Genomic DNA, 112248 nt, shown 5'->3' on the forward strand with positions numbered 1-112248 from the left:
TCGAGCAGCAGCCAGTAGGTATCGCTCTCGATGGTGAAGCCGATCCACAGGCCGGGCTCGTCGTTGACGCGGCTGGCCACCGTGGTGCCTTCGCCGAGCTGGTCGATCAGCTCCTCGGTCACGCGCTGGTCGAGCGCGCCGCTGGTGTAGGGCTGGAAGCGGTCGTTGGGTTCGCGCGGCAGGATGCGAACGCCCTCCTGGTCGGCCAGCGTCTTGATCAGCGACACCCGCGTGATCGCATCCGAATACACCAGCGCCGCGCGGGTGAGGTTCACGAGCGAGGCGATCTGGTGCGCCGTCTGGATGGCGCGCGGCTCGTATTCGAGCGAGCGGAAGGTCTGCAGCCAGGCGACCGTACAGCCAATCAGCAGCAGTGCGAGCAGGAAGAATGTGCGCCAGAAAAGGCTGAAGCCGAGCTTCAGGCCCGGTCGCCGGTCACGCTGGCCGCTGCCCTCCAGGGGGCTTGGCATGGTGACCTGTGCGCCGTCCTCCTGGGCTGGGCTGGGTCTGGCGGATTGCAGGCCGATGGCCACCTCAGGGTGTCGTTCAGGCCGTGCCGTCCGGCACGAACACGTAGCCCACGCCCCACACGGTCTGGATGTAGCGGGGCGCCGCGGCATCGGCCTCGACCAGCTTGCGCAGGCGCGAGATCTGCACGTCGAGGCTGCGGTCGAAGGGCTCGAACTCGCGGCCGCGGGCCAGCTGGGCGAGCTTCTCGCGCGACAGCGGCTGGCGCGGATGGCGCACCAGCGCCTTCAGCATCGCGAATTCGCCGGTGGTCAGGGAGAGTTCCTCGCCGTCCTTCTTGAGCGTGCGCGAACCCAGGTCGAAGGCAAAGGGCCCGAAGGTCACCGTCTCGTTCTCGGTGGAAGGGGCGCCGGGCGCTTCGAGCGGCGGACGGCGGCGCAGCACCGCGTGCACGCGCGCCAGCAGCTCGCGGGGGTTGAACGGCTTGCCCAGGTAGTCGTCCGCGCCGACCTCGAGGCCGACGATGCGGTCGACGTCCTCACCCTTGGCGGTGAGCATGATGATCGGCGTGCGGTCGTTGGCGGCACGCAGGCGGCGGCAGACCGACAGGCCGTCTTCGCCGGGCATCATCAAGTCGAGCACGATCAGGTCGACCGTGTCGCGCAACAGGATGCGGTTGAGCGCCTTGCCGTCCTCGGCCACGATCACTTCGAAACCTTCCTGGGTCAGGTAGCGGCGAAGCAGGTCGCGGATGCGGGCGTCGTCGTCGACGATCACGATCTTGTCAGTGCGGGCGGGAACTTGAGTCATTTCTACAACGTTGAATTTGTAACAGCGCCGATTCTGAAGGCGTTGAGCCCCCGTTGAGCCGGTTTTACTTATGGTTTGACACTAAGTTACAAAACTTGCGGTCGCTAGCTGTCTAGTCATCCGACGTTCGCCTGGCAGTGGCAAAGTCCAGCCAGCGCTACGACTTTTGTTCAATGAGAACCCTTCTTCCCGTCCTGCCGATCCTTGTTGCCTGCAGCTGCGGCCCTGCCTTGGCAAACGCTGGCGAGTTTCTCAGGGTGGGTGATTCGCGGCGCAACGAGGTACGTGAGGCGGTAGCGGCCCACCGTGCCGCGCAGCGCGACGAAATCCGGCGGGAAGAGGCCGTGGCCGGCAGGCGCCTCACGGCGGCCGAACTCTTCGAACTGCGCCAGCAGGTGCGAAGGCAATGGACGCCGCCTGGCACACCCAACGTGCTGAATTCGGCAGAATCGCAACCGGCCGAGCGAATGGTGCCGGAGCCGATGTCGGCCGCGCGCGCCCTGACCTTGCCCCGCAGCCAGCGCCGCTGAAGCGGCGAGTGCTGCGCGTTCTCTTAATACCAACCCAGGGGAGTTAGCTCGTCTTGAAAAAAATCAGTTTGATCGCGGCTTGCGTCGCGCTGGCTGCGGCAGGCGCCGCAAGCACCGCCATGGCCCAGAACATGGTCCCGCCGCCGCAGAACGTGCTGCAGCTCACGGCCTCAGGCACGGTGGAAGTGCAGCAGGACATGCTCAGCATGACGCTCACCACCACGCGCGACGCAGCCGATGCCGCCACGGTCCAGTCGCAGCTCAAGGCCGCGGTGGACGCGGCCCTGGCCGAGGCGAAGAAAAACGCCCAGCCCGGCCAGCTCGACGTGCGCACCGGCAATTTCAGCCTGTCGCCGCGCTACACCCGCGAAGGCAAGATCAACGGCTGGCAGGGCACTGCGGAAATGGTGCTCGAGGGCCGAGACTTCCCGCGCATCACGCAGACCGCGGGCCGCATCACCACGCTGAACGTCGGCAACGTGGGCTTCGCATTGAGCCGCGAGCAGCGCGCCAAAAGCGAGACCGAGGCCCAGACCATCGCCATCGAAAACTTCAAGCAGAAGGCCACCGAACTGGCCAAGGGCTTCGGCTTCGGCGGCTACACGCTGCGCGAAGTGTCGGTGAATGCGAACGACAACGGCCCGATCCGGCCGCGCGTCATGGCGGCGGCTGCCAAGTCTTATGCGGCCGATGCGCCGGTGCCGGTGGAAGCCGGGAAGACCAGCGTGGTCGTGAACGTCTCGGGATCGGTGCAGCTCAAATAGCTTCTTCTGCTATTGAGCGGTCCAGCCGCCGTCCATCTGCCAGGCGACGCCGCGCACCTGGTCGGCGGCGGGCGAGCACAGGAACACCGCAAGGCCGCCGAGCTGCTCGACCGTGGTGAACTGCAGCGAAGGCTGCTTTTCCCCCAGCAATTCGTTCTGCGCCTGCGTGGCCGAGATGCCTTCCCGTGCCGCGCGGTCGTCGATCTGCTTTTGCACCAGCTGCGTCAGCACCCAGCCCGGGCAGATCGCATTGCTCGTGATGCCGGTGGTCGCGGTTTCGAGCGCCACCGACTTGGTGAAGCCCACGATGCCGTGCTTGGCCGCCACGTAGGCCGACTTCTGCGCCGACGCCACCAGCCCGTGGGCCGATGCCACGTTGATGATGCGGCCCCAGTTGGCCTCGCGCATCGCCGGAACGGCGAGCCGGGTCGTGTGGAACGCGCTGGTGAGATTGATGGCGATGATGGCGTCCCAGCGTTCAGGCGGAAAGTCCTCGACCTTTGCCACGTGCTGGATGCCGGCGTTGTTGACGAGGATGTCGACGCGGCCGAACCTGGACGCGGCGAACTTCATCATGTCCTCGATCTGGCCGGGCTGGCTCATGTCGGCGCCGTGATACTCGGCGCGCACGCCGAGCGCCTCGATCTGGGCCTTGGGAGTTTCGGCGTCGCCGAAGCCGTTGAGCACGATGTGTGCGCCCTGTTGTGCGAGCGCCTTGGCAATGGCAAGGCCAATGCCGCTGGTGGACCCCGTGACAAGCGCGGTTTTGCCTTTGAGCATGAAGATCAATCTCCGGATGAATTAGGATGCGACGAGACCATTATCCGCACCAGGACGACTTCGTTTTCATGACAGAACCGACGCTTCATTACGTGGCGTGCGATGACGCCCAGGGCGGTCACCGCATGGCCTACTGGCAATGGGGCGACGCGCGCAGCGCGCGCGTGGTGGTCTGCGTGCACGGCCTCACGCGGCAGGGACGCGACTTCGACGTGCTTGCACAGGCCCTCGTGGCACGCGCCGCCGGCGACGTGCGCGTGGTCTGTCCCGACGTGGCGGGGCGCGGCCGAAGCGACTGGCTGCGCGACCCGGCCCTCTACCAGGTGCCGATCTATGCGGCCGACATGCTGGCGCTCGTTGCGCAGCTGCACCGCGAACAACCGATCGACACGCTCGACTACCTGGGCACCAGCATGGGCGGGCTGATCGGCTTCGTTCTGGCGGGGCACAAGCAATTGCCGCTGGCCCGGCCGATACGCCGCTTCATCGTGAACGACGTCGGCCCGACGATCGAGGCGGCGGCGCTTCAACGCATCGGCGCCTACGTGGGGCAGGGCGGCCGCTACGAAAGCCTGCAGTCGGCGGCCGACGCCATGTGGGCGATCTCGACCAGCTTCGGTCCGCATACGCCCGCCCAGTGGCTCTCGCTGTCGCAGCACATGGTGGTGCCTGCGTCGCAGCGCACGGCCGATGGCACCGCCAAGGTGGAGGCCGGTGAATCCCGTGGCGATTCGGCCGGCCCCTGGCTGCTTCACTACGACCCGGCCATTGCCGTTGCGCTGCGCGCCATCACGCCCGAGGCTGCGGCCCAGGGCGGGGCGGTGATGTGGAGCCTTTATGACGCCATCGATGCGCGCACGCTCGTGACGCGCGGCGCCCAGTCGGACCTGCTCTCGCGCGAAACGGCCCTCGCCATGACGCAGCGCGGCCCCCACGCGGCGCTGATCGAGTTCGAGGGCGTGGGCCATGCGCCCACCTTCGTCGACCCCGGGCAGGTAGGCGCCATCACCAACTTCCTGTTCGATTGAGGCCAACGTGAAGCGCGAGTCTTCGAGTCTTCAAACGGCGCACGCCTCCGATACGGCGGTGGTGGACTATCCCTTGTCCGCCGCCACGGCCGACCGCACGCCGGTCATGGAGAACATGCTCGCCCGTGCGCGCGCTTTCGCAGAGCCGCTGATCGCCGACGAAAAGCTCGACACCGGCGAGAACACGCTGGCGCATGCCGACGCCGTCGCGGCCATCGTCGCGAAGATGGGCGGCTCCGAGGCCATGCAGGCCGCGAGCTACCTGGTCTACGCCTGCCAGCATCTCAACCGCCCGCAGGAGGTCATCGCCAAGGTGTTCGGCGACAACTTCGCGGCGCTGGCAGTCGAAACCACCAAGCTCGTGCGCGTGCAGGAGCAGGCCCGCTCGGCTTCGCAAGGCCATCACCTGGCCGAGGGCGCGGCGGGCGCGCAGACCGAGAACGTGCGCAAGATGCTGCTCGCGTTCTCGCGCGACCTGCGCGTGGTCATGCTGCGCCTCGCATCGCGGCTGCAGACCCTGCGGCATGCCGCCGCCAGCAAGCAGCCGGCGCCCGAAAGCGTGGCGCGCGAGTCGCTGCAGGTGTTCGCGCCGCTCGCCAACCGGCTCGGCATCTGGCAGGTGAAGTGGGAGATCGAGGACCTTTCGTTCCGCTTCCTGGAGCCCGAGACCTACAAGCTGATCGCGCGCCTGCTCGATGAGAAGCGCGTCGAGCGCGAAGGCCATGTCGAGCAGTTGCGCTCGCAGCTCGAAAGCGAGCTGCAGGCCGAAGGCGTGCGCGCCACGGTGCAGGGCCGGCCGAAGAACATCTACAGCATCGTCAAGAAAATGCGCGGCAAGTCGCTCGACTTCGCGCAGGTGTTCGACATCCTCGCGCTGCGCGTGGTGGTGCCCGACGTGAAGGACTGCTACGCGGCGCTGGCCTGGGTGCACTCGCATTTCCTGCCGATCGACGAAGAGTTCGACGACTACATCGCGCGGCCCAAGCCCAACGGCTACCAGTCGCTGCACACCGTGGTGCGCGAGATGGTCGACGGCAAGCCCGGCAAGCCGATCGAGATCCAGATCCGCACGGAGGAAATGCACGACCATGCCGAGCACGGCGTGGCGGCGCACTGGGCCTACAAGGAAGCCGGACACAAGGGCTATGCGGGCGTGTGGGCGAGCGGCGAATACGACGCGAAGATCGCCGTGCTGCGGCAACTGCTGGCATGGGAGCGCGACCTTTCGGGCGGTTCGCAAGGCCAGGGGCTCTTCGACGACCGCATCTATGTGCTCACGCCCGACGCGGCCATCGTCGAACTGCCGCAGGGCGCAACGCCGGTCGACTTTGCCTACACCGTGCACACCACGCTGGGCCACCGCTGCCGCGGAGCGCGCGTCGACGGGGCCATGGTGCCGCTCAACACGCCGCTGTCCAACGGCCAGACGGTCGAGATCATCGCGGCCAAGGAGGGCGGTCCTTCGCGCGACTGGCTCAATGCCGAGCTCGGCTACCTTGCAAGCCACCGCGCGCGTGCCAAGGTGCGTGCATGGTTCAACGCGCAAATCACACACGAAACCGTGGCGCGCGGGCGCGAGGCAGTCGAAAAACTGCTGCAGCGCGAAGGCAAGACCTCCACGCGGCTCGAGGACCTGGCTTCGCAGTTGGGCTTCAAGTCGGCGGACCATTTGTTCGAAGTGGTCGGCAAGGACGAGTTCTCGCTGCGCAACATCGAGGTGCTGCTGCGTCCGCCCGAGCCCGCGCCCAACCCCGACGACGGCGTGCAGATCAAGAAGCCGCGCGCGAGCGAGAAGTCCGGCAAGGGCGGCGTGCTGGTGGTGGGCGTGTCCTCGTTGATGACCCAGCTTGCCAAGTGCTGCAAGCCCGCGCCGCCCGACGCCATCCGCGGCTTCGTGACGCGCGGCCACGGCGTGAGCGTGCACCGCGTCGACTGCAGCAATTTCCGAATGATGGCCTCGCGCGATGGCGAGCGCGTGATCGATGTCGAATGGGGCGCCGCGAAGGGCGGCGAAGCGCCGGTCTATGCAGTCGACGTGGCCGTCGAAGCGGCCGACCGCCAGGGCCTGCTGCGCGATATCTCCGACGTGTTCGCACGCGAGAAGATGAACGTGATCGGCGTGCAGACCCAATCGGTCAAGGGCACGGCATGGATGACTTTCACCGTGGAAATCTCCGATGCGGCGCGGCTCACGCAGGTACTTGGCGTGGTGACGGCGGTTGCCGGTGTGCGATCTGCACGTCGGCGCTGAAAAGCGCGTTTTCTCCTGCTACAATAGCTGCTTCTCGGACACATCCTTAGGCGCGTAGCTCAGCTGGTTAGAGCACCACCTTGACATGGTGGGGGTCGTTGGTTCGAGTCCAATCGCGCCTACCAATTTCTGTTTCGACTTCCGGCCAACCACCGGGTCTGTCGAACAGAGCTTTCACCGGGTTCCCCGGTGTTTCAATCGTCCTTGCGGTGAAGCAGACAAAGACCATGGCCATGTTGTTGTGCTACCTTGGCCGCTCTGCAAACCTTTTCCAAATTTCTTGACAAGCGATCTGATGAACACGCGATCAACGCTGGTTGATCGGGCTCATGCCGACATGCGCCTGGCCGCATTGCTCCGGCAGGCTCCCATCGAATTTGCGCGCGCGGTCTATGGCATCAACGACCACGCAAGCGGCCGTGCCGACACCATGGCAGCACGCGAAATAGCCCGCGCCATCCGGCAGGGCACGCCCGTCACGCAGGAGCGCGCCGAGCAGCGCTCGCGCGCCTACTTGCCGACCGCCGGCCAGGAGCACTGTCCGCGCTGCTGGGTGGTCTACGGCCACAAGAGTCCGCTGCGTTTCAGGGAAGCCACCGAAGAACGCCCCGAGACCGCCAACTGCAGCGCCTGCGGCGCCGAGTACGCGACAACGCTCGGTTGAAGCGGCGCAGGCACGGTCAGGGTAAACCTTGTCGCGATGCAGCAAAACCGCTACCTAGAATCATCGGATGACATGGGCATCCATGTGAAGGAGTCCGCAGTGCAGAGCAAGAAGTCCGGGGTCAAGCCGGTGCAACGTGTAATCAAGAAGTACCCCAACCGAAGGCTCTACGACACCGAGACATCCACGTACATCACGCTCACCGAGGTGAAGCAGCTGGTCATACAGAATGCCCAGTTCGTGGTGCGCGATGCCAAGACCGGCGACGACCTCACGCGCAGCATCCTGCTGCAGATCATCCTCGAGGAAGAGGCGGGCGGTGCGCCCATGTTCACCGAGCAGGTGCTGGCCAACATCATCCGCTTCTACGGGCAGGCGATGCAGGGCTACATGGGCCCCTATCTCGAAAAGAACATCCAGGCCATGACCGAGGTGCAGGCCCAGCTCGCGGAAAAGGCCGAGGGCCTCACGCCCGAGATGTGGTCGCGCTTCATGACCATGCAGTCACCCATGCTCCAGGGGCTCATGGGCAACTACGTCGAGCAATCCAAGAACGTGTTCCTGCAGATGCAGGAGCAGATGCAGAAAAATACCGAGCAGGTCCTGGGCGCATTCGGCATCAAACGCCCCTGAAATCCCGCCCCCGGCAGATAGCTGGGACAATAGAGGCATATATGAGCGAAGTTGCCTCCCCCGAACGCATGGCCACGCCGGCCGCCCCCAAGGTCGGCTTTGTGAGCCTGGGCTGTCCCAAGGCCCTGACCGATTCCGAACTGATCCTGACCCAGCTGAGCGCCGAGGGCTACCAGACCGCCAAGACCTTCGAGGGCGCCGACCTGGTGATCGTCAATACCTGCGGCTTCATCGACGACGCCGTGAAGGAAAGCCTGGACACCATCGGCGAGGCACTGGCGGAAAACGGCCGCGTGATCGTCACGGGCTGCCTGGGCGCCAAGACCGGCGACCAGGGCGGCAACCTGGTGCGGCAAATGCACCCGAGCGTTCTGGCCGTGACCGGGCCGCACGCCACGCAGGAAGTGATGGACGCGGTTCACGCCAACCTGCCAAAGCCGCACGATCCCTTCGTCGACCTGGTTCCCAATACCTTCGGCATCGCGGGCCTCAAGCTCACGCCGCGGCACTATGCCTACCTGAAGATCAGCGAAGGCTGCAATCACCGCTGCACCTTCTGCATCATTCCCTCGATGCGCGGCGACCTGGTGTCACGACCGGTTGGCGATGTGCTCGGCGAGGCCAAGGCTCTGTTCGAAGGCGGCGTCAAGGAACTGCTGGTGATCAGCCAGGACACCTCGGCCTATGGCGTGGACGTCAAGTACCGCACCGGCTTCTGGGACGGCAAGCCGGTCAAGACGCGCATGCTCGAACTGGTGCGCACGCTGGGCGAGATCGCCGAGCCCTATGGCGCCTGGGTCCGGCTGCACTATGTGTATCCGTATCCGAGCGTGGATGAAATCATTCCGCTCATGGCCAGTGGCCAGGTGCTGCCTTACCTCGACGTGCCGCTGCAGCACAGCCACCCCGATGTGCTCAAGCGCATGAAGCGTCCGGCCAGTGGCGAGAAGAATCTGGAGCGCCTGGCGCGGTGGCGCGAGGTCTGCCCCGAGCTGGTGATCCGCAGCACCTTCATCGCAGGCTTCCCCGGCGAAACCGAGCAGGAGTTCGAGCATCTGCTCGACTTCATCCGCGAGGCACAGATCGACCGGGCTGGATGCTTTGCCTACAGCCCCGTAGCAGGTGCCACCGCCAACGACATTCCCGGCATGCTGCCGCCGGCGGAACGCGAAGCGCGCCGCGCCCGTTTCATGGAAGTGGCCGAAGCGGTGTCGATCGCCAAGCTGCGCCAGCGCGTCGGTGCGACCATGCAGGTGCTGGTCGACTCGGCGCCCGGCATGGGCCGCAAGGGCGGCGTGGGGCGCACCTACGCCGACGCCCCCGAGATCGACGGCACCGTGCGCCTGCTGCCGCCCGAGAAGATCAGCAAGACGCTCAAGGTGGGTGAATTCACGCGGGCCCGCATCGTGGGTGCCGAGGGTCACGACCTGATCGCGCTGCCGATCTGAACCGTTGCCATCCCGGCGAGCGCGAGGGAGCAGGGCGGCGATCGCCGACTTGCGAACCACGGGCTGAGCGACAGGCGAAAAAGTTATACGCCTACAGACGCAAGCAGTCTGGCGTTTGAACGTGGCGGCTTATGTTCTCCAGGAGGTCCCATGTTCTTCCAGCTCTTTCAACCCGGATCCAGCCTTCATCTCAAAAGGGCTGCCACGTTGCTTCAGGAAGCCCAGATGGCGCGACTCGAGCACCAGGCTGCGGCGGAGCATCACGCGGCCCTGGCCAAGATGTATGCGGAGCGCGTGAAGCGCCTTTCCGGCGAGGTCTATCCGCTTCCGGCTCCCAGTGGCGAGGCAGCAGGCACGAAGACCGAGCAGGACAAGCCGGCGATCTATTCGATCGAGAGCAATCGCAGGCCCAAGTCCAACCTGCTGACGTAGTTCAAGAAAGGAAAAGCCCGCTGGATGCGGGCTTTTCGATGGGCATGGACAGGGCTGCAAGGGCCCGGCAGTTCTTCTCAGTCATCCGAGCGAGAAACGACCAGGAGGCTCATGAACAATGCCCCGAGGAACATGCCGACTAACAAGGTAAATGCTGTGATCACAATGGGTCTCCGCTAAATTTGACATTTTCAAATCAAACGTAACCTTGTGTACGCATTCGAGTTACTTTTCGAATCGCTTTTGATGTGAAAGTGTGACTTTTGCTACACCTTTGGAGCGAAAGTCGGGGGCGCATCGCTGCTCTTGGGCGGACGGCCCGGGTACAGGTACCTGAAGTACTCGCCCGACTTGCCGTACAGTTGCGCCGCGAGTTCCACGGGATCGTCGTTGCGATGCTTTTCGTAGAGCACGGGGCCCCAGATGATGAATCCATCGATGCTTAGCGAATGAGGCGCCGGCTCGATGGCCTTCCATGCATGCGCGAACTTTGAAATCCATGCCAGTGCTTCGGCCAGCGCATGGTTGCGAGCAGGGGAGGTGGTGGGTTCGGATGTCGACATGGCGGTTATCCTTTGTGAAAAGACTGTATAAATATACAGTAAAATCCACGTGGACAGGGACGCCGCCGCCGGACCAGAGATCAATTTTGCGTGCCGAACCAACCCCAGAGCGCGGCACCCAGGCCGATCCAGACCGCCAGGATGAGCACCGCACCGGCAATGCTTCGCGGCTTCGCGCCTTGTTCCTTCATCCACAGGTCGGCGCGCTCGCGGCATTCCTCGAGCACATCGGCCGGAATGAGCCGGATGTTCAGCCAGATCAGGCCGGGCAGCAGCAAGGCGTCGTCGAGGTAGCCGAGAACAGGAATGAAATCCGGGATGAGGTCGATCGGGCTCAGCGCATAGGCGACGACGAATGCCGCGAGAAGCTTGGCGAACCAGGGAGTGCCTGGATGGCGGTAGGCAAACCACAGGGTGACGGCATCGCGCTTGATCCGCGACGCCCATTGCCTGATGCGTTGGAAAATGGCCATGCTCACACGCTGTCGAACCGGTGCATTGCTTCGCGTGGTAAGGTGCACCTCGGCTTCAAAGCCGTCGCAACCCCGCAGATCCGCCTGTGATCCCCAGCAGCGAGTCGAATGCCGCGCTCATCAGGTTGGGTTTTGCGGTTCACCTCTACTGCCAACACGGTGTTATTGATTCGGTTGCTCTGCTTCTCGAGACTCTGCGCGATCATTCGTCGATGTACTGCGTCAGAATGGTGGAAAGCCGCTTCCCCAGGAGCGGGTTGCTGCATCATTTCATGAGACGAAGCCCGTTCCACTTTTTCAGATCCGTGCCGCCGACAAGCGCTTCGCCGAATGTTCCGTCTCAGGATCACGAAGCTGTGCGCGAACGCGGCACACAACCGTCGGTGCGGCCAAGCCTGGCCGCGATCGGCATCCGTGAGGGAGAACATCCCTCGATCATGTTCCCAGGGAAAAGAAAAAACCCCTGTAAATCGATGATTCACAGGGGTTTCAGCTTGGTAGGGGTGGTGCCCAGAAGAGGACTCGAACCTCCACGATGTTACTCGCTAGTACCTGAAACTAGTGCGTCTACCAATTCCGCCATCTGGGCCCACATAGCTGCCGAAGCAGTTATGTTTTGAATTTCAGGAAAGAGAGAATCATATCAAAAATAATGGCACTTCCAGCGGTCTGCTGGATGAATTTGAAGGAACTGTTCAAGGACATCGCGACGGACACGGTTTCGTGCAGCGCGACGACGGTGAAGCCGACATCTATCTGCCCCCGAACGAGATGCGTGCGGTGCTGCACAAGGACCGCGTCAAGGCGCGCGTGGTGCGGCAGGATCGGCGCGGACGTCCCGAGGGGCGGGTGGTCGAAATCGTCGAGCGCCCCGAGCAGCCGATCATCGGCCGCCTGCTGCATGAAGGCGGCGTCTGGCTTGTTGCGCCCGAAGACAAGCGCTATGGACAGGATGTCCTGATTCCCAAGGGGGCCACCGGCCCCGCCAAGGTGGGGCAGGTGGTCGTGGTGCAGCTCACCGAGCCGCCGGCGCTGTTCGGCCAGCCGGTCGGGCGGGTGAAGGAAGTGCTGGGCGAGATCGACGACCCCGGCATGGAGATCGAGATCGCGGTGCGCAAGTACGGCGTGCCGCACGAGTTTTCCGAGGCCTGCCTGGCCGAAGCCAAGGCGCTGCCCGAGAAGGTCCGCCCCGCCGACAAGAAGGGACGCATCGACCTGACCGACGTTCCGCTGGTCACCATCGACGGCGAGGACGCGCGCGACTTCGACGACGCCGTGTACTGCGAGCCCGCCAAGGTCGGCCGCGGCAAGGGCTGGCGCCTGCTGGTGGCCATTGCCGACGTCAGCGCCTATGTGCAGACCGGTTCGGCCATCGACATCGATGCCTACGACCGCGCCACCAGCGTCTACTTTCCGCGCCGCGTGATTCCGATGCTTCCCGAGAAGCTGTCGAACGGCCTGTGCTCGCTCAACCCCGAGGTCGAACGTCTGTGCATGGTGTGCGACATGCTCGTGGCCGCCGATGGCGAAATCTACGCCTACCAGTTCTATCCGGCCGTGATGTTCAGCCATGCGCGCTTCACGTACACCGAAGTGGCGGCCATTCTTGGCAACACGCGCGGCCCTGAAGCTGCCAAGCGCAAGGACCGCGTCAAGGATCTGCTGAACCTGGCCGACGTATACAAGGCGCTGCTCAAGCAGCGCGGCAAGCGCGGCGCGGTCGACTTCGAAACCACCGAGACGCAGATCATCTGCGACGACGCCGGCCGCATCGAGAAGATCGTGCCCCGCACGCGCAACGAGGCGCACCGCCTCATCGAAGAGGCCATGCTCGCGGCCAACGTGTGCAGCGCCGACTTCATCGCCGAAGGCAAGCACCCGGGCCTGTTCCGCGTGCACGAAGGCCCGACGCCCGAGAAGAAGGAAATCCTGCGCGGCTACCTGAAGGCCATGGGCGTGGGCTTGAGCATCACCGACGATCCGCGGCCCGGCGAGTTCCAGGCGATTGCCGAAGCCACCAAGGAGCGCCCCGACGCGCAGCAGATCCACACCATGCTGCTTCGCTCGATGCAGCAGGCGATCTACACGCCCATCAACAGCGGCCATTTCGGCCTGGCGTACGAGGCCTACACGCACTTCACGAGCCCGATCCGGCGCTACCCCGACCTGCTGGTGCACCGCGTGATCAAGGCCATCCTCGGCAAGACGCGCTATCAGCTGCCGATGCTGCCGACGCCGGGCGAGGCGCATGCCAAGCTCGCCAAGCGGCTGGCCTCGCGCGTGAAGGCGCCGACCACCAAGCCGCAGAAAGCCACCGTCGCGCCGACCAAGGAAGTGCTGGCCTGGGAAGCGGCCGGCCTGCATTGCAGCGCCAACGAGCGCCGTGCCGACGAAGCCAGCCGCGACGTCGAAGCCTGGCTCAAGTGCAAGTACATGCGCGAGCACCTGGGGGAGGAATACGGCGGCGTCGTCACGGCGGCCACGACCTTCGGCATCTTCGTGACGCTCGATGCGATGTACGTCGAGGGGCTGGTGCACATCACCGAACTCGGCGGCGAATACTTCAAGTTCGACGAGATGCGCCAGGAGCTGCGCGGCGAGCGCACCGGCATTCGCTACGCCATCGGGACCCGCGTGCGTGTGCAGGTGAGCCGCGTCGACCTGGATGGGCGCAAGATCGATTTCCGCCTCGTGCGCGAAGGCGAAGACCTCACCACGCGCGCCATGAAGGACAAGGGCGCAGCCTCGGCCGGTGTGCCGGTCAAGGCATCGGCCAAGCGCAGCTCGCGCCACAAGGCCGAAGCCGTGTCCGAGCAGCGCGTCGAGCGCAGCGCGAGCGTTGCCGCGGCGGGCCCGCAGTCGGCGATGCAGGCTTTCAAGTCGGCCGTCAAGAAGGCCGCCAACAAGATGAAGGGCCGCAAGCCGCGGCGCGCATGATGCGCAACGCAGCATTGCATCCCATCCATACAGACAAACCGAGAAGGAGACACCGAGCATGAGCGTGGAAAACAACAAGGGCCGCATCGCGATCGTCACGGGCGCCGGCACCGGCATCGGCCGCGCCGCGGCGCTGGCGCTGCTGGCCGATGGCTGGAGCGTGACCCTGGCGGGGCGCCGCCTCGAGCCGCTGGAACAGGTGGCGGAAGAGTCTGGCGCCGGCGCGCGCGCCTTCGCCGTGCCCACCGACGTGGCCAATGCCGAATCGGTGCAGGCGCTGTTCGCTGCCGCGGTGGAGCGCTTCGGCCGCGTCGACCTGCTATTCAACAACGCCGGCGTGGGCAACCCGCCGGGTCCGTTCGAGGACTGGACGCCCGAGCAGTGGCGCGGCGTGGTCGACATCAACCTGAGCGGCATGTTCTTCTGCATCCAGCAGGCGTTCCGCACGATGAAGGCGCAGACGCCGCGCGGCGGCCGCATCATCAACAACGGCTCCATCTCGGCCACCGCGCCGCGGCCCAATTCTGCGGCGTACACCGCGACCAAGCACGCAGTCGAGGGCCTCACCAAGACCGCGTCGCTCGATGGGCGCAAGTACGACATCGCGGTCGGCCAGATCGACGTGGGCAACGCCATGACGGAACTGGCCGCACGCATGGCCAAGGGCGTGCCGCAAGCCAACGGCGAGCTCGCGATCGAGCCGCTGATGGACGTGAAGATCGTGGGCCAGTCGGTGCTCTACATGGCGAACCTGCCGCTGGAGGCCAACGTGCTGTTCCACACGGTCATGGCGACGAAGATGCCCTTCGTCGGACGCGGCTAGGCGGGAAGCTCGTCAGCAGTGCGCCTGCCGGGCTAGAGCGCCGGCCGTCAGCGGCGGCGCGCCGGCCGGCCAGGTGTCGGCGATGTGGCCGTGGCGCCAGACGGCTTCGCGCGCTGCTTCGAACGGCGGCCGCTGCGCCGCCAGTGCGGCGCCGATCATTCCTGCCAGCACGTCGCCGGTGCCAGCGGTTGCGAGCCTGGCGTTGCCGGTCAGGTTGAGTACCGGTGGCGTGCTGTCGCCCTCGGCGATCACTGTTCCCGAACCCTTGAGCACTGCGACCACGCCGTAGCGCGACGCGAGCTGGCGGGCTGCAACGAGCCTGTTGGCCTGGATGTCGGTGGCCGTGCAGTTCAGCAGGCGTGCTGCTTCGAGCGGATGCGGAGTGATCACCGTCGGCCTTCCGCGCCGGGCGCGCGACGCCAGCTGGGTTTGCAGCGCGCCGTCGACCGCGATGGCGTTCAATGCATCGGCGTCGAGCACCAGTGCTGCTGCCGTCGCCAGCACACGGGGTAGCACCGCACGGATGTCCGCGCCGCCGCCGCATCCGCAGACCGCCGTCATGCCCGAGAGATCGAGCGACCTGGCGTCTCGCATCATCAGTTCAGGTTGCGCCAGGTCGACCGGGGCCGCGCTCGCGTCGAGCAGGCCGACGAACACGCGGCCCGCGCCCGCATGCAGCGCGGCGGATCCGGCCAGCAGCGCGGCGCCCGCCATGCCGGACGCGCCGCCGATCACCGCGACATCGCCATAGCTGCCCTTGTGCGAGGCGTGGCTGCGCGGGGCATCGGCCGGTGCACCCGCCAGGCGCGCGGCCGGTGCCTCGCCGGTGCCACTGCAGCCCAGGTCGTCGAACCAGACCGTGCCCGCCGCGTCGCGGCCTTGCGCCGTGAACAGGCCGGGCTTGAGGGTCAGGAAGGTCAGGCAGAACCTGGGCGAAAGAGCACCCGGATGAGGTGTGGCGCTTGAATCGCCGGTATCTGCATTCAGCCCCGATGGCACGTCGACGCTGAGCACCGGTGCGGCCATCGCATGCATCCGCCGCAGCCAATCGGCCATGAGCTTTTCGGGCGGCCGGCTCGATCCGATGCCGAGCAGCGCGTCGATCGCCAGCTCGCAACTCGCAGGCGGCTCCGGCGCGAAGATCACGCCGGCATCCCGGGCCCGTTGAAGCGAGGCGCTGGCGTCCGGCGGCAGCCGGTTTTCATGGCCCGCGAAGGTCACGATCGGCAGGAAGCCGCGGTGCCGCAGCTGCGCAGCAGCTTCGAATCCGTCGCCGCCGTTGTTGCCCGGTCCGCAGGCGATCCAGATCGTCCGCGCATGCGGCGCAAGCGCCATCGCGAGCCGCGCCACGGCCAGGCCCGCGCGCTGCATCAGCGTATGGGGGGGCAGGGCGGCGGCTGCTGCCTGTTCGATGCGACGCGTTGCCGCGATGTCGAACAGGCCGCAAGCGGTGGCGGGCGTGATGCGTTGCATGGGCCGATTCTGCCCCGCCTGGCGCGCACGCAGCTGCTGCCCCGCCTACTGGCCGAGCCGCTCGATGCCCAGGCCTTCGAGGTCGACGCCCGCGTCGCGTCCGCCGATCAGGTCGGCCACCACGCGTGCGCTGCCGCATGACAGCGCCCATCCGCTGGAACCGTGGCCCAGGTTGAGCCAGACGCCCGGCACGCCGCTGGCGCCGAGCACCGGCGGGCCGTCGGGCAGCATCGGGCGAGCGCCCTTCCATTGCTGCACACCCGACTGCAGCGTTGCAGCGCCCGGAAACCAGTCATGCAGCACCTTGTAGAGCGTTTGCACCGCGGAGGGATTCATGGTGCTCAGGGAGCCGCCGATCTCGGCGCTGCCGGCCACGCGCACGCGCTGGCCCAGGCGCGAGATCGCGACCTTGTAGCGTTCGTCCATCACGGCGCTGCGCGGCGCGTTGAGCGATTCGCGGATCGGCGCGCTGATCGAATGGCCGTACACCGGCGCCAGTGGAATCCGCAGCCCGAGCGGCCGCAGCAGCGAGGCCGAGGCAAGACCGGCGCACACCACCACCGCATCGAAGCGCAGCGGCGGCGAGCCGCTTGCGAGCGAGATCGACGTGGGTTCCGCGCGGCTCATCGGCGCGATGTCGCAATTGAAATGGAACTGGGCGCCGAGCGCCTCGGCCTCCCACTTGAGAAGCAGCGCGAACTGGCGGCAGTTGGCCACTTCGTCCTCGGGCAGGTGGATCGCACCCGCGAGCGCCGTGTCGGCATTGAGCGCGGGCTCGATGCGGCGGGCCTCGTCGGCGTCCACTTCCCTGAAGACACTGCCCGCCGCGCGCAGCACCTCGAGGCCCGGCTGGACCAGTTTTTTCTCGCGTTTGGAGCGAAGCAGCACGAGGTAGCCGTCGCTGCGTTCGTAGCTCAGTTCGCGCGCTTCGGTCACTTCGTGCAGCCGGGTGCGGCTGTAGAACGCCAGGCGCTGCATGCGGGCGCGGTTGGCCAGGTAGGTTTCGAGCTTGCAGGCCTTCTGCCAGCGCGACATCCAGCCGAGGTCGCGCGAACTCAGCGGCCAGCGCAGCTTGATGGCGCCGTGCGGAGACAGCAGCGAGCGCAGCACCTTGGCGCGCATGCCCGGCGCCGCCCAGGGCGTGACATAGCCCGGCGCGACCACCCCCGCATTCGCAAAACTGGATTCCTCGGCGGCGGCGCCGCGGCGCTCGAACACGGAAACTTCATGGCCGTCCGAAACCAGTTCCCAGGCGGTTGTGACGCCGATGATGCCGGCGCCCACGATCGCGATTTTCATTGAATTTTTGAGTAAGAAGAGATGGCCGGCGCCCGTCGATCGGTGCGCGAGGCTATTGTTTTTTGAGCGCTTTTTCTGCTTGCAGCGCGACCGCCAGAACGGCGTCGTCGTGCAGCGCGGCGTGCCACAGCATCAGGCCCACCGGCAGTTCGCCGGCGGCGTGGCAGGGCAGCGAGATGGCGCAGCCGTCGAGCATGTTGATGATCGAGGGGTTGCGCAGCAGCAGTGCATTGATGCGGAAGAATTCGTCGTCGCGCTCGGCACCCGGCGCAACGCTCGCAATGGCGGGCGCGGTGATCGGCACGGTGGGCGACAGCACCGCGTCGAAGAGCGACAGCGCCGTCTCGACGCGGGAGATCCAGCCATGGCGGGCATGCACGAGATCGATGTATTCGTGCGCCTTCATGGCGGCGCCCCTGAGGATGCGCTGGGCCACACGGGGGTCGTAGCCGGCGCCGCTGCGCTCGAGCAGCAGCCGGTGCCAGGCGTAAGACTCAGCCGCCGAGAAACCGCCGGTGGCGTTGATGGCCTGCAGTTCCGCGAGCTCCGGCAGCTCGATCTCCTCGATCCGGGCGCCGGCATCGCGCAGTGTTTGCAACGCATTTTCGAAAGCCCGCGCCACCGCAGGCTCGATGCCATCGAAGAACACGTTCCTCACGACGGCAAGCCGGTACGCCCCCAGGGAGGCCGTACCGGCGGTCACGCGGCGCGCCGCAAGAATCTCGTGCGCCGTGATGGCATCGCGCACCGAGCGCGTCATGGCACAGACGGTGTCGAGCGTGGTCGACAGCGGCAGGGCGCCTTCGGTCGGCACCAGCCGGGCGGTGCTCTTGAAGCCCACGATGCCGTTCAGCGCCGCGGGAATGCGGATCGAGCCGCCCGTGTCGGAGCCCAGACCGATGAAGGCCGCCCCGGTGGCGACCGAGACAGCGGCGCCGGAGGACGAGCCTCCCGGGATGCGCGGCGTGGCCGCATCGCCCGCATTGGCCGGCGTGCCGTGGTGCGGGTTGATTCCCACGCCGGAAAAGGCGAATTCCGTCATGTTGGTGCGGCCCGTCAGCACGCCGCCCGCGGCGCGCAGCCGCGCCACGGCGACGGCATCGGCCTTGGCGGCCGGCGCATGCGAAAGCACCACGGAGCCCGCCGGAGTCGGCTGTCCCTGGATGTCGAACAGGTCCTTGGCGGTGAACGCGAGTCCGGCGAGCCGGCTCTGCGGCGCTGAGCCGGCGACCTGCCGGCGGGCTTCGTCGAACAGCGTGCGGGTGAAGGCGTGGCTGCAGGCCGGGGACTGGGCGATGCCGATGGCGCGCTCCATTTCGGTGCATGCATCGGTGCCACCTGCCAGAAAATTCAGACGGGTGGCGTGGAGGTCGTTCATGGGTGGGCAGCGAGGGCGCGGACGGCTCGGTTCCGGGGTAGGGCAAGGAGAAAGGACAGAGAGGGCCGTGCTATACTCTTTGGGTTTCGCTGAACATGTGACGGCTTTCGTCGCACCCAGCCAAACACATCCGCAAACCGGCCCAATCAAGGTGTTGTGACTCCGTTCGAAGGAGGCACAAAACGGGCTGGATTTTAGACCCAACCTTTGGAGTAATTTTCAATGTCCACCACCATGCGCGAAATGCTGGAAGCCGGTGTCCACTTTGGTCACCAAACCCGCTTCTGGAACCCCAAGATGGCTCCGTACATCTTCGGCCATCGCAACAAGATTCACATCATCAACCTGGAAAAATCGCTCCCGATGTTCCAGGACGCGATGAAGTACGCCAAGCAGCTCACCGCCAACCGCGGCACGATCCTGATGGTCGGCACCAAGCGCCAGGCCCGTGAAATCGTGGCTGCCGAAGCTCGCCGCGCCGGCGTGCCTTTCGTCGACACCCGCTGGCTCGGCGGCATGCTGACCAACTTCAAGACGGTCAAGACCTCGATCAAGCGCCTGAAGGACATGAAGGCCCAGCAGGAAGCCGGCCTCGACAGCCTGAGCAAGAAAGAGCAGCTCACGTTCTCGCGCGAGATCGAGAAGCTCGAGAAGGACATTGGCGGCATCCAGGACATGACCGCGCTGCCCGACGCCATCTTCGTGATCGACGTGGGCTTCCACAAGATCGCCGTGGCCGAAGCCAAGAAGCTGGGCATTCCGCTGATCGGCGTGGTCGACTCCAACCACTCGCCTGAAGGCATCGACTACGTGATTCCGGGCAATGACGACTCGTCGAAGGCCGTCACGCTCTACGCTCGCGGCATCGCCGACGCGATCATCGAAGGCCGCAACAGCGCCACCGGTGACGTGGTCAAGGCCATCGCCGAAGGCAGCGGCGACGAATTCGTCGAAGTCGAAGAGGGTGCCTCGGCCTGATCGAGTGCTCTCACGCGCCTGAAGAAGGGGCTTTGTTGCCCCTTTTTTTTAACCTGATTTTGGATATACGGAGATAGAAGAATGGCTGCAATCACCGCAAGCATGGTCGGCGAACTGCGTGCAAAGACCGACGCGCCGATGATGGAATGCAAGAAGGCCCTGACCGAGGCCGATGGCAACATGGAAAAGGCCGAAGAGTTGCTGCGCATCAAGCTCGGCAACAAGGCTGGCAAGGCATCGGGCCGCATCACCGCCGAAGGCGTGGTCACGGCCTTCGTCGACGGCGCTGCCGGCGGCATGATCGAGATCAACTGCGAAACCGACTTCGTCACCAAGAACGACAGCTTCCTGGCCATGGCCAACGCTGCCGCAATGCTGGTCGCCAAGCACAACCCCGCCGATATCGCCGCGCTGGGCGCGCTGCCCTACGAGCAGGACGGCTTCGGCCCCACGCTCGAGGACGTGCGCAAGGGCCTGATCGGCAAGATCGGCGAGAACATGAGCTTCCGCCGATTCAAGCACTTTGCCGGCAACGGCAAGCTGGCTTCGTACCTGCACGGCACGCGCATCGGTGTGATGGTCGAGTTCGAAGGCGACGATACCTCGGCCAAGGACGTTGCGATGCACATCGCCGCCATGAAGCCGGTTGCCATCTCGGCCGCCGACGTGCCTGCCGACCTGATCGAAAAAGAGCGTGCCGTGGCCGCCGGCAAGGCCGAGGAAGACCGCAAGACAGCCGAAGCCGAAGGCAAGAAGCCGCAGCCTGCCGACATCGTTGCCAAGCGCATCGAAGGCGGCGTGCAGAAGTACCTCAAGGAAGTCTCGCTGCACAACCAGCCGTTCGTGAAGAACGACAAGCAGACCGTCGAGCAGATGCTCAAGGCCGCCAACACCAGCATCAAGGGCTTCACCCTGTACGTGGTCGGCGAAGGCATCGAAAAGAAGGTCGACGACTTTGCTGCCGAAGTTGCAGCCCAGGTGGCTGCCGCCAAGGCCGCCGCGTAAAAACTGTTACGCCCCAAAGCGACGGTGCACGCGTGTGTGCCGCCGCTTTTTCACCGCCTCGTTCTACACTCGCCCCCGCCAACCCAAGTAAGGAAATTGCCCATGTCTGATCCCCGCCCAGCCCACAAGCGAATCTTGTTGAAGCTGTCGGGCGAGGCGTTGATGGGAGACGATGCCTTTGGTATTAACCGCGCCACCATCGTCCGCATGGTCGAAGAGGTGGCCGAGGTGGTGAACATGGGCGTGGAAGTCGCCGTCGTGATCGGCGGCGGCAACATCTTCCGCGGCGTTGCGGGAGGCTCGGTCGGCATGGACCGCGCGACGGCCGACTACATGGGCATGCTGGCCACCGTCATGAATTCGCTGGCCTTGGCCGACGCCATGAACAAGCAAGGGCTGGTGGCGCGCGTCATGTCCGCCATTGCCATCGAGCAGGTGGTCGAGCCCTACGTGCGGCCCAAGGCGCTGCAGTATCTCGAAGAGGGCAAGGTCGTGGTGTTTGCCGCGGGCACCGGCAATCCGTTCTTCACCACCGACACGGCCGCCGCACTGCGCGGTGCCGAGATCGGTGCCGAGCTGGTGCTCAAGGCCACCAAGGTCGACGGCGTCTATTCCGCCGATCCGAAGACCCATCCCGATGCAACGCGCTATTCGTCGCTCACTTTCGACGAGGCGATCGCGCAGAATCTCGGCATCATGGACGCCACGGCCTTCGCGCTGTGCCGCGACCAGAAGCTGCCGATCAAGGTGTTCTCGATCTTCAAGAACGGCGCGCTCAAGCGCGTCGTCATGGGCGAGGACGAAGGCACGCTGGTGCATGCCTGAGGAGTAATTTGAGATGACGACCCCCACTATTGCAGAAATCCGCAGCGCGACCGACGCCAAGATGAACCAGTCGCTCGCTGCGTTCCAGAACAACCTCACCAAGATCCGCACCGGCCGCGCCAACTCCGCGCTGCTCGATTCGATCCACGTCGAGTACTACGGCTCGCAGGTTCCGCTGAGCCAGGTGGCGAACGTGTCGGTGCTCGACTCGCGCACGATCAGCGTCCAGCCCTGGGAAAAGGGCATGGGCGCCAAGATCGAGAAGGCCATCCGCGAAAGCGACCTGGGCCTGAACCCGGCCTCGATGGGCGACCTGATCCGCGTGCCGCTTCCCGCGATGAGCGAGGAGCGCCGCAAGGAAATGACCAAGCTGGTCCGCAACGAGGGCGAAAGCGCCAAGATCGCCACGCGCAACCTGCGCCGTGATGCGAATGAGTCGGTCAAGAAGCTGGTCAAGGAAAAGCTCGCCTCCGAGGACGACCAGAAGCGCGCCGAAGCCGAGATCCAGAAGGTCACGGACCGCCACATCGCGGAAATCGACCGCCTGGTCGCGGCCAAGGAAGCGGAGATCATGGCCGTTTGAGGCTGCGCATGGCCTCGTCTTCGCTGCAGATCCCCCACCACATTGCCATCGTCATGGATGGCAACGGACGCTGGGCCACGCGGCGATTCCTGCCTCGCGTGGCGGGACACAAGCAGGGCGTCGAGTCGCTCAGGCGCTGCGTCAAGGCGTGTGTCGATCGCGGCGTGGGCATTCTCACGGTCTTCGCGTTTTCGTCGGAGAACTGGAACCGTCCGCCCGAAGAAGTCTCGGGCCTCATGGAAATCATGGTGGGTGCACTCGCGCGCGAAGTGCCCAGGCTGAGCCGCGACGGCGTGCAGCTGCATTTCGTCGGCGAGCGCGCCGGGCTCTCCAAGAAAATGGTGCAAGGCCTGGTCGACGCCGAGACCGCCACCGCGCAGAACACCAAGCTGATCCTGAACGTCTGCTTCAACTACGGCGGCCGCTGGGACATTGCCCGCGCCGCAGCCAAGCTGGCCGAGCAGGGCGAGGCGCTCACCGAAGCGAATCTCGACCGCGCCATGGCCCTGGCGCACGTGCCCGACCCCGACCTTCTCATCCGCACCGGCGGCGAGCAGCGCCTGTCGAACTTTCTGCTGTGGCAGAGCGCCTACGCGGAGCTTTTCTTCAGCGACAAGCTTTGGCCCGAGTTCGACCAGGCCGAACTGGATGCGGGAATTGCCGCATTTCAGGCGCGCGAGCGCCGCTTCGGCAAGACCTCGGCGCAAGTCACGGCCGGCAGCGGCTCCGCACCCGATCGCCAGCTGGCCTGAGGGCTTCACGGCCTGCCTCTCCAGCCGCCCAGCCGCATGCTCAAACAACGCATCCTCACGGCCATCGTCCTGTTGGCGATCCTGCTGCCGGCGCTTTTCTACCCGTCGCACGTTCCCTTCGCCTGCGTGATGCTGGTGCTGATCGGTGCCGGGGCATGGGAGTGGGGCCGCCTCAACGGCTATGGCCAGCAGCTGTCGGTCTTCCTCGGCGTGGAAACCGTGGCGCTGTGCGCGCTCTCCTGGTGGCTCGGGCTGCTCGATCGGTCGCTGCTGCTCATGTGGCTGCTGGCCAGCGCGGCCTGGGTGCTCGGCGGTGCCGCGCTGCTGCGGGTGGCCGTGCCGGGCTGGCCCCGCATTCCCCGCGGGCTGCGGCTGGTCGGCGGGCTGTTGGCGCTCTGGGTGGCGTGGCTCGCGGCCGTGCAGGCACGCATGGTCGGCATCAACTTTCTGCTGTCGATTCTCGTGCTGGTCTGGGTGGCGGACGTCTTCGCGTATTTCGCGGGCCGCGCCTTCGGCCTCAAGTTCACGCGCAGCAAGCTCGCGCCCGCCATCAGCCCCGGCAAGAGCTGGGAAGGCGTGTGGGGCGGCATGGCGGGCGTCGTGGTGCTGGCCTTGGCGTGGGTGTGGGCCGACAGGGCTGCCGGCGCAACGGTGGCCAGCCTCTACACCCGGCTGTACGAGCGCGGCTGGTGGCTGCTGCTGGTCGGGGTGCTGTTTCTCGCCGCCATCAGCGTCGTTGGCGACCTGGTCGAATCGCTGATCAAGCGCAGTGCCGGCGCCAAGGACAGCAGCAGCCTGCTGCCGGGCCATGGCGGCGTGCTCGACCGCGTGGATGCCCTCTTGCCGGCACTTCCCATTGCAATGATGCTGGCTTTCCTGTGAACACACCCAAACAACGCATCACGGTGCTGGGCTCGACCGGTTCGGTCGGCGTCAGCACGCTCGATGTCATTTCGCGGCACCCGGACCGTTTCGAGGTCTTCGCGCTTTCCGCATCGACCAAGGTCGACGAGCTCCTGGCGCAGTGCGCGCGGTTTTCGCCGCGCTATGCGGTCATGGCGAGCGCGCCGCATGCGGCGCTGCTGGCGGAAAAGATAGAACAGAACAATCTCAAGACCACCGTTCTGAGTGGTGGCGATGCTATTGAAAAAGTAGCATCCCACGACGGTGTTGACGCCGTCATGGCAGCCATCGTGGGGGCTGCGGGCCTGGCGCCTTGCCTGGCCGCGGCGCGCGCCGGCAAGCGGCTCCTGCTGGCCAACAAGGAGGCGCTGGTGGTTGGCGGCGAACTGTTCATGCGCACCGTGCGCGAGGGCGGCGCCACACTGCTGCCGATCGACAGCGAGCATTCGGCCATCTTCCAGTCGCTGCCCGAAGATCCGTCGACCTGGCCGCGCCGTATCGACAAGATCATTCTCACGGCGTCGGGCGGCCCGTTCCGCACGCGCGCGCCCGGTACGCTGGGCACGGTCACGCCCGAGCAGGCCTGCGCGCATCCGAACTGGGTCATGGGCCGCAAGATATCGGTCGATTCCGCCACCATGATGAACAAGGCGCTCGAGGTGATCGAGGCGCGCCATCTGTTCGGCGTTCTGCCCGAGCAGATCGAGGTGGTCATCCATCCCCAGAGCGTGGTGCATTCGATGGTCCAGTTCACCGACGCATCGGTCATTGCCCAACTGGGAACGCCCGACATGCGGGTGCCCATCGCCGTCGGCCTCGCCTGGCCCGAGCGCATCGAGAGCGGCGCGGCGCGCCTGGATTTCCGACAGATGGCCTCGCTGAGCTTCGATGCTCCCGATGCGGCGCTGTTTCCCGGGCTGGGCCTGGCCTGGCATGCGCTGCGCGCGGCGCCGGGGACCACGGCGGTGCTCAATGCTGCCAATGAAGTCGCGGTCGAGGCCTTTCTTGATCGGCGCCTGCGCTTCGACCGCATTCATGCGGTCAACATGGAAACTTTGGAGGCCGTCAGCCCCTCCAAGCCCGCATCGCTGGCCGACCTGCTGGCGCTCGACGCCAGCGCCCGGGCGGCGGCCAATGCCGCGGCGCTGCGCTTCGCGGCCTGACACTCCCGCCAACAGAGGATCCGGATGCTCACCGTCATCGCCTTCGTGGTTGCACTCGGCCTCCTGATCGCCGTGCATGAATACGGCCATTACCGCGTTGCCGTCGCCTGCGGCGTCAAGGTGCTGCGGTTTTCGGTGGGCTTCGGCAAGACGCTCTTCCGCTGGCAGCCCAAGCGGCAGCATCCGGGGCAGGAAACCGAGTTCGTCATCGGCGCGTTTCCGTTCGGCGGCTACGTCAAGATGCTCGATGAGCGCGAAGGACCGGTGGCACCGGAAGACCGGCACCGCGCCTTCAACACGCAGCCGTTGCGCTCCCGCGCGGCCATCGTCGCTGCCGGACCCATTGCCAATCTGCTGCTTGCCGTGGTGCTTTACACGGCCGTCAACTGGATCGGGGTCGAGGAGCCCGTTGCCAAGCTGGCGCGTCCGGTGGCGGCATCGCTGGCGGAGGCGGCGGGCCTGCGCGGCGGCGAGCACATCACGCGCGCCGGCTTCGAGGGCGACCTGGAGCCCGTGCAGTCGTTCGAGGACCTTCGCTGGCGCATGACGCGCGGCGCGCTCGACGGCCGGGACCTGACGCTCGAAGTGGCGGGCGAGGGTGGCCGGCCCGGTCGGCAGGTCGTGCTGCCGCTGAGCCTCATGGAGGCCAAGGACGCCGACCCGCAGATGTTCCGCAAGATCGGCGTCCTCGCACCGCTGACGCGGCCCGAGATCGGCCAGGTGATGGCCGGCAGCGCGGCTGAGCGCGCGGGCCTTCGCAGTGGCGACCTGGTCCGCAGCGTCGGTAACGTGCCCATCGTCGATGGGCAGCAGTTGCGCGAGCTGATCCGGACCTCGATCGACGGCGACCAGCCGCGCCCGCAGACCTGGCAGGTGCAGCGCGGCAGCCAGTCGATCGAACTCGAGGTCAGGCCCGAACTGCGCGAGGAGGGCGCCGCGAAGGTCGGCCGCATCGGCGCCTATGTCGGTGCGCCGCCTGAAATGGTGACGGTGCGCCAAGGCCCCGTCGACGGCGTCTGGCGCGGCATCGTGCGCACCTGGGAGGTGTCGGCGCTGACCGTCCGCATGATGGGCAAGATGGTGATCGGCGAAGCCTCGCTCAAGAATCTGAGCGGGCCGCTCACGATCGCCGACTATGCAGGCAAGTCCGCGAGCCTCGGGCTGACCCAGTACCTGGTATTCCTTGCATTGATCAGCGTGAGCCTTGGCGTGCTCAATCTCATGCCGCTGCCGGTCCTCGATGGAGGACACCTGATGTATTATCTTTGGGAGGGCCTGACCGGCAAGAGCGTCTCTGACGCCTGGATGGAACGGCTTCAGCGCGGCGGTGTCGCCTTGCTGCTGGTCATGATGTCGGTTGCGCTCTTCAACGACGTCACGCGGCTCTTTGGTTAACTTTCTGCCGGCCCTTTCCGCGCCGGCCCAATTCACAGATGAACACAAACTTCAGTCGCTTTCGCCTGCGTAGCGTTGCCGCGGTGGTGGCCAGCGCGTTGGCGGCCACGGCAGCATGGGCCGTCGAGCCCTTCACGGTGCGTGACATTCGCGTCGAGGGCTTGCAGCGCGTCGAGCCCGGCACGATCTTCGCATCGCTGCCGCTGCGTGTGGGCGATACCTACAGCGACGAGCGCGGATCGGCCGCCATCCGTGCGCTGTTCGACCTGGGTTTGTTCAAGGACGTGCGCATCGACGTCAACGGCAACGTGCTGGTGGTGATCGTCGAGGAGCGTCCCACCATTGCCGACGTCGATTTCGTCGGCACCAAGGAATTCGACAAGGCCGCGCTCCAGAAGGCGCTGCGCGAAGTGGGCCTGGCCGATGGCCGCCCGTACGACAAGGCCCTGGCCGACCGCGCGGAGCAGGAGCTCAAGCGCCAGTACGTGAGCCGCAGCCTCTACAACGCACAGGTCGTGACCACGGTTACGCCGATCGAGCGCAACCGCGTCAATCTCACGTTCACCGTGACCGAGGGCGAGTCCGCGCGCATTCGCGAAGTGCGCGTGGTTGGCAACAAGGCCTTCAGCGAATCGACGCTCCTGAGCCTGTTCGACCAGGACAGCGGCGGCTTCATGAGCTGGTACACCAAGTCCAACCAGTACTCGCGCTCCAAGCTCAATGCCGACCTGGAAACGCTGCGTTCGTACTACATCACGCGCGGCTACCTGGAGTTCCGCATCGATTCGACCCAGGTCGCCATCTCGCCGGACCGGCAGGACTTGTCGGTGACCGTCAACATCACCGAAGGCGAGAAGTTCGTGGTGGCCGGCGTCAAGCTCGACGGCAATTATCTCGGCCGCGACGAGGAGTTCAAGTCCCTCGTGACCATCAAGCCCGGCGAGCCCTACAACGGTGAGCAGGTCACCGAAACCACCAAGGCCTTCACCGACTATTTCGGCACCTTCGGCTACGCGTTCGCGCGCGTGCAGGCACGCCCGGAAATCGACCGCGTCAACAACCGCGTGACGCTGACCCTGCAAGCCGAACCCTCGCGCCGCGTCTACGTGCGCCGCGTGGCGGTGGGCGGCAATGCCAAGACGCGCGACGAAGTGATCCGGCGCGAGTTCCGCCAGTTCGAGGCCTCGTGGTACGACGGCGACAAGATCAAGCTCTCGCGCGACCGCGTGGACCGCCTGGGCTTCTTCACCGAAGTGAATGTCGAAACCCAGGAAATCCCGGGTTCGCCCGATCAGGTCGATCTGATCGTCAACGTGGCGGAAAAGCCCACCGGCAGCCTGCAGCTCGGCGCCGGCTACTCGAGCGCGGAAAAGGTGGCTCTCACCTTCGGCATCTCGCAAGAGAATGTCTTCGGTTCGGGCAACTTCCTGGGCGTGCAGGTCAACACCAGCAAGTACAACCGCACGCTGTCGCTGACCACCACCGATCCGTACTTCACGAAGGACGGCATCTCGCGCACGATCAGCGTCTACCACACCACCACGCGCCCGTACTCGACAACCCTCGATGGCGACTACAAGCTGGTCAACCAGGGTGCTTCGATCCGCTTCGGCGTGCCGTTCAGCGAAGTCGACACGGTCTTCTTCGGTGTCGGGCTCGAGCGCTATGCCTTCGATCCGAACTCGTCGACCTCGTTCTCGGGGCTCTTCACGCCCCAGTCGTACCTGCGCTACTTCCAGTGCTCGAAGGATGCGAGCGGCTTGTTCGTGACCGAGTGCAACCGGGATAGCGTGTGGGGTGTTCCGCTGACCATCGGCTGGGGCCGCGACAGCCGCGACAGCGCGCTGATTCCGACCACCGGGCGCCTGCAGCGCGCCAACCTGGAGCTGGGCGTCGGCGGCGACATGAAGTACTTCAAGACGAACTACCAGTACCAGCAGTTCTTCGCAATCAACAAGCAATACACCTTTGCGATCAACGCCGATCTGGGCTATGCCAAGCCCCTTGGCGGCAAGGATTACCCGATCTTCAAGAACTTCTATGCCGGCGGCCTGGGCTCCATCCGCGGCTTCGAGCAGAACTCGCTCGGCCCGCGCGACGTGCCGCTGGTTTTCCAGACCGAAGGCGCCGCACTGGGTGGTACCAAGAAGGCCATCTTCAACGCAGAGCTCAGCACGCCGTTCCCCGGTGCAGGCAACGACCGCACGCTGCGCCTGTACAGCTTCTTCGACGTCGGCAACGTGTTCGGTTCTCGCGCCCCCGGCCTGACCGACGAGCAGTACAAGGCACAGAAGAAGCTGCGCGCTTCCGTCGGCCTCGGAATCAGCTGGATCTCGCCGCTGGGTCCGTTGCGTCTCGCCTATGCCTTCCCCATCAAGTCCCAAAAGGAAGTGCTGGATCCGACTACCGGCTTCGTCGTGATCCCGAAGGATAGAATCCAGCGCTTGCAATTCCAGATCGGAACGTCTTTCTAAATGAAGCATTTGATCCGCGCCGCTGCGGGCGCGTTGTTGATCCCCGTTTTCGCGCTGGCTGCGGCGCCTGCGGCTCAGGCGCAGGAAACTTTTCGCATCGGCTTCGTGAATCCGGATCGCGTGCTGCGCGAGGCGCAGCCGGCCAAGGCTGCGCAAGCCAAGCTCGAGGCTGAATTCCTCAAGCGCGAAAAGGATCTCACGACGCAGGGCGAAGCACTGAAGACGGCCTCCGAACGGTTCGAGCGCGAAGCTCCCACCCTGTCCGAAAGCCAGCGCACCGCACGCCAGCGCGCGCTGGTCGACCAGGATCGCGATTTCCAGCGCCGCCGCCGCGAGTTCCAGGAAGATCTGAACGCGCGCAAGAACGAAGAGCTCCAGCAGGTCTACGAACGCGCCAACCGCGTCGTGAAGCAGGTGGCCGAGGCTGAAAAGTACGATGCCATCCTGCAGGAAGCGATCTACATCAATCCCAAGCACGACATCACTGACAAGGTGATCAAGGCCCTGAACGCCTCGACCGCTGCTCCTTCGGCCGGCAAGTAACGCCGCGAATCGGCGTGGGACTGCAGCTTGGAGCCATTGTCAGCGCCCTGGGGGGCGAGCTTCACGGGGACCCGGCGCTGTCCATCGAACGGCTTGCGCCGCTGCAGAATGCACAGCCCGATGCGCTCAGCTTCCTGAGCCATCCCAAATACCAGCAGGAACTGGCGGCCTCCAAGGCCGCCTGCGTGATCGTCGCACCGGCCATGCGCGAGGCCGCGGCCGCGCGCGGGGCGTTCATCGTCGCGGCCGACCCCTACCTCTATTTCGCGCGCCTCACGCAGCTGTGGAAGGCGCAACATGCGCGGCCCGAGGCCGACCGCATCCATCCCTCCGCGGTGATCCATCCCGAGGCCCTGGTGGACGCCACGGCGCGCATCGGCGCATTGTGCGTGGTGGAGCGGGGCGCGCGCATCGGCGCCGGCACGGTCCTCAAGTCGCGCGTGACGATCAGTGAAGACTGCGTGGTCGGCGAGCGCTGCCTGCTGCATCCGGGTGTGGTGATCGGCGCCGACGGCTTCGGCCTGGCGCCGCACGAGGGCGCCTGGGTCAAGATCGAGCAGCTGGGCGCGGTGCGCATCGGCAACGACGTCGAGATCGGCGCCAACACCTGCATCGATCGCGGCGCACTCGACGACACCGTCATCGAGGACGGCGTCAAGCTCGACAACCTGATCCAGATCGGCCACAACGTGCGTGTCGGCAAGCACACCGCCATGGCTGGCTGCGTCGGCGTGGCGGGCAGCGCCACCATCGGTGCGCACTGCACCTTCGGCGGCGGTGCAATCGTGCTTGGCCATCTCACGGTGGCCGACGGGGTTCACGTGTCCGCGGCAACCGTGGTGACCCGCTCGATCCGCAAGGCCGGCCAGTACACCGGCATGTTCCCCATCGACGACAATGCGAACTGGGAAAAGAACGCGGCAACGCTCAAGCAGTTGCACAGCCTGCGCGAACGACTCAAGGCGCTCGAAAAGGCCCCTCAGAAAAAGTGAAGACGATGCAGGAACAGAAAATCATGACGACGACGACGCTCGATATCCATCAAATCCTCAAGCTGCTGCCCCACCGCTACCCGTTCCTGCTGGTGGATCGCGTGCTGGACATGGAAAAGGGCAAGCGCATCACGGCGCTCAAGAACGTGACGATGAACGAGCCGTTCTTCAACGGCCACTTTCCGCACCGTCCGGTGATGCCGGGCGTGCTCATGCTCGAAGCCATGGCGCAGGCGGCTGCACTGCTGTCGTTTCATTCGCTCGACATCGTGCCCGACGACAACACGGTCTACTACTTCGCGGCCATCGACGGCGCGCGCTTCAAGCGCCCCGTGGAGCCCGGCGACCAGCTCACGCTCGAAGTCGAGATCGAGCGCATGAAAGCCGGCATCTCCAAGTTCAAGGGCCGCGCGCTGGTGGGCAGCGAGCTGGCCTGCGAGGCCACGCTGATGTGCGCGATGCGCCAGATCAACTGATCTTGGGCGGTTACGACAAGGCATGACGCAGGTTCATCCCACAGCGCTCGTCGACCCGAAGGCACAGCTGGACGCCTCCGTTTCGGTCGGGCCCTACACCGTGATCGGTCCGCACGTGCGGGTCGGCGCCGGCACGACCATCGGTGCGCATTGCGTGATCGAAGGGCGCACCACCATCGGCCGCGACAACCGGATCTTCCAGTTTTCCTCGCTCGGCGCAGTGCCGCAGGACAAGAAATACGCGGGCGAGCCGACCGAGCTGGTCATCGGCGACCGCAACGTCATTCGCGAGTTCTGCACCTTCAACCTCGGCGTGCCGGGCGCGGGCGGCGTCACGCGGGTGGGGAACGACAACTGGATCATGGCGTACACGCACATCGCGCACGACTGCTGTGTCGATGACCACACCACGCTGGCCAACAACACCACGCTGGCCGGCCACGTGCATCTGGCCGACTGGGTCACGATCGGCGGCCTGACCGGCATCCACCAGTTCGTCTCGGTCGGCGCCCATGCCATGGTCGGCTTTGCCAGCGCCGTGTCGCAGGACGTGCCCCCCTTCATGCTGGTCGACGGCAATCCGCTGGCGGTGCGCGGCTTCAACGTGGTGGGCCTGCGCCGCCGCGATTTTTCGGCGCCTCGCCTGGCCGTGGTCAAGCAGATGCACCGCCTGCTGTACCGGCAGGGCAAGACGCTCGAAGAGGCGCGCGCCGGCATCGCCGCACTGGCCGCCGAAACGCCGGAAGCGGCCGCAGACGTGGCGCTGATGGAGCAGTTTCTGGCCACGTCGACACGCGGCATCGCGCGTTGACGTAACACAGGCAGCGTCATGGGCAAGGACGAACAGCGACGCTTCGCGCTGGTCGCGGGAGAAGCTTCCGGCGACCTGCTGGCCGGCCTTCTTCTGGACGGCCTGCAGGCGCGTTGGCCATCGCTCCAGACCATGGGCATCGGTGGGCCCCGCATGCTCGCGCATGGGCTGCAGAGCTGGTGGCCGCAGGAAAAGCTCGCGGTGCGCGGCTACATCGAGGTGCTGCGCCACTATGCCGAGATCGCCGGCATCCGCCGGCAGCTCAAGGCGCGGCTGCTGCGCGAATGGCCCGAACTCTTCATCGGCGTCGACGCACCCGATTTCAACCTCGATCTCGAAGCCGGACTGCGCAGCCGCGGCATGAAGACCGTGCACTTCGTCTGCCCCTCGATCTGGGCCTGGCGTGCCGACCGCATCGAAAAGATCCGGGCCGCGGCCGACCACGTGCTGTGCATCTTCCCGTTCGAGCCGGCGCTGCTGGCCGAGCATGGTGTGCAGGGCAGCTACGTCGGCCATCCGCTGGCCAACGTGATCCCCATGGCGCCCGACCGCGCCGGGGCCCGCGCGGCCCTCGGGCTCGCGCCGGATGCGCAGGTCGTGGCCCTGCTGCCGGGCAGCCGTCGTTCGGAGGTGCGCTACCTCGCTGCGCGGTTCTTCGCCGCCGCGGCGCAGATGCTGCAGGCACGGCCCGCGCTCCAGTTCGTCGCCCCGATCCTGCCGGGGCTGCGCGTCGAGGTCGAGGCGCTGCTGCAGGCCAGCGGCGCGGCCGGACAGGTACAACTGCTCGACGGCCAATCGCATGCCGCGCTGGCCGCCTGCGACGCCACCCTGATCGCCAGCGGCACCGCCACGCTCGAGGCCGCATTGTTCAAGCGGCCGATGGTCATCGCGTACAACATGAATGCGCTTTCCTGGCGCCTGATGCAGCGCAAGCAGCTCCAGCCCTGGGTCGGCCTGCCCAACATCCTTTCTCGCGAATTCGTGGTGCCCGAGCTGCTGCAGGAGGCCGCCACGCCGCAGGCGCTGGCCGACGCCACGCTCGCCTGGCTCGAAGCGCCCGAGAAAACGCGGGCGCTGCAACAAAAATTTTCAGAGCTGCACGTGCAACTGCAGCGCGATACGCCCACACTTTGCGCCGATGCGATCCAGAAAGTTCTTGAAGGCTGAGCAGGCGGCCCTCGTGTGGGACGCGCCGGGCCTCGTTGCGGGCGTCGATGAAGCGGGCCGCGGGCCGCTGGCCGGCCCGGTTGTGGCGGCGGCCGTCATCCTGGACGACCAGCGCCCGATCCGCGGCCTGGCCGACTCCAAGACGCTCACGGCCCTGCAGCGCGAACGCCTGCACGACCAGATTCTTGCCAAGGCGCTGTGCTGCTCGGTGGCGCAGGCCACGGTCGAGGAAATCGACACCCACAACATCCTGCAGGCCACCATGCTCGCCATGCGCCGCGCAGTCGAGGGCCTGCGCCTGAAGCCCGCCAAGGTGCTGGTCGACGGCAATCGCCTGCCGACGCTCGACGTGCTGGCCGAAGCCATCGTCAAGGGCGACGCGCGGGTCAAGGCGATCTCCGCCGCCTCGATCCTGGCCAAGGTCCACCGCGACCGGCTGTGCGAGCAATTGCACCTGGAATTTCCGCACTACGGCTTCGCCGGCCACAAGGGCTACGGCACGCCGGAGCACCTGGAGGCGCTGCAGCGCCACGGCGCGTGCGTTCATCACCGGAGGTCGTTCAGTCCGGTGGCTGCGGCGCTGGCGCGCACCGCGGCCGGTTCTGCGGCGCTGGTGGTCGACGCCACGCGGTCGGTTCCGGTGGAAATCGCAACGGCCGACACCGTGCACCTCGATCTGCGCGCCGCGCCCTGAGCCGAACATGACCAGCCCCACCGGCGCGAACCACATCAGTTCGCGGGACAACCCGCTGCTCAAGGACCTGCGCAAGCTGGCCCAGGACCCGGGCGCCTACCGCAGGCTCGGCCGTGTCTGGCTCGAAGGCGACCATCTCTGCCAGGCGGCGCTTGCGCGCGGCATCCGGCCTGCGGTCGCCGTTTTCTCGGAGTCCTTCTGGCCGTCGGCACCTGCCGAATGGGTGAGTTCTGCTATCAAAACGGTAGTGATCAACGACGATCTGCTGCGGGCTGTCAGCGGCCTGGAGTCGCCTGCTCCGATGGGATTCGTGCTCGATCTGCCGGCGCGGCCGGAATTGCTTCCCGAGGCGCCCAGCGTGGTGCTCGACCGCCTGCAGGACGCCGGCAACGCTGGCTCCATCCTGCGCAGCGCGGCCGCTTTCGGGTTCAAGCAGGTGATCGCGCTCAAGGGCACGGCGGCCTTGTGGGCGCCGAAGGTGCTGCGCGCCGGCATGGGCGCGCATTTCGGGCTGCGGCTGATCGAAGGCGTGGAAGCCGATGCGCTCGACGAACTGAAGGTGCCGCTGGTGGCCACCAGCTCCCACCGGGGCGACTGGCTGCACCAGGCGAGGCTGCCGCATCCTTGCGCATGGCTGCTGGGGCACGAAGGGCAGGGCGTTTCACCGGCGCTGGAAGCCCGCGCCGGCCATCACATCCGGATCGCGCAGCCGGGCGGCGAGGAGTCGCTGAACGTGGCGGCCGCGGCGGCGATCTGCCTGCATGCGAGCGGCGCGGCGGTGCTTGCCCAGGCGGCTTCCTGATCTTCGAATGCCGCATGGGCATGGGCCGCGAATGTTTTCCGGCCCTGCGGCCCGAGAGGGCGATGCCGCCGGGCTACAATCGGGGGCTTACTCGCAATAGCGTCGCCCGGCCGCCTTTAACGCCAAAATCCCCTTAAGCAGCAGTCCGCAGGCAACGCGCCTGGGGCTCCGGGCGACCGTAACCATCCGGAGAACCCAGTGCTTTTGTCTCTCAAGGGAAGTTTCCCGCCCGCCATCCTGGCGCTCGCAGACGGCACGGTCTTTCAAGGCAATTCGATCGGAGCCGCCGGCTCCACGACCGGCGAGGTGGTGTTCAACACCGCCATGACCGGTTACCAGGAAATCCTCACCGACCCGAGTTACTGCCAGCAGATCGTGACGCTCACGTATCCGCACATCGGCAACTACGGCGTCAACGGGGAAGACATCGAAGCCGACAAGATCCATGCCGCGGGCCTGATCATCAAGGACCTGCCCCTCGTCGCCTCCAACTTCCGCAAGACCGCCACGCTGAGCGAATACCTCGTGGCCGGCAAGACGGTGGCCATCGCGAACATCGACACCCGCAAGCTCACGCGCCACCTGCGCACCCATGGCGCGCAGAACGGCTGCATCCTGGGCCTGGCTGCGGGCGAGGCCGTGACGCAGGCGCTGGTCGACAAGGCCATCGCCGCCGCCAAGGCCGCGCCCAGCATGGCCGGGCTCGACCTCGCCAAGGTGGTGTCGGTCACGCAGACCTACGAATGGACCGAAACCGAATGGAAGCTGGGTGCGGGCTACGGCGTGCAGATCACGCCGAAGTTCCACGTGGTGGCCTTCGACTACGGCGTCAAGAAGAACATCCTGCGCATGATCGCCCAGCGCGGTGCGCGCATCACCGTGGTGCCGGCGCAGACGCCCGCGGCCGACGTGCTCAAGCTCAAGCCCGACGGCATCTTCCTGGCCAACGGCCCGGGCGACCCGGAGCCCTGCGACTACGCCATCAGCGCGGTCAAGGAACTGATCGAGACCGGCATCCCCACCTTCGGCATCTGCCTGGGCCACCAGATCATGGCGCTGGCCTCGGGCGCGAAGACCTTCAAGATGAAGTTCGGCCACCATGGCGCGAACCATCCGGTGAAGGACCTGGACGACGGCCGCGTGAGCATCACCAGCCAGAACCACGGCTTCGCGGTCGACGAGAAGTCGCTGCCCGCCAACCTGCGTGCGACCCACATCAGCCTGTTCGACAACACGCTGCAGGGCCTTGCGCGCACCGACAAGCCGGCGTTCTGCTTCCAGGGCCACCCCGAAGCCTCGCCCGGCCCGCACGACATCGGCTACCTGTTCGACCGCTTCACCGCGCTCATGGAGCAGGCACGTGGCTGATGCACCCGCGGTGCTCGACGTCTCGGTGCTCGCAGCATTGCGCGATGCCGAGGGCAAGATCTATGTGCTGCGCGGCCTGAAGGTCATGCTGGCGCAGGACCTTGCCGCGCTCTACGGCGTCGAGACCCGGGTGCTGTTGCAGGCCATGCGCCGCAACCTCGATCGTTTTCCGGCGGACTTCGCCTTCACTCTCGAGAACCACGACCTCGAGGCTTTGAGATCACAGCTTGTGATCTCAAAACCCGAGAAGCCCGGCTCGGGCGGCGCGCGCTACCGCAGCGTGGCCTTCACCGAGCAGGGCGTGGCCATGTTGTCGAGCGTGCTGCGCAGCGAACGCGCCGTGGCCGTCAACATCGAGATCATGCGGACCTTCGTCAAGCTGCGCAGCATGCTGTCGGAGCATGCCGATCTCAAGCGCAAGCTGAATGCGCTGGAACAGCGATACGACCAGAACTTTCGCGATGTATTCAACGCGATCCATCAATTGATGGATGAGCCGAAGCCGGGCGCCTACAGCGGCCGCGGCATCGGTTTCACCAAGGACAAATAAGATGCCCAAGCGCTCAGACCTCCAATCCATTCTCATCATCGGCGCCGGCCCGATCATCATCGGCCAGGCCTGCGAGTTCGACTACTCCGGCGTGCAGGCTTGCAAGGCACTGCGCGAGGAGGGCTACAAGGTCATCCTGATCAACAGCAACCCCGCCACGATCATGACCGACCCGGCCACGGCCGACGTCACCTATATCGAGCCGATCACCTGGCAGACGGTCGAGAAGATCATCGCCAAGGAGCGCCCCGACGCGATCCTGCCGACCATGGGCGGCCAGACCGCGCTCAACTGCGCGCTCGACCTCTGGCGCAACGGCGTGCTCGACAAGTACACCGGCGCGGCCACCAACAAGCCGGTCGAGCTGATCGGCGCCACGCCCGAAGCCATCGACAAGGCCGAGGACCGCCTGAAGTTCAAGGACGCGATGACCAAGATCGGCCTGGGCTCGGCGCGCTCCGGCATCGCCCACTCGATGGACGAGGCCTGGGCCGTGCAGAAGTCGGTCGGCTTCCCGACGGTGATCCGCCCCAGCTTCACGCTCGGCGGCACCGGCGGCGGCATTGCCTACAACCCGGAAGAGTTCGAGACCATCTGCAAGCGCGGCATCGAAGCCTCGCCCACCAACGAGCTGCTGATCGAAGAATCGCTGCTCGGCTGGAAGGAGTACGAGATGGAAGTCGTGCGCGACAAGGCCGACAACTGCATCATCGTCTGCTCGATCGAAAACCTCGACCCGATGGGCGTGCACACCGGTGACTCGATCACCGTGGCCCCCGCGCAGACGCTGTCCGACAAGGAATACCAGATCCTGCGCAATGCCTCGCTGGCCGTGCTGCGCGAGATCGGCGTCGATACCGGCGGCTCGAACGTGCAGTTCTCGATCAACCCGAAGGACGGCCGCATGGTCGTGATCGAGATGAACCCGCGCGTGTCGCGTTCGTCGGCGCTGGCCTCCAAGGCCACGGGCTTCCCGATCGCCAAGGTCGCGGCCAAGCTGGCCGTGGGCTACACGCTCGACGAGCTGCGCAACGAGATCACCGGCGGTGCCACGCCCGCGTCGTTCGAACCGTCGATCGACTACGTGGTCACCAAGATCCCGCGTTTCGCCTTCGAGAAATTCCCGCAGGCCGACTCGCGCCTCACCACGCAGATGAAGTCGGTGGGCGAGGTGATGGCCATGGGCCGCACCTTCCAGGAGTCGTTCCAGAAGGCGCTGCGCGGCCTCGAAGTGGGCGTGGACGGCCTCAACGAGAAGACGCAGGACCGCGAAGTGCTCGAGAAAGAACTGGGCGAGCCCGGCCCCGAGCGCATCTGGTACGTGGGCGATGCCTTCGCGATGGGCCTGAGCGTCGATGAAGTGTTCGCGCTGACCAAGATCGACCCGTGGTTCCTGGTGCAGATCGAGGAGATCGTGAAGATCGAACTCGAGCTCGAAACCAAGTCGCTGGCCGACATCGACCGCGACACGCTGCTCGCGCTCAAGAAGAAGGGCTTCTCCGACCGCCGCCTCGCCAAGCAGCTCAAGACCACCGATACGGCGGTGCGCGAAAAGCGCCGCGCGCTGGGCGTGCGCCCGGTCTACAAGCGCGTGGACACCTGCGCGGCCGAGTTCGCGACCAACACGGCCTACATGTACTCGACCTACGAGGACGAGTGCGAAGCCGATCCCACCGACAAGAAGAAGATCATGGTGCTCGGCGGCGGCCCCAACCGCATCGGCCAGGGCATCGAGTTCGACTATTGCTGCGTGCATGCCGCGCTCGCGATGCGCGAGGACGGCTACGAGACCATCATGGTCAACTGCAACCCCGAGACCGTGTCGACCGACTACGACACCTCCGACCGCCTGTACTTCGAACCGCTGACGCTTGAAGACGTGCTGGAGATCGTCGACAAGGAAAAGCCGCTCGGCGTGATCGTGCAGTACGGCGGCCAGACGCCGCTCAAGCTCGCGCTCGACCTCGAGGCCAACGGCGTGCCGATCATCGGCACCTCGCCCGACATGATCGACGCGGCCGAAGACCGCGAGCGCTTCCAGAAGCTGCTGCACGAGCTCAAGCTGCTGCAGCCGCCGAATGCCACCGCGCGCACCGAGCCCGAGGCGCTCGAAAAGGCCGCGGCGCTGGGCTACCCGCTGGTGGTACGCCCGAGCTACGTGCTCGGCGGCCGCGCGATGGAGATCGTGCACGAGCAGCGCGACCTCGAGCGCTACATGCGCGAGGCCGTGAAGGTCAGCAACGACTCGCCGGTGCTGCTCGACCGCTTCCTGAACGACGCCGTCGAATGCGACGTCGACTGCCTGCGCGACGCCGAGGGCCAGACCCTGATCGGCGGCGTGATGGAGCATATCGAGCAGGCCGGCGTGCACTCGGGTGACTCCGCCTGCTCGCTGCCGCCTTACAGCCTGAGCGCCGAGACCATTGCTGAGCTGAAGCGCCAGAGCGCCGCCATGGCCGCCGCGCTCAACGTGGTCGGCCTGATGAACGTGCAGTTCGCCATTCAGCAGAAGGACGGCAAGGATGTCATCTACGTGCTCGAAGTGAATCCGCGGGCTTCCCGCACCGTGCCCTACGTGAGCAAGGCCACCGGCATCCAGCTCGCCAAGGTGGCGGCGCGCTGCATGGCCGGCCAGTCGCTCAAGTCGCAGGGCGTGACCAAGGAAGTCACGCCGCCGTACTTCAGCGTGAAGGAAGCCGTGTTCCCGTTCGTCAAGTTCCCGGGCGTGGACACCATCCTCGGCCCCGAGATGAAGTCGACCGGCGAAGTCATGGGCGTGGGCAAGACCTTCGGAGAGGCCTTCGTGAAGTCGCAGCTCGGTGCCGGCACGCACCTGCCGAAGTCGGGCAAGGTCTTCATCTCGGTGAAGAACAACGACAAGGCGCGCGCCGTGGAAGTGGCGCGCGGCCTGGTCAAGCTGGGCTTCGAGATCATCGCGACCAAGGGCACGGCCGCCGCCATCGGCGCCGCGGGCATCGAATGCGCGATGGTGAACAAGGTGACCGAGGGCCGTCCGCACATCGTGGACATGATCAAGAACAACGAGATCGCGCTGGTCATCAACACGGTGGAAGAGCGCCGCAACGCGATCAACGACTCGCGCCAGATCCGTACGTCGGCATTGCTGGCGCGCGTGACCACCTTCACCACGATCTTCGGCGCTGAAGCCGCGGTCGAGGGCATGGGCTTCATGGACGAGCTCGGCGTGATCTCGGTGCAGGAGATGCACGCGCAGCTGGCAGCCGCCTGAGCGTGGCCATGGAAACGCAGCTCGTCGAACTGGGCCTTGCGGACTGGAGCGCGGCCACGCCCAACGAGGCGTGGATCGCGCAGCTGGAAGCGGGCAAGGTGCTGTACTTCCCGCGCCTGGATTTCGAGCTGCTGCCCGAAGAGCGCAGCCTGCTGACGCCCAGCCTGTTGTCGCCCGATGTGCGCAATATCAGCCTCGATGCCAACGGCAAGCTCAAGGGCGTGGCCGGCGACGAGGCGGTGCAGCGCGCCGCCGCCGCGATGGTGGGGCGCTTTCGCGCGCGGGCGCAGCAGCTGATCCACGGCCTGTTGCCGCACTACACGCCGGCCCTGCGCCTGGCGCCGACCAGCTACAGGCCGGCAAAGGTCGAAACGCGCGTGCAGTCGTGGCGCGCCGACGACCGGCGACTGCATGTCGACGCCTTCCCGTCGCGGCCCAATTACGGCGAGCGCATCCTGCGCGTCTTCACCAACGTCAATCCCGAAGGCGCACCGCGCGTGTGGCGGGTAGGCGAGCCTTTCGAGGATATCGCCAGGCGCTTCCTGCCACGTGCCAAGCCTTATGTGCGCTGGCAGGCCAAGCTGCTGCAGGCGCTGCATGTGACCAAGTCGTTTCGCAGCGAGTACGACCACCTGATGCTTCAGCTGCACGACGGCATGAAGTCGGACATGGCCTACCAGGAAAACTCGCCGCAGGAGAAGGCCGAGTTCCCGCCGGGGTCGGTGTGGGTGTGCTTTTCCGACCAGACCTCGCACGCCGTCATGGCGGGCCAGTACATGCTCGAGCAGACCCTTCATCTGCCCGCGTCGAAGCAATACAATCCGGATTCGAGCCCGCTCGCCATCCTGAGCCGGCTGACCGGGCGCACACTCGTCTGATCCTGTCCCCCAATCGACCGCCGAACGGCAGCGTTCGGCGGTTTCGCTTTATGGAGAACCAAACATGGCCACCATTCCAATTACCAAGCGCGGTGCCGAGAAGCTGCGCGCCGAGCTGCATCAGCTCAAGACCGTGGACCGCCCCTGGGTCATCAATGCGATCTCCGAAGCCCGCGCGCAGGGCGACCTGAGCGAGAACGCCGAATACGAAGTCGCCAAGGACCGCCAGGGCTTCATCGAGGGCCGCATCCAGGAAGTCGAGGGCAAGCTTTCGGCCGCCCAGATCATCGACCCGGCCGAGCTCGACGCCGGCGGCAAGGTGGTGTTCGGCTCCACGGTGGAGCTCGAGGAAGAAGAATCGGGCGAGGCCGTCAAATACCAGATCGTCGGCGAGGACGAAGCCGACCTGAAGCTGGGCCTGATCAACATCTCCAGCCCGATTGCGCGCGCGCTCATCGGCAAGGAAGAGGGCGACACCGCCGAGGTGCAGGCACCGGGCGGCCTCAAGCGCTACGAGATCGTGGCCGTGCGCTACATCTGACGGCAGGATGAAAGACCGCCTCGCGCTGCTGCTGGCCGCCTTCTGGTGGGGCAGCCTCACGACGATCGGCTTCCTGGTCGTGCCGATGCTCTTCGCGAGGCTCGGCAATCCCGCGGTGGCCGGAAATTTTGCGGGCCAGCTGTTCGAGGCGCAGAGCTGGATCGCCGTTGGCTGCGGCCTGCTCCTTTTGGTTCACTTCAGGACGAAGATGGACCAGCGCATCGACAGCGCCTCGATGGGCGCCATCTTCCTCATCCTGGGTGCGCTGCTGCTGGCGCTGCTGCAGCAATATGCCGTGGCGCCGCGCATTCTCGCGCGCGACAACCTCAAGCTGTGGCACGCCGTGGGAAGCGGTATGTACGTGGTTCAGTGGCTCTGTGCCGGTGCGCTGCTGTGGCGCATGGGCGGCCGGACGCCTGCTGCGGCCTGAACGTCGACCGCGGCAGGGCGGTCTATGCCGTCCGTCCCTGCCGCCATCCCATTCATTCCTTCCAGAACCTGGCGATCCAGTTCGCAGGCCGGATGTAGCGGAAAGCCCGGTTGCGGCGGCCCGCCAGTGCGTCGGGCGGATTGCATTCGCCATGGAACACCATGATGCGCGCGCCCTCGGGCACGAAAGGCTCTTCCCAATAGTTGGTCGGCCACATCGGGATGCCGTGGTACTTGAAGCTCGGGCACCAGGCCTCGGGCCAGTAGGAGAGCCTGCCCTGCTTGTGCAGCACGTCGGACAGATAGGCCTGCTCGTTGCGGTACTCGGCCTGGACCTTGTCCATGTTGGCGCGGAAATACGCCAGCACATCGGCATGGGCGCCGAGTTCGAAGCGGTAGACCGATGAATTCCCGGTGATCCGCTCGCGCCGCCAGGGGCGCGCGTAGTCGTGAATGATCAGGAATTCGCCGGGCTGCTCGAAGAAGGCGTCGAGGCTGCCGACAACGACCACGTCCACATCCAGGAACAGGGCGGTGCCGCGCAGGCCGTGCAAGTCCTTCTCGAAGGTGGTGAGCTTCTTCCACGCGCCGTCGCGTTGGCCGGGCGCCAGCTGCAGGTTGAGCGGCGGGATCGGAAGGCACATCACTTCGGGGCGGATGCCGGTGCCGTCGTCCGTCAGGCACACGAACTTGAAGTCGCCGCTGAGATTGCGGCGCACCATCGCGTAGAGGCGGTTGACGTATTCGGGGCCGTATTTCGTGCCCCACTTCATGCAGAGAATGTGGCGCTGTGCGCCTTGCGCTGGCGCCAAGTTCAGTCTGCCTGGTTGCGTTTCTTGGCCGAGAGCGGCCGTTTCGCCTTGGCGCGCTTGATGGTGCCGCCGGGGGTGAGCCGCTGGTTGCCGAGCACGCGCAGGGTCTTGATTTCGGGCCGCTGGCCGCCGCGCTTGCTGTACTTCAGCACCTTGATGTCGCGCGGGCCGGGCATGCGGTCTTCATCGACCACGCGCTCTTTCTCGGGCTTGGGGCGCCACAGCACCAGCAGCTTGCCGATGTGCTGGATGGGGGCGGCGCCGAGCTCGTCGGCGAGCTCTCGCAGCATGGCATCGCGGGCCAGGCGGTCGTCGGAGAAGACGCGGATCTTGATCAGGCCATGGGCCTTGAGCGCCGCGTCGGCTTCCTTCTTCACGGCAGGGGTGAGCCCGTCTCCACCGACCATGACGATCGGATCCAGGTGGTGAGCTTCGGCGCGGTGCACCTTGCGCTCGGCAGGGGTAAGTTGAATGGCGGGCATCCCCGTATTATCGACGCGTTACAAAGACCTCCATGAGCACCAAAGCCAAAAGCAAAAAAGTCAACAAGGCGTGGCTGCACGACCACATCAACGACCCGTACGTGAAACTGGCCACGCGCGAGGGATACCGCGCACGCGCCGCCTACAAACTCAAGGAAATCGACGAATCGCTCGGCCTGGTCAGGCCGGGCCAGCTGGTGGTCGACCTGGGTTCCACGCCGGGGGCCTGGAGCCAGTATCTGCGGCGGCGCATGTCGCCCGAGGGCGCAGCGGCCGGCGAGCTGAACGGCACCATCATCGCGCTGGACATCCTGCCGATGGAGCCGATCGAGGGCGTGACCTTCCTGCAGGGGGATTTCCGCGAGGCACAGCTGCTGGAACAGGTGCTGGGCGTACTGGCCGGCCGGAAGGCCGACCTGGTGGTTTCCGACATGGCACCCAACCTGTCGGGCATCCATTCGGCCGATGCGGCCCGCGTGGCGCACCTGATCGAGCTTGCCATCGACTTTGCCCAGCACCACCTGAAGCCCGAGGGGGCCCTGGTGGCCAAGCTCTTCCATGGCAGCGGCTATGACGAGCTGGTGAAGCTGTTCAAGGCGAACTTCCGCACCGTGAAGCCCTTCAAACCCAAGGCGTCGCGCGACAAATCGTCGGAAACCTTCCTTGTCGGCATGGGTCTGAAGGTTCAGGAAACGCTTTGATACCTTGACGCGGGGGCCCGCAAAGCGTGCTCATGGGGCGCAAACCCTTGTCCGGCTATGGCTGCTTTAGGGAAATGCCCGCTTTTCGCAGCTTGAAAAGCCTAAAATGGGGCGCAATTGCGTATCCATAGCGCGTTCTTTTTCACAATCTTGTCACGCGCTTTCGACTGGAGCTTCGTTTGAACAATCAGTGGTTTTCCAAAGTTGCCGTATGGCTCGTCATTGCCATGGTGTTGTTCACTGTGTTCAAGCAGTTCGACACCCGCGGCGGCGTCGGCTCGGGGACGGTGAGTTATTCGGAGTTCCTGGATCAGGTCCGAAACAACCAGATCAAGAGCGCCGTCATTCCTGAAGGTGCCGGCGGCGGAGAGATCGTGGCCGTCACCAATGAGGATCGCAAGATCCGCACGACCGCCACCGTGCTCGACCGCGGCCTGGTGGGCGACCTGATCGACCACAACGTCAAGTTCGACGTCAAGCCGCGCGAAGAGGGCTCGCTCCTCATGACGCTGCTGGTGAGCTGGGGGCCGATGCTGCTCCTGATCGGCGTCTGGATCTATTTCATGCGGCAGATGCAGGGCGGCGGCAAGGGCGGGGCGTTCAGCTTCGGCAAGAGCAAGGCCCGCATGATGGACGAGAACAACAACACGGTTACTTTCGCCGACGTCGCGGGCTGCGACGAGGCCAAGGAAGAAGTCCGCGAGGTGGTCGATTTCCTGAAGGACCCGCAGCGCTTCCAGAAGCTCGGCGGCCGCATTCCGCGCGGCCTGCTGCTGGTCGGCCCTCCGGGTACCGGCAAGACCTTGCTGGCCAAGTCGATCGCCGGCGAAGCCAAGGTGCCGTTCTTCTCGATCTCGGGTTCGGACTTCGTCGAAATGTTCGTCGGCGTGGGCGCGGCCCGCGTGCGCGACATGTTCGAGAACGCCAAGAAGAACGCGCCCTGCATCATCTTCATCGACGAAATCGATGCGGTGGGCCGCCAGCGCGGCGCCGGCCTGGGTGGTGGCAACGACGAGCGCGAACAGACCCTGAACCAGATGCTGGTCGAGATGGACGGCTTCGAAACCAATCTGGGCGTGATCGTGGTGGCAGCCACCAACCGACCCGACATCCTGGACGCCGCGCTGCTGCGCCCCGGCCGCTTCGACCGCCAGGTGTATGTGACGCTGCCCGACATTCGCGGCCGCGAGCAGATCCTGGGCGTTCACATGCGCAAGGTGCCGCTCGGCCAGGACGTGAATCCGAGCGTCATCGCGCGCGGCACGCCCGGCATGTCCGGCGCCGACCTGGCCAACCTCTGCAACGAAGCCGCCCTGATGGCCGCACGCCGCAATGCGCGCGTGGTCGAGATGCAGGACTTCGAGAAGGCCAAGGACAAGATCTTCATGGGCCCCGAGCGCAAGAGCATGGTCATGCCCGAGGAAGAGCGCCGCAACACGGCCTACCACGAGTCCGGCCACGCGCTCATCGGCAAGCTGCTGCCCAAGTGCGACCCGGTCCACAAGGTCACCATCATCCCGCGCGGCCGCGCCCTGGGCGTGACCATGAGCCTGCCTGCGCAGGACCGCTACAGCTATGACCGCGAGTACATGCTGAACCAGATCAGCATGCTGTTCGGTGGCCGCATCGCCGAAGAAGTGTTCATGCACCAGATGACCACCGGCGCCAGCAACGACTTCGAGCGCGCGACCTCCATCGCCCGCGACATGGTCACGCGCTACGGCATGACCGACGCGCTGGGCCCGATGGTCTACGCCGAGAACGAAGGCGAAGTGTTCCTCGGCCGCTCGGTCACCAAGACCACCAACATGAGCGAGCAGACCATGGAAAAGGTCGATGCCGAAGTGCGCCGCATCATCGACGAGCAGTACGCCCTGGCGCGCCGCCTCATCGAGGAAAACAGCGACAAGATGCACGCCATGGCCAAGGCCTTGCTCGAATGGGAAACCATCGACACCGAGCAGCTCGACGACATCATGGCCGGCCGCGCACCGCGCCCGCCCAAGGACTGGACGCCGCGCATTCCGCCGTCGGGCAGTGGTGGCAGCGGCGGCACGCCGGCAGTCAATCCGGATCCGGCACCCACAGTTGCCTGAAGTGAATCCGGTGTTCAACACTAACGGGGCCGTGGGCCCCGTTTTCGATGAAGGTGCCGCATGACGATGGCTCCCGCAGCGATCTGGCAGGCCGGCCGTTTTGCAATCGATCTCGCGCAGCCGCGCGTGATGGGCATCGTCAACGTCACCCCCGATTCCTTCTCCGACGGCGGGGCGCATGCCTCCACCGAGGCCGCGCTGCGGCATTGCGAGCAGTTGCTGAAGGAGGGCGCCGACATCCTCGACATCGGCGGCGAATCGACCCGCCCCGGCAGCCCGGCCGTGCCGCTCGATGCCGAACTGGCGCGCGTGCTGCCGGTGGTCCGGGAAGCCGTCAAGTTCAACGTGCCGCTGTCCATCGACACGTACAAACCGGAAGTCATGCGCGCGGTGCTCGAACTGGGCGCCGACATCGTCAACGACGTCTGGGCGCTGCGGCAGCCCGGCGCGCGCGAGGCGGTGGCGGCGCATCCTTCGTGCGGCGTCTGCCTGATGCACATGCATCGGGATCCACAGACCATGCAGGCGTCGCCCATGCAGGGCGACGTGGTGCCCCAGGTGCTGTCGTTCTGGGCCGGGCAGGTGGCCCGGTTGCAGGCGCTGAAGGTCGATCCGTCGCGGATCACGCTGGACCCGGGCATCGGATTCGGCAAGACCGTGGCGCAGAATTTTGCGCTGCTGGCGCGCCAGCGCGAACTGCTCGAGGCCGGCTATCCGCTGCTGCTGGGCTGGTCGCGCAAGTCATCGATCGGCACGGTCAGCGGCATTCCAGCGGCCGCCGAGCGCCTGGTGCCCAGCGTGACGGCGGCGGTGCTCGCCGTGGATCGGGGGGCGGCCATCGTGCGGGTGCACGACGTGCGCGACACTGTGGCGGCCGTCGCAGTGTGGCGCGCCATGAAGGCCGAAGAGACGCATCCATAACAAAACCTGACAACAAGAACGAATCCATGACCCGCAAATACTTTGGCACCGACGGCATCCGCGGCACGGTCGGCCAGTCGCCCATCACACCCGATTTCGTGCTGCGCCTCGCACATGCCGTGGGCCGCGTGCTCAAGAAGAGCGAGGCGCGCCCCACGGTACTGATCGGCAAGGACACGCGCATCTCGGGCTACATGCTCGAATCCGCATTGGAGTCGGGTTTCAACTCCGCCGGGGTCGACGTGGTGCTGCTGGGGCCGCTGCCCACACCCGGCGTCGCCTACCTGACCCGCGCCCAGCGCGCGAGCCTGGGCGTGGTGATCAGCGCCAGCCACAACGCCTATCCGGACAACGGCATCAAGTTCTTCAGCGCGCAGGGAACCAAGCTCGACGATGCATGGGAGCTTGCGGTGGAGGCCGCGCTCGAGGAGGCCCCCGTGTGGGTCGACTCCGCCAATCTCGGCAAGGCACGCCGTCTCAACGATGCGCCGGGCCGCTATATCGAGTTCTGCAAGAGCACCTTCGCCAACGACCTGACGCTGCGCGGCATGAAGCTCGTGGTCGATGCGGCGCATGGCGCGGCCTACCAGGTGGCGCCGAACGTGTTCCACGAACTGGGCGCTGAGGTCAACAGCATCGGCTGTGCACCCGATGGCCTCAACATCAACAAGGGCTTCGGCGCGACCCATCCGGCCGCGCTGGTCGAGGCCGTCACCGCGCAGAAGGCCGACTACGGCATCGCGCTCGACGGCGACGCCGACCGCCTGCAACTGGTCGATTCCAGCGGGCGGCTGTTCAATGGCGACGAACTGCTCTATCTCATGGTGGCCGAACGCATCGCGCGCGGCGACAAGCCGGCGGGTGTGGTCGGCACGCTCATGACCAACAAGGCGATCGAGGTGGCGCTGCGCGGGCAGGGCATCGAACTCGTGCGTGCCAAGGTGGGCGACCGCTATGTGCTCGAGGAACTCGAAAAACGCGGCTGGCTCCTGGGCGGCGAGGGCTCGGGCCACCTGCTGGCGCTCGACCGCCACACCACCGGGGACGGCATCGTGAGCGCGCTGCAGGTACTGCAGGCCTGCGTGCGCAGCGGCAAGACGGTGGCGCAGCTGCTCGCGGAGATCACGCTGTTTCCGCAGGTGCTGATCAATGTCCGCCTGACGCCGGGACAGGACTGGGCGAACAACGATGCGCTGGCCGGCGAGACGCGGCGCATCGAAACCGAGCTCGGCGACAGCGGCCGCGTGCTGATCCGCGCGAGCGGCACCGAACCGCTGGTGCGCGTGATGGTCGAGGCCCGCGATGCGAAGCAGGCGCAGTCTTGCGCGCAGCGGCTTGCCGCAACCCTGGAACCCGCGCGGTGACGATGGTCGAGGTTGTCCTGGCGGATTACGGCAACGCCGCCCACGCAGCCGCCCTGGTCGACCTGCTCGACGCCTACGCACGCGATCCCGCGGGCGGCGGCACGCCGCTCGAAGCGGGCGTACTGGCCGGGCTGCCTGCGGCGCTGGCCGCGCGGCCGCAAGCCTTCAGCGTGCTCGCGTACGACGGGCAAACGCCTGTGGGCCTGGTCAACTGCATCGAAGGGTTCTCGACCTTTGCCTGCAAGCCGCTGGTCAATGTGCACGACGTGGTCGTGCTGCACAGCCATCGCGGCCGGCGCATCGCGCAGCGCATGCTTGCGCGGGTGGAGCAGGAGGCCCGCGCGCGTGGCGCCTGCAAGCTCACGCTCGAAGTGCTGTCGGGCAATGCGCCGGCGCTGCGCAGCTACGAGCGCGAGGGGTTCGCCGGCTATCAGCTCGACCCGGCGTTCGGGCGCGCCGTGTTTCTGCAGAAGAAGCTCCTCTGAAGTAAAAAGGGCCGAGGCGCATTGATCGCCGTCGGCCCTCACCCTAACCCTCTCCCCGAGGGGAGAGGGGGCAAGACAGATCAGAAACGCGTGACGGGCATATCCGCATCGACCTTGTTCGGCGAGTACTTGCCCAGTTCCCACTTGGCGATCGCGTTGCGGTGCACTTCGTCCGGGCCGTCCGCAAAGCGCAGCGTGCGGGCGCCAGCGTAGGCATAGGCCAGCGGAAAGTCGTCGCACATGCCGCCGCCGCCATGCGCCTGCATGGCCCAGTCGATCACCTGGCAGGCCATGCTCGGCGCCACCACCTTGATCATCGCGATCTCGTTCTTTGCGACCTTGTTGCCGGCCACGTCCATCAGCCATGCGGCCTTGAGCGTGAGCAGGCGCGCCATGTCGATCTTGCAGCGCGCTTCGGCGATGCGTTCCTGCGTGACGGTCTGTGAGGCGACGGTCTTGCCGAAGGCCACGCGCGAGGAGGCGCGCCTGCACATCAGCTCGAGCGCGCGCTCGGCCAGGCCGATCAGGCGCATGCAATGGTGGATGCGTCCGGGGCCGAGGCGGCCCTGGGCGATCTCGAAGCCGCGGCCTTCGCCGAGCAGCATGTTGTCGGCTGGCACGCGCACGTTCTCGAAATACATCTCGACGTGGCCGTGCGGCGCGTCGTCGTAGCCCATCACATTGAGCGGGCGCACGATGCGGATGCCCTTGGCATCGGCCGGCACGATGATCATGCTCTGCTGCGAATGCCGCGGCGCATCGGGGTCGCTCTTGCCCATGGTGATGAAGACGGCGCAGCGCGGATCGGCGGCGCCCGAGATCCACCACTTGCGGCCATTGATCACGTACTCGTCGCCCTGGCGCTCGATGCGGGTCGAGATGTTGGTGGCATCGCTCGATGCAACGTCGGGCTCGGTCATGGCGAAGGCCGAGCGGATCTGGCCTTCGAGCAGCGGCTTGAGCCAGCGCGCCTTGATGGCTTCGGAGCCGTAGCGGGCAATGGTCTCCATGTTGCCGGTGTCCGGCGCCGAGCAGTTGAAGGCTTCCGAGGCCCATGGCACGCGGCCCATGATCTCGGCCAGCGGCGCGTATTCCTGGTTGGTGAGGCCGGCGCCTTCGTAGCCCGAGGCGGCCGCGCTGTCGACCGGCAGGAACAGGTTCCACAGGCCCTGGGCCTTGGCCTTTTCCTTGAGCTTCTCGACGGTCTTGAGCGCGGTCCAGCGCTTGCCCGCGGCCGTGTTGGCGGCCAGCTCGGCTGAATACTCGGCTTCGGCCGGATAGATGTGCGCGTCCATGAATGCGCTCACGCGCTTCTGGAGCTCCTTGGTTTTTGCCGAGTATTCGAAGTCCATCGTCTGTCTCCTGGTGGGGTGTGGGGGCGGTTATGCCTTTTGGGCAAACTGCCAGGCCATTTCGGCCATGGGGCGCGCGCCGCGGCCCGAGGCCACGGCTTGCTCGCTCGATGCGGTGCCTGCCTCGACCCGCTTGGCAATGCCTTGCAGGATCGCGGCCATGCGGAACAGGTTGTAGGCCTGGTAGAAATTCCAGTCGGGCGCCAGCGCCTCGGGCGTGGTGAGTCCGGTGCGTTCGCAGTACTTGCGGATGTATTCGCTTTCGGTCGGAATGCCCAGGCTCCTGTGGTCCAGCCCGCCGATGCCGCGGAACGATGCGCCCGAGATGTGCCACGACATGCAGTGGTAGCTGAAGTCGGCCAGCGGATGGCCGAGCGTCGAGAGCTCCCAGTCGAGCACGGCAATCGCGCGCGGCTCGGTGGCGTGGAACATGAGGTTGTCGAGCCGGAAGTCGCCATGCACGATGGACACCATCTTCTCGTCGCGCGCGCTTTGCGGCATGTGGGCCGGCAGCCATTCCATGAGCTTGTCCATCTCGGGGATGGGCTGCGTGATGGACGCCACGTATTGCTTGCTCCAGCGGCCGATCTGGCGCTCGAAGTAGTTGCCGGGCTTGCCGTAGTCCGCGAGGCCGCGCTCGGCGAACTTCACGGTGTGCAGCGCCGCGATGACGCGGTTCATCTCGTCGTAGATGGCCGTGCGCTCGGCGTTGTCCATGCCGGGCAGCGCCTGGTCCCACAGCACGCGGCCCTGCATGAACTCCATCACATAGAAGGCGCGGCCGATCACGGCTTCGTCCTCGCACAGGCAGTGCATGCGCGGCACGGGCACGTCGGTGCCGGCCAGGCCGCTCATGACCTTGAATTCGCGCTCCACGGCATGGGCCGAGGGCAGCAGCTTGGCAACCGGGCCCGGCTTGGCACGCATCACGTAGCTCTGCGTGGGCGTGACGAGCTTGTAGGTCGGGTTCGATTGCCCGCCCTTGAACATCTCGACCGTCAGCGGGCCCTTGAAGCCGTCGAGGTTCTTCGCCAGCCAGGCTGCGAGCGCCTCGACGTCGAAGGCATGCTGCTGCGAGACCGCACGGGTGCCGATGAAGTTGGAGAAGTCCTGGCTCATGTCAATGATCTGCTTCCGAGACCCGCATCAATGCCGCGCGGTCCAATACGACCAGGCCGCCCGGCTCGATGCGGATGGTGCCCTCGCGTTCCATGGTCTTGAGTTCCTGGTTGACGCGCTGGCGCGAGGCGCCGAGCAACTGGGCGAGTTCTTCCTGCGCGAGCTGCAGGCCAATGCGCATCTGGCTGCCGTCTTCCAGGTTGGGCACGCCGTAGCTGCGCACCAGGTGGATGAGCTGCTTGGCCAGGCGTGCACGCAGGGGCAGGGTGTTGAGGTCTTCCACCAGCCCGAACAGCGTGCGGATGCGGCGCGCCTGCAGCCGCATCAACGCTTCGTACAGCTCCACGTGCGCGGCCAGGATCTTCTGGAAGTCGGCCCGCGCCACGCACAGGATGGTGGTGTCCCCATGCGCATAGGCATCGTGCGTGCGCCGATCCCCGTCGAACATCGCCACGTCGCCGAACCAGATGCCCGGCTCCACGTAGGTCAGCGTCACCTGCTTGCCCGAGACGGCCGTCGAACTGACGCGCACCGCGCCCTTGGCGCAGGCGATCCAGTGGTCGGGAGGGTCGCCGCGGGCAGCGATCAGGTCGCCGTCCTTGAAGCGTTTGACAAAGGCGCATCGGAGAATGTCGTGCCGTAGCGATGGAGAAAGAGAAGAAAACCAGCGACCACTGTTGATCGCTTCACGTTCTTCGATGGTAAGAATGGGGTCGTCCATTGGTCTGTCCTGTCGGCGACTGAAAAACTGGAGGGTGTCGCAGGAGCGACGGCGTGCCGCTACTCGTAGCGCGGTGGTTTCTTCTCGATGAACGCGGCAATGCCGATGCCGGCATTCGGGTGGTGCAGGTTGCGCACGAAATGGTCGCGCTCCTGCGAGAGCTGCGATGCGAATGTGGCGCCGGGCGCTTCGCTGAGCAGTTCCTTGATGCTGGCCAGCGAATTGGGCGCGCGCTCGTTGAGCCGGGCCGCCAGCGCCAGGGCGCCTGCAAGCGCCTGGCCGTGTTCGCTCAGTTCATTGACCAGCCCGAGCGCATGCAGCCGCGGCGCGCCGATGCGCTCGCCGCACATCAGCCACTCGCTGGCCAGCTGGCGCGGCAATGCACGCGCCAGCTGCCAGCTCAGGCCGCCGTCGGGCGAAAGCGCCACGTTGCTGTACGACGCCGCAAAGACCGCGTCGCGCGCGGCCACCACGAAATCGCAGGCCAGTGCCAGCGAGAAGCCGGCGCCTGCGGCCGCGCCTTCGACCGCCGCGATGATGGGCTTTGGGAAGGCGCGGATCGAGTCGATCCAGTTGTGCAGGCCCTCGATGCTTTCGGCCTGTACCGAAGGGGCGCGCTGCCGGTTGTCGGACAGCCGCTGCAGCGAGCCGCCGGCGCAGAACCATGCGCCTTCGCCCACGATGACGACGCTGCGGATCTCGTCGCTGCTCTCGGCGCCGTTGAGCGCCTCGATGCCCGCGGCGTAGATCTCGGGGCCCAGTGCATTGCGCTGGGTCGGGTTGGCGATCGTCAGCACCATGGTGCGTCCCTCGCTGGTGCTCTTCAGTTCGGCGGTCATCGCTGTGATGCTTTCGTTGGTGTTGGTCTGCTTATTCTTCTTCGTGCAGCAGGCTCAGGCCGATCGCGCCGCGGCGGCGCAGCCAGGGGCTCGGGCGATAGCGCGGATCGCCGTAGACGGTCTGCAGGTTGAACAGCACCTCGAGCATGTTGGTCGGGCCGTACAGGTTGCCCATGGCCAGCGGGCCGCGCGGATAGCCCAGGCCCAACTGGACAGCGGTTTCCAGGTCGGCTGGCGAGCAGACGCGCTGCTGGCACATGTCGGCGGCAATGTTCACGATGGTGCCGATCACGCGCTGCGTCACGAAGCCGCCGCTGTCGCGGATCACGCTCACGGCCTTTGCATCGCGCGCGAAGAGCGCATGCGCCGCATCGCGGATGTCGCGCCGGGTGGCGGGGTTGGTGGCGAGCACGCGGCGTTTGGTGGCGGCATCGTCGATCAGCATGTCGATGCCCATGGTGCGCGTGGCGTCCAGCCGTTCCACCGCGGCTACCGTGGTCACATCGAAGCCCAGCGGCGCCACCAGGATCAGCGACGTGGGCGCCGCCGTGGCGCCGCTGTCGATCTGCGCGCCCAGCGCGTTCACCAGCCGCAGCAGCTCGGCCCGGCGCGCGGCGCGGGGCGAAACCCAGACCGAGGGCATCGCCGCCACCACCGGCGCAGCCGGCTCGGCGGTCTGCTGCATCACGCCGTCGTTGTAGCGGTAGAAGCCTTCATTGGTCTTGCGCCCGAGCACGCCGGCCGCAAGCCGCTGGGCAGTGATCACGCTGGGCCGGAAGCGCGGCTCCTCGTAGTACTGGTGGTAGATCGACTCCATCACCGGATGCGACACATCGAGCGCGGTCAGGTCCATCAGCTCGAAGGGGCCCAGGCGAAAGCCGGCCTGCTCCTTCAGGATGCGGTCGATGGTGGCGAAATCGGCCACGCCTTCGCCGACGATGCGCAGTGCTTCCGTGCCATAGCCGCGGCCCGCGTGATTGACGATGAAGCCCGGCGTGTCCTGCGCCTGCACGGCGCTGTGGCCCATCTGCACCGCATAGCCTGCGAGCTGCTTGCAGACCTCGGCCGAAGTCTTGAAGCCGGCAACCACCTCGACCACCTTCATCAGCGGCACCGGGTTGAAGAAGTGAAAGCCCGCCACGCGCTGCGGATGCGCGAGCCCGGCCGCAATGGCCGTGACCGATAGCGACGAGGTGTTGGTGGCGAGCGTGGCCGTGGGCGCGACGACTGCTTCGAGCTCGCGGAACAGCTTGCGCTTGACCTCGAGGTCTTCGACAACTGCCTCGATCACCAGGTCGCACTGGGCCAGCGCCCCGACCGAGTCGACCGCCCTCACGCGGGCGATCTGCGCATCGCGCGCCGCGGCGTCGATCTTGCCCTTCTCGTGCAGCTTGTTCCATTGGGCCGCGAGGGCTTCGCGTCCGCGTTCGGCGGCACCTGCAAAACTGTCGAGCAGCAGTACTTCGCTGCCTGCCTGGGCCGCGATCTGTGCGATGCCTCGGCCCATGGCGCCGGCGCCGACGACGCCGATCCGGGTGTAGTTGACTGTCATTGGAAAAAAGATCTTCGCTGGTTGGTGGGTGTCCGGGTCCGCCTGCAGGCACCGGGCCCGGAGTTTGCGCAGCCTTCGATTTTGCAGCCATCGGCCACAGGGCCATGCCGGGTTTTACGCGGGGCCGCCGCGCGATCAGGCCGGCCGGCGGCTGCGGTCGATGGCCACGCTCAGGCCGATGGCCGCAAGCAGCAGGGCAAAACCGGCCCAGTTCATCCACGCCACCGCGTCGTTGGCGAGCAGCCATCCACCCAGCCCGGCCCCCACCGCCTGCCCGACATAGATGCCGGAGCTGTTCAGCGCCACCGAGCCCGGTGCGAGCGCGGGGGCCAGGCCGACCAGCCGCGCCTGCTGTGCCGAATTGGTCGCAAAGCAGCCCAGGCCCCAGGGCACGAGCACCGCCGCCAGCCACGGCAGCGTGCCGGCCCATGGCCACAGGAACAGGCTCAACGCGATCAGCGAACTCGTCAGCAGCACCATGCGGCCCGCGCCGACGCGGTCGATGAACCGGCTCACGAGCATGTTGCCCGCGAGGCCGAACACGCCGAACAGCGCCCACATCAGGCTCAGCGTGGTGGGGTCCGCGCCGAAGTCCCGCTTCAGGATCGGCCCGAAATAGCTGAACAGCACGAACTGGCCGGCCCCCTGCAGCGCCGTGACCGAGACGATGCCCATCAGCACCGGGCTGCGCAGCACGCGCGACCAGGCTGCCGCCGTCAGCGCCGCGGGACGGATCCCTTGCGGCAGGGTCAGCCAGATCGATGCCGCGCTCGCGATGCTCAGCAGCGCGATCGCCCCGAAAGCCATGCGCCAGCCGAGATGGCCGCCCACCAGCGCACCGATGGGCAGTCCGAGCACCGAGGCCAGCGACCAGCCCAGGAAGACGAAGGTCACGGCGCGGCCGCGATGCTCCGGCGGCACCAGCATGCCGGCGCAGGCCGCGGCCTGGGGCGTGAAGATCGCAGGCGCCACCACCGTGAGCATGCGCACCGGCAGCAGGGCGCCGAAGCTCGGCATCAGGGCCGCAACGGCGTGCCCGGCCGCGTACCAGAGCAAGGTGAGGGCGAGCAGCTGGCGGCGGTCCCAGCCTGCGACCGCTGCCGCCAGCAGTGGCGCGCCCAGGCACATCACGACCGCGGCGACCGTGATCAGCTGGCCCGCTGTCGCCACCGAGACAGACAGCGACGCGCTGATTTCATTGAGCGTGCCGGGCACCACCATCACGCCCGTGCCGATCACGAAGTTGCCGGCCAGCAAGGCCCACAGTGCGCCCCGGGGCGCGGCCCGGCGGCTCATGCGGTCACCGGCGAACCTGCAGCGCGCCGGGATTCACGATGTTGGTGGGATTGCCCTTGATGAAACTCACGACATTGTCGAAAGCCTGGCCGAAGTAGCTTTCGTAGCTGTCCTGCTCGACATAGCCGATGTGCGGCGTGCAGATGCAGTTCTCCAGCCGCAGCAGCGCATGGCCCTGCAGCGGCGGCTCGCTCTCGAACACGTCGACGGCCGCCAGCCCGGGCCGGCCGCGGTTGAGCGCAGCGAGCAGGGCGTCGGCCTCGACCAGTTCGGCACGGGAGGTGTTGACGAAGAGCGCCGTCGGCTTCATGCGCGAAAGATCCTCGAGCTTGACCAGGCCGGTGGTTTCCTCGTTGAGCCGCAGATGTACCGACAGCACGTCGGCCGCGGCGAAGAACTCGTGGCGGTTCTGCGCCACCTGGAAGCCGTCGGAGCGGGCCTTGGCGCAGCTTGCCTCGCGCCCCCAGATCACCACCTGCATGCCGAAGGCCTGCCCGTAGCGCGCCACCAGCTGGCCGATGCGGCCATAGCCCCAGATGCAGAGCGTCTTGCCCTTGAGCACCGAGCCCAGCCCGAAATTGGGCGGCATGGAGGCCGATTTGAGCCCCGATTGCTGCCAGGCCCCGTGCTTGAGGTTGCTGATGTACTGCGGCAGGCGGCGCATGGCCGCCATGATCAGCGCCCAGGTCAGCTCGGCAGGCGCCTGGGGCGAGCCGGTGCCCTCGGCCACCGCCACCCCGCGTTCCGTGCAGGCCGTGACATCGATATGGCCGCCGACGCGTCCGGTTTGCGAAATGAGCTTGAGCTTGGGAAGCTTTTCGATCAGCTGGCGAGAGATGTGGGTGCGCTCGCGGATCAGCACGATCACGTCGGCATCCTTCAGCCGAACCGAGAGTTGGCCGATGCCCTTGACCGTGTTGGTGTAGACCTTGGCTGCGTACGCGTCCAGCTTGGCGGCGCAGCGCAGCTTGCGCACGGCGTCCTGGTAATCGTCGAGGATCACAATGTTCATGGCGTGCCATTGTGCCTCGCAGCATTGGCATGACGCGCGTGTGAACGTTTGGATACCCACCCCGGGTAACGGTCACCGGGGGTGCACGGGTTCAGTGCAGCTGGGTGGAGCGGGGCGTGGCGCTGATGGTTTCCATCGCCTCGAGTGCCGCCAGGCGGTCGAGTTCGGCACAGACATCGGCCATGCGGCCCGAAATCACCATGCGGTTGGTGCTGCGCCCTTCGCCCTGGTGGCCGTCGACCACACGAATGACGCGCAGCGGCCGCACGGGCGCCGGCGCCGCGCTGGGGGCTGCCGCGTGGGCGCGGGCCGTGCAGGCCGGCCGGACCGCAACGTAGCGCAAGCCGGCGGAGGTGCTGCCGGTCTCGCGGCGAGCCGGGCGGCGTGCCGGCAGCAGCCGGCTTGCAAGCGATTGCAGCGGCATCCACAAATCAGCGATGGCGAGGAGGGCGATTCCCATGTGAACTCCAAAAAAGTCTGAGGTTGAACACAGGCAGGATTTCTTTGAATGGACGCAACAGGGTGATGGCGACAACGCGCCATACGCCCGCCACCTGTTGCGGCCGGATGGGGTGCAGGCCGCGCGGCCTACATCAGCATGGTGTTGCGGATCAGGCCCACCGCCAGTCCTTCGATCTCGAAGGGCTCGCCGGGCTGAACCACGATGGTCGGGTAGTCGGGGTTTTCTGCATGCAGCTCGATGACCTGCTTGTTGCGCTTGAGGCGCTTGACCGTGACTTCGTCGCCCAGGCGGGCCACCACGATCTGGCCGTTGCGCGCCTCCTTGGTGGCCTGGACCGCGAGCAGGTCGCCGTCCATGATGCCGGCGTCGCGCATGGACATGCCGCGCACCTTGAGCAGGTAGTCGGGCTGGCGCTGGAACAGCGTGTTCTCGACGTAATAGGTCTGGTCGACATGCTCCTGCGCGAGGATGGGCGAGCCCGCCGCCACGCGACCGATGAGCGGCAGCGCGAGCTGCGACATGCCGGGCAGCGAGAGGGAGAACTGGCCGCCTTCACGGTGGCGCGACTCGTTGAGCGAACGCAGCGCGTCGCCCTTGAGCCGGATGCCGCGCGAAGTGCCGCTCACGAGTTCGATCACGCCCTTGCGGGCCAGGGCCTGCAGGTGCTCCTCGGCGGCATTGGCCGACTTGAAACCCAGCTCATTGGCGATTTCGGCCCGCGTGGGCGGAGCGCCGGTACGGGCGATGGCGCTCTGGATCAAGTCCAGGATCTGCTGCTGGCGGGCGGTAAGCTTCACGGCGAACTGCATATGTGGTTCCTTGCGGCACTGGCTGAATATCCAGTACCTGTATTTTTAACCAGTTTTTAAAAGTTGGCAACCCATGGTTAATTCCCTTTCGCCCAGCCTGCGGCGCGTCGTGGTCCTGGGCACTGGCGGCACCATCGCAGGCCGGGCGGCGAGCGGCACCGACAACATCGGCTACACCGCTGGAGAGGTGGGTGTGGCGGACCTGCTCGGCGGCATCGATGCGCCCGCCGGCCTGGCGCTCGTGGCGGAGCAGGTGGCGCAACTCGACAGCAAGGACATGGCTTTCGACGTCTGGCTGCAGCTCGCCAGGCGCTGCGCCTTCTGGCTGGCCGAGGCCGACGTGGCGGGCGTGGTGATCACGCACGGCACCGACACCATCGAGGAAACGGCTTTCTTTCTCCAGGCGGTGCTTGCGCCCGGCAAGCCCGTGGTGCTCACCTGCGCCATGCGCCCGGCCAGCTCGCTCTCTCCCGATGGTCCGCAGAACGTGCGCGATGCCATCGCCGTCGCGGCCACGCCGGCGGCGCACGGCGTGACGGTGGTCTGCGCGGGTGCCATCCACGGTGCGCTGGATGTGCAGAAGGTGCACACCTACCGCCCGGATGCGTTTTCATCGGGCGATGCAGGACCGGTCGGCTACGTGGAAGAGGGCGCGGTGCGGCGCCTGCGCGACTGGCCGCAGCCGGTGTGTGCGGTTCCGAAAATTCCCGAGGCAAAGGCAGGTGCGGCGATGCGCTGGCCCCGGGTCGAGATCGTCACCAGCCATGCAGGCGCAAGCGGCGCGCTCATCGACCTGCTGTTGCAGGAGCGGGCAGCGGGCGTTGCCGAACCGGTTCGCGGGCTGGTTGTGGCCGCGACCGGCAATGGCACGGTGCACCAGGCGCTCGAGGCCGCCGCCCTGCGGGCGCAGGATGCCGGCGTGGCGGTGCTGCGTGCAACCCGTTGCGCAAACGGACGCATCCTGCCGAAGCCCGGCGATCTGCTGCGGGACGCGGGTGCGCTGACGCCGGTCAAGGCGCGCATCGCGCTGATGCTGCAACTGCTCGGAACGGCGGCCGCCTGAGCGCGGCGGCCACGGGCAGCCGACGAGATTCAGCTGCTGAGGGCCGCGAGCGCGCGCTGCGTGATCTCGTCGACGCTGCCGACGCCCTTGATGGCGCGGTACTTCGGCGCCGAGGCCGGATCGGCCTTGGCCCAGGCCGAGTAGTAGTCGACCAGCGGACGCGTCTGCTGGCTGTAGACCTCGAGCCGCTTGCGCACGGTTTCTTCCTCGTCGTCCTTGCGCTGGATCAGGTCTTCGCCCGTGACGTCGTCCTTGCCCTCGACCTTGGGCGGGTTGAACTTGACGTGGTAGGTGCGGCCCGACGCAGGATGCGAGCGGCGGCCGCTCATGCGTTCGATGATGTCGCTGAACGGCACGTCGATTTCGAGCACGTAGTCGAGCTTGACGCCGGCCGCCTTCATGGCGTCGGCCTGCGGGATGGTGCGCGGGAAGCCGTCGAACAGGAAACCGCCGGTGCAATCGGGTTGCGCGATGCGTTCCTTCACGAGGTTGATGATCAGGTCGTCGCTCACGAGGCCACCCGACTCCATGACGGCCTTGGCCTGCTGTCCGAGCGGGGTGCCGGCCTTCACTGCGGCGCGCAGCATGTCGCCGGTCGAAATCTGAGGAATGCCGTATTTCTGGCAGATGAAGGCCGCTTGCGTGCCTTTGCCCGCCCCGGGCGCGCCCAGCAAAATTAGTCTCATGGTGTCCTCGGAGGGTTCTTCGATCTTGTGTCGCGCCAAGCGTCAGCCCGGGAGCGGGGCAAGGCGGAATTGCGTCGAGGATAGCATGCGAGCACGTGAAGAATTTCCGCCGCTACCCCCGCCGCAGCGCACTTTTTCAGCGCGCCGGATCGGCGGCGAAGGCCGCGCGCACGCGCTCGAGGTCCGCGGGGGTATCGACGCCGGGCCCAGGTGCGACGTGGCTGACGTGCACCGCGATGCGATGCCCGTGCCACAGCGCGCGCAGCTGTTCGAGTGCTTCGGTGGCCTCGACGGGTGCGGGTGCCAGCGAAGGAAAGCTGCGCACGAAGCCGGCGCGGTAGCCGTAGATGCCGATATGCCGCAGCGGCGCCGGTGCGGGCAGCACGGAGGGTGGCGCACCGTTGGCGGAACCGTCGCGCCACCACGGAATGGGCGCGCGGCTGAAATACAGCGCGTTGCCCTGTGCATCGAGCACCACCTTCACCACGTTCGGATTCAGGAAGTCGTCGAGCGAGTCGATCTCGTGGGCCGCCGTGCTCATGTCGGCCTCAGGATGCGCCGCCAGTGCGGATGCCACGGCGTCGATGAGCGCAGGGTCGATCAGCGGCTCGTCGCCCTGGACGTTGACGACGATGTCGCTGCCGTCCAGCCCCAATTGCTCGCAGGCTTCGGCCAGGCGGTCGGAGCCGCTCGGGTGGTCCTGGCGGGTCAGGATGGCTTCCACGCCATGTGTCCTGCATGCCGCGACGATGGACGCATTGTCCCCGGCCACCACCACGCGCGTGGCTGCGGATTGGCTGGCACGCCGGGCCACGCGCACCACCATGGGCAGGCCGGCAATGTCGGCCAGCGGCTTGTTGGGCAGCCGCGTCGAAGCCAGCCGGGCTGGCACCAGGACGGTGAAGCTCACAGCCCCAGCTCTTCGTCGGACAGCGTGCGGGCTTCGTTCTCGAGCAGCACGGGAATGCCGTCGCGCACCGGATAGGCCAGGCGTGCGCTGCGCGAGCAGAGCTCCTGCTTCTCCGGGTTCCAGGTCAGCGGGCCCTTGGTGACGGGGCAGACGAGCAGTTCAAGCAGCTTGGTATCCATCGAGCGATGATAGCTTTGCGTCGAGCGCGGCAAAGAATTCCGGCGAGGGTGCGAAGTCCAGCGGCACTGCAAGCGCGTCGGGCGCCCTGGGCCACAGCTTGACGGCATCTTTTTCGGTGCAGACGAGACGCCGCCCAGTGTGGGCGGGGCGCTGCCAGCCATCGAAATCGTAGTGGTCCGGCAGGGCGATCGTCTCGGCAAGCGTCAGTCCGCGCGCCCGCAGCATGCCGAAGAACGCTTCGGGCCGTGCGATGGCCGCCAGCGCGATCACCGGTTCGCCGGCAAGCGCATCGAGCGGGGTGCGTTTCCCGTCGCTCGCCACGGCGTCCAGCGCCAGCGCGCGGGTTGCGGTGTATCCGCTCTCGAACGCGGGGTGCTCTCCACTGTGGAGCACCAGGTCGCACGGGCGCGGCCAGCGCTCGCGCAGCGGGCCCGCGGGCAGCCGCCAGCCGTTGCCCACGCCGCGGTCGTCGAACACGCAGATCTCGATGTCGCGCGCAAGCGCCAGGTGCTGCAGCCCGTCGTCGCTCACGATGACCTGCGTGGCCGGGTGCCGGGCGAGCAGGGAGCGCGCGGCCTCGATGCGGCGCCGCGCCACGAACACCGGCGCGCCGGTGGCGCGGCGAATCAGGAGCGGTTCGTCGCCGACATCCTGGGCGTTGCTTTGGTCCTGCACTTCGCGGCAGTCGCCTGTGCGGCGGCCATGGCCGCGCGACACCACGCCGGCGCGCAGGCCGCGGGCCTGCAGATGCCGGACAACCGCCATCACGACCGGGGTCTTGCCGGCGCCGCCGGCAATCACGTTGCCGACCACGATCACCGGCACCTGGACGCGTTCGGTCGTGCGCCATCCGATTTGGTAGAGCCAGCGCCGCAGCCCGAAAAGCGCTGCGTAGAGCAACGACAGGGGCCACAGCAGGCAGGCCAGTGCGCCGCGATGCAGCCAGGCACGCTGCAGCCGCGAGGCCGGCACAGCGATCGAGCCGGTGGTGCCGGTGGTGCTGCGGCCCTGCGACGGCACTCAGTGCCCTGCTTGCGCCGTCGACTGGGCTGCGAAAGTGATCTGCACCAGGCCCACGCGGCGCGCGGCTTCCATCACCGTGATCACGGCCTGGTGCGGGCTGCTGGCGTCGGCGCTGATGACGACCACGCTGTCCTTGCCGCCAGTGGCTGCTGCCCCGAGTGCGGCGGCCACGGTGTCCACGTTGCGGTCGGCCACGGGTTTCTTGTTGATCGAGTAGCGGCCGTCGGCGGAGACCGCGACGATCACTTCCTTGGGGTAGTCGCGCTGCGAATCGACGTCCGCCGTTGGCAGCCGAAGCTGCATTTCGGTGAACTTGCTGTAGGTGGTCGACAGCATCAGGAAGATCAGGACGACCAGCAGCACGTCGATGAACGGGATCAGGTTGATCTCCGGCTCGTCGCGCGCGCCATGGCGAAACTGCATGCGGCCGCGGGTCATGGCAAGCCTCCGCCGGGCAGCGCTGCACACGCAGTGGCAAGTGACGCGAAGCCGATCATTTCCGCAACGCGTTCAAATGTCGGGCGAAGCGCTCGCCCGACAGTTCGAGATTGAGCAGGTATTCGTCGACCCGGCTGCGGAAATAGCGCCAGAAGATCAAGGTCGGAATGGCCACGATCAGGCCGAAAGCCGTGTTGTAGAGCGCAATCGAAATGCCGTGCGCCAGCTGCGCGGGATTCCCGGAGCCCACCGCGCCGCTGCCGGGCGATTGAGACCCGAAAATCTCGATCATGCCGATGACCGTGCCCAGAAGGCCGAGCAGCGGCGCCGCCGATGCAATGGTGGCCAGCGCCGGCAGGTAGCGCTCCAGCTTGTGCGCCACGGTGCGGCCCGAGGCCTCCATGGCCGCGCGCAGGTCTTCCTCGGTGCAGCGCGGATTGGCATTGAGCGCCCGCAGGCCGGCGGCCAGCACCTGTCCGAGCATCGAGTTGCGCTCGAGCTTGGTCACCACGTCGGGCCCGGGTACGGCGCCGTGCGACACGGTAATGGCCTCGTCGAGCAGCTTGGGCGGCAGAACCCTCACGGTCTTGAGGCTTGTGAAACGTTCGATAACCAAGGCGAGCGCGATGATCGAACAGGCGAGCAATGGCCAAATCGGCCAGCCCGCGGCAACTATGATGGAAAACAAGGAATCCTCCGGCCCCGTAGACTGCAAATGCGCGGCGATTATCCCCCGAGGCCACCATAGCCACGCGGCTTGTTTGCATGTCAGCGAAGACGCACAGATTCTGTGGATAACTTTGTGATTAACCCGCTGCGCAACTTGTCCGGACCCGCATGGGGCGGGCCTCCCGCTAGATCGATTGAATTTTGAGCAGTGCTTTTTCCAATGAAATCAACAGCTTGCACGGCAAACCGTGCACCTGTTCCGCATCGAGGCCGCGGCACCGAGGCCGGGCAACCTGCTGTGGAAGAGTGGCCGCCGGCCGCGCGGGCGTCCTGTGAACCTGCGTGACTCGAATCCAACGCCGGGCCCGCGGATCTGGGCTGTCGGCGCGCTGTGCCGAGCGGTGGCCGATGCGCTCGATGCGCGCTTCAACCCGGTCGCGGTGCGCGGGGAGATTTCCGGCTTTTCGCGTGCGTCGAGTGGACATTGTTACTTCGCGCTCAAGGACCCGTCCGGCCAGCTGCGCTGCGCGATGTTCCGGCGCGCGGCGGGCTTGCTCGATTTTTCCCCTCGCGACGGCGACCAGGTCGAGGTGCGCGGGCGGCTGGCGGTGTACGAGCCCCGCGGCGACCTGCAACTGGTGGTCGAAAGCCTGCAGCGCGCCGGCCAGGGTGCGCTGTTCGAGCAATTCCTGCAGCGCAAGGCGCGTCTCGAGGCCGAGGGGCTCTTCGATCCGGAACGCAAGCGGGCGCTGCCCGTCATGCCGCGCGCGGTCGGCCTCGTCACCTCGCTCGGCGCTGCGGCGCTGCACGACGTGGTCACGGCGCTGAGGCGGCGGGTGCCGCACATTCCCGTCGTCCTGGCGCCGGCGGCGGTGCAGGGCGCCAATGCACCGGCGGAACTCGTGCGCGCGCTGCAATCGCTGTACGCGCTGCAGCCGGCCGTCGATGTGATCCTGCTGGTGCGCGGGGGCGGCTCCATCGAGGATCTCTGGGCGTTCAATGATGAAGCCCTGGCGCGCACCATCGTCCAAAGCCCGGTTCCGCTGATTTGCGGCGTCGGCCACGAAACCGACTTCACTATCGCCGACTTCTGCGCCGACCTGCGTGCGCCGACGCCCACGGCGGCGGCGGAACTCGTCAGCGCGCCCCAGGCGATATGGCTCGGTGCGCTCGACCTGTTGGGCGAGCGGCTCGACGATGCGCTGGGTGCGCGTCTTGATGTGCTGGGGCAGCGCCTCGACCAGGCGGCAGCGCGCCTGGGACGGCCCTCCGGACTGGTGGCCCGCCAGCAGCTGCGGCTCGCTCACCATTCGCAGCGGCTGCGCTATGCGCTGCTGTCCAGGGCCGAGCGGCTTGCTCAGGTGCCGCGTGCAATCTCCGCCGATTTCCCGCTCAAGCTCGAGCGCGCGATGGCTCAGCGGCGCGAGCGGCTGGAACGGGTTGCTCTGCGCCTGCGGCTGCTCGATCCTGCGCTGGTGCTCCAGCGCGGCTATGCCTGGCTCACCGATGCCGACGGCCGCGCGATCGTCAGCGCAAAGAAGCTGAGTGCGGGCGACGCCGTGGTCGCACGGCTCACCGATGGATCGGTCGACCTGACCGTGACGCCCGGCAAAACGGGAACGCGTCCGACGCCCGGTACGTAATTCCTTTCTAGAATCCTTTATTCCCCACAACCAACCCACGAGAAAAAACCATGGAACATGTGCTCCCACCCCTGCCATACGCCCTCGACGCGCTGGCACCCGAGTACTCGAAGGAAACCCTCGAGTACCACTACGGCAAGCACCACAACGCCTACGTGGTGAACCTCAACAACCTGCAAAAGGGCACCGAGTTCGAGTCGATGCCCCTGGAGGACATCGTCAAGAAGTCCAGCGGCGGCATCTACAACAACGCCGCCCAGATCTGGAACCACACCTTCTTCTGGAGCTGCATGAAGCCCCAGGGCGGCGGTGCTCCGAGCGGTGCGCTGGCCAAGGCCATCGATGCCAAGTGGGGCAGCTACGACGCCTTCAAGGAAGCGTTCGTGAAGTCGGCCGTGGGCAACTTCGGCTCGGGCTGGACCTGGCTGGTGAAGAAGGCCGATGGCTCGCTGGACATCGTGAACATGGGCGCCGCGGGCACGCCGCTGACCACCGGCGACACCCCGGTGCTGACGGTGGACGTCTGGGAGCACGCCTACTACATCGACTACCGCAACCTGCGCCCGAAGTTCGTCGAGACCTTCCTGGCCAAGCTGGTGAACTGGGACTTCGCAGCAAAGAACTTCGGCTGAGCCGGGCTCTCCCAATGAAAAAGCCGACCCGAGGGTCGGCTTTTTTGTGGTCCGGAGGAAGGCGGGCGCTCAGCCGCTCAGCGCTTGGAAGCGGCGAACAGCTCGCCGCCGAGCTTGGCGCCCTTCTTGATGTTCTTCTTGGCGAACCAGCCCTGGTTCATCTCGAGCACGAAGCGCACGGGCTCCTCGGAGCAGTGGGAGTTCTCGGTCATGGGCTGCATGTCGGCCAGGTTGACGATGCGGCCGTCATCCGCCACGAAGGCGGCGGTCAGCGGCAGCAGCGTGTTGCGCATCCAGAAGCACTGGGTGGCCGGCTGGTCGAAAACGAAGATCATGCCTTCGGCCTGTGGCATCTCCTTGCGGAACATCAAGCCGATCTCCCGCTGCCGGGGCGTCTGTGCGACTTGCGCATCGATCGTATACAGGCCTACGGACAGCTTGGTGCGTTGCAGGTCGGTCTGGGGTTGCTGCTGTGCCTGCGCGGAGGAGCCCATCAGGGCGGCGGCGAGCAGGAGCAGGGCGGCAAAACGCTGGAACATCGGGGCTTCTTTCAGGACGGGGCCCAAGGATTCGAGGACGCCGGGCCAATAAAAATGCCCGCTGATGCGGGCATTGCCGGTGAATCTGGAAGCTTACACCTTCTTGGCTGCAGCCGTGTGCGCCTTGGCCACGTGATGGCGAGCCTTGTGCTTCTTGACGGCGTGCTTCGCTGGTTGCTTCGCCTTGTGAACGGCGGCAGGTGCGACCGGTGCCGGTGCGGGCGGGGTTTGCGCGAATGCGCCGGCTGCGAAGAGACCGGCGACGAGGGCTGCGAGCAGCTTGTTCATGAGACATCCTTTGAGATTGTTGATATGGATCACCTTCCTGAAGAAGGTCAATCCTCAACGGAGCCTGCTGCCCCCGGTTGACAGCCGTCTCGCCCACGGCAGACGAAAAAAAACGCTCCGAAGAGCGTTTCTTTTCAGGGCCAGGGCTGGCTTACTTGGCGCCCGGCATGTCGGGCGTACCGCCTTGGGTGGCCTTGCGCTTCACGCTGCCGTCCTTGTTGCGACGGCGATCGTCGCGGGTCTGGGCGCGCTTTTCGCCAGCAACGCCAGCCTTGTCGGCGCCGAACGTGCCGCCTTCGGGCGTCTTGGCGATGTCGCCAGCGGGAGGGGCCACTTGGCCTGCGGGCTTGGCTTCCTTCTTGGCTTCGGCGCGGGCTTGCGGCTTGCTGTTGGTGGCGTTCCCTTGCTCGGGCGTGGTGCCGGTGGGGTTCTGGGCGTAAGCGCCAGCGGCGAACAGGCCAGCGATCATGATTGCGAGAATTTTGCTCATTGATGATTCCTCTATCGAGAATTGGTTGGAAACGCCTCCCGGCGAGCAGAAGGTCAGCCACTAACGAGACCATTGTCTCTTAGGTTGACAAACGCCAGCTGATGGGTTGCGTCTAAAATGTACAGCGATTTGTTCGCGGGCTGTACAGCGATTCCCCATCGCTGTCTGAATTCGCAGACAGTCGTCCGAATTACGTCACTCCCGGAGTCATTCCCCCTCATGTCCAGCTACCAGCACATCAAAGTCCCGGCCGAAGGCCAGAAGATCACGGTCAACGCCGACAACTCGCTCAATGTGCCTGATCAGCCGATCATTCCCTTCATCGAAGGCGACGGCACGGGTCTGGACATCACCCCGGTGATGCTCAAGGTGGTGGATGCTGCGGTGGCCAAGGCCTATGGCGGCAAGAAGAAGATCCACTGGATGGAAGTCTATGCCGGCGAAAAGTCGACCAAGGTCTACGGCCCCGACGTCTGGCTGCCCGAGGAAACCCTGCATGCGGTGCGCGACTACGTGGTGTCCATCAAGGGCCCGCTCACCACGCCCGTCGGCGGCGGCATCCGCTCGCTGAACGTTGCGCTGCGCCAGGAACTCGATCTCTACGTCTGCCTGCGCCCCATCCAGTACTTCGAGGGCGTGCCCAGCCCGGTGCGCGAGCCGCACAAGACCAACATGGTCATCTTCCGCGAGAACTCGGAAGACATCTACGCCGGCATCGAATTCGAAGCCGAAAGCGACAAGGCCAAGAAGCTCATCAAGTTCCTGCAGGACGAGCTGGGCGTCAAGAAGATCCGCTTCCCCAACACGTCGGGCATCGGCGTCAAGCCCGTCTCGAAGGAAGGCACCGAGCGCCTCGTGCGCAAGGCACTGCAGTACGCCGTGGACAACGACAAGCCCAGCGTCACCATCGTGCACAAGGGCAACATCATGAAGTTCACCGAGGGTGGCTTCCGCGACTGGGCCTACGCCCTGGCTGCCAAGGAATTCGGCGCCGAACTGATCGACGGCGGCCCCTGGATGAAGTTCAAGAACCCCAGGACGGGCAAGGAAATCACCGTCAAGGACAGCATCGCCGACGCATTCCTGCAGCAGATTCTCCTGCGCCCCGCAGAATACAGCGTGATTGCCACGCTCAACCTGAACGGCGACTACGTGTCCGACGCGCTGGCGGCCCAGGTGGGCGGCATCGGCATTGCCCCGGGCGCGAACCTGAGCGACACCGTCGCCATGTTCGAAGCCACCCACGGCACGGCTCCCAAGTACGCCGGCAAGGATTACGTGAACCCCGGTTCCGAAATCCTCTCGGCCGAAATGATGCTGCGCCACATGGGATGGACCGAGGCGGCCGACCTGATCATCAGCTCGATGGAAAAGTCGATTGCCAGCAAGAAGGTCACCTATGACTTCGCCCGCCTGATGGACGGTGCCACGCAAGTGAGCTGCTCGGGCTTCGGCCAGGTCATGATCGACCACATGTAATTGCGCGAGCAGCCGCTCTGCGGCGTCTGCGGGCGCCGCGAAAGCCAAGGCCCTCGAGATCACCCGGTCTCGAGGGCTTTTCTTCATCCGGCATGGCAAGGCGGCTCGGGTTGAGAAATGGAACACCTTGCTCCAAATACCCATTTTTTTCCGGGCGGGTGCCGCGTAATATTTACGCTGCAGCGCAGGCGAGAGGCAGATTTTTTTGCATCGCCTGCGGTGTCGTGCACGACGCAAGCCTCTTGATTTGTCGAATACGCGCCACCAAGTCTTCTTGCGCCGGCACGGTGCTTGCACGCTCTATAGAATCTTTTTTATGGCAACGAGAATTCCCAAGACTCCCAGCACTCCGCCGGCCCAGAAACCGGCCGGGGATGACGGAGATTCGGTCGTTCTGGAGCGGCGCCCGCAAAAAACCGCGCCGCCCCAGATGTACCAGGTCGTCATGCTGAACGACGACTACACGCCGATGGAGTTCGTGATCGTCGTGCTGCAGGAATATTTCAACAAGGATCGCGAAACCGCGACCCAGATCATGCTCAAGATCCACCTCGATGGCCGCGGCGTTTGTGGGGTTTATTCCCGCGATCTGGCGGCCACCAAGGTCAATCAGGTGATGGAGGCTGCGCACCAGGCCGGGCATCCGCTGCAGTGCGTCAGCGAGCCCATTGCGTGAACCAGTTGAATTGCGCGCGCTCAAACCCATCTGAGAATTTATTTACAGCAAGGCAAAAGGAAATCACATGATTGCCCAGGAACTGGAAGTCAGCTTGCACATGGCCTTCGTCGAGGCCAGGCAGCAGCGCCACGAGTTCATCACCGTGGAGCATCTGTTGCTCGCTTTGCTGGACAACCCGAGCGCCGCAGAGGTTCTGCGCGCCTGCTCGGCCAACGTCGACGACCTGCGGGCGTCGCTCACCAACTTCATCAAGGACAACACGCCCCAGGTGGCGGGTACCGACGATGTAGACACCCAGCCGACGCTGGGTTTCCAGCGCGTGATCCAGCGCGCCATCATGCATGTGCAGTCCACCGGCAACGGCAAGAAGGAAGTCACCGGCGCCAATGTGCTGGTGGCGATCTTCGGCGAGAAGGATTCGCACGCGGTGTACTACCTCCACCAGCAGGGCGTGACCCGCCTGGACGTGGTGAACTTCATTGCCCACGGCATCAAGAAGAGCGATCCGCCCGAGGCCGTCAAGGGCAGCAGCGAATCGCCTTCGGGCGAGGGCGAAGAGGGCGGCGCCGAAAAGAACGAGAAGGCCTCGCCGCTCGAGCAGTTCACGCAGAACCTCAATCAACTTGCCAAGGACGGCAAGATCGACCCGCTGATCGGCCGCGAATACGAGGTCGAGCGCGTGATCCAGATCCTGTGCCGCCGGCGCAAGAACAACCCGCTGCTGGTGGGTGAGGCCGGCGTGGGCAAGACCGCCATCGCCGAGGGCCTGGCCTGGCGCATCACGCAATCCGACGTGCCCGAGATCCTCGCCGAGGCGCAGGTCTACTCGCTCGACATGGGCGCGCTGCTGGCCGGAACCAAGTACCGCGGCGATTTCGAGCAGCGCCTGAAGGGCGTGCTCAAGTCGCTCAAGGACAAGCCGAACGCGATCCTGTTCATCGACGAGATCCACACCCTGATCGGTGCGGGCGCGGCTTCGGGCGGCACGCTCGACGCCTCGAACCTGCTGAAGCCGGCGCTCTCGAGCGGCCAGCTCAAGTGCATCGGCGCCACCACCTTCAGCGAGTACCGCGGCATCTTCGAGAAGGACGCGGCCCTGTCGCGCCGTTTCCAGAAGGTCGACGTGGTCGAGCCGACGGTGCAGGAAACCGTCGACATCCTGAAGGGGCTGAAGTCGCGCTTCGAAGAGCACCACGGCGTCAAGTACGCGGTGGCGGCCCTGCAGGCTGCGGCCGAGTTGAGCGCCAAGTACATCAACGACCGCCACCTGCCCGACAAGGCCATCGACGTGATCGACGAGGCCGGCGCTGCCCAGCGCATCCTGCCGGCGAGCAAGCGCAAGAAGACCATCAGCAAGACCGAGGTCGAGGACATCGTCGCGAAGATCGCGCGCATTCCCCCGGCCAACGTCAGCAACGACGACCGCGGCAAGCTGCAGACCATCGAGCGCGACCTCAAGAGCGTGGTGTTCGGCCAGGACAAGGCGCTGGAAGTGCTGGCTTCGGCCGTCAAGATGGCGCGCTCGGGCCTGGGCCGCGAGGACAAGCCGATCGGCTCGTTCCTGTTCAGCGGCCCGACCGGCGTCGGCAAGACCGAAGCGGCCAAGCAGCTGGCCTATATCATGGGCATCGAGCTGATCCGCTTCGACATGTCCGAATACATGGAGCGCCATGCGGTGAGCCGGCTGATCGGCGCGCCTCCGGGCTACGTCGGGTTCGACCAGGGCGGCCTTCTGACCGAAGCCATCACGAAGAAGCCGCACGCGGTGCTGCTGCTCGACGAAATCGAGAAGGCGCATCCGGACATCTTCAACGTGCTGCTGCAGGTCATGGACCACGGCACCCTGACGGACAACAACGGACGCAAGGCCGACTTCCGCAACGTGATCATCGTGATGACCACCAATGCGGGTGCCGAGACCATGAACAAGGCGACCATCGGCTTCACCAACCCGCGCCAGGCGGGCGACGAGATGGCCGACATCAAGCGCCTGTTCACGCCGGAGTTCCGCAACCGCCTGGATGCCACCGTGAGCTTCAAGGCGCTCGACGAGCAGATCATCCTGCGCGTGGTCGACAAGTTCCTGCTGCAGCTGGAAACGCAGCTGGCCGAGAAGAAGGTCGACGTCACGTTCAGCGACGGGCTGCGCAAGCACCTGGCGAAGAAGGGCTTCGATCCGCTGATGGGCGCCCGCCCGATGCAGCGCCTGATCCAGGACACGATCCGCCGCGCGCTGGCCGACGAGCTGCTGTTTGGACGCCTGATCGATGGAGGCCGCCTGTCGGTCGACATCGACGACAAGGGTGAAGTGCAGCTGGACATCCAGCCGCTGCCGAAGAAGGAAGGCAAGTCCAAGCCCGAAGCCGAAGAAGCTGCTGCTGGATAAGGCGGACCGGCAAGGCCGGTTCCGCGCTGTTCCTGGCAGTACGCAAAAGGCCGGTAGCATTCGCTGCCGGCTTTTTTTTGGCCGGAATCTATCCGTACGCAGTTTTACTTTGATCCTCCCCGAGCTCAGTCAGGAATGGAAAACCGGCCTCTCTCTGGCCTGGAGCGGCTATATCGCCGTGCTGTCGGTCTGGATCGTGATGCAGAAGCGCGCGCCGGTGTCCACCATGAGTTGGATCCTGTCGCTCGCGCTGCTGCCGTTCGCGGGCTTCGTCATCTACTACTTCCTCGGGCCGCAGCGCCTGCGCAAGCAGCGCGTCAAGCGCTTGCGCAGCCGCGCCAGCGCACACACGCAGGCCGACCTGGCGCGCGTGCGCGACGCGGCGCAGAACGCGCCGCCGGCGCTGCAGCAGATGGCGCGGCTGGGTACCGCGGCCTGCGGGCTGCCGGTTTCCAGCGCGACGGGCGTGGCGCTGCTCTCGGGCGGTGCACGTACCTTCGACGCCATCTTTGACGCGGTGCGCGCGGCGCGCGACCACATCCACCTCGAGTACTACATCTTCGAGCCCGACAAGATCGGCACCGCGCTGCGCGACCTGCTGGTGGAGCGTGCCGGGCAGGGCGTGTCCGTGCGCCTGCTGCTCGATGCGCTGGGCTCCAAGCGCATCGGCCGCAAGTTCATGGCGCCGCTGCATGCCGCGGGCGTGCAGGTTGCGCTCTTCCATGACACGCGCATCGGCCGCCGCCTGCGTCCGGTGACCAACTACCGCACCCACCGCAAGATCGTCGTCTGCGACGGCCGCGTGGGCTTTACCGGCGGCGTCAACGTCACCGACGAGGAAGACAAGCGCACCCGGCCCGATGCCTACCATGACGTCCACCTGCGCATCGAGGGCAGCGCGGTGCGCTGGCTCCAGACCACCTTCCTGGAGGACTGGACCTATGCCACCGGTGAGGATCTCCGTGACATCGATCACCTGATGGGCGCCATGCTGCCGCAGGTCGAGGCAGGCGACATCCCCGTGCAGATCGTGACCAGCGGTCCCGACAACATGCTGGAACCCATCCACCGCATGCATGTGGAGGCGATCCATTCGGCAAGCGAGCGGGCCTGGCTCACCACGCCGTACTTCGTGCCCGGCGAGCCCGCCATGATGGCGCTCACCAGCGCTGCGCTGCGCGGCGTGGACGTGCGTCTCCTGGTGCCGCGGCGCAGCGATTCGGCCATTGTGAGCGCGGCCGCGCGCTCCTACTTCGACGAGTTGATTGCGTCGGGAGTCAAGGTCTGGGAATACAAGGCGCGCATGCTGCATTCCAAGACCTTGGTGGTCGACGACCATTGCGCGATGATCGGTACCGCGAATTTCGACAACCGCAGCTTCAGGCTCAATTTCGAAGTGAGCGCGGTGGTCTACGGCCCCGAGCTGGCACGCCCCCTGGCCGCGCAGTTCGAGACCGACCTGCACAGTTCCGGCGCGGTGCGCGCCCATCGGCCGCAGAGTTTCTGGCGCCGCCTCGGCGACGCGATTGCACGATTGTTTTCTCCCTTGCTCTGAATGAACCACACCTTTCTCTGGCACGACTACGAAACCTTCGGCGCCGTGCCGCGCCGCGACCGGCCTTCGCAGTTCGCCGCCATCCGCACCGACGCCGAACTCAACGAGATCGGCGAGCCGCTGATGATCTATTGCAAGCCGGCGCCCGACTACCTGCCCAGCCCCGAGGCCTGCCTGATCACCGGCATCACGCCCCAGGTCTGCCTGGAGCGCGGCATTCCCGAGCATGCCTTTGCCGCGCAGATCGAGAAGGCCTTCTCGCAGCCCGGCACCATCGGCGTGGGCTACAACACCATCCGCTTCGACGACGAGGTCACGCGCTTCCTGTTCTGGCGCAATCTCATCGATCCATATGCGCGCGAGTGGCAGAACGACTGCGGACGCTGGGACCTGCTCGACGTGGTGCGCCTGACCTACGCGCTGCGGCCCGAGGGCATCGAGTGGCCGAAGAAGGAAGACGGCAAGCCCAGCTTCAAGCTCGAGGACCTGGCGCGCGCCAACGGCCTGCTGCACGAGTCCGCGCACGATGCGCTGTCCGATGTGCGCGCCACCATCGCGCTGGCGCGGCTCATTCGCGACCGCCAGCCCAAGCTCTTCGAATTCGCCTTCGGCCTGCACAAGAAGGACCGCGTCGCCAGCGAGCTCGGCCTGCCGGCCATGCGCGAGACGGCGCGGCCTTTCCTGCACGTGTCGGGTATGTTCCCGGTCGAGCGCGGCTGCCTCGGTGTGATGTGGCCGCTCGCGAGCCATCCGACCAACAAGAACGAACTGATCGCCTGGGACCTGGCCCATGACCCCAGCGAGCTGCGCGACCTCGACGTCGAGACCTTGCGCCTGCGCCTGTTCACGCGCACCGCCGACCTGCCCGAAGGCGTGGTCCGTCTGCCGGTCAAGGGCATCCACCTCAACAAGTCGCCCATGGTGGTCGGCAACCTGCGCACGCTGGCGCCCGCGATGGCCGAGCGCTGGAATGTCGACCTCGATGCGGCGCTGCGCCACGCCGCCATTGCGCGCGACCTGCCCGACATGAGCGCCATCTGGTCGCAGGTGTATGCACGGCCCAAGGAGGCGGTGCCCGATGTCGACGAAGACCTCTACGGCGGCTTCGTCGGCAACGCCGACCGGCGCCGCCTGAACCAGCTGCGCGCGCTGTCGCCCGAGGAACTCGCCAAGGACCGCACCGGCTTTGACGACGGGCGGCTCGAGGAAATCCTCTTTCGCTACCGCGCGCGCAACTGGCCTGAGCTGCTCAGCGCCGAGGAGGCCGAACGCTGGGAGGCGCTGCGCGCCGCGCGGCTCTTCAAGGGCGAGGGCGGCGCGCGCACCATCGAGATGCTGTTCAGCGAAGTCGATGCGCTGTCCGAAACCGCGGACGAGCGGGGCGAAGAAATCCTGGGTGCGCTCTACGAGTACGCCGAGGCCATCGCGCCCGAAGCCTGAGACGCTAGGACTTGCGGCTCATCCAGTTGGTGGCCTGCGCGCGGCCCGGCAGGTGCAGCGCGGCTGTCGCGGCCGGTGTTTCCGCCAGCAGGCGCCCCTTGCGGAACACCTTGAGCCGCGTCGCGCGCAGCCGGATCGCCTCGACCGGATCGCGCGCCTGCAGCAGCACGAAGCTCGCGTCGCAGCCCGCCTCGAGGCCGTAGCCCTCCAGGTGCATCACGCGCGCGGCGTTGATGGTCACAGCTTCGAAGCACTGGCGGATGCCGGCCTGGCTGGTCATCTGCGCCACATGCAGGCCCATGTGCGCCACTTCGAGCATGTCGCCCGAGCCCATGCCGTACCACGGATCCATCACGCAGTCGTGGCCGAACGCGACGTTCACGCCGGCGGCCATCAGCTCGGGCACGCGCGTCATGCCGCGGCGCTTGGGGTAGGTGTCGTGGCGGCCCTGCAGCGTAATGTTGATGAGCGGGTTGGAAACCACGCTGACGCCGCTCTGCGCGATCAGCGGCAGCAGCTTGCTCGCGTAGTAGTTGTCCATCGAATGCATCGAGGTGCAGTGCGAGCCCGTCACGCGGCCCTGCATGCCGAGGCGCCAGGTCTCGGCCGACAGGGTTTCGATGTGGCGCGAGAGCGGGTCGTCCGATTCGTCGCAGTGCATGTCGACCAGCTTGCCGCGCTCGGCCGCCAGCTCCATCAGCAGCTTCACGCTGGCGGCACCATCGGCCATGGTGCGCTCGAAATGCGGAATGCCGCCGACCACGTCCACGCCCCTGTCGAGCGCGCGCTTCAGGTTCTCGACGCCACCCTCGGAGCGCAGCACGCCATCCTGCGGAAAGGCCACGAGCTGCAGGTCGAGGTACGGCGCGACCTTGCGCTTGACCTCGAGCAGCGCATCGACTGCGAGCAGGCTCGGGTCGCTCGTGTCCACATGCGAGCGCACGGCCAGCAGGCCCTTGGCCACCGCCCAGTCGCAATACGCCAGCGCTCGCTCGATGAGTGCGTCGGCCGTGAGCAGCGGCTTGAGTTCGCCCCACAGCGCAATGCCTTCGAGCAAGGTGCCGCTCTGGTTGACGCGCGGCAGGCCGTAGCTGAGCGTGGCATCCATGTGGAAGTGCGGATCGACGAAATGCGGCGCGAGCAGCAGGCCTTGGGCATCGAGCTTGTCGAGCGCCGGCGCGTCGAGCCCGGCGGTGACTTCGGTGATGCGGCCGCCTTGCACGGCGATCGACATGCCCGAGCGGCCGTCGGGGAGGGTGGCGTTGATGATCAGGAGATCGAGCATCGTGAAGGTCTCCGAGATGCGGATGCAGGAGATTTTCGGTTCAACGCTCCCCCTTGCGATAGGGCTTCATCAGCGCTTGCGGATAGCTGGCCTTGCGCGCCACCAGCACCAGCGCGAGGATCGACAGCAGGTACGGCAGCATCAGGTAGATCTGGTAGGGCAGCAGGGCGTCGCCCGATTGCTGCAGCCGCAGCTGCAGGGCATCGAAAAACGCGAACAGCAGCGCGCCGAGCAGGGCCTTGCCTGGCCGCCAAGAGGCAAACACCACCAGCGCCACGCAGATCCAGCCGCGGCCGTTCACCATGTTGAAGAAGAAGGCGTTGAAGGCCGAGAGCGTGAGGAAGGAGCCGGCCACGCCCATCAGCGCCGAGCCCGCCACGATGGCACCGGTGCGCGTGGCCGCGACCGACACGCCCTGGCTCTCGGCCGCCTGCGGGTTCTCGCCCACCATGCGTACCGCGAGCCCGAGCGGCGTGCGGTACAGCACCCAGGCAATCGCCGGCACCAGCAGCAGCGCGAACAGCGTGAGCGCGGTCTGCGCATTGAGAATGGGCACAGGCAGCCACTCCATCGGTGCGAAGGACGTGATGGTCGGCGGCGTGTTCACCTTCGGAAAGCTCACGCGGTAGCCGAAGTAGCTGAGCGCGGTGGCCAGCAGCGTGATGCCCAGCCCCGAGACATGCTGCGACAGCGCCAGGCCCACTGTAAGAAAGGCATGCAGCAGACCGAACGCCATGCCGGTGAGCGCGGCCACGCCGACGCCGGCCCAGAGCGGCGCGCCCGCATACACCGCGAGCCAGCCGGTGAAGGCGCCCGCGACCATGATTCCCTCGATGCCGAGGTTGAGCACGCCCGCGCGCTCGCACAGCAGCACGCCCAGCGTGCCGAGGATGAGCGGCGTGGCGATGCGCAGCACCGCGACCCAGAACGCCGGATTGGCGAGGATGTCGAGCAGGTCGGTCATTTCATCCGCAGCCGGTATTGCGTCAGCAGCGTCGCCACCAGCACCGCAACCAGCGAGGCCGCGACGATCACGTCGGCGATGTAGGTCGGCACGCCCACGGCGCGGCTCATGGTGTCGGCGCCGACCAGCACGCCCGCCACGAACACGCCCGCGGTGATCACGCCCAGCGGATGCAGGCCCGCGAGCATCGCGATCACGATGCCGGTGTAGCCGTAGCCCGGCGACATGTCGAGCGTGACGTAGCTGGTGCGCCCGGCCACCTCGATGGCACCCGCAAGGCCGGCCAGCGCACCCGAAAGCAGCGCGACCATCACCACGGTGCGCGTGACGGGCACCCCGGCGAAGGCGGCGGCACGCGCATTGGCACCCACCGCGCGGATGTCGAAGCCCAGCACCGTGTACTTGAAGATCGCCCACACCATCACCGCCAGCGACACGGCCCAGACGAGCCCGGTGTGCACGCGCGTCTGGGCGACGAGCTTGCCGAGTTCGAGCTCGGACTGCAGCGACACGCTCTGCGGCCAGCCCATGGCGCTCGGGTCCTTCATCGGCCCGTCGAGCAGCGCCGACACGCCGAGCAGCACGATGAAGTTGATCAGCAGCGTGGTCACCACCTCGTCGACGCCGAGCCTGTTCTTCATGAGCGCCGGGCCGAGCAGCAGCAGGGCGCCCGCCACGGCGGCGGCCAGCATCATCAGCGGAAACAGCAGCCAGGGCTGCAGCTCGAAGCCGGTGCCGCCATGCATGCCGCCCACGGCCACGGCCGCGAGGGCGCCCGCGAACAGCTGCCCCTCGGCGCCGATGTTGAAGAGCCGCGCCTTGAAGGCGACCGTCGCGGCCAACCCGGTGAGGATCAGCGGAATGGCGCGCGTCAGCGTCTCGCTCCACGCGAACACCGAGCCGAAGCCGCCCTGCAGCAGCAATAAATAGGTGCGGCCGACCGGCGCGCCGGCCCAGAGCACCAGCAGCGCGCTCACCGCCATGGTGAAGGCCACCGCGCCGATGGGTGCCAGCACCAGTGCGGCGCGCGAGCTTTGGTGGCGCCGTTCGAGCCGCATCATGGCGTGGCTCCTGCGCGTTGCTGCTGCGGCGCCGCCGCGCCGGCCATCGCCAGCCCGATGGCTTCGCGCGTCCACGCCGCGGCCGGGCGCGCTTCGCCGAGGCGGCCGCCGTGCATCACGGCCACGCGGTCGCCGAGCGCGAGCACTTCGTCGAGATCATCGGAAATCACCAGCACCGCCGCACCCGCTTCGCGCGCGGCGATGAGCTGCTGCTGCACATAGGCGACGGCACCGATGTCGAGGCCCCAGGTCGGCTGGTGCGCGACGATCAGGCGCGGCGCGCGCGTCGGGTATTTCCTGTTCTCTGCGTCTTCTTCGTCCTGCTCGGGCGCCAGCAGCGCGCGCCCGAGGATCAGCTTCTGCATGTTGCCGCCCGAAAGCGAACGGGCCGGCGCCATCGGCCCCCCGCCGCGCACGTCGAATGCCTTTTCGATGCGCTGTGCATGCAGCCGCGCGGCCGCACGCCGCACGAACCATGACCAGCGCGAGAAGACCGGGCTGCGCAGCCGCTCGGACACCGCGTTCTCCCACACCGGCAGGTCGCCGACCACACCGACCGTGTGCCGGTCCTCGGGGATGCGCGCGACGCCGCGCTGCACCAGCCGGGCGGGCGAGGGCGGCAGCGCGCGACCCATCAGCAGCGCCGTGCCCGAGGTGGCGCGGCGCGTGCCGCACAGCAGCTCGGCCAGCGCCACCTGCCCGTTGCCCGAGACGCCCGCGATGGCGGTGATTTCCCCGGCGCGCAGCGTGAGCGACACCTCGCGCAGCCGGTTCTGCCCCTGGTCCTTGTCCGATGAGGTGCTCACATGGTCGAGTACGCAGACCGCATCGCCCACCGACCTGGCGGGCCGGCGCAGCGGCGCCTCCACCGCATGCCCGACCATCCACAGCGCGAGCTGCGCCTGCGTGGTGTCGGCGGTGCGCGCCTCGGCCACCAGCTTGCCGCTGCGCAGCACGGCAATGCGCTGCGACACGCGCAGCACCTCGCCCAGCTTGTGGCTGATGAAGATCACCGACAGGCCCTGCGCCACCATCTGCGCGAGCGTGGCGAACAGGGCCTCGCTTTCCTGCGGCGTGAGCACGGCGGTCGGCTCGTCGAGGATCAGGATGCGCGCGCCGCGGTACAGCGCCTTCAGTATCTCGACGCGCTGGCGCTCGCCGACCGAGAGGCTGCCGATCTTCGCGTCGGGCTGCACCGGCAGGCCGAAGCGCTGCGCCACCTCGAGCAGCTTCGCGCGCGCGGCGGCCCGGCGCGAGACCGGGCGCCAGAGCGCCTCCGTGCCCATCATCACGTTGTCGAGCACGCTGAGGTTGTCGGCCAGCGTGAAGTGCTGGTGCACCATGCCCACGCCCGCGGCCAGCGCCGCCTTGGGATTGCCCGGCGGCAGCGGCGCGCCGAAGACTTCGATGCTGCCTCCGTCCGCGACGTAGTGGCCGAACAGGATGGACATGAGCGTCGACTTGCCCGCGCCGTTCTCGCCCAGCAGCGCGAGCACTTCGCCCGCGTGCAGGTCGAGTGAGATGGCGTCGTTGGCGACGAGAGTGCCGAAGCGCTTGGTGATGCCCTGCAGGCGCAGGACGGTTGTGTTGTTCATGAAGGCGTTGCTCCTTCCCCTCCCGGGGGAAGGCCGGGATGGGGGCGGGCGGCGCCCGCAACGCCACGGTGACCGATCGAAGGCCGCGTGCCCCCACCCCAACCCTCCCCCGGAAGGGGAGGGAGAAAAGGCAGGATCATTTCCATGCAGCCAGGAACGCCAGCATCACCTTGGCCGAGTTGTCGGCCGCAATGCCCATGAAGGTGCCCATCTCGTTCTCGCCTTCGCCGCCGCCCGCAAGGTCGCTGAGGGAGCGGAAGGCGATGTAGGGCACGCCGTTGCTGTAGGCCACCATGCCCACGGCGGCCGTTTCCATGTCGAGCACGTTGGCCTGGAAGGTCTTGAAGGTGTATTCGCGGTACGCCTTGTTGTCCATGAAGGCCTGGCCGGAGACGCCGTTGCCGCCGACAACGAGCTGGGGCTTGCGCGCCAGGCACTTGCCGGCGCTGCAGTTCGCCAGGTCGACGGTGCGGATGCTGCGCGCCACCTCGAGCATCTTCGGGTCCGCCTCGAACCAGAATTTGCGCACGATCTGCGGATGCGCCGCGGAGCGCACTTCCACCGGACGCGGATGCATCATGCCGAAGTTGGGTAGCGTGGCGTCGGTGATGAAAGGCGGCGCGGTGAACTTGCCCGGTGCGGTTTCGCGCGCCATCAGCACTTCGAGGTACTGGCCCCATTGCGCGGGGACCGTGACGTCGCCCACATGCAGCTGCGGATTCACGCCGCCCGCGATGCCGCTGAACACGATGTGGGTGACGCGAAAGCGGTCGAGCACCAGCTGCGTGTTCATCGTCGCATTGGTCATGCTGATGCCGGAGAGGAACAGCACCACCGGCTTGCCTTCGAGCGTGCCGGTGGTGAACTCCACGCCGTTGACGCTGTGCTTCGCCGGCCCCTGGAGCCGGTTCAGCAGCAGCGTGAGTTCGGGCTGGAACGCCGAGATCACCGCCAGGCGCGGCGTGTCGTCCAGCCGCCCGCTGCTGCTGGTGCCTGGGCCCTTGTAGACGCCGGCACAACCCGCCAGGCCGAAGGCCAGCACGCCGGCCGCGAGAAGAGAACGCCAGCGCATCGTCATCGGCCCCTTCACTTGGCGGTCGACTTGGGTTGCGAGTCGTCGACCTTGATGGTGACCTTGCCCGCGAGGATGTCGGCCTGCTTGGCCTTGACCTTGGCGACGATGTCCGCCGGCACCTTCTTCTCGAAGGTGCCCAGTGGCGCGAGTTCGGAGCCCTTGTGCTTCATCATCGAGTAGGGGCCGTAGTCCTCGGCGGTGAACTTGCCTTCCTTCACGAGCTTGATCGCGCGGTCGGCCGAGGGCTCGAAGTTCCACAGCGCCGAAGCCACCACCGTGTCGGGATACTGCGCCTGCGTGTCGATCACGTTGCCGATGGCGAGCTTGCCTTTTTCCTTGGCCGCGTCCGAGACGCCGAAGCGCTCGGCGTACATCACGTCGGCGCCCTTGTCGATCATCGCGAAGGCCGCTTCCTTGGCCTTGGGCGGATCGAACCAGCTGTTGATGAAGCTCACGCTGAATTCGACCTTGGGGTTGGTTTCCTTCGCGCCCGCCATGAAGGCGTTCATGAGCCGGTTCACCTCGGGAATCGGGAAGCCGCCGACCATGCCGATGCGGTTGCTCTTGGTCATGCCGCCGGCCACCATGCCGCTCAGGTAGGCCGGCTCCTGGATGTAGTTGTCGAACACGCTGAAGTTGGGCGCCTGCGGCTTGAGCGAAGAGCCCATGAGGAAGGCGACCTTGGGAAAATCCTTCGCGACCTTGCGCGCCGCCGCTTCCACGCCGAACACCTCGCCGAGGATCAGCTGGTTGCCACCGGTGGCGTACTCGCGCATCACGCGCTCGTAGTCGGCGTTGCTGACGTTCTCGGTGGCCTTGTATTCGATCTCGCCGCGCGCCTCGGCCGCCTTGAGCGCCTTGTGGATGCGGCCGACCCACTGCTGCTCGAAGGGCACGGTGTACACCGCCGCCACCTTGAGCTTGGCCTGCGCGAGCGCAAGGCCGGGCGCGCCGGCCGCAAGCGCTGCGGCAATGGCGGCGGAACGAATGATCAACTGACGGCGTGCTGTCACGGTGCTTCTCCTCGGTATAAAAATTCTTGGCCGCGCTTCCCGTGCCCCTTCCAGAAACACCGCGGAACCGGCTTTTGCCGGCCCGCTGGTGTTGCCCCCTCGAGGGGGAGTCGAGCTACACGAAGTGAGCGAGGGACGGGGGTGGGTTCATTTCGTGCCGAAGATGCGGTCGCCGGCGTCGCCCAGCCCGGGCAGGATGTACCCGTGGCTGTTGAGCTCCCGGTCGATCGCGGCGGTGTAGACCGGCACGTCGGGGTGGGCCTTCTGCATGGTCGCCAGGCCTTCGGGGCAGGTGAGCAGGCAGACGAACTTGATCGACTTGGGGTTGAGTTCCTTGAGCCGCTCGACCGCGGCCACGGCCGAGTTGCCGGTGGCCAGCATCGGGTCGACCACGATCACGTCGCGGTTCTCCATTTCGCCGGGCATCTTGAAGTAGTACTCGACGGCCGTGAGCGTCTTGGGGTCGCGGTACAGGCCGATGTGGCCGACGCGAGCACCCGGCACCACGGTGAGCATGCCGTCCAGGATGCCGGTGCCCGCGCGCAGGATCGACACCAGCACCAGCTTCTTGCCATCGATGACCTTGGCCTGCATGGTTTCGAGCGGAGTCTCGACCTCGATGTCCTGCATCGGCATGTCGCGCGTGACCTCGTAGGCCATGAGCATGCTGATTTCGTTCAGGAGCCGGCGGAAGCTGTTGGTGGAAGCGTCCTTGCGGCGCATCAGCGTGAGCTTGTGCTGGACGAGGGGGTGGTCGACGAGGTGGACGTTGCTCATTTGATTTTTCTGCCGTTGCTGAATGGACCCGCGAGTCTAAAAGACGGTGCCGTCGCTTTCGATCAGTAGCGGTGGCGATCCATCACGCAAGCGCTGTGCCAGCACACGGCCGGCGGCCCAGGTGCCGCCCTCGAGCACGCAGGCCAGCGGCAGCTCTTCCTCGGTGCGGTCGAGGATCTTGCGCACGCGCGGCGCCAGTTCGTCGAGCAGCGCCACGGTGAGGGCGCGCCACTCGACGATGAACTCGTCGCCGGCTTTCCAGGTGCGCGAAAGAAAGGCCGGGTCCTTCGGCACGATCACGCCGCTGTCGATCAGGAGGCCCCCGTTGCGGTATTCGGGCAGCGCCGTGAGCGCATCGAGGTGGCGCACCTTCACGCCGGCCCGCTCGAAGGGTTCGAGCAGCGAATAGGTCAGCCATTGCGACAGCTTGTGGAACGGCATCCAGCCGTTGGTGAGGCCCGGGCCGCGCACCGCGCTGTGGCGCCAGCAGTCGCCGAGCGCGAGTGCCGGGTCGCTCGAGCCGATGCCGCCCGAGGTGTCGCTGCCATCGAGCGCGATGCTGTCGATGGCGTTGGCCGAGGGCCAGATGCGCGAGAGCGTCTCGAGCAGCAGCGAGAGGATCTGGTGTGCCGTGATCTCGGCCGTGGGCGGGGCGGCCGCGCCGAACGGGGCGACCAGCGCATCGAACATGCCGGCGGGCCGGCCCTCGTCGCCGAAGGTTTCGGGCTGCTCGCTCATCGCCTCGCCGAGCCGGCGCAGCAGTACCGCGCGGCCGGCCAGGCCCACCAGCGGATTGACGTCGCTGACCTGGAAGGCGTCGCCGAGCCGGTCGGTCACCAGGCCGCGCAGGCCGGCGGCATCGGCCTGCAGCGGATGGTCGGGGTTGGACGAGAACAGCCCGCTCGTGAAGGCATGGAAGCTCGCAATGGCCAGGCCCTCGGAGCGCGTGAAGCGCTCGCCCGTGGCGGGCTCGGTGTAGTGCCAGCCGGGGCCCGCGCCGGCATCGAGCAGCACGCTCACCAGCACGAGGTCGATGTGCGCGCTGGCGCGCTGCCGGGCGTCGACGCCCTTGCCGAGCAGGTCATCGAGCTGCTTCAGCCGGTCGACGCCGCCGGCCTCGAAGTGGCGCCAGCGGCTGTGGTACGGGATGGTGTCCCAGGGATAGCGCTCGCGCGTGACTTCGGCCACGGTGCGCGCCGCATCTTCGAGCACGTCGCTGCCGGCGATGCGGAACCACTGCGACTCGCCCCGGCGCGCGCGCGCCAGCAGCGCGGCCGCGCGCTCGCGGATGGCGGCGGTGGTGCGCAGCACCGTGGCGGCGCCCGCGGGGTGGCTGGTGTCGGGAGCGAACTCGATCGCCGGATCGATGTCGCCCGCGCTGCCCGGCGGCAGGCTGCCCGAGCCATCGGCGGGCAGGTAGTCGCTGCTGCTGTTTGCCTTGTTGCCGCTCATTCGCTCAATCCCCGGCCCTTGGCCTTCTTGAGTTCCTCGGCGTCCGGCACCGGGCCGGGCGTGAAATAGCCGGCGGCCATCTTGGCGTCCATTTCGACGCGGGCGTCAGCCGGAATCAGTTCGTCGGGAATGTTCACACGCTCGCCGATCTCGATGCCCGAACCGGTGATGGCGTCGAACTTCATGTTGCTCATCGACACGAGCCGATGGATCTTCTTGATGCCGAGCCAGTGGAAGACGTCGGGCATCAGTTCCTGGAAGCGCATGTCCTGCACGCCGGCCACGCACTCGGTGCGCGCGAAATACTGGTCGGCCGTGTCGCCGCCGACCTGGCGCTTGCGCGCGTTGTAGACCAGGAACTTGGTCACCTCGCCGAGCGCGCGGCCTTCCTTGCGCGAGTAGGCGATGAGGCCCACGCCGCCGCGCTGCGCGCCCTGGATGCATTCCTCGATGGCGTGCGTGAGGTAGGGGCGGCAGGTGCAGATGTCGGAGCCGAACACGTCGGAGCCGTTGCATTCGTCGTGGATGCGCGCGGTGAGCTCGACCTCGGGGTTGGCCAGGTCGCGCGGGTTGCCGAAGATGTAGAGCGTCTGCCCGCCGATGGGCGGCAGGAACACCTCGAGGTCGGAGCGCGTGACGAGTTCGGGATACATGCCGCCGGTCTCTTCGAAGAGCGTGCGGCGCAGGTCGGTCTCGGAGCAGCCGAAGCGCCGCGCCACTTCGGGCAGGTACCACACGGGTTCGATGGCGGCCTTGGTCACCATGGCTGCGCCGCCGGCGGTGAGGAAGTGGCCGTCAGCCTTGAGCCGGCCGCTCTGCAGCGCCTCGATCACCTCGGGCAGGATCACGTGGGCCTTGGTGATCGCGATGGTCGGGCGGATGTCGTAGCCCGCCGCCAGCTCGGCGGAGAACACATCGGCCACCAGTGCACCCCAGGGGTCGAGCGAGACGATGCGCCCGGGCTCGCTCCACTGCGGGTACGGGCCGATCACGTCGGTGGGCGCGGTGTTGGTCAGGTCGGCTTTGTGCTCGCGCTTGAGGGCGCCGGCTGCCACGGCCAGCGCGCGATAGACGCTGTACGAGCCGCTGTGCGTGCCGATGACGTTGCGGTGCGCCCGCTTCGTGGTGGTGCCGACCACGGGCCCGCGTTCGGCGGCCGTGGCCGCGCCCCAGCGGATGGGCAGCGCGCCAAAGCCGCCGGCATGGGAGGTCAGCCGGATGTGGCCGGTCGACGAGGAAGGGTGGAGCGGGGGAAGGGGTGAGACGGGGATCGCTGAAGTCGCAGGGACGGCGGGGATCGCGGAAATCTCGGGAATTTCAGAAGGGGTCGCTGTGCTATCTGCGGACATTGGAGGCCCTCAAAAAATGCAATGTACCGATCACTCGCGCGGCTGGCAAGCAGGGCGCGAAGGTCGTCAATGCCGCTGGTGGCCGCGGCGATGGTTCCGCGGCCGGTGCGCCGTTCAGGTCGGCGAGGACCGCAGTCCGTAGGCCTTGCCGCCGACGAACAGGTATTCGGCGCGCAGCACCGGGTCGCCCTTTTCGCCGGTGAAGGTGAAGCCCAGCGCGGCCACCGGGGTGCCGGGCTTGATCTCCTCGACCCCCCAGGCCTGCAGCCGCGTGAGCGGCGCCAGCTCGATGAGCCACTTGCGGTCGCGCCGCGTGGGCAACTGCGCCTTGGCCAGCAGCGCGGGGCCGTCGACGTTCGCGCTTTGCCTGGGCAGCGGGCGCTGCTTCAGGTCGGCCGGCAGGGTGGGGTTCTCAGGCAGCTCGAGCTCCAGCTCGCCATGCGGATTGCGCCACATGACCTTGGTCGCGCGCCCCTCCAGGTAGAGCGGACGGTCCTGGTCGAAGCTGCTCCATCCATGGTGCGCCCAGGAGGGCAGGGCCAGGCCCAGCGAACCGGCAACGAACAAGCGTCTCTCTATCATCTCGGTCTCCTTGCTCAGATGTAGGCAATCCAACGCCCGCAGATGATGACAGCGAGCCAAAACCCCAGCGACAGCAGGCATTGCACCCTGGACAGCGCGCCGCTGGCGGCCAGGCCGCCTCGAACATGGAACCAGATCGCATTGGCGCCCGCCAGGCCGATCAGCAACAGCTTGATGCGAAACGCGGAATTGGCCAGCAGTTCGCCGGGCTGCGTCGAAAACATCGTGAGTCCGGTGGCGGCGCACAGCCCGAAGCCGACGAGCGCCGGCAGCAGCGTCAGGTGCGCCAATTGCCTTTGCGGCAACTCCCGGCCCAGGCCGAGCACGCGCAATTCGAACACCAGCAGCCCGCCGAACAGCAGCGCGATGCCGACGATGTGCACCGTCTCGAGCGCCGGGTAGGCCCAGGGGTGCGAAACCAGCCCGGCCAGCATTGGCGTCAGCTCCGGGCGGCGGACTGTTCAGGGACACGAAGGCATGGGCCGGCAGGTTGCATGGGGCGCTCCTTCCATGGGTTCGGGCGAGCTTAGCCGAGGACGCATCCGGCGTCTGCGCCGGGCACGGCACAATCCGGCGGGATCGTTTTTCCGAAAGGGCTGTAACCAGCCGGTCCGATGGCACGAAACACAATGGACAGCAGTTCGCGAACGAGCGACGCCGAAGCCGCGCTGCGCAGCCTGTTCCTGCGCGGCCTCGACGGCGACGCCGCCGCTTATCGCGAATTTCTGCAAAAACTCAGCGCGCATCTGCGCGCCTTTCTGGGCAAGCGCCTGTTCGGCTGGCCCGATGAAGTGGAAGACCTTGTCCAGGAATGCCTGCTCGCCATGCACAACCAGCGCCACACCTACCAGAGCGACCAGCCGCTGACGGCCTGGGTGCATGCGATTGCGCGCTACAAGATGATCGACCTGCTGCGCGCCAAGTCCGCGCGCGAAGCGCTGCATGACCCGCTGGACGACGACCTGGCGGTGTTCGCCGAATCCGCCATCGAGGCCAGCGATGCCCGGCGCGACCTGGGCGGCCTGCTGCAGACCCTGCCGGAGCGCCAGCGCCTGCCGATCGTGCACGTGAAGCTCGAAGGCCTCTCGGTGGCCGAGACGGCAAGCCTGACCGGCATGTCCGAATCGGCCGTGAAGGTGGGCATCCACCGCGGACTCAAGGCGCTCGCCGCCAGGCTCAGGAGCCGTGCGCCATGAAAACCGACGATCTCGTGGCCATGCTGGCGACCGGCGCCACGGCCGCGCCGCGCCGCGCCGCAGGGCGCCGCCTGGCCCTTGCGCTGCTCGCCGGGCTGCCCCTGTCGTTCGCGATCCTGTTCACCGAATACGGATTGCGCCGCGACCTGGTGCAAGCCATGTTCTGGCCGATGTTCTGGGTCAAGGTGCTGTTTCCGCTGTGCATTGCGGCGGCCGCCTTCGCGGTGGCGCAGCGCCTCGCGCGGCCCGGCGTGCGGGTGCGGAGCGCCTGGATCGGCATCGCGGTGCCGGTGCTCGCCGTGTGGGTGATGGCGGCGCTGGCCTGGTTCAACGCGCCGGCCGAAGAGCGCATGCCATTGCTCATGGGCGAGTCGTGGCGCGTTTGCGCCCTCAGCATAGGGCTCATGGCGCTGCCGGTCTTCGCGGCGGCACTGCTGGCCCTGAAGGGGCTGGCGCCCACGCGGCCTGCGCTGGCCGGTGCGGCCGCCGGCGCGCTGGCCGGCGGGGTGGGCGCGGCTGTCTACGCGCTGCACTGCATGGAGTTGACGGCACCCTTCCTTGCGGTCTGGTACGTGAGCGGCATCGCGCTCCCGGTGCTGATGGGCGCCGTGCTCGGGCCGCGCCTGCTGCGCTGGTAGCAGCGGACCCCGGGCCTGGCTCAGCGCTTCTTGGCGCCGAAGATGCCGCCCAGCACGCCGCGCAGGATTTCCTTGCCGACCGAAGTGCCCATGGTCCGCACCGCCGACTTGGCCATGGTCTGCACCAGGCCGTCGCGCTTGCCGCCGCGCGGGCCCGTGCTGCCGAAGAGCAGGTCGTTCAGCATGCTGCTGCCTTCGGACGCTTCGGGCGCACCCTTGCCGCCGCCCGCCGTTTTGGCCGGCGGCGCATCGGGCGCGGTTTCGGCCCGGCCCTTGAGCTTTTCGTAGGCCGATTCGCGATCGACGGTCTTCTCGTACACGCCGGCGACGAGCGAATTGGCAATGACCGCCTGGCGCTGCGCAGCCGTGACGGGGCCGATCTGGCTGCCGGGCGGCACCACGAACACGCGCTCGGTCACGCTCGGGCGCCCCTTGGCATCGAGAAAACTCACCAGCGCCTCGCCCACCGCAAGCTCGGTGATGGCGGTCTCGATGTCCAGGCCCGGCTTCTGGCGCATGGTGGTGGCCGTGGCCTTGACGGCCTTCTGGTCGCGCGGGGTGAAGGCGCGCAGTGCGTGCTGGACGCGGTTGCCCAGCTGGGCCAGCACCGAATCCGGGATGTCCAGCGGGTTCTGCGTCACGAAATACACACCCACGCCCTTGGAGCGCACCAGCCGCACCACGAGCTCGATGCGCTCCACCAGCGCCTTGGGCGCCTCGTTGAAGAGCAGGTGGGCCTCGTCGAAGAAGAAGGCGAGCTTGGGCTGCTCGGGGTCGCCGATCTCGGGCAGCTGTTCGAACAGTTCGGACAGCATCCAGAGCAGGAAGGTGGCGTAGAGCCGCGGCGAGTTCATGAGCTTGTCGGCCGCCAGGATGTTGACCACCCCCTTGCCGCCCACCGTCTGCATGAAGTCGGCGATGTTGAGCATCGGCTCGCCGAAGAACTTGTCGCCGCCCTGGGTCTCGATCTGCAGCAGGCCGCGCTGGATCGCGCCCACGCTGGCGGCGCTGATGTTGCCGTATTCAGTGGTGAACTGGCTCGCGTTCTCGCCCACGTACTGCAGCATGGCGCGCAGGTCCTTCAGGTCGAGCAGCAGCAGGCCGTTGTCGTCGGCGATCTTGAACACCAGGTTCAGCACGCCGGCCTGCGTTTCGTTCACGTCGAGCATGCGGCCCAGCAGCAGGGGGCCCATGTCGGAGACGGTGGCGCGCACCGGATGTCCCTGTTCGCCGAACACGTCCCATAGGGTGACGGGGCAGGCGTCCGATTCGGGCAGATCGATGCCCCGTTCCTTCAGCGTGGCCGCCATTTTTTCGCCGATGCTGCCTTTCTGGCTCATGCCGGTCAGGTCGCCCTTGACGTCGGCCATGAACACGGGAACGCCGATGCCCGAGAGCTTTTCGGCCATGGTCTGCAGCGTGACCGTCTTGCCGGTGCCGGTGGCGCCGGTGATCAGGCCGTGGCGGTTGGCCAGGCTGGGCAGCAGGGCGCACTCGATGGTGTCGTGGCGTGCGATCAGAAGGGGGTCGGCCATGAAGGGCTCCGGGTCGTATCGAAGCGGGCAGTCTAATCAAGCTGCCCTCCTATAATCCACGGCCCCCGAGGTAGTTACGGAAAAAGTTTCAGGAGGTTTTTTTGTCATCGACTGCTCAGCCCCCCATTCCCGCCGCCGGCGATTCATCTGAACAGTCGCCGATTGAAAAAGAGTTGGCCGTCCTGCTGGTGAACGCGCTCAATCTCGAAGTCGCCCCCGAAGACATCGTGCCCACCGATCCGCTGTACGGCGAAGGCCTGGGCCTCGACTCGATCGACATCCTCGAAGTCGCGCTCGAGGTGTCCCGGCGCTACGGCTTCCAGCTGCGCTCGGACGACGAGCGCAACCAGCAGATCTTCCAGTCGCTGCGCACGCTCGCGACCCACGTCGCCCAGCATCGCAGCGCTTCCTGATCCATGTCTCGATGGCGACTGGCGCTCCTGCTGCTGGTGGGGGTGGCCTATGCCGGCCTCTCTCACTGGATGATGCTGTTCCACCCCACCGAGCCGTGGGCCGTGGTGGTGCTGCTCGGTCCGCTCTGGCTGGCCGCCATGGGTTTTGCCGCGAGCAAGTTCGGCCGCTGGGGTTTCGCCGCGGCCATGCTGCTGGGCATCGGGGGCTTTGCGCTCGTGTTCCTGGGTGAGGCGGGCGACACCAACCGGCTCTATGTTTTCCAGCACGTCGCCATCAACGGCCTCCTGTGCGGCTGGTTCGGCGCCTCGCTGCGCGGGCCCGGCCTGCCGCTGATCACCCAGTTCGCCCAGCGCGTGCATCCGCTCAAGGGCCACATGCTGGCCTACACGACAACCCTCACGCGCATCTGGACCGTGTACTTCGCCCTGGTGGTGGTGTCGTCGATCGTGGTGTACCTGAGCCTTCCTTTTTCAGCCTGGTCGCTGCTCGCGAACGTGCTGACGCCGCTGTCGGTCACGCTTCTCTTCGTGGGCGAGCACCTGGTGCGCTACCGGCTGCACCCCGAGTTCGAGCGCACGCGGCTCATCGATGCGGTGCGTGCCTTCCAGGGCGCATCGCCAGTCGACCACGGCAGCGGCGGCCGCTGAAAGCAGGGGCCGACCGCGTGAGCGCCGATACCCGCCAGCTGCCGCTGATCGCCAACCGGGACCTCGATGCACCCCTGGCCTGGCGCGCCGGCGTGCCCGTGAGCACGCGCCAGTTCCTGGCGGACGTGGCCCGCTTCGCGCCGCTGCTGCCGGCCGAGGGCCAGGCCGTCAATCTCTGTGTCGACCGCTATGCCTTCGCCGTCGGGCTGGCCGCTGCGCTGGTGCGCGGCCACGCAAGCCTGCTGCCGCCCGATGCGCGGCCCGACACACTCGCGCGCCTGCTCGAATCCGGCGGCTCGAATCTGTTCGCGCTGACCGATGACGCCGCACTCGCCACGCCCGGCATGCCGCGCGTGCTGGTCGAATACCGCGGCGGCTCCGAAGGCGGCGCCGGCCTCGAGCTCCCGGCCATCGACGGCGGCATGCACGCGGTGAGCCTGCTGACCTCCGGCTCCACCGGCGCGCCGCAGCCGCATGCCAAGCGCTGGGACACGCTGGTTGGCGACGTCGCCGTGGCCGTGGAGCGGCTCTCCAGCCTGCTCGGGCTGCCATCGCTCGCCGGCCTGACGCTGGTTGCGACCGTGCCGGTGCAGCACAGCTACGGGCTGGAATCGTCGGCGCTGCTGGCCATGCTCGGCGGCGCCGCATTCGACAGCGGGCGGCCGTTCTTTCCGGCCGATGTGGCCAGGACGCTGGCTTCGGTGCCGCGCCCCCGCGCGCTGGTCACCACGCCTTTCCACCTGAAGACACTGCTGCTCTCGGGTATCGAGCTGCCGCCGGTCGACCTGGTGCTTTCCGCCACCGCGCCGCTGTCGCCGCAGCTCGCGGCCCAGGCCGAGCAGGCGCTTGGCGGCGTGCTGATCGAGATCTACGGCAGCACCGAGTCCGGCCAGGTCGCCACCCGCCGCACGACGCAAAGCGAGGTCTGGGAGAACTTCGGAGAGATCCGCGTGCATGCCGAACCAGGGGAGGGCGACGGTCCCGAGCGCTTCATCTTCAGCGGCGACTTCCTGCCCGAGCCCACGCCCATGGCCGACGTGCTCGAGCTGCTCGACGCGCGGCGCTTCCGGCTGCTGGGCCGCGCCAACGACCTGATCCACGTCGCGGGCCGGCGCAGTTCGCTCGCGCACCTGAACTACCACCTCAACAGCATCGCGGGCGTCGAGGACGGCGCATTCTGGCTGCCCGACGAAGTGGCCGACGGCGTGGTTCGCCCCGTGGCCTTCGTGGTCGCGCCCACGCTCTCGGCGGGCCAGATCATCGCCGCGCTGCGCCAGCGGCTGGAGCCGGTGTTCGTGCCGCGCCGCGTGGTGCAGGTGAAGGCCTTTCCGCGCGAAGGCACCGGCAAGCTCACGGCGCGCGCGCTGCGCGAATTCGCGCTCGCGCAGCTGGCGGAAGGCGACACGCCGGTGCAGCTGGCCCATGCGGTGCCCCTCGACCATCCGGCGTTCGCGGGCCACTTCCCGGGACAGCCGCTGCTGCCCGGTGCCCTGGTGCTGGCCGAGGTCATGGAAGCCGTGCAGCGCGTGCCGGCGCTGGTCGCCCGGCTTGGCACCCATCCCACGCTCGCGGCCGCCAAGTTCCTGGCGCCCGTGCGGCCTGGGAGCATGCTCTCCATCGAGCTGCAGCCCGAGTCCGGCGCCGCGCGCGGCGTGCGCTTCGACGTGCGCTGCGACGGCGTTCTGGCTGTCACCGGCCGCTGGGCCGCCGTGCCAGAGTCTGCGTGATGGATCACACCGACGCCGAGACGCGCGCCGTGAAAGACGCGGCGCAGGCAGGCCAGCGCGGCGACTGGGCGCACACCCCCGAGCGCAGCAACATGCTGGCGCTGCGCTTCATCTGCCTGATGGCGCTGGTGTGCGGGCGCCATGTCACGCGCCTGCTGCTGCCGCCGATCAGCCTGTACTTCCTGCTGTTCGCACCCGCGCCGCGGCGCCACATCAAGCGCTACCTGTTCAGGGCCATCGGTCCGCATGCCGGCTGGATCGACGGCTATCGCCTGCTGCACGCCTTTGCCTCGACAGTGCTCGACCGCGTGTATTTCCTGCGCGGGCGCATGGACCTGTTCGACGTCAGGGTCGAGGGCAATCTCCCATTGGAAAACGAGGCCCTCGGAGGGCGCGGTGCCTTCCTGCTCGGCGCGCACGTCGGCAGCTTCGAGGCCATGGGCGCCTGCAAGCACAAGAGCGCGCACAAGCACGAGCTGCGGCTTGCGATGCTGATGTACCCCGACAACGCCCAGCGCATCACGGCCATTCTCAACGCCATCAGCCTGCCCGAACTGCGGCCCCACGTGATCGCGCTGGGCCGCCCGCATTCGATGCTCGCGCTGCGCGACTGGCTCGACGGCGGCGGCCTTGGCGGCATGCTGGTCGACCGCACCCTGCCGGGCAGCGAGGACCAGCCGGCGCAGCAGCGCGGCAACAACATCGTGCTGCCGTTCCTCGGCCATCCGGCAAGTTTCAACGACGGCCCGTTCCGCCTGGCGGCGCTGCTGCGGCGCAAGGTGTTCTTCATGGCCGGGCTCTATGGCGGCGGTGCGCGCTACGATGTCCGGTTCGATCTGCTGGCCGACTTCAGCGAGCGGGCATCCGACCCCGCCGAGCGGGAACGCCGCATCCGCGCGGCGGTCGAAGCCTACGTGGCGCGCCTGGATGCACTGTGCCGCGCGTATCCCTACAACTGGTTCAACTTTCATGATTTCTGGCTCGAAGATTCGGTTTGACTGGCTTTGCAGGAGCCTGCTGCTGGCACTGGCCTGCTGCGCCGCGCCGGCGTGGGCGTTCGACCTGCCCGAGCTGATGGGGCTGCTTTCCAGGCAGAAGAGCGGCGAGGCCCGCTTCACCGAGCAGCGCTTCGTGCACGGTCTCGAAGGCCCGCTCGATGCGCGCGGCACGCTGAGCTTCGATGCGCCCGATAAGCTGGTGCGGCGCACGCTGTCGCCGCGCGTGGAGACCATGGCGGTCGAAGGCAACACGCTGACGCTGTCGCGCGGCGGCCGCAACCGCACCCTGACGCTCGACAGCATGCCCGAGCTGCTCGGCCTGGTCGAAGCCATGCGCGGCACGCTCACTGGTGACGGCGCCACGCTGCAGCGCTATTTCCGCAGCACGGTGAGCGGCTCGGCCGCCAACTGGACGCTCGACCTGCTGCCGGCCGACAGCCGGCTCGCGGCCCAGGTGCGCAGCATCCGCATCAGCGGCCGTGCCGGCGAAGTGCTGGGCCTCGAAATGGAGTTCGTCGGCGGCGACCGTTCGGTGATGAACATCACGCCCGAGCGCCCGGGCGCCGCACCCACCGCGCCTTCGGGCGCTGCCGGGCGCACCACGCCGTGAGGGCGCGCGAGACCGGGGAGGGCGGCCCGCCGGGCTGGCAGCGCCGGGCGCTGGTGCTGCTGGTCTGGGCGCTCGTCCTGCTCGGCGGCGCGCTGCAGATCGCGCGCACACAGTTCAGCGCCGACCTTTCCGCTTTCCTGCCCAAGAGCCCCGACGTGCGGCAGCAGGTGCTCATCGAGCAGCTGCAAAGCGGCGTGGCCTCGCGCACCCTGATGCTCGGCATCGAGGGGGGCGCGAGCGCGCAGCAGCGTGCCGCCGTGTCGCGCGCGGTGGCCAAGGCCATGCGCGAGAGCCGGCTGTTCGACCTGATCCAGAACGGCGACACGGGCGACTGGAGCGAGGCCGGCACCTGGGTCTTCGAGCACCGCTACCAGCTCTCGCCGGGCGTCAGGCCCGAGCAGTTCACCGCCGATGGCCTGCGCGACGCGATCTACGAAACGCTGTCGATGCTGGGCACGCCGGCCGGCAACGTGATCAAGCCGTTGCTCGACCGCGATCCCACCGGCGAGACCCAGCGCATTGCCGTGGAGCTGACGCCGGCCAGCGCACCGCGCAGCGAAGACGGCGTCTGGATGTCGCGCACCGCGCCGCGCGCGCTCCTGATCGCGACCACGCGCGCCGCGGGCAGCGATCTCGACGCCCAGGCGCAGGCCATCGCAAGCGTGCACGCGGCCTTCGATGCCGCCACGCGCGGCATGGCCGAGGCCACCCGGCCGAAGCTGCTGCTGAGCGGCCCGCCCGTGTTCTCGGTGCTGAGCCGCGACAAGATCAAGACCGAAGCGATCCACCTCGCGATCGTGGGCGGCATCGTGATGGGCGGCCTGCTGCTGCTGGCCTTCGCATCGCCGCGCGCGCTGGTCATCGCGTTCCTGCCCGTGGCCACCGGCGTGGTGGTGGGGACCGCGGCCGTCAGCGTGGTGTTCGGCTCGGTGCACGGCATGACGCTGGGCTTTGGCAGCACGCTGATCGGCGAGACCGTCGACTACGCCATCTACTACCTGATCCAGGCGCGCGGCGCGGCCGTGGCCGGCACCGGCTGGGCGCGCTGGCGCGATGTGCACTGGCCCACCGTGCGGCTCGGCCTGCTCACTTCGGTGTGCGGTTTCGCGGCGCTGGTGTTCTCGGGCTTTCCGGGCCTGGCGCAGCTGGGCGTGTTCTCCATCGCAGGGCTCGTGGCAGCGGCGCTGGCCACGCGCTACGCATTGCCGGTGCTCGCGCCCGATGGCGCCACCGGCATGGGCATGCGCCGGTACATGGCGCACGCTGCCGGCGTGCTCGTGCGCGGCCTGCCGCGGCTGCGCTGGGTCCTGGCCGGGCTCGGCGTGGCTGCGCTGGTACTGGTCATCTGGCAGGGCGGGCACCTGTGGCGTGCCGACCTCGGCGCCATGAGCCCGGTGCCCAAGTCGGCCCAGCAGCTCGACGAGATGCTGCGTGCGGACATAGGCACCGGCGACGGCAGCACGCTGGTGGTGGTCTACGGCGCCGATGAAGAAACCGCGCTGCGCAATACCGAAGCCGCCACCGCGCGGCTCGAGGCCCTGGTCGACAAGGGCGAGCTCGGCGGCTTCGAGGCCGTGACGCGCGTGCTGCCGAGCATCGCGACCCAGGCGGCCCGGCTCGCCAGCCTGCCCGACGGCGAAACGCTGCGCACCCGGCTGGCCGAAGCCACCCAAGGCTCGCCGCTGCCGGCCTCGCGCCTCGGGCCCTTCCTGGCCGACGTCGAAGCCGCACGCAAGCTCGCGCCCGTGCGGCGCGCCGACCTGGCCGGCGGCCCGCTCGGCTCGTTGGTCAACACGCTCATGTACCAGCGCCCGGGCGGCGGCTGGTCGACGCTGGTGGTGCTGCACCCCGGAGCGAGGTTCGACGCGGGCCGGCTCGAAACGGCGCTGGCAGGCGTGCCCGAGGTGCAGGTGGTCGACGTGGGCCGCGAACTCGCGGGGCTCTATCAGCGCTACCTGCACGAGGCCTTCGTGCAGGTGCTGCTCGGCGCGCTGGCCGTGGTGGTGCTGCTGGGCATCTACCTGCGCTCGAGCCAGCGGCTGCTCGCGGTGTGCCAGCCGCTGATCTTCGCCGTGGTGCTCACGCTGGGCGGCATGGCCGTGCTTCAGGTGCCGCTGGGCATCCTGCACCTGGTGGGGCTGCTGCTGACCGTGGCGGTGGGCTCCAACTACGCGCTGTTCTTCGACCAGCTGCGCGTGGCCGGGCGGGCCGACGAGGACACGCTGGCGTCGCTGATGCTGGCCAACCTGACCACGGTGGTGTCCTTCGGGCTGATCGCGATCTCGGACATTCCGGCGCTGTCGTCGATCGGCCGCGTGGTGGCGCCGGGCGCCTTGCTGGCGCTGCTGCTGTCGGCGGCGTTCGCGCGCCGGGGGGCGCCAACGCCGCCCGCGCGCGGCTGATGGGAAAATCCCGAGCCATGCCGTCCGCCTCCGCCGCATCGTCCGAATCCTGGCCCTGGCCGCTCGCCATTCGCGCCAGCGCGGCCTGGCACGTGGCGGCCATTGGCGCCGGCGCCATGGTGCCGGGCGCCATGCCCTGGGCCATCGGCGCCATTGCGCTGAACCACGCGTTGATCACCGGTGCCGGGCTCACGCCGCGCAGCAGCCTGCTGGGCCCCAATGTCACGCGCCTGCCCGAGGCGGCCGGTGTCCGGCGCCAGGTGGCCATCACCATCGACGACGGGCCCGACCCCGAGGTCACGCCCCGGGTGCTCGACCTGCTCGACGCGCACGGCCAGCGTGCCACCTTCTTCTGCATTGCCGATCGCGTGCTGGCCCACCCGGCACTGGCGCGCGAGATCGTGGCGCGGGGCCACAGCGTCCAGAACCACACCGCGCGGCATCGGCACAATTTTTCATTCCTCGGCCCCCGCGGCTTTGCGAGCGAGATCGCCCGGGCGCAGGACATCCTGGCCGACACCACTGGCCAGCGCCCGACCTGCTTCCGCGCGCCGGCGGGCCTGCGCAACCCGTTCCTCGAGCCGGTGCTGCACCGGCTCGGCCTGTCGCTCGTGAGCTGGACGCGCCGCGGCTTCGACACGCGCGAAGGCGATCCTGCCAAGGTCATGGCGCGCCTGGACCGCAAGCTGCAGGCGCGCGACATCCTGCTTCTGCACGACGGCAACGCCGCGCGCACCCCTTTGGGAAACCCTGTATTGCTGGAGGTACTGCCCTTGCTTTTCGAACGCCTGCGCGCCGAACGCCTGCACGCCGCCACCTTGCCGGAAGGCCTCGAATCATGAGCGCGGTGCTGCCTTCTTCTTCATCTTCTTCCACCGATGCCGCCTGGCGCGAGCTTCACGAGGCCGCCACCGTTCCCTACAAGAAGGGCGGCAGCTTCGCCTGGCATTTCGCGCGCGGCAAGCTGGGGCGCGATCCGGTGTTTCGCGGGCTGCTCGAACGCGGGTTGATCGATGCGGCGCACCGCCGCGTGGTCGACATCGGCTGCGGGCAGGGGCTCTTCGCGAGCCTGCTCGCGTCGATGAGCCGCATGCAGGCCCAGGGCCGCTGGCCCGCATCCTGGAAGCCCACGCCGCCAGCCGCCGACTACACGGGCATCGAGCTGATGCCCAAGGACGTGGCGCGTGCCGAGGCTTCCATCGGCCATCTGCAGCCGGCCCCGCGGCTGGTCTGCGCCGACATGTGCTCGGCACCGCTGCCGCCGTGCGACCTGGTCGTGATTCTCGACGTGCTGCACTACGTGGACATCGAAGCACAGGACGGCGTCCTGCGGCGCGTGCACGACGCGCTTCGGCGCGGCGGCAATGTGAACGCCCGGCTGCTGTTGCGCGTGGGCGATGCATCGAGCAAGCGCGGCTTCGCCATCAGCCAGTGGGTCGACCGCACCGTGACGCGCATCCGCGGCCACAAGGTGTCGCCCACCTGGGGCCGCCCGCTGTCCGAGTGGGTGGCGGTGCTGCAGCGGCGGGGATTTCGCGTGCAGAGCATCCCGATGAGCGAAGGCACACCCTTTGCCAACGTGCTGCTGGTGGCCGACCTGGAGTCCCCGGCGTGACGACGGCCCCGCAGACGCTCGACCGCGCCGGCATTGCCGAGCGCATTCCGCACAGCGGCAGCATGTGCCTGCTCGACCGCCTCGAGCGCTGGGATGCCGAGTCCATCGATTGCAGCACCCGCACGCACGCGCAGCCCGACAACCCCTTGCGAACGGCGGGCGGCCTGCTTGCACCCAATGCCATCGAATACGCGGCGCAAGCCATGGCGCTGCACGGCGGACTGCTGGCTGCCGAGGGAAGCACGCCGTCGGCCGGTTTTCTCGCAAGCGCGCGCAACGTGCGCCTGTCGGTGGCGCGGCTCGACGACATCGACGGCGCGCTGCGGGTGCACGCGCAGCGGCTGTCGGGCGACACGAACCAGATCCTCTACGAATTCGCAGTGAACGACAGCAGCGGCCGCGTGCTGGCCGAAGGCCGCGCGGTGGTGGTGCTGAACACGCCGCTGGCAACCGGAGCCCACGCACCATGACTCTCGAAGGAAAACGCGCGCTGATCACCGGCGCCAGCGGTGCCTTGGGCGCCGCCATGGCCGAGCGCCTGGCGCGCGACGGCGCCACCGTGCTGCTGCACGCCAACTCGCGCCCCGAAGCGGTGGAGCAGCTGGCTGCCGCCATCGGGGCCGCGGGCGGCAAGGCCGAGTGCCATGTGTTCGACCTGCGCAGCGACGAAGCCTGCCGCGTGGCCTGCGAGCGCATGCTCGAAGGCGGACCGGTCCAGATCGTGGTCAATAACGCCGGCGTGCACGACGACGCCGTGCTGCCCGGCATGCGCGCCGACCAGTGGCACAAGGTCATCGACATCTCGCTCAATGGATTCTTCCGCGTGACGCAGCCCTTGCTGCTGCCGATGATGCGCACGCGCTGGGGCCGCGTGCTCAATATTTCGTCCGTCTCGGCGCTGACCGGCAACCGCGGGCAGGTCAACTACGCCGCCGCCAAGGGCGCGCTCAACAGCGCGACCAAGGCGCTCTCGCTCGAAGTGGCCTCGCGCGGCGTGACGGTCAACGCCATTGCGCCCGGCATCATCGCCTCGCCCATGGCCGATGCCGCTTTCGACCCCGCCATGGTCAACCAGATGGTGCCGATGAAGCGCGCCGGAACGCCGCAGGAAGTGGCGGCGCTGGCTTCATTCCTGGCCAGCGACGAGGCGGCCTACATCACGGGGCAGGTGATTTCGATCAATGGCGGAATGATCTGAGTTTTGCTGCTGGGGCACGCCCCGACAATGAGGCGCTATTTCTGAAACGGCGCAATCCCGCGCAGCTTGCGAAAAACCAGCCCCGGCAGCCGCACCACGAACTCGACCATCAACCGCGCGTGCATCCACGTCAGCAGCACGTTGTCGCGCCCATAGCGAAAGTGCGAAACCCCGCCTTCCTCGGCGGTCAGGTACTTCACCGGCGCGTCGATGTTCACGGGCTTGACGCCGCGCCAGGCGAGCCGCACGACGGCCTCGGTGTCGAAGTCGAAGCGCCGCATCCATGGCTGCCGCGCCATCACGGCGATCAGGTCGGCCACCGGGTACACGCGGAATCCGTAGAGCGAATCGCCCACGCCGGCAAACAGGGTCTCGAGCTGGGTCCATCCATTGGACACGCGCCGTCCGCGCACGCGCAGCAGCGGGGCGGAGGCGTCGAACACCGGGCGGCCCAGCACCATGGTCTCGGGCCGCGCCTGCGATGCTTTCATGAAGGCGGGAATCAGGTCGGCCGGGTGCTGGCCGTCGGAATCCATGGTCAGCGCGTGCGTGAAGCCGGCCTCGCGCGCCGCGCGCAAGCCGTGCAGCACCGCCGCGCCCTTGCCCTGGTTCTGCGGCAGCAGCCAGACCCGCAGGCCCGGGTCGCCGGCGGCCATCTGCTGCAGGCGCTCGCCCGTGCCGTCGGTGCTGCCGTCCACCACCACCCAGACCGGATTCCACTGCGCGCGCGCCGCTTCGACCGTGGAGAACAGGCGTTCGCCCGTGTTATAGCTGGGGATCAGGACAAGGTGTGTGCGCGAGGCGTCTGGCATGCGGGGGACGCGTCGGTTGCGCGCTGTTCCATGTTTTGGCGAAAGTACTGTTCCAGCTCCGATTGCAGCACGTGGCTGTCCTGCATGGGCGCGAAGCGCTGGCCCAGCCGGAGCCTGAAGACGATGGGCAGCGGCGGCACGCGCCACAGCGGCCATCCCTTGCTGAGATAGGGCGAGTCGGTCTCGATGAACACGGTCTGGATCGGGGCCTGCGCGAGCTTGGCGATCAGTGTCACGCCGGGGCCGAAGGGGTTGAGCGGCGGCGTCACGGTGCGCGTGCCTTCCGGAAAGATCACCAGCTGGCCGCCGTTGCGCAGGTCGGCCACGGCCAGGCGCACCATGGTGCGGGCCGATTCGTTGCTGATGTAGCGCGCCAGCCGCGCGCCTGCGCCCAGGAAGATATTGCGCAGCAGGTCGGCCTTCATGATGCAGGCGCTGCGCGGCAGCCGCGCCACCAGCAGCAGGGCGTCGAGCATGGTCGGGTGGTTGGCCACGAAGATCACGCCCGGCTCGTTGCGCATCGGGTCGAGGCAGCTGGCGTCGATGCGCATCATCCCGGTCACGGAGGCCAGGCCCCAGAACATGCGGTAGGCGAAGGCGATGGTCAGGCGGCCCAGTGTGCGCGCGGGCGCCTCGGGCATCACCGGATAGAGCAGCATCGCGACCAGGTTCCAGGCCAGCGAAATCAGCCCCAGGAACAGCAGCAGCGCGTAGAGCATCAACGCAAGCGGAATGGCCGTGAGAATGCGCAGCACGCGGGTCATCGACATGGGGTCGCCGGTCCGATCGGTCGCGCCGGGTCAGGCCCGCAGGCGACCCGGGGCGACGGCGTGGGCTTCGATCTCGACCAGCAGGTCGCTGCGGCAGATGTCCGCCTCCAGGTAGACCGCATGGCGGATCATCGGTGCGTCGGCGCCCAGCGCATTCTCGAGCACGCCGCGCACCTTGTCGGTATCGGCCGGATGCCGCACGTAGACCACGCAGTCGAGCATGGCAAGCGCGAACCTGGCCGTGGCCTGGCCGTTGGCGGCCGCGATCACGGCTTCGAGGTTGCGCAGCGTTTCGCGCGTCTGCTCCAGCACGTCGCCATGGTGCACGGTCTCATGGCCCACGATGCTTGCGGTGCCCGATATGAAAAGAGCCACCTCGCCATTGCCGATCTCCGCCAGCGCGGCGCGCGAGAAGGTGGGCGAGCGCGGGCCGTAGGTTTCCGGGTAGCGGTAGGCAGACACCTGGCGCGGGTTCTCGACCGGCATGGGCGCGGTCTGGCCGGCCAGGAAGCGGATCGACAGCGCCCCCTGGTGGATGCCCAGCGCACATGCCGCGGGCGCGCCCTCGAAGGCGGCGCGGCCGGCCTCGAAGAAAGCTTCCTGGCGCCCGAGGTTGAACTGGCGATAGCGTTCCAGCCCGCCGCCATCGGCATTGATCCGCGGCAGGTAGTTCCAGATGCGCAGCAGGTGCGGCGTGCCGGCCTGGTCGAGGGTCTTGAACAGGTCTCGGTAGGCGCGGTGCGCGAGATCCGCAAGGTCCTGCTTCTCGACCGATTCGTCGAGGTCGATGGCGCCGAGCAGCCAGTGTCCGTCGCTGCGCCAGCGGGCGATGCCGGTGGTGCTCGATGCAACCTGCCCACCGCTCACGTGCCACACGTCCGCCATGGCGCCTTGTCCGGAAAGAACGCGCGCATTGACGGTCGGCATCCAGGCCAGTTCATGCGGCGTGCCGTAGCCGAGCGCAGCAAAAGGCGCGCGGCCGTTGGCGGCCAGCGCAAGGCTGGCGGGCAGCGAAAGGCGCTCGACGCGCAAAGAGGAGGAGTTTTCGCCCTGGACTCGCACGGTCAGCCAGCCTCGACGGTGTTTTCTGGCTTGCGCGCCATGTATTCGGAGAACACGCCAAGGCTCGCATGGCGGCGCACGTCGGTGAAGCCCGCGGCGCGCAGCGCTTCCAGCACGCGCTCGGGCGGAATGCAGGCCTCGATGGTGTCCCAGTAATAGCGCCACAGCTCCGAGGTGTTGCTGCGGCGGCCGACCACCCGCGCGATCAGCGGCACCACGGCGCGCATGTAGGCCTTGAGCAGTGCGGTGGCGATGCGGCCGTTCGGCTTGGTGATTTCGAGCACCACCACGCGTCCGCCGGGGCGCAGCACGCGGTGAAATTCGCCGAAGGCGGCCGCCACGTCGCTGATGTGGCGCATGGCGTAACCCATGCTCACGAAATCGCAGCTGGCATCCGGCCGGGGCAGCGCTTCCGCCACGCCCTGGACCAGCTCGACGCCCGGCAGGTCGACCTGCTCCATCATTCCCACGCTGGGATCGACGCCGACCAGCCGGCCCGTCGGGCCGATGATCCTGAGGGCCTCGCGGGCGACCAGCCCGGTGCCGATGCCGACGTCGAGCACCTGCGCGCCCGGCGCGAGCCCGGCCTGCGACAGGGCGGCGCGGCGGTACGACGGACCGGTGCCGAAGGCGAGCACGCTTTCGATGCGGTCGTAGTCGGCGGCGGTGCTGTCGAAGATTCGCCGCAGGAATGCCTGGTGCTCCGCCTCGTTCTTGTAGTACAGCGGCAAGGGGGTGTGCGGCGGCAGGATGGTCGGATTCCCGGGCCCGACGGAAGGCGATGGCGTCATCGAAGGATTATCACCAAAAGACCTTGCCGCTTTGGCGCTGGCGCGCCGGCCGTTGTGCGCGCCGGACAGTAAACTCGGAGCTTGCTTTTGAAAACACAAGACAGCGAGATAGAAAGCCATGGCCGGACACAGCAAATGGGCAAACATTCAGCACCGGAAGGGCCGCCAGGACGAGAAGCGCGGCAAGCTCTGGACCCGCGCCATCCGTGAAATCACCGTGGCTGCCCGCGCCGGCGGGGGCGACCTCAGCGCCAACCCGCGGCTGCGGCTGGCGGTCGAGAAGGCCAAGGCGGTCAACCTGCCGATCGACACCGTCAAGCGCAACATCGACAAGGCCACCGGCAACCTCGAAGGCGTCAATTACGAAGAAATTCGTTACGAAGGGTACGGCATCGGCGGCGCGGCGATCATCGTCGACACCATGACCGACAACCGCGTGCGCACCGTGGCCGAAGTGCGCCACGCCTTTTCCAAGCATGGCGGCAACATGGGCACCGAAGGCTCGGTGGCCTTCCAGTTCAAGCACTGCGGCCAGATCATCTTCGCCCCCGGCACCAATGAGGACAAGGTGATGGAAGCCGCGCTCGAAGCCGGCGCCGAAGATGTGGTCACCGACGACGACGGGGCCATCGAGGTGATCACCGCCGTCGCCGATTTCGAAGCCGTCAAGAATGCGCTCGAAGCCGCCGGCCTCAAGCCCGAGGTGGCCGAGGTCACCATGCGCGCCGAAAACACGATCGAACTGACCGGCGAAGACGCGGCAAAGATGCAGAAGCTGCTCGATGTGCTCGAAGACCTGGACGACGTCCAGGAGGTCTATCACAACGCCGCGCTCTCCGAATGAATGAACATTGATCCACAGCGAATGAAGAAGGCCCACGAATGAAGGTACTGGTAATTGGAGGAGGGGGCCGGGAACACGCACTGGCGTGGCGGCTGGCGCAGGCCAGCCGGGTCAGCCGCGTGTATGTGGCGCCGGGCAACGGCGGCACCGTGAGCGACGAGCGCTACGACTGCATCGACATCACCGAGCCCGCCGCGCTGCGCGAGTGGGCTGTCAAGGAAAAGATCGCGCTCACCGTGGTCGGGCCCGAGGCACCGCTGGCGGCGGGCGTGGTCGACGAGTTCCGCGCGCACGGCCTGCGCATCTTCGGCCCCACGCAGGCCGCCGCGCAGCTCGAGAGCTCCAAAGCCTTCTCCAAGGCCTTCATGAAGCGCCACAAGATTCCCACGGCCGAGTACGAGGCCTTCACCGACGCCGCGGCGGCCCACGCCTACATCGACGCCAAGGGCGCGCCGATCGTCGTCAAGGCCGACGGCCTGGCCGCCGGCAAGGGCGTGGTGGTGGCCATGACCGCGCAGGAGGCACACGAGGCCGTCGACTTCATGCTGGTCGACAACAAGTTCGGTGTTTCGCACAACGACGGCGGCGCGCGCGTGGTCATCGAGGAGTTCCTGCAGGGCGAGGAAGCCAGCTTCATCGTGCTGTGCGACGGCAAGAACGTGACTGCGCTGGCCACCAGCCAGGACCACAAGCGCCTGCTCGACAACGACGAAGGCCCCAACACCGGCGGCATGGGCGCCTACTCGCCCGCGCCCGTGGTCACGGCCGAAGTGCATGCGCGTGCGATGCGCGAAATCATCCTGCCGACCATCCGCGGCATGGAAAAGGACGGCATCCCGTACACCGGCTTCCTCTACGCCGGCCTCATGATCGACGCCACCGGCCATCCCAAGACGCTCGAATTCAACTGCCGCATGGGCGACCCCGAGACGCAGCCGATCATGATGCGGCTCAAGTCCGACCTGTTCGAGGTGTTCTGGCACGCCACCGACGGCACGCTCGACCAGGTCGAGCTGCAGTGGGACCGGCGCGTGGCGCTGGGCGTGGTGATGGCGGCGCATGGCTATCCGCTTTCGCCGCGCAAGGGTGACCGCATCACCGGCATTCCGGCCGAGGCGCCCGATGCCGTGGTGTTCCACGCCGGCACCTCCCAGCAGGACGGCGAGCTCAAGACCAGCGGCGGCCGCGTGCTGTGCGTGACCGTGCTGGCCGACAGCGTGAAGCTCGCGCAGCAGCGGGCCTACGAGGTCGCCGCGCGCATCGGCTTCGACGGCGCGCAATACCGCAAGGACATCGGACACCGCGCGGTCCACGCGCGCAACACCCCGCACGCCTGATGCAACAGACCAACCCGGCAGCGGTCGGCGACTACCTGCGCAAGCTGCAACAGGACATCGTCGCGGCCGTCGAGGCGGCCGATGGCGAGGCCTGCGTGCGCGACGCCTGGCAAAAGGAGCCCGGCGAGGCGCTGCAGGGCAGCGGCCTCACCTGCATCCTGGAAGGCGGTGCGCTGTTCGAGCGCGCGGGCTGCGGGTTTTCGCAGGTGCGCGGGCCCAGGCTGCCGCCTTCGGCCACGCAGAACCGCCCCGAACTCGCGGGGGCGCCCTTCGAGGCCATGGGCGTTTCGCTGGTGTTCCATCCGCGCAATCCCTATGTACCCATCGTCCACATGAACGTGCGCATGCTGGCTGCGCTGCCCGAGGGCAAGGACCCGGTGTGCTGGTTCGGCGGCGGCATGGACCTCACGCCCTGCTACGGCTTCGAGGAAGACGCCGTTCACTTCCACACCGTGTGCCGCGACGCGCTCGCCGCCTTCGGCGACGACAAGTACCCCCGCTTCAAGACCTGGTGCGACGAGTATTTCTTCCTCAAGCACCGCAACGAGCAGCGCGGCATCGGCGGTATCTTCTTCGACGACTTCGCCGAGGGCGGATTCGAGAACGGCTTTGCCATGCTGCGCTCGGTGGGCAATGCCTTCCTGCCGGCCTACCTGCCCATCGCCCTGCGCCGCCGCGCCATGCCTTGGGGCGAGCGCGAGCGGGCGTTCCAGCTCTACCGGCGCGGGCGCTACGTGGAGTTCAACCTCGTGTGGGACCGTGGCACGCACTTCGGGCTGCAGTCGGGCGGGCGCACCGAATCGATTTTGCTGTCGATGCCGCCGCTGGCCAGTTGGGCCTACCGGCAGCAGCCCGAAGCGGGCAGCCCCGAAGCCGCGCTGTACAGCGACTTCATCGTGCGGCGCGACTGGTTGTGAACCCCACCGGCACGGCCCCGCGCATCGGTGTGTTCGGCGGCGCCTTCGATCCGCCGCACAACGCCCATGTCGCGCTGGCCGAGGCCGCGCTTTCGCAGCTCGGCCTCGCCGAATTGCACGTCATTCCCACGGGACAGGCCTGGCACAAGAGCAGGGCGCTGACACCGGCGCAAGACCGTCTGGCCATGACGCGGCTGGCCTTTTCCAGGCTGACGGGCACCGTGGTGGTCGACAGCCGCGAAGTGTTGCGCGACGGCCCCACCTATACGCTCGACACCCTGCATGAATTGCAGCTGGAACAGCCCGGCGCCCAGCTGGTTCTGATCATGGGTGCCGACCAGGCCAGCGCATTGCCGACATGGCACGGCTGGCAGGCTATACTCGGCATTGCTATTGTTTCTGTAGCGTATCGCGCATTATCGACGGGCGACACTGCTCGTTTTGATCCGAAGATGCTGCCCGGCCTGCCGGCTGGCGCGCGTTTCGAGGCGCTCGAATTGCCGGCCATGGACACCAGCGCCACCGACATCCGGCGGCGTGCGGCGTGCGGCGAGGACATTTCCTCGCTGGTTCCGCCAGCCGTTGCACGCTATATTGACCAACACCACCTTTACCGCCCTGCCTGATGACCACTGAAGCCTCCGCCAAGAAAGACACCCAGAAACTCCAGCGAGCCATCATCGATGGTCTCGAAGACGTCAAGGCGCAGGACATCCAGGTTTTCGACACCGAGCATCTCTCACCGCTGTTCGAGCGCGTGATCGTGGCCTCGGGCACCTCCAACCGGCAGACCAAGGCGCTGGCCGCCAGCGTGCGCGATGCCGTGCGCGAAGCCGGTTTCGGCAAGCCGCGCATCGAGGGCGAGGACAACGGCGAGTGGATCATCGTGGACTGCGGCGCGGCCGTCGCGCATATCATGCAGCCGGCCATCCGCCAGTACTACCACCTCGAGGAGATCTGGGGCGACAAGCCGGTGCGCGCCAAGCTCGGCGGCACCAAGCCGGCTCTTGCCACCGCCGCCAAGGTGATCGAGGAGAAGAAGCCGGTTGCGGCCAAGATGCCCAACCTGCGCCGCGCGAGCGCGGCCAAGACCGCCATCCGCGCGGCCGAGCAGGAAGCCAAGGCCGAGAAGGCGAGCCGAAGCCCGGCAAAGAAGACCGCCGCCAAGAAGGCGCCCGCCAGGAAGACCACGACCGCGCGCGTGCCGGTCAAGGTGGTCGGCAAACCCGCCGCCAAGAAGCCAGCCGCAAAGAAGGCGCCTGCCAAGAAGGCGCCTGCCCGCCGCGCATGAAGCTGCTGGTGGTCGCCGTCGGGCAGCGCATGCCCGACTGGGCGCAGACTGCCTGGGACGACTACGCCAAGCGCTTCCCGCCCGAGCTCAAGCTCGAGCTGCGCGCAGTCAAGACCGAACCGCGCGGCTCCAAGTCGCTCGAGACGCTTTACGCGGCCGAACGCGAACGCATCGAGGGTGCCATCGCCAAGGGCATGCGCATCGTCGTGCTCGACGAGCGCGGCACCGCACTCACCACCAAGGCGCTGGCCGCGCGCCTGCAGGCCTGGCAGGGCGAGGGCGACGACGTGGCCCTTGTGATCGGCGGCCCCGATGGCCTCGACCCCGCCTTCAAGGCCGCAGCCCACGAACGCATCCGCCTGTCCGACCTGACCCTGCCGCATGCGATGGCGCGTGTGCTGCTCGTGGAGCAGCTGTACCGGGCCTGGTCGGTCAACGCGGGCCATCCGTACCATCGGGAATGAGCACCGGCTTCATCTACCTTGCATCCCAGAGCCCGCGCCGCGCCCAGCTGCTCGGCCAATTCGGCGTCCGCCACGAGCTGCTGCTGGCCGGTGCCGACGAAGACGCCGAATCGCTCGAAGCGGTGCTGCCCGGTGAATCGCCGACTGCCTACGTGCAGCGGGTGACGGGCCTGAAGCTCGATGCGGCGGTCGCGCGGCGCAAGCGCCTGGGACTCGCCGATGCGCCGGTGCTCTGCGCCGACACCACCGTAGCCCTCGGCCGCACCATCCTCGGCAAGCCCGAGGATGCCCGCGATGCCGAGCGCATGCTCGCGCTTTTGTCGGGCACCACGCATCGGGTGCTGACGGCCGTGGCGCTGCAGCATGGCCGCCGGCGCCATGCGGCGCTCAGCGTATCGCGCGTGCGCTTCGCAACCATGACCCGCAAGCAGATGGCGCGCTATGCCGCCAGCGGCGAGCCGCTCGGCAAGGCCGGCGCCTATGCGATCCAGGGCGCGGCGGCTGCGTACATCGAGCACATCAGCGGGTCCTATTCGGGCATCATGGGACTCCCGATGTTCGAGACCGCGCAGCTTCTTCGCAGCGCCGGTTTCAATACCTAAGAATTCCATGCAAGACATCCTGATCAACTGGTCCCCGCAGGAGACCCGTGTGGCGCTGGTCGAGCACGGCGCGGTGCAAGAGCTGCACGTCGAACGCACGCTGGAGCGCGGGCTGGTCGGCAACATCTATCTTGGCAAGGTGTCGCGCGTGCTGCCGGGCATGCAGTCGGCCTTCATCGACGTCGGCCTCGAGCGCACGGCCTTCCTGCACGTGGCGGACATCGTGGCGCCGTTCACGCCGGGCTCGCGGCCGAGTGCGCCGGCCCCCGAGCGCGACCACCGCAACGGCGGGCCGATGGTGCCCATCGAGAAGCAGGTATTCGAAGGCCAGTCGCTGCTGGTGCAGGTGATCAAGGACCCGATCGGCACCAAGGGTGCCCGCCTCTCCACGCAGATCAGCATTGCCGGCCGGCTGCTGGTGTTCCTGCCGCAGGACAACCACATCGGCGTTTCGCAGAAGATCCCTTCAGACCAGCGCGAGTCCTTGCGTACACGCATGCTCTCGCTGATCGAGGCTGCCGCGGCGGCCGACAGCGGCGGCGTGGTGCCTGCCAACACCGGCGGCTTCATCCTGCGCACCAACGGCGAGGATTCGTCCGACGCCGAACTGGCAGAAGACATCGCCTACCTGCGCAAGACCTGGTCGCGCATCCGCGAGGCGTCGAGCAGGATGCCGCCGATGTCGCTGCTGCACCAGGACCTGAGCCTGTTGCAGCGCGTGCTGCGCGACATGACCAGCGAAGACACGCAGACCATCCGCATCGATTCGCGCGAGCAGTTCGAGGTGTTGCTCAAGTTCGGGCTCGAATACATGCCGCAGGCGGCCGGCAAGCTGCAGCACTACAAGGGCGAGCGGCCGATCTTCGACCTGTATTCGGTCGACGAGGAAATCGCCAAGGCGCTGGGCCGGCGCGTCGAACTCAAGTCGGGCGGCTACCTCGTGGTCGACCAGACCGAGGCGCTCACCACGGTGGACGTGAATACCGGCGGCTTCGTGGGCGCGCGCAATTTCGACGACACCATCTTCAAGACCAACCTGGAAGCCGCGCAGGCCATCGCGCGCCAGCTGCGGCTGCGCAACCTGGGCGGGATCATCATCGTCGACTTCATCGACATGGGGCGCGACGACCACCGCGAACAGGTGCTGGCCGAGTTCCGCAAGCAGCTCGCACGCGACCGCGTCAAGACCACCGCGGGCGGCTTCTCGCAGCTCGGCCTGGTCGAGATGACGCGCAAGCGCACGCGCGAATCGCTGGCCCACATGCTGTGCGAGCCCTGCGCGGCCTGCGGCGGGCAGGGCATCGTGAAGACGGCGCGCAGCGTGGCCTACGACGCCATGCGCGAGATCTTGCGCGAGGCGCGGCAGTTCACGCCGCGCGAGTTCCGCATCGTGTCGTCGCCGCAGGTCATCGAGCTGTTCCTCGACGAGGAAAGCCAGCACCTCGCGGGGCTGAGCGACTTCATCGGCAAGCCGATTTCCCTGCAGTCCGAGCCCGCGATCGGGCAGGGCCAGTACGACATCGTGCTGCTCTGAGGGCTTCTCAGAGCGTCGGGTCTTGCCCCGGCGTGGCGCTGCGCACCGCCAGCGTCTGCAGCCGGGCATAGAGCCCGTCCAGCGCCATCAGTTGCTCGTGGCTGCCTTGCTCGGCGATTCGGCCTTGCTCCATCACGATGATGCGGTCGGCATGCTGGATGGTCGACAGCCGGTGCGCGACGATCAGCGTGGTGCGGTTCTGCATCAGGCGCTGCAGGGCGTCCTGCACCAGCCGTTCCGATTCGGTGTCGAGCGCCGAGGTGGCCTCGTCGAGCAGCAGGATGGGCGCGTTCTTGTAGAGCGCGCGCGCAATGGCCAGGCGCTGGCGCTGGCCGCCGGAAAGCTGAGTGGCGTTGTGGCCGAGCACCGTGTCGATGCCCTGTGGCAGGCTTTCGACGTGGGTGGCCAGGTTGGCAGCTTCTATGCACTGCTGCACCCGCTCGCGATCGACTGCAGCGCCCAGCGCCACGTTGGCGGCCAGCGTGTCGTTGAGCATCACCACGTCCTGGCTCACCATCGCGAACTGCGCGCGCAGGCTCTTGAGCTCCCATTCGCTGGTGTCGTGACCGTCGAGCAGCACCTGTCCGCCGCTCGGCAGAACGAAGCGCGGCAGCAGGTTGACCAGCGTGGTCTTGCCGGAGCCCGAAGGGCCGACGAAGGCCACCACCTGGCCCGGCTCGATCGTCAGGTTCACGCCGTCAAGCGCGCGGGCTTCGTCCTCGCCGCGGTAGCTGACCCTGGCCTCGCGCAGCTCGATGCGGCCTTGCGCATGTTCGATGGCGAAACTGCCCTGCGGCTCCGGGGCCACCTCGTCGATCAGCACCAGGCCGCGTTCGAGCGCTGCGAGGCCGCGCGTGATGGGCGCGGCCATGTCCGCCAGCCGGCGGATCGGCGCGATCAGCATCAGCATGGCCGTGATGTAGGCCACGAAGCCGCCCACGGTCAGGCCCTGCTCGCCGCTCTGCCAGAGCGCGATCATCACCACCACCGACAACGCGAGCGCGGCCATCATCTGCGTGAGCGGCGTGGTGGCGGCCTGCGCAATGGTCGATTTCACGGCCAGCCGGTTCAGGCGCTGGCTCAGCTGTTCGAAGCGCTCGCCTTGCGCCGCTTCGGCCCCGTGCAGCCGCACCATGCGGTGCGCGAGCACGTTCTCTTCCACCACGTAGGCCAGTTCGTCAGTGGCCTGCTGGCCCTGCTGCGTCAGGCGGTACAGGCGCTTGGAGAACACCTTCATGATCCACGAGATGCTCGGCACCAGGAAGGCGACGATGAGCGTGAGTTTCCAGTTCAGATAGACCAGGTACGCGAGCAGCGCCACCAGCGTGAAGCCGTCGCGCGAAAGCCCGAGCAGGGCCTGCACCAGAAGCATGGAGCCGGTCTGCACTTCGTACACCACGGTGTTGGAAAGCGCGCTGGCCGACTGGCGCGAGAACAGGGCCAGCTCGGCCGCCAGCAGGCGCTGGAACAGCACGCGCCGCAGCCGCTGCATGCCTTCGTTGGCGATGCGCGAGAGTGCATATTGGGAAATGAACTGCGCGATGCCGCGCACCGCGAACAGCAGCAGCACGGCCGCCGGCACGATCCACAGCGCCAGCTGGCCGCGGTTGAAGCCGCGGTCGAGCAGCGGCTTCAGCAAGGCCGCCATCAAGGGCTCGGTGACGGCCGCCAGCAGGGCACCAATGAGCCCGACGGCCCACCAGTGGCGCGAGCCGCCGAACCAGGTCATGAGTCGCGCCAGCCGGCGTGTCAGGGGAGGGCGTGCGGTCTCACTGCCGGGGGATGCTTGCATGGCGGCGGATTCTACGGGGCCCACCGAAGGGCCCTCGGAGGGCTGCCGTGTAGGACCGCATCGCCCAATACACGTTTTGTGACGGCACGATCGAACCAGTGTGTAACATGTGGCCCGTCGCACCGGGTAGAACTTTTTGACCCGAAACATCTCCGAACCGCATGAACAAGCCGTTGCCAGTTTCCATTCCAACTCCTTCTTCATCGCTTTTTGCACGCCGCGCCTTGATTGCGGCTCTTGCTGCAACTCCCCTGCTGCCCGCGCTCGCCCAGTTCCGGGTCGAGGTTTCGGGCGTCGGGCTGACGCAGCTGCCCATTGCGCTGGTTCCGTTCAAGGGGCAGGACGCCTCGCCGCAGAAGATCTCCGAGATCGTGCAGGCCGACCTGGAGCGCAGCGGCCAGTTCCGCGGCGTCGATGCTTCGGGCCAAGCGCTGGATGAAGCCTCGCGCCCTGACCTCGCACTGTGGCGCCAGCGCACGGCCGATTCGCTCGTGGTGGGCAGCGTCACGCGCCTGGCCGACGGCCGCTTCGACGTGCGCTTTCGCCTCTGGGACGTGGTGCGCGGACAAGACCTCGGCGGCCAGAGCTACACCGTCCCGCAAGGCGACCTGCGACTCGCGTCGCACCGCATTGCCGACTACGTCTATGAAAAACTGACCGGCGACAAGGGCATCTTCTCGACCCGCATCGCCTATGTGACCAAGGGCGGCAGCCGCTATTCGCTGTGGGTGGCCGATGCCGACGGCGAGAACGCGCAGGCCGCGCTCGCAAGCCCCGAGCCCATCATCTCGCCGGTCTGGTCGTCCAACGGGCAGCAGCTGGCCTATGTGTCGTTCGAATCGCGCAAGCCGGTGGTGTACGTGCACAACGTGGCGAGCGGGCAGCGCCGGCTGCTGGCCAACTTCCGTGGTTCCAACAGCGCGCCAGCGTGGGCGCCCGATGGCGGCTCGCTGGCTGTCACGCTCAGCCGCGATGGCGGCTCGCAGCTCTACACCATCCCGGCGGGCGGCGGCGAGCCGCGCCGCCTGACCCAGAGCGCCAGTATCGACACCGAGCCCGTCTACTCGGCCGACGGCAGCACGATCTACTTCGTGAGCGACCGCGGCGGTGCCCCGCAGATCTACAAGATGAGCGCCAGCGGCGGTGCGCCGACCCGTGTCACCTTCAGCGGCACCTACAACATTTCTCCTTCTGTCAGCGGCGATGGCCGGTGGTTGGCCTACATCTCCCGCGTTGGCGGTGCCTTCAAACTCCATGTGATGGAGTTGGCCACCGGCAATGTCTCGGCCATCACCGACACCTCGGCAGACGAGAGCCCGAGCTTTGCCCCCAACAGCAAGCTGATCGTCTATGCAACGCACCTGCAAGGCCGCGAAGCGCTCATGACGACCACGCTGGATGGAAAAATAAAGGCACGGCTGGCGGGACAGGGCGGAGACATAAGAGAACCGGACTGGGGTCCGTTTCAAAAGCAATGATCAAGGTTTATTTGAGGAGTACCCAATGTTGAAACGTACGATTTATTCGCTGGCCATCGTGGCTCTGATTGCCGGTTGCTCGTCGGGCACCAAGCTCACCGACACCCCGGTGACCGACCGCTCCGGCACCGCCGGCGGCCAGCAGGGCAGCGCGAGCGCAGTGGCGCCCGTCACCATCGATCCCAATGCCGGTACCGCACAAGGTCCGGTCGGTATCGAACGGATCGTCTATTTCGACTACGACAGCTACACGGTCAAGCCCGAGTTCCAGTCCCTGATCGACGGCCACGCCCGTTTCCTCAAGGCCAACCCGCAGCGCCGCGTTGCCATCGAAGGCCATACCGACGAGCGCGGCGGCCGCGAGTACAACCTTGCACTGGGCCAGAAACGCTCCGAAGCCGTCCGCCGCGCGCTGACGCTTTTGGGCGTGAACGACGCCCAGATCGAAGCCGTGAGCTTCGGCAAGGAAAAGCCCGCGGTCCAGGGCTCGGGCGAAGAAGCCTGGGCGCAGAACCGCCGCGCTGAAATCCGCTACACCCGGTGATGCAGCGCACCCTGTTGCGAGGCGCGGCACTGGCTGCTGCCTTGCTTTGCGTTTCGGTCGGCTCGCAAGCTGCGTTGTTCGAGGATGACGAGGCGCGCCGCGCCATCCTCGACCTGCGGCAGCGGGTGGAGGCCATGCGCCAGCAGACAGACCAGCGGCTTTCTGACGAGAACGGCCAGCTGCGCCGCAGCCTGCTCGACCTGCAGAACCAGATCGAGCAGATGCGGGGCGATCTCGCGCGCATGACCGGCCAGAACGAGCAGCTGCAGCGCACGGTCAGCGAGATGCAGTCGCGCCAGGCCACCATCGACGACCGGCTCAAGCAGAACGAGCCGACGAAGGTTTCAGTGGATGGCCGCGAGTTCACTGCCGATCCCAAGGAAAAGGCCGACTTCGACGCCGCGCTCGGCATCTTCCGTG

General features: G+C 67.0%; 113 protein-coding genes and 2 tRNA genes (2 of these 115 only partly in view). 69 read left to right on the top strand and 46 right to left on the bottom strand.

All coding sequences use genetic code 11. The annotated features are described in order from the left end of the window. Both EJO66_RS15410 and ompR read right to left on the bottom strand, forming a co-directional pair. A protein-coding gene (locus tag EJO66_RS15410; protein WP_124960526.1) for a sensor histidine kinase crosses the window boundary here: on the bottom strand, positions 1-470 show its beginning. The gene continues 940 nt to the left of window position 1, outside the view; 470 of the gene's 1410 nt are visible here — the first part of the coding sequence; its start codon is at positions 468-470; its stop codon lies beyond the left edge, outside the window. 76 nt (positions 471-546) lie between these two features. Continuing rightward, positions 547-1278: an osmolarity response regulator transcription factor OmpR gene (ompR, locus tag EJO66_RS15415; RefSeq protein ID WP_012747691.1), complete on the bottom strand. Its 732-nt coding sequence runs from the start codon at positions 1276-1278 to the stop codon at positions 547-549. A 173-nt stretch (positions 1279-1451) separates the two neighbouring features. On the opposite strand from ompR, the gene EJO66_RS15420 reads away from it, so the two are divergent. Then, positions 1452-1808 carry a hypothetical protein gene (locus EJO66_RS15420; RefSeq protein WP_124960527.1) on the top strand — a complete coding sequence of 119 codons (357 nt, stop codon included), beginning with the start codon at positions 1452-1454 and terminating at the stop codon, positions 1806-1808. Positions 1809-1861: 53 nt separating this feature from the next. Next, positions 1862-2572, top strand: coding sequence for an SIMPL domain-containing protein (locus tag EJO66_RS15425; RefSeq protein ID WP_124960528.1), 711 nt, complete (start codon positions 1862-1864; stop codon positions 2570-2572). A 9-nt stretch (positions 2573-2581) separates the two neighbouring features. Here the strand turns inward: EJO66_RS15425 and EJO66_RS15430 are convergent, their stop codons facing one another. Next, positions 2582-3352 (bottom strand): 3-hydroxybutyrate dehydrogenase, encoded by a 771-nt coding sequence (locus EJO66_RS15430; RefSeq protein ID WP_124960529.1) that lies wholly within the window; start codon positions 3350-3352, stop codon positions 2582-2584. A gap of 68 nt (positions 3353-3420) precedes the next feature. Between EJO66_RS15430 and EJO66_RS15435 the strand changes: the two genes are divergently transcribed. The 7 genes from EJO66_RS15435 (at position 3421) to EJO66_RS15465 (ending at position 9808) form a co-directional block, all read left to right on the top strand. Further along, complete coding sequence (locus EJO66_RS15435) at positions 3421-4380, top strand: alpha/beta fold hydrolase (RefSeq protein WP_223262372.1); 960 nt, start codon at positions 3421-3423, stop codon at positions 4378-4380. Between the two features lie 106 nt (positions 4381-4486). Beyond that, positions 4487-6631, top strand: coding sequence for a RelA/SpoT family protein (locus EJO66_RS15440; RefSeq protein ID WP_223262374.1), 2145 nt, complete (start codon positions 4487-4489; stop codon positions 6629-6631). Positions 6632-6679: 48 nt separating this feature from the next. Beyond that, positions 6680-6756: transfer RNA gene (locus EJO66_RS15445), tRNA-Val, on the top strand. Between the two features lie 170 nt (positions 6757-6926). Beyond that, a complete protein-coding gene (locus tag EJO66_RS15450; protein WP_223262373.1) occupies positions 6927-7295 on the top strand; it encodes a hypothetical protein in 369 nt (122 codons plus the stop codon). Positions 7296-7367: 72 nt separating this feature from the next. After that, entirely contained in the window at positions 7368-7928 is a 561-nt protein-coding gene (phaR, locus tag EJO66_RS15455) for a polyhydroxyalkanoate synthesis repressor PhaR (RefSeq protein ID WP_041946121.1), read from the top strand. A gap of 41 nt (positions 7929-7969) precedes the next feature. Further along, positions 7970-9376 carry a 30S ribosomal protein S12 methylthiotransferase RimO gene (rimO, locus tag EJO66_RS15460; RefSeq protein WP_124960532.1) on the top strand — a complete coding sequence of 469 codons (1407 nt, stop codon included), beginning with the start codon at positions 7970-7972 and terminating at the stop codon, positions 9374-9376. Positions 9377-9526: 150 nt separating this feature from the next. After that, on the top strand, positions 9527-9808 hold the full coding sequence (locus EJO66_RS15465; RefSeq protein WP_124960533.1) for a hypothetical protein: 282 nt from the start codon (positions 9527-9529) through the stop codon (positions 9806-9808). Positions 9809-10074: 266 nt separating this feature from the next. Here EJO66_RS15465 and EJO66_RS15470 read toward each other — a convergent pair whose 3' ends face one another. The 3 genes from EJO66_RS15470 to EJO66_RS15480 form a co-directional block, all read right to left on the bottom strand. Next, complete coding sequence (locus EJO66_RS15470; protein WP_124960534.1) at positions 10075-10371, bottom strand: hypothetical protein; 297 nt, start codon at positions 10369-10371, stop codon at positions 10075-10077. Positions 10372-10451: 80 nt separating this feature from the next. Continuing rightward, on the bottom strand, positions 10452-10844 hold the full coding sequence (locus EJO66_RS15475; protein ID WP_125965652.1) for a YkvA family protein: 393 nt from the start codon (positions 10842-10844) through the stop codon (positions 10452-10454). A 504-nt stretch (positions 10845-11348) separates the two neighbouring features. Continuing rightward, positions 11349-11433: transfer RNA gene (locus tag EJO66_RS15480), tRNA-Leu, on the bottom strand. Between the two features lie 80 nt (positions 11434-11513). Here EJO66_RS15480 and rnr point away from each other — a divergent pair. Together rnr and EJO66_RS15490 are read left to right on the top strand one after the other, a co-directional pair. Continuing rightward, positions 11514-13781: a ribonuclease R gene (rnr, locus tag EJO66_RS15485; RefSeq protein ID WP_223262375.1), complete on the top strand. Its 2268-nt coding sequence runs from the start codon at positions 11514-11516 to the stop codon at positions 13779-13781. 58 nt (positions 13782-13839) lie between these two features. After that, on the top strand, positions 13840-14604 hold the full coding sequence (locus EJO66_RS15490) for an SDR family oxidoreductase (RefSeq protein ID WP_018905025.1): 765 nt from the start codon (positions 13840-13842) through the stop codon (positions 14602-14604). A gap of 12 nt (positions 14605-14616) precedes the next feature. On the opposite strand, the gene EJO66_RS15495 is transcribed toward EJO66_RS15490, so the two are convergent. Genes EJO66_RS15495 through EJO66_RS15505 form a run of 3 tightly spaced genes read right to left on the bottom strand, consistent with a single transcriptional unit; the run spans position 14617 to position 18754 of the window. Beyond that, complete coding sequence (locus EJO66_RS15495) at positions 14617-16077, bottom strand: NAD(P)H-hydrate dehydratase (protein WP_125965550.1); 1461 nt, start codon at positions 16075-16077, stop codon at positions 14617-14619. A gap of 45 nt (positions 16078-16122) precedes the next feature. Further along, the gene (locus tag EJO66_RS15500; protein WP_125965551.1) at positions 16123-17376 is read right to left on the bottom strand and encodes a D-amino acid dehydrogenase; all 1254 of its coding nucleotides are present in this window, start codon (positions 17374-17376) and stop codon (positions 16123-16125) included. 52 nt (positions 17377-17428) lie between these two features. Beyond that, positions 17429-18754 carry an amidase gene (locus tag EJO66_RS15505; RefSeq protein ID WP_125965552.1) on the bottom strand — a complete coding sequence of 442 codons (1326 nt, stop codon included), beginning with the start codon at positions 18752-18754 and terminating at the stop codon, positions 17429-17431. 222 nt (positions 18755-18976) lie between these two features. Here EJO66_RS15505 and rpsB point away from each other — a divergent pair, with 222 nt between their 5' ends. The 22 genes from rpsB to EJO66_RS15615 all read left to right on the top strand — a co-directional run bounded on the left by rpsB (position 18977) and on the right by EJO66_RS15615 (position 41334). Further along, positions 18977-19732, top strand: coding sequence for a 30S ribosomal protein S2 (gene rpsB / locus EJO66_RS15510; RefSeq protein WP_021007534.1), 756 nt, complete (start codon positions 18977-18979; stop codon positions 19730-19732). Positions 19733-19813: 81 nt separating this feature from the next. Beyond that, positions 19814-20737: a translation elongation factor Ts gene (tsf, locus tag EJO66_RS15515; protein ID WP_124960539.1), complete on the top strand. Its 924-nt coding sequence runs from the start codon at positions 19814-19816 to the stop codon at positions 20735-20737. Between the two features lie 102 nt (positions 20738-20839). Further along, positions 20840-21562, top strand: a complete 723-nt coding sequence (gene pyrH, locus EJO66_RS15520; RefSeq protein ID WP_018905021.1) for a UMP kinase — start codon at positions 20840-20842, stop codon at positions 21560-21562. Between the two features lie 13 nt (positions 21563-21575). Continuing rightward, on the top strand, positions 21576-22145 hold the full coding sequence (frr, locus tag EJO66_RS15525) for a ribosome recycling factor (RefSeq protein WP_012747710.1): 570 nt from the start codon (positions 21576-21578) through the stop codon (positions 22143-22145). 8 nt (positions 22146-22153) lie between these two features. After that, the gene (gene uppS / locus EJO66_RS15530; protein WP_125965553.1) at positions 22154-22897 is read left to right on the top strand and encodes a polyprenyl diphosphate synthase; all 744 of its coding nucleotides are present in this window, start codon (positions 22154-22156) and stop codon (positions 22895-22897) included. 36 nt (positions 22898-22933) lie between these two features. Continuing rightward, entirely contained in the window at positions 22934-23779 is an 846-nt protein-coding gene (locus tag EJO66_RS15535) for a phosphatidate cytidylyltransferase (RefSeq protein WP_124960541.1), read from the top strand. Further along, entirely contained in the window at positions 23776-24963 is a 1188-nt protein-coding gene (ispC, locus tag EJO66_RS15540) for a 1-deoxy-D-xylulose-5-phosphate reductoisomerase (protein WP_125965554.1), read from the top strand. Before EJO66_RS15535 ends, ispC begins: the two co-directional genes overlap by 4 nt. A 24-nt stretch (positions 24964-24987) precedes the next feature. Further along, positions 24988-26358, top strand: coding sequence for an RIP metalloprotease RseP (gene rseP, locus EJO66_RS15545; RefSeq protein ID WP_124960543.1), 1371 nt, complete (start codon positions 24988-24990; stop codon positions 26356-26358). Between the two features lie 38 nt (positions 26359-26396). After that, on the top strand, positions 26397-28832 hold the full coding sequence (gene bamA, locus EJO66_RS15550; RefSeq protein ID WP_124960544.1) for an outer membrane protein assembly factor BamA: 2436 nt from the start codon (positions 26397-26399) through the stop codon (positions 28830-28832). Next, complete coding sequence (locus EJO66_RS15555) at positions 28833-29375, top strand: OmpH/Skp family outer membrane protein (protein WP_021007525.1); 543 nt, start codon at positions 28833-28835, stop codon at positions 29373-29375. It begins immediately after the preceding gene. Positions 29376-29389: 14 nt separating this feature from the next. Further along, positions 29390-30367, top strand: coding sequence for a UDP-3-O-(3-hydroxymyristoyl)glucosamine N-acyltransferase (gene lpxD, locus EJO66_RS15560; RefSeq protein ID WP_124960545.1), 978 nt, complete (start codon positions 29390-29392; stop codon positions 30365-30367). Between the two features lie 23 nt (positions 30368-30390). Next, positions 30391-30843: a 3-hydroxyacyl-ACP dehydratase FabZ gene (gene fabZ, locus EJO66_RS15565; protein ID WP_012747718.1), complete on the top strand. Its 453-nt coding sequence runs from the start codon at positions 30391-30393 to the stop codon at positions 30841-30843. 22 nt (positions 30844-30865) lie between these two features. After that, positions 30866-31654 (top strand): acyl-ACP--UDP-N-acetylglucosamine O-acyltransferase, encoded by a 789-nt coding sequence (lpxA, locus tag EJO66_RS15570; protein ID WP_125965555.1) that lies wholly within the window; start codon positions 30866-30868, stop codon positions 31652-31654. 18 nt (positions 31655-31672) lie between these two features. After that, positions 31673-32821 carry a lipid-A-disaccharide synthase gene (gene lpxB, locus EJO66_RS15575; RefSeq protein ID WP_125965556.1) on the top strand — a complete coding sequence of 383 codons (1149 nt, stop codon included), beginning with the start codon at positions 31673-31675 and terminating at the stop codon, positions 32819-32821. Then, a complete protein-coding gene (gene rnhB / locus EJO66_RS15580; protein WP_124960548.1) occupies positions 32793-33515 on the top strand; it encodes a ribonuclease HII in 723 nt (240 codons plus the stop codon). The genes lpxB and rnhB overlap by 29 nt, the downstream gene beginning before the upstream one ends. Before the next feature lie 7 nt (positions 33516-33522). Beyond that, the gene (locus EJO66_RS15585) at positions 33523-34317 is read left to right on the top strand and encodes a TrmH family RNA methyltransferase (RefSeq protein ID WP_125965557.1); all 795 of its coding nucleotides are present in this window, start codon (positions 33523-33525) and stop codon (positions 34315-34317) included. Positions 34318-34515: 198 nt separating this feature from the next. Further along, on the top strand, positions 34516-35685 hold the full coding sequence (carA, locus tag EJO66_RS15590; RefSeq protein WP_012747723.1) for a glutamine-hydrolyzing carbamoyl-phosphate synthase small subunit: 1170 nt from the start codon (positions 34516-34518) through the stop codon (positions 35683-35685). Then, on the top strand, positions 35678-36235 hold the full coding sequence (locus tag EJO66_RS15595) for an ORF6N domain-containing protein (RefSeq protein ID WP_124960550.1): 558 nt from the start codon (positions 35678-35680) through the stop codon (positions 36233-36235). The genes carA and EJO66_RS15595 overlap by 8 nt, the downstream gene beginning before the upstream one ends. A 1-nt stretch (position 36236) precedes the next feature. After that, on the top strand, positions 36237-39485 hold the full coding sequence (gene carB, locus EJO66_RS15600) for a carbamoyl-phosphate synthase large subunit (protein ID WP_124960551.1): 3249 nt from the start codon (positions 36237-36239) through the stop codon (positions 39483-39485). Positions 39486-39493: 8 nt separating this feature from the next. Further along, positions 39494-40363: a Kdo hydroxylase KdoO gene (locus EJO66_RS15605; RefSeq protein WP_125965558.1), complete on the top strand. Its 870-nt coding sequence runs from the start codon at positions 39494-39496 to the stop codon at positions 40361-40363. A 64-nt stretch (positions 40364-40427) separates the two neighbouring features. Further along, positions 40428-40904 carry a transcription elongation factor GreA gene (gene greA, locus EJO66_RS15610; protein ID WP_012747727.1) on the top strand — a complete coding sequence of 159 codons (477 nt, stop codon included), beginning with the start codon at positions 40428-40430 and terminating at the stop codon, positions 40902-40904. Positions 40905-40911: 7 nt separating this feature from the next. Next, complete coding sequence (locus EJO66_RS15615) at positions 40912-41334, top strand: DUF4149 domain-containing protein (RefSeq protein ID WP_124960553.1); 423 nt, start codon at positions 40912-40914, stop codon at positions 41332-41334. A 52-nt stretch (positions 41335-41386) separates the two neighbouring features. Here the strand turns inward: EJO66_RS15615 and EJO66_RS15620 are convergent, their stop codons facing one another. Then, positions 41387-42106 (bottom strand): glycosyltransferase, encoded by a 720-nt coding sequence (locus tag EJO66_RS15620; RefSeq protein WP_164547833.1) that lies wholly within the window; start codon positions 42104-42106, stop codon positions 41387-41389. Between the two features lie 41 nt (positions 42107-42147). Continuing rightward, complete coding sequence (locus EJO66_RS15625; RefSeq protein WP_125965559.1) at positions 42148-42627, bottom strand: YhbY family RNA-binding protein; 480 nt, start codon at positions 42625-42627, stop codon at positions 42148-42150. 32 nt (positions 42628-42659) lie between these two features. Here EJO66_RS15625 and EJO66_RS15630 point away from each other — a divergent pair, with 32 nt between their 5' ends. The 5 genes from EJO66_RS15630 to EJO66_RS15650 all read left to right on the top strand — a co-directional run bounded on the left by EJO66_RS15630 (position 42660) and on the right by EJO66_RS15650 (position 48194). Next, positions 42660-43328 (top strand): RlmE family RNA methyltransferase, encoded by a 669-nt coding sequence (locus EJO66_RS15630; protein WP_124960555.1) that lies wholly within the window; start codon positions 42660-42662, stop codon positions 43326-43328. A gap of 179 nt (positions 43329-43507) precedes the next feature. After that, positions 43508-45424, top strand: coding sequence for an ATP-dependent zinc metalloprotease FtsH (ftsH, locus tag EJO66_RS15635; RefSeq protein ID WP_124960556.1), 1917 nt, complete (start codon positions 43508-43510; stop codon positions 45422-45424). Positions 45425-45484: 60 nt separating this feature from the next. Further along, complete coding sequence (folP, locus tag EJO66_RS15640; protein ID WP_125965560.1) at positions 45485-46345, top strand: dihydropteroate synthase; 861 nt, start codon at positions 45485-45487, stop codon at positions 46343-46345. A gap of 26 nt (positions 46346-46371) precedes the next feature. Continuing rightward, positions 46372-47709 carry a phosphoglucosamine mutase gene (glmM, locus tag EJO66_RS15645; protein ID WP_125965561.1) on the top strand — a complete coding sequence of 446 codons (1338 nt, stop codon included), beginning with the start codon at positions 46372-46374 and terminating at the stop codon, positions 47707-47709. A 2-nt stretch (positions 47710-47711) separates the two neighbouring features. After that, positions 47712-48194: a GNAT family N-acetyltransferase gene (locus EJO66_RS15650; RefSeq protein ID WP_125965653.1), complete on the top strand. Its 483-nt coding sequence runs from the start codon at positions 47712-47714 to the stop codon at positions 48192-48194. A gap of 80 nt (positions 48195-48274) precedes the next feature. On the opposite strand, the gene EJO66_RS15655 is transcribed toward EJO66_RS15650, so the two are convergent. The 9 genes from EJO66_RS15655 to lexA form a co-directional block, all read right to left on the bottom strand. Then, positions 48275-49546, bottom strand: a complete 1272-nt coding sequence (locus EJO66_RS15655) for an acyl-CoA dehydrogenase family protein (RefSeq protein ID WP_124960559.1) — start codon at positions 49544-49546, stop codon at positions 48275-48277. A 30-nt stretch (positions 49547-49576) separates the two neighbouring features. After that, entirely contained in the window at positions 49577-50665 is a 1089-nt protein-coding gene (locus EJO66_RS15660) for a phosphotransferase (RefSeq protein ID WP_124960560.1), read from the bottom strand. 1 nt (position 50666) lies between these two features. Further along, positions 50667-51386: a Crp/Fnr family transcriptional regulator gene (locus EJO66_RS15665; protein ID WP_012747738.1), complete on the bottom strand. Its 720-nt coding sequence runs from the start codon at positions 51384-51386 to the stop codon at positions 50667-50669. Positions 51387-51445: 59 nt separating this feature from the next. Beyond that, positions 51446-52225, bottom strand: a complete 780-nt coding sequence (locus EJO66_RS15670; protein ID WP_125965562.1) for an oxepin-CoA hydrolase, alternative type — start codon at positions 52223-52225, stop codon at positions 51446-51448. Between the two features lie 31 nt (positions 52226-52256). Then, positions 52257-53777 (bottom strand): 3-hydroxyacyl-CoA dehydrogenase, encoded by a 1521-nt coding sequence (locus tag EJO66_RS15675; RefSeq protein WP_125965563.1) that lies wholly within the window; start codon positions 53775-53777, stop codon positions 52257-52259. 135 nt (positions 53778-53912) lie between these two features. Next, positions 53913-55073: an MFS transporter gene (locus EJO66_RS15680; protein WP_124960563.1), complete on the bottom strand. Its 1161-nt coding sequence runs from the start codon at positions 55071-55073 to the stop codon at positions 53913-53915. Positions 55074-55077: 4 nt separating this feature from the next. Next, positions 55078-56085, bottom strand: coding sequence for a D-2-hydroxyacid dehydrogenase family protein (locus tag EJO66_RS15685; RefSeq protein WP_012747742.1), 1008 nt, complete (start codon positions 56083-56085; stop codon positions 55078-55080). Positions 56086-56176: 91 nt separating this feature from the next. After that, positions 56177-56545 (bottom strand): hypothetical protein, encoded by a 369-nt coding sequence (locus EJO66_RS15690; protein WP_124960564.1) that lies wholly within the window; start codon positions 56543-56545, stop codon positions 56177-56179. A 128-nt stretch (positions 56546-56673) separates the two neighbouring features. Beyond that, the gene (lexA, locus tag EJO66_RS15695; RefSeq protein ID WP_012747744.1) at positions 56674-57357 is read right to left on the bottom strand and encodes a transcriptional repressor LexA; all 684 of its coding nucleotides are present in this window, start codon (positions 57355-57357) and stop codon (positions 56674-56676) included. 73 nt (positions 57358-57430) lie between these two features. Here lexA and EJO66_RS15700 point away from each other — a divergent pair, with 73 nt between their 5' ends. Next, on the top strand, positions 57431-58420 hold the full coding sequence (locus EJO66_RS15700) for an asparaginase (RefSeq protein WP_125965564.1): 990 nt from the start codon (positions 57431-57433) through the stop codon (positions 58418-58420). A gap of 29 nt (positions 58421-58449) precedes the next feature. Here the strand turns inward: EJO66_RS15700 and adk are convergent, their stop codons facing one another. The 6 genes from adk to EJO66_RS15730 form a co-directional block, all read right to left on the bottom strand. After that, a complete protein-coding gene (adk, locus tag EJO66_RS15705; protein WP_124960566.1) occupies positions 58450-59106 on the bottom strand; it encodes an adenylate kinase in 657 nt (218 codons plus the stop codon). 136 nt (positions 59107-59242) lie between these two features. After that, positions 59243-60016 carry a 3-deoxy-manno-octulosonate cytidylyltransferase gene (gene kdsB / locus EJO66_RS15710; RefSeq protein ID WP_124960567.1) on the bottom strand — a complete coding sequence of 258 codons (774 nt, stop codon included), beginning with the start codon at positions 60014-60016 and terminating at the stop codon, positions 59243-59245. Beyond that, a complete protein-coding gene (locus tag EJO66_RS15715) occupies positions 60013-60195 on the bottom strand; it encodes a Trm112 family protein (RefSeq protein ID WP_007836935.1) in 183 nt (60 codons plus the stop codon). The genes kdsB and EJO66_RS15715 overlap by 4 nt, the downstream gene beginning before the upstream one ends. Next, positions 60176-61216 carry a tetraacyldisaccharide 4'-kinase gene (gene lpxK / locus EJO66_RS15720; protein WP_124960568.1) on the bottom strand — a complete coding sequence of 347 codons (1041 nt, stop codon included), beginning with the start codon at positions 61214-61216 and terminating at the stop codon, positions 60176-60178. The genes EJO66_RS15715 and lpxK overlap by 20 nt, the downstream gene beginning before the upstream one ends. Beyond that, positions 61217-61642, bottom strand: a complete 426-nt coding sequence (locus EJO66_RS15725) for an ExbD/TolR family protein (protein ID WP_399281637.1) — start codon at positions 61640-61642, stop codon at positions 61217-61219. A 70-nt stretch (positions 61643-61712) separates the two neighbouring features. Next, entirely contained in the window at positions 61713-62345 is a 633-nt protein-coding gene (locus EJO66_RS15730; protein ID WP_124960573.1) for a MotA/TolQ/ExbB proton channel family protein, read from the bottom strand. A 313-nt stretch (positions 62346-62658) separates the two neighbouring features. On the opposite strand from EJO66_RS15730, the gene xseA reads away from it, so the two are divergent. Together xseA and EJO66_RS15740 are read left to right on the top strand one after the other, a co-directional pair. Then, positions 62659-63969, top strand: coding sequence for an exodeoxyribonuclease VII large subunit (gene xseA, locus EJO66_RS15735; protein WP_125965654.1), 1311 nt, complete (start codon positions 62659-62661; stop codon positions 63967-63969). 50 nt (positions 63970-64019) lie between these two features. Continuing rightward, positions 64020-64601, top strand: a complete 582-nt coding sequence (locus tag EJO66_RS15740; protein ID WP_125965565.1) for a superoxide dismutase — start codon at positions 64020-64022, stop codon at positions 64599-64601. A gap of 77 nt (positions 64602-64678) precedes the next feature. Here the strand turns inward: EJO66_RS15740 and EJO66_RS15745 are convergent, their stop codons facing one another. The 3 genes from EJO66_RS15745 to EJO66_RS15755 form a co-directional block, all read right to left on the bottom strand. Next, on the bottom strand, positions 64679-65140 hold the full coding sequence (locus EJO66_RS15745; protein ID WP_124959519.1) for a DUF192 domain-containing protein: 462 nt from the start codon (positions 65138-65140) through the stop codon (positions 64679-64681). Between the two features lie 93 nt (positions 65141-65233). Beyond that, positions 65234-65428 (bottom strand): hypothetical protein, encoded by a 195-nt coding sequence (locus tag EJO66_RS15750; protein ID WP_124959520.1) that lies wholly within the window; start codon positions 65426-65428, stop codon positions 65234-65236. A gap of 151 nt (positions 65429-65579) precedes the next feature. Next, a complete protein-coding gene (locus tag EJO66_RS15755; RefSeq protein ID WP_124959521.1) occupies positions 65580-65918 on the bottom strand; it encodes a cell envelope biogenesis protein TolA in 339 nt (112 codons plus the stop codon). A gap of 219 nt (positions 65919-66137) precedes the next feature. Here EJO66_RS15755 and icd point away from each other — a divergent pair, with 219 nt between their 5' ends. The 5 genes from icd to sbcB all read left to right on the top strand — a co-directional run bounded on the left by icd (position 66138) and on the right by sbcB (position 73457). Then, a complete protein-coding gene (icd, locus tag EJO66_RS15760; protein WP_018904993.1) occupies positions 66138-67397 on the top strand; it encodes an NADP-dependent isocitrate dehydrogenase in 1260 nt (419 codons plus the stop codon). Between the two features lie 316 nt (positions 67398-67713). Then, positions 67714-68073, top strand: a complete 360-nt coding sequence (gene clpS / locus EJO66_RS15765; protein WP_012747757.1) for an ATP-dependent Clp protease adapter ClpS — start codon at positions 67714-67716, stop codon at positions 68071-68073. A 67-nt stretch (positions 68074-68140) separates the two neighbouring features. Then, on the top strand, positions 68141-70462 hold the full coding sequence (gene clpA, locus EJO66_RS15770; protein ID WP_124959522.1) for an ATP-dependent Clp protease ATP-binding subunit ClpA: 2322 nt from the start codon (positions 68141-68143) through the stop codon (positions 70460-70462). Between the two features lie 109 nt (positions 70463-70571). Then, positions 70572-72017, top strand: a complete 1446-nt coding sequence (cls, locus tag EJO66_RS15775; protein WP_124959523.1) for a cardiolipin synthase — start codon at positions 70572-70574, stop codon at positions 72015-72017. Further along, entirely contained in the window at positions 72018-73457 is a 1440-nt protein-coding gene (sbcB, locus tag EJO66_RS15780) for an exodeoxyribonuclease I (protein WP_125965566.1), read from the top strand. It begins immediately after the preceding gene. A gap of 4 nt (positions 73458-73461) precedes the next feature. On the opposite strand, the gene EJO66_RS15785 is transcribed toward sbcB, so the two are convergent. The 11 genes from EJO66_RS15785 to EJO66_RS15835 all read right to left on the bottom strand — a co-directional run bounded on the left by EJO66_RS15785 (position 73462) and on the right by EJO66_RS15835 (position 85044). Further along, positions 73462-74742 (bottom strand): amidohydrolase family protein, encoded by a 1281-nt coding sequence (locus EJO66_RS15785; RefSeq protein WP_125965567.1) that lies wholly within the window; start codon positions 74740-74742, stop codon positions 73462-73464. Positions 74743-74782: 40 nt separating this feature from the next. After that, positions 74783-75706, bottom strand: coding sequence for an ABC transporter permease (locus EJO66_RS15790; RefSeq protein WP_125965568.1), 924 nt, complete (start codon positions 75704-75706; stop codon positions 74783-74785). Continuing rightward, positions 75703-76764, bottom strand: coding sequence for an ABC transporter permease (locus EJO66_RS15795; RefSeq protein WP_206168856.1), 1062 nt, complete (start codon positions 76762-76764; stop codon positions 75703-75705). The genes EJO66_RS15790 and EJO66_RS15795 overlap by 4 nt, the downstream gene beginning before the upstream one ends. Beyond that, positions 76764-78362, bottom strand: a complete 1599-nt coding sequence (locus EJO66_RS15800) for an ABC transporter ATP-binding protein (RefSeq protein ID WP_125965570.1) — start codon at positions 78360-78362, stop codon at positions 76764-76766. The genes EJO66_RS15795 and EJO66_RS15800 overlap by 1 nt, the downstream gene beginning before the upstream one ends. A gap of 136 nt (positions 78363-78498) precedes the next feature. Continuing rightward, positions 78499-79440: a 5'-methylthioadenosine/S-adenosylhomocysteine nucleosidase gene (locus tag EJO66_RS15805; protein WP_125965571.1), complete on the bottom strand. Its 942-nt coding sequence runs from the start codon at positions 79438-79440 to the stop codon at positions 78499-78501. Between the two features lie 8 nt (positions 79441-79448). Then, positions 79449-80450, bottom strand: coding sequence for a BMP family protein (locus EJO66_RS15810; RefSeq protein ID WP_124959530.1), 1002 nt, complete (start codon positions 80448-80450; stop codon positions 79449-79451). Positions 80451-80597: 147 nt separating this feature from the next. Then, the gene (upp, locus tag EJO66_RS15815) at positions 80598-81227 is read right to left on the bottom strand and encodes a uracil phosphoribosyltransferase (RefSeq protein WP_012747768.1); all 630 of its coding nucleotides are present in this window, start codon (positions 81225-81227) and stop codon (positions 80598-80600) included. A 36-nt stretch (positions 81228-81263) separates the two neighbouring features. After that, positions 81264-82679, bottom strand: a complete 1416-nt coding sequence (locus tag EJO66_RS15820; protein ID WP_124959531.1) for a URC4/urg3 family protein — start codon at positions 82677-82679, stop codon at positions 81264-81266. After that, positions 82676-84028, bottom strand: coding sequence for a GTP cyclohydrolase II (locus tag EJO66_RS15825; protein WP_124959532.1), 1353 nt, complete (start codon positions 84026-84028; stop codon positions 82676-82678). Before EJO66_RS15825 ends, EJO66_RS15820 begins: the two co-directional genes overlap by 4 nt. 114 nt (positions 84029-84142) lie before the next feature. Then, positions 84143-84610 (bottom strand): DUF6152 family protein, encoded by a 468-nt coding sequence (locus EJO66_RS15830; RefSeq protein WP_125965572.1) that lies wholly within the window; start codon positions 84608-84610, stop codon positions 84143-84145. Positions 84611-84624: 14 nt separating this feature from the next. Beyond that, positions 84625-85044, bottom strand: coding sequence for a hypothetical protein (locus tag EJO66_RS15835; protein ID WP_124959534.1), 420 nt, complete (start codon positions 85042-85044; stop codon positions 84625-84627). Positions 85045-85224: 180 nt separating this feature from the next. On the opposite strand from EJO66_RS15835, the gene EJO66_RS15840 reads away from it, so the two are divergent. Together EJO66_RS15840 and EJO66_RS15845 are read left to right on the top strand one after the other, a co-directional pair. Further along, a complete protein-coding gene (locus tag EJO66_RS15840; protein WP_223262300.1) occupies positions 85225-85806 on the top strand; it encodes a sigma-70 family RNA polymerase sigma factor in 582 nt (193 codons plus the stop codon). Then, a complete protein-coding gene (locus EJO66_RS15845) occupies positions 85803-86444 on the top strand; it encodes an NrsF family protein (RefSeq protein ID WP_124959535.1) in 642 nt (213 codons plus the stop codon). The genes EJO66_RS15840 and EJO66_RS15845 overlap by 4 nt, the downstream gene beginning before the upstream one ends. A gap of 20 nt (positions 86445-86464) precedes the next feature. Here the strand turns inward: EJO66_RS15845 and EJO66_RS15850 are convergent, their stop codons facing one another. Next, positions 86465-87979 carry a helicase HerA-like domain-containing protein gene (locus EJO66_RS15850; protein ID WP_124959536.1) on the bottom strand — a complete coding sequence of 505 codons (1515 nt, stop codon included), beginning with the start codon at positions 87977-87979 and terminating at the stop codon, positions 86465-86467. A gap of 101 nt (positions 87980-88080) precedes the next feature. Between EJO66_RS15850 and EJO66_RS15855 the strand changes: the two genes are divergently transcribed. Genes EJO66_RS15855 through fabG form a run of 10 tightly spaced genes read left to right on the top strand, consistent with a single transcriptional unit; the run spans position 88081 to position 97590 of the window. After that, positions 88081-88392: a phosphopantetheine-binding protein gene (locus EJO66_RS15855; RefSeq protein ID WP_124959537.1), complete on the top strand. Its 312-nt coding sequence runs from the start codon at positions 88081-88083 to the stop codon at positions 88390-88392. 3 nt (positions 88393-88395) lie between these two features. Further along, positions 88396-89040: a COG4648 family protein gene (locus tag EJO66_RS15860; protein WP_124959538.1), complete on the top strand. Its 645-nt coding sequence runs from the start codon at positions 88396-88398 to the stop codon at positions 89038-89040. 17 nt (positions 89041-89057) lie between these two features. Next, the gene (locus tag EJO66_RS15865; protein WP_125965573.1) at positions 89058-90767 is read left to right on the top strand and encodes an ApeI family dehydratase; all 1710 of its coding nucleotides are present in this window, start codon (positions 89058-89060) and stop codon (positions 90765-90767) included. Beyond that, positions 90767-91765: an acyl-CoA synthetase gene (locus tag EJO66_RS15870; RefSeq protein WP_125965574.1), complete on the top strand. Its 999-nt coding sequence runs from the start codon at positions 90767-90769 to the stop codon at positions 91763-91765. The genes EJO66_RS15865 and EJO66_RS15870 overlap by 1 nt, the downstream gene beginning before the upstream one ends. After that, complete coding sequence (locus EJO66_RS15875) at positions 91737-92375, top strand: LolA-related protein (RefSeq protein ID WP_125965575.1); 639 nt, start codon at positions 91737-91739, stop codon at positions 92373-92375. The genes EJO66_RS15870 and EJO66_RS15875 overlap by 29 nt, the downstream gene beginning before the upstream one ends. Then, positions 92372-94777 (top strand): MMPL family transporter, encoded by a 2406-nt coding sequence (locus tag EJO66_RS15880; RefSeq protein ID WP_125965576.1) that lies wholly within the window; start codon positions 92372-92374, stop codon positions 94775-94777. Before EJO66_RS15875 ends, EJO66_RS15880 begins: the two co-directional genes overlap by 4 nt. Then, positions 94777-95619, top strand: a complete 843-nt coding sequence (locus tag EJO66_RS15885; protein ID WP_124959543.1) for a polysaccharide deacetylase family protein — start codon at positions 94777-94779, stop codon at positions 95617-95619. Before EJO66_RS15880 ends, EJO66_RS15885 begins: the two co-directional genes overlap by 1 nt. Further along, positions 95616-96392, top strand: coding sequence for a class I SAM-dependent methyltransferase (locus EJO66_RS15890; protein WP_125965577.1), 777 nt, complete (start codon positions 95616-95618; stop codon positions 96390-96392). The genes EJO66_RS15885 and EJO66_RS15890 overlap by 4 nt, the downstream gene beginning before the upstream one ends. Continuing rightward, complete coding sequence (locus EJO66_RS15895; RefSeq protein ID WP_124959545.1) at positions 96389-96862, top strand: hotdog family protein; 474 nt, start codon at positions 96389-96391, stop codon at positions 96860-96862. The genes EJO66_RS15890 and EJO66_RS15895 overlap by 4 nt, the downstream gene beginning before the upstream one ends. Beyond that, positions 96859-97590: a 3-oxoacyl-ACP reductase FabG gene (fabG, locus tag EJO66_RS15900; protein ID WP_124959546.1), complete on the top strand. Its 732-nt coding sequence runs from the start codon at positions 96859-96861 to the stop codon at positions 97588-97590. The genes EJO66_RS15895 and fabG overlap by 4 nt, the downstream gene beginning before the upstream one ends. Before the next feature lie 35 nt (positions 97591-97625). Here fabG and EJO66_RS15905 read toward each other — a convergent pair whose 3' ends face one another. Genes EJO66_RS15905 through EJO66_RS15920 form a run of 4 tightly spaced genes read right to left on the bottom strand, consistent with a single transcriptional unit; the run spans position 97626 to position 101025 of the window. Then, positions 97626-98402: a glycosyltransferase family 2 protein gene (locus EJO66_RS15905; protein ID WP_124959547.1), complete on the bottom strand. Its 777-nt coding sequence runs from the start codon at positions 98400-98402 to the stop codon at positions 97626-97628. Beyond that, on the bottom strand, positions 98369-99172 hold the full coding sequence (locus tag EJO66_RS15910; protein WP_223262301.1) for a lysophospholipid acyltransferase family protein: 804 nt from the start codon (positions 99170-99172) through the stop codon (positions 98369-98371). The genes EJO66_RS15905 and EJO66_RS15910 overlap by 34 nt, the downstream gene beginning before the upstream one ends. A 30-nt stretch (positions 99173-99202) precedes the next feature. Beyond that, positions 99203-100234, bottom strand: coding sequence for a chorismate transformation FkbO/Hyg5 family protein (locus EJO66_RS15915; protein ID WP_124959548.1), 1032 nt, complete (start codon positions 100232-100234; stop codon positions 99203-99205). A 2-nt stretch (positions 100235-100236) separates the two neighbouring features. Next, the gene (locus EJO66_RS15920; RefSeq protein ID WP_124959549.1) at positions 100237-101025 is read right to left on the bottom strand and encodes a class I SAM-dependent methyltransferase; all 789 of its coding nucleotides are present in this window, start codon (positions 101023-101025) and stop codon (positions 100237-100239) included. A 118-nt stretch (positions 101026-101143) separates the two neighbouring features. Between EJO66_RS15920 and EJO66_RS15925 the strand changes: the two genes are divergently transcribed. From EJO66_RS15925 to rng, 8 genes are read left to right on the top strand one after another with little or no spacing between them, the layout of a single operon-like run. Continuing rightward, on the top strand, positions 101144-101869 hold the full coding sequence (locus tag EJO66_RS15925; protein WP_125965578.1) for a YebC/PmpR family DNA-binding transcriptional regulator: 726 nt from the start codon (positions 101144-101146) through the stop codon (positions 101867-101869). A gap of 38 nt (positions 101870-101907) precedes the next feature. Next, on the top strand, positions 101908-103206 hold the full coding sequence (gene purD / locus EJO66_RS15930; RefSeq protein ID WP_125965579.1) for a phosphoribosylamine--glycine ligase: 1299 nt from the start codon (positions 101908-101910) through the stop codon (positions 103204-103206). After that, a complete protein-coding gene (hemF, locus tag EJO66_RS15935; protein ID WP_124959552.1) occupies positions 103206-104123 on the top strand; it encodes an oxygen-dependent coproporphyrinogen oxidase in 918 nt (305 codons plus the stop codon). The genes purD and hemF overlap by 1 nt, the downstream gene beginning before the upstream one ends. Next, positions 104120-104749, top strand: coding sequence for a nicotinate (nicotinamide) nucleotide adenylyltransferase (nadD, locus tag EJO66_RS15940; protein WP_124959553.1), 630 nt, complete (start codon positions 104120-104122; stop codon positions 104747-104749). The genes hemF and nadD overlap by 4 nt, the downstream gene beginning before the upstream one ends. Next, the gene (gene rsfS / locus EJO66_RS15945; protein WP_124959554.1) at positions 104749-105414 is read left to right on the top strand and encodes a ribosome silencing factor; all 666 of its coding nucleotides are present in this window, start codon (positions 104749-104751) and stop codon (positions 105412-105414) included. Before nadD ends, rsfS begins: the two co-directional genes overlap by 1 nt. Beyond that, positions 105411-105878 carry a 23S rRNA (pseudouridine(1915)-N(3))-methyltransferase RlmH gene (gene rlmH / locus EJO66_RS15950; protein WP_012747795.1) on the top strand — a complete coding sequence of 156 codons (468 nt, stop codon included), beginning with the start codon at positions 105411-105413 and terminating at the stop codon, positions 105876-105878. The genes rsfS and rlmH overlap by 4 nt, the downstream gene beginning before the upstream one ends. Continuing rightward, entirely contained in the window at positions 105875-106480 is a 606-nt protein-coding gene (locus EJO66_RS15955; protein WP_124959555.1) for a Maf family protein, read from the top strand. The genes rlmH and EJO66_RS15955 overlap by 4 nt, the downstream gene beginning before the upstream one ends. Positions 106481-106487: 7 nt before the next feature. After that, entirely contained in the window at positions 106488-108014 is a 1527-nt protein-coding gene (rng, locus tag EJO66_RS15960) for a ribonuclease G (RefSeq protein WP_124959556.1), read from the top strand. 7 nt (positions 108015-108021) lie between these two features. Here rng and msbA read toward each other — a convergent pair whose 3' ends face one another. Then, complete coding sequence (gene msbA, locus EJO66_RS15965; protein ID WP_124959557.1) at positions 108022-109806, bottom strand: lipid A export permease/ATP-binding protein MsbA; 1785 nt, start codon at positions 109804-109806, stop codon at positions 108022-108024. A 161-nt stretch (positions 109807-109967) separates the two neighbouring features. On the opposite strand from msbA, the gene tolB reads away from it, so the two are divergent. The 3 genes in view from tolB to ybgF are tightly spaced (at most 25 nt apart) and all read left to right on the top strand, a layout consistent with a single transcriptional unit that may run on beyond the window. Further along, positions 109968-111284, top strand: coding sequence for a Tol-Pal system beta propeller repeat protein TolB (gene tolB / locus EJO66_RS15970; protein ID WP_164547834.1), 1317 nt, complete (start codon positions 109968-109970; stop codon positions 111282-111284). A gap of 25 nt (positions 111285-111309) precedes the next feature. After that, positions 111310-111828 carry a peptidoglycan-associated lipoprotein Pal gene (pal, locus tag EJO66_RS15975; RefSeq protein WP_124959559.1) on the top strand — a complete coding sequence of 173 codons (519 nt, stop codon included), beginning with the start codon at positions 111310-111312 and terminating at the stop codon, positions 111826-111828. Next, positions 111828-112248, top strand: the 5' portion of a protein-coding gene (gene ybgF / locus EJO66_RS15980) for a tol-pal system protein YbgF (protein ID WP_124959703.1). The gene runs 329 nt beyond the window's last position; 421 of the gene's 750 nt are visible here — the first part of the coding sequence; it begins with the start codon at positions 111828-111830; its stop codon lies off the right edge, out of view. Before pal ends, ybgF begins: the two co-directional genes overlap by 1 nt.

The organism is Variovorax beijingensis, assembly GCF_003951285.1.
GTDB classification, from domain to species: domain Bacteria; phylum Pseudomonadota; class Gammaproteobacteria; order Burkholderiales; family Burkholderiaceae_C; genus Variovorax; species Variovorax beijingensis.

Coding starts and splice junctions, on each gene's coding strand:
- ompR (WP_012747691.1), bottom strand. CDS start 1,278: ATGACTCAAGTTCCCGCCCGCACTGACAAGATCGTGATCGTCGACGAC.
- EJO66_RS15420 (WP_124960527.1), top strand. CDS start 1,452: ATGAGAACCCTTCTTCCCGTCCTGCCGATCCTTGTTGCCTGCAGCTGC.
- EJO66_RS15430 (WP_124960529.1), bottom strand. CDS start 3,352: ATGCTCAAAGGCAAAACCGCGCTTGTCACGGGGTCCACCAGCGGCATT.
- EJO66_RS15435 (WP_223262372.1), top strand. CDS start 3,421: ATGACAGAACCGACGCTTCATTACGTGGCGTGCGATGACGCCCAGGGC.
- EJO66_RS15440 (WP_223262374.1), top strand. CDS start 4,487: ATGGAGAACATGCTCGCCCGTGCGCGCGCTTTCGCAGAGCCGCTGATC.
- EJO66_RS15450 (WP_223262373.1), top strand. CDS start 6,927: ATGAACACGCGATCAACGCTGGTTGATCGGGCTCATGCCGACATGCGC.
- phaR (WP_041946121.1), top strand. CDS start 7,368: ATGGGCATCCATGTGAAGGAGTCCGCAGTGCAGAGCAAGAAGTCCGGG.
- rimO (WP_124960532.1), top strand. CDS start 7,970: ATGAGCGAAGTTGCCTCCCCCGAACGCATGGCCACGCCGGCCGCCCCC.
- EJO66_RS15465 (WP_124960533.1), top strand. CDS start 9,527: ATGTTCTTCCAGCTCTTTCAACCCGGATCCAGCCTTCATCTCAAAAGG.
- EJO66_RS15470 (WP_124960534.1), bottom strand. CDS start 10,371: ATGTCGACATCCGAACCCACCACCTCCCCTGCTCGCAACCATGCGCTG.
- EJO66_RS15475 (WP_125965652.1), bottom strand. CDS start 10,844: ATGGCCATTTTCCAACGCATCAGGCAATGGGCGTCGCGGATCAAGCGC.
- EJO66_RS15490 (WP_018905025.1), top strand. CDS start 13,840: ATGAGCGTGGAAAACAACAAGGGCCGCATCGCGATCGTCACGGGCGCC.
- EJO66_RS15495 (WP_125965550.1), bottom strand. CDS start 16,077: ATGCAACGCATCACGCCCGCCACCGCTTGCGGCCTGTTCGACATCGCG.
- EJO66_RS15500 (WP_125965551.1), bottom strand. CDS start 17,376: ATGAAAATCGCGATCGTGGGCGCCGGCATCATCGGCGTCACAACCGCC.
- EJO66_RS15505 (WP_125965552.1), bottom strand. CDS start 18,754: ATGAACGACCTCCACGCCACCCGTCTGAATTTTCTGGCAGGTGGCACC.
- rpsB (WP_021007534.1), top strand. CDS start 18,977: ATGTCCACCACCATGCGCGAAATGCTGGAAGCCGGTGTCCACTTTGGT.
- tsf (WP_124960539.1), top strand. CDS start 19,814: ATGGCTGCAATCACCGCAAGCATGGTCGGCGAACTGCGTGCAAAGACC.
- pyrH (WP_018905021.1), top strand. CDS start 20,840: ATGTCTGATCCCCGCCCAGCCCACAAGCGAATCTTGTTGAAGCTGTCG.
- frr (WP_012747710.1), top strand. CDS start 21,576: ATGACGACCCCCACTATTGCAGAAATCCGCAGCGCGACCGACGCCAAG.
- uppS (WP_125965553.1), top strand. CDS start 22,154: ATGGCCTCGTCTTCGCTGCAGATCCCCCACCACATTGCCATCGTCATG.
- EJO66_RS15535 (WP_124960541.1), top strand. CDS start 22,934: ATGCTCAAACAACGCATCCTCACGGCCATCGTCCTGTTGGCGATCCTG.
- rseP (WP_124960543.1), top strand. CDS start 24,988: ATGCTCACCGTCATCGCCTTCGTGGTTGCACTCGGCCTCCTGATCGCC.
- bamA (WP_124960544.1), top strand. CDS start 26,397: ATGAACACAAACTTCAGTCGCTTTCGCCTGCGTAGCGTTGCCGCGGTG.
- EJO66_RS15555 (WP_021007525.1), top strand. CDS start 28,833: ATGAAGCATTTGATCCGCGCCGCTGCGGGCGCGTTGTTGATCCCCGTT.
- fabZ (WP_012747718.1), top strand. CDS start 30,391: ATGACGACGACGACGCTCGATATCCATCAAATCCTCAAGCTGCTGCCC.
- lpxA (WP_125965555.1), top strand. CDS start 30,866: ATGACGCAGGTTCATCCCACAGCGCTCGTCGACCCGAAGGCACAGCTG.
- lpxB (WP_125965556.1), top strand. CDS start 31,673: ATGGGCAAGGACGAACAGCGACGCTTCGCGCTGGTCGCGGGAGAAGCT.
- rnhB (WP_124960548.1), top strand. CDS start 32,793: ATGCGATCCAGAAAGTTCTTGAAGGCTGAGCAGGCGGCCCTCGTGTGG.
- EJO66_RS15585 (WP_125965557.1), top strand. CDS start 33,523: ATGACCAGCCCCACCGGCGCGAACCACATCAGTTCGCGGGACAACCCG.
- carB (WP_124960551.1), top strand. CDS start 36,237: ATGCCCAAGCGCTCAGACCTCCAATCCATTCTCATCATCGGCGCCGGC.
- EJO66_RS15605 (WP_125965558.1), top strand. CDS start 39,494: ATGGAAACGCAGCTCGTCGAACTGGGCCTTGCGGACTGGAGCGCGGCC.
- greA (WP_012747727.1), top strand. CDS start 40,428: ATGGCCACCATTCCAATTACCAAGCGCGGTGCCGAGAAGCTGCGCGCC.
- EJO66_RS15615 (WP_124960553.1), top strand. CDS start 40,912: ATGAAAGACCGCCTCGCGCTGCTGCTGGCCGCCTTCTGGTGGGGCAGC.
- EJO66_RS15620 (WP_164547833.1), bottom strand. CDS start 42,106: ATGAAGTGGGGCACGAAATACGGCCCCGAATACGTCAACCGCCTCTAC.
- EJO66_RS15625 (WP_125965559.1), bottom strand. CDS start 42,627: ATGCCCGCCATTCAACTTACCCCTGCCGAGCGCAAGGTGCACCGCGCC.
- EJO66_RS15630 (WP_124960555.1), top strand. CDS start 42,660: ATGAGCACCAAAGCCAAAAGCAAAAAAGTCAACAAGGCGTGGCTGCAC.
- folP (WP_125965560.1), top strand. CDS start 45,485: ATGACGATGGCTCCCGCAGCGATCTGGCAGGCCGGCCGTTTTGCAATC.
- glmM (WP_125965561.1), top strand. CDS start 46,372: ATGACCCGCAAATACTTTGGCACCGACGGCATCCGCGGCACGGTCGGC.
- EJO66_RS15650 (WP_125965653.1), top strand. CDS start 47,712: ATGGTCGAGGTTGTCCTGGCGGATTACGGCAACGCCGCCCACGCAGCC.
- EJO66_RS15655 (WP_124960559.1), bottom strand. CDS start 49,546: ATGGACTTCGAATACTCGGCAAAAACCAAGGAGCTCCAGAAGCGCGTG.
- EJO66_RS15660 (WP_124960560.1), bottom strand. CDS start 50,665: ATGAGCCAGGACTTCTCCAACTTCATCGGCACCCGTGCGGTCTCGCAG.
- EJO66_RS15665 (WP_012747738.1), bottom strand. CDS start 51,386: ATGGACGACCCCATTCTTACCATCGAAGAACGTGAAGCGATCAACAGT.
- EJO66_RS15670 (WP_125965562.1), bottom strand. CDS start 52,225: ATGACCGCCGAACTGAAGAGCACCAGCGAGGGACGCACCATGGTGCTG.
- EJO66_RS15675 (WP_125965563.1), bottom strand. CDS start 53,777: ATGACAGTCAACTACACCCGGATCGGCGTCGTCGGCGCCGGCGCCATG.
- EJO66_RS15680 (WP_124960563.1), bottom strand. CDS start 55,073: ATGAGCCGCCGGGCCGCGCCCCGGGGCGCACTGTGGGCCTTGCTGGCC.
- EJO66_RS15685 (WP_012747742.1), bottom strand. CDS start 56,085: ATGAACATTGTGATCCTCGACGATTACCAGGACGCCGTGCGCAAGCTG.
- EJO66_RS15690 (WP_124960564.1), bottom strand. CDS start 56,545: ATGGGAATCGCCCTCCTCGCCATCGCTGATTTGTGGATGCCGCTGCAA.
- lexA (WP_012747744.1), bottom strand. CDS start 57,357: ATGCAGTTCGCCGTGAAGCTTACCGCCCGCCAGCAGCAGATCCTGGAC.
- EJO66_RS15700 (WP_125965564.1), top strand. CDS start 57,431: ATGGTTAATTCCCTTTCGCCCAGCCTGCGGCGCGTCGTGGTCCTGGGC.
- adk (WP_124960566.1), bottom strand. CDS start 59,106: ATGAGACTAATTTTGCTGGGCGCGCCCGGGGCGGGCAAAGGCACGCAA.
- EJO66_RS15715 (WP_007836935.1), bottom strand. CDS start 60,195: ATGGATACCAAGCTGCTTGAACTGCTCGTCTGCCCCGTCACCAAGGGC.
- EJO66_RS15725 (WP_399281637.1), bottom strand. CDS start 61,642: ATGCAGTTTCGCCATGGCGCGCGCGACGAGCCGGAGATCAACCTGATC.
- EJO66_RS15740 (WP_125965565.1), top strand. CDS start 64,020: ATGGAACATGTGCTCCCACCCCTGCCATACGCCCTCGACGCGCTGGCA.
- EJO66_RS15745 (WP_124959519.1), bottom strand. CDS start 65,140: ATGTTCCAGCGTTTTGCCGCCCTGCTCCTGCTCGCCGCCGCCCTGATG.
- EJO66_RS15750 (WP_124959520.1), bottom strand. CDS start 65,428: ATGAACAAGCTGCTCGCAGCCCTCGTCGCCGGTCTCTTCGCAGCCGGC.
- EJO66_RS15755 (WP_124959521.1), bottom strand. CDS start 65,918: ATGAGCAAAATTCTCGCAATCATGATCGCTGGCCTGTTCGCCGCTGGC.
- icd (WP_018904993.1), top strand. CDS start 66,138: ATGTCCAGCTACCAGCACATCAAAGTCCCGGCCGAAGGCCAGAAGATC.
- clpS (WP_012747757.1), top strand. CDS start 67,714: ATGGCAACGAGAATTCCCAAGACTCCCAGCACTCCGCCGGCCCAGAAA.
- clpA (WP_124959522.1), top strand. CDS start 68,141: ATGATTGCCCAGGAACTGGAAGTCAGCTTGCACATGGCCTTCGTCGAG.
- sbcB (WP_125965566.1), top strand. CDS start 72,018: ATGAACCACACCTTTCTCTGGCACGACTACGAAACCTTCGGCGCCGTG.
- EJO66_RS15785 (WP_125965567.1), bottom strand. CDS start 74,742: ATGCTCGATCTCCTGATCATCAACGCCACCCTCCCCGACGGCCGCTCG.
- EJO66_RS15790 (WP_125965568.1), bottom strand. CDS start 75,706: ATGACCGACCTGCTCGACATCCTCGCCAATCCGGCGTTCTGGGTCGCG.
- EJO66_RS15795 (WP_206168856.1), bottom strand. CDS start 76,764: ATGCGGCTCGAACGGCGCCACCAAAGCTCGCGCGCCGCACTGGTGCTG.
- EJO66_RS15800 (WP_125965570.1), bottom strand. CDS start 78,362: ATGAACAACACAACCGTCCTGCGCCTGCAGGGCATCACCAAGCGCTTC.
- EJO66_RS15805 (WP_125965571.1), bottom strand. CDS start 79,440: ATGACGATGCGCTGGCGTTCTCTTCTCGCGGCCGGCGTGCTGGCCTTC.
- upp (WP_012747768.1), bottom strand. CDS start 81,227: ATGAGCAACGTCCACCTCGTCGACCACCCCCTCGTCCAGCACAAGCTC.
- EJO66_RS15820 (WP_124959531.1), bottom strand. CDS start 82,679: ATGAGCGGCAACAAGGCAAACAGCAGCAGCGACTACCTGCCCGCCGAT.
- EJO66_RS15825 (WP_124959532.1), bottom strand. CDS start 84,028: ATGTCCGCAGATAGCACAGCGACCCCTTCTGAAATTCCCGAGATTTCC.
- EJO66_RS15830 (WP_125965572.1), bottom strand. CDS start 84,610: ATGATAGAGAGACGCTTGTTCGTTGCCGGTTCGCTGGGCCTGGCCCTG.
- EJO66_RS15835 (WP_124959534.1), bottom strand. CDS start 85,044: ATGCTGGCCGGGCTGGTTTCGCACCCCTGGGCCTACCCGGCGCTCGAG.
- EJO66_RS15840 (WP_223262300.1), top strand. CDS start 85,225: ATGGCACGAAACACAATGGACAGCAGTTCGCGAACGAGCGACGCCGAA.
- EJO66_RS15845 (WP_124959535.1), top strand. CDS start 85,803: ATGAAAACCGACGATCTCGTGGCCATGCTGGCGACCGGCGCCACGGCC.
- EJO66_RS15850 (WP_124959536.1), bottom strand. CDS start 87,979: ATGGCCGACCCCCTTCTGATCGCACGCCACGACACCATCGAGTGCGCC.
- EJO66_RS15860 (WP_124959538.1), top strand. CDS start 88,396: ATGTCTCGATGGCGACTGGCGCTCCTGCTGCTGGTGGGGGTGGCCTAT.
- EJO66_RS15870 (WP_125965574.1), top strand. CDS start 90,767: ATGGATCACACCGACGCCGAGACGCGCGCCGTGAAAGACGCGGCGCAG.
- EJO66_RS15875 (WP_125965575.1), top strand. CDS start 91,737: ATGATTTCTGGCTCGAAGATTCGGTTTGACTGGCTTTGCAGGAGCCTG.
- EJO66_RS15885 (WP_124959543.1), top strand. CDS start 94,777: ATGGGAAAATCCCGAGCCATGCCGTCCGCCTCCGCCGCATCGTCCGAA.
- EJO66_RS15890 (WP_125965577.1), top strand. CDS start 95,616: ATGAGCGCGGTGCTGCCTTCTTCTTCATCTTCTTCCACCGATGCCGCC.
- fabG (WP_124959546.1), top strand. CDS start 96,859: ATGACTCTCGAAGGAAAACGCGCGCTGATCACCGGCGCCAGCGGTGCC.
- EJO66_RS15905 (WP_124959547.1), bottom strand. CDS start 98,402: ATGCCAGACGCCTCGCGCACACACCTTGTCCTGATCCCCAGCTATAAC.
- EJO66_RS15910 (WP_223262301.1), bottom strand. CDS start 99,172: ATGTCGATGACCCGCGTGCTGCGCATTCTCACGGCCATTCCGCTTGCG.
- EJO66_RS15920 (WP_124959549.1), bottom strand. CDS start 101,025: ATGACGCCATCGCCTTCCGTCGGGCCCGGGAATCCGACCATCCTGCCG.
- EJO66_RS15925 (WP_125965578.1), top strand. CDS start 101,144: ATGGCCGGACACAGCAAATGGGCAAACATTCAGCACCGGAAGGGCCGC.
- purD (WP_125965579.1), top strand. CDS start 101,908: ATGAAGGTACTGGTAATTGGAGGAGGGGGCCGGGAACACGCACTGGCG.
- hemF (WP_124959552.1), top strand. CDS start 103,206: ATGCAACAGACCAACCCGGCAGCGGTCGGCGACTACCTGCGCAAGCTG.
- rsfS (WP_124959554.1), top strand. CDS start 104,749: ATGACCACTGAAGCCTCCGCCAAGAAAGACACCCAGAAACTCCAGCGA.
- rlmH (WP_012747795.1), top strand. CDS start 105,411: ATGAAGCTGCTGGTGGTCGCCGTCGGGCAGCGCATGCCCGACTGGGCG.
- EJO66_RS15955 (WP_124959555.1), top strand. CDS start 105,875: ATGAGCACCGGCTTCATCTACCTTGCATCCCAGAGCCCGCGCCGCGCC.
- rng (WP_124959556.1), top strand. CDS start 106,488: ATGCAAGACATCCTGATCAACTGGTCCCCGCAGGAGACCCGTGTGGCG.
- msbA (WP_124959557.1), bottom strand. CDS start 109,806: ATGCAAGCATCCCCCGGCAGTGAGACCGCACGCCCTCCCCTGACACGC.
- tolB (WP_164547834.1), top strand. CDS start 109,968: ATGAACAAGCCGTTGCCAGTTTCCATTCCAACTCCTTCTTCATCGCTT.
- pal (WP_124959559.1), top strand. CDS start 111,310: ATGTTGAAACGTACGATTTATTCGCTGGCCATCGTGGCTCTGATTGCC.